The organism is Rubrivivax sp. A210 (genome assembly GCF_904426505.1).
Classification (GTDB): Bacteria; Pseudomonadota; Gammaproteobacteria; order Burkholderiales; family Burkholderiaceae_C; genus Rubrivivax.
In genome coordinates this window covers 1-111312 of record NZ_CAJGBN010000045.1, presented here as the reverse complement: position 1 = coordinate 111312, position 111312 = coordinate 1, and the positions used below count along the sequence as shown (strand labels likewise).

The following is a 111312-nucleotide window of genomic DNA, read 5'->3' as shown; positions in this document are numbered from 1 at the left end:
GGGCCCGCGTCGCGGTCTGCGACACCGAAGCCGTGATCTGCTCGATGGAGGCCGCGGTCTGCTCCAGGCTGGCGGCCTGGGCCTCGGTGCGCGCCGACAGGTCGGTGCCGCCCGAGGCGATCTCGGAGGTGGCCGAGGTCACGCCGTTCACCTCGGCCCGCACGTCGGCCACGATGGCCCGCATGTTCAGGTTCACCAGCCAGAGGTTGCGCATGAGCGCGCCCACCGGGCCGCGATGATCGAATTCCAGGTTGCCGTCCAGGTTGCACCCGGCCACCTGGGTCGCCAGATCGGTGGCTTCGTCCAGCGGCCGCGCGACCTGCCTGACGAAGCCGATGAACACGACGGTGGAAAAGATCACCGAGGTGGCCACCTGGGCCGCCAGTGCTGTCGTGCCAGACAGGCCGAGCAGTCCGGGCATCAGTTGTCCGAGGGCCAGGAAGGCCAGCGCAAGCGCCATGCGCTGTCGCATCGACAACCGATGGACGCGGGCCGGCCAATCGACGATGCCCATGCGCCGCACCCGCCCGGCATGGAGACGCAGGCTGGGGCGCCGGGTGCGCTCGGCGAGGATGCGCTCATACAGGGCTTCGGCCTCCTGGACCTGCTGCCGGGTGGGCTTGGTGCGCACCGAGATATAGCCGCTGGGCTTGCCCCCCTCCATCACCGGGCTGACATTGGCCAGCACCCAGTAATGATCGCCACTCTTGCAGCGGTTCTTCACCACCCCCGACCACGGCCGCCCCCGGCCTATGGTCTGCCAGAGATCCTTGAAGGCCTCTTCCGGCATGTCCGGGTGACGCACCAGGTTGTGAGGCTGGCCAAGCAGCTCTTCATAGGAGTAGCCACTGATGTTGACGAAGCCCTGGTTGCAATGCGTGATGTGGCCTCGCTCGTCGGTCTGGGAGACGAGCAGGACGTTGGCGGGGTAGTCGATTTCCCGTTGCGTCACGGGCAGATTGTTTCGCATGGAAGCTCGCTCCCCGCTTCCGGGGGTGAAGATCAGATTCCGGCAACATCGGCACTGGCGGAGCGCACTTGAGTGGTGCATCCTCGCGCCGGTTCAACTTCGCGAAAATTCTGTCCACGACAACGATCCTGGCGTAACGGCACACCTTTGTTGCAGGACACGGGCGCTGATCCGCCCTCAGGTCGCGGCCTTGCGCGCGGCGCGGGTTGCTGCCGCCGCGGCTGCGCGCAGCTTGTCCTTCTTGCTCGGACGCCGGCCCTTGACGCCGCCTGGGCCGGCCGCCGCCGCTTCGTCGGGCTCAGGCGCGGCAGCAGGCTCGAAGCCCGGCACCTGCTCGCGCGGCACGCGTTGCTGCTGGCGCCTTTCGATGAGGCGGAAATGGGCCTCGCTGCCCGGCGCGTCGGCGAGGATGAAGCTGATCGCCTGCCCCGCCGCGCCGGCGCGGCCCGTGCGGCCTATGCGATGGGTGTGGTCGACGGCCGAGCGTGGCAGGTCAAACTGCAGCACCACCGCCAAGCCCGGCAGGTCGATGCCACGCGCGGCCAGGTCGGTGGCCACCAGCACCTGGATCAGCCCGGCCTGGAAATCCTGCAGCGCCGTGGCGCGCCGGCCCGAACTCTGGCTGCCGTTGAGCGCCTGGGCCGCCACGCCGGCGCCGCGCAGCTTGTCGGCCACGCGCTCGCTGGCGTACTGGGTGGCAACGAAGACCAGCACCCGCGCCCAGCCCTCATGCGCCAGCAGATGGCGCAGCAAAGTGGTGCGGCGCGCGCTGTCGACAACGATGGCGCGCTGCTGGATGGCCGGCGCCGCGGCCTCGGCGCCGGCCGCCGCCTCGACGCGCAGCGGATCGCGCAGCACGCGCTCGGCCAGTGCGTCCACGGCGTCAGGCAGGGTGGCCGAGAGCAGCAGCGTCTGGCGGCGCGCCGGCAGCAGGGCCAGCAGGCGGTCCAACTCGGCGGCAAAGCCGGCGTCGAGCAGGCGATCAGCCTCGTCCAGTACGAGGAACTCCACCCCGTCCAGGCTCAGCGCGTGGTGGTCCAGCAGGTCGAGCAGGCGGCCCGGCGTGGCCAGCACCAGATGCGCGCCACCGCGCAGCGCCATCAGTTGCGGGTTGATCGAGGCACCGCCCACCGCCACCACCAAGCGCGGCGGGTGGGGCAGCGCGGCAAGCAGGCCGCGTGCGGCAGCCGCCGTCTGCAGCGCCAGCTCGCGCGTGGGCGAGAGCACCAGCGCGCGCAGGCGCCGCGGCCTCTCCCGGGCCAGGCCAGGCTGGACCAAAAGATGCTGCAGCAGCGGCAGCAGGAAGGCCGCCGTTTTGCCCGAGCCGGTGGGCGCCAGGGCCAGCATGTCGCGGCCGGCCAGGGCAGGCGGAAGCACGGCAGCCTGCACCGGCGTGGGCGCAGGCCAGCCGGCAGCCGAGGCGGCGGCCTGCAGGGGCGGCAGCAGGCCCAGGGCGAGAAAGGTGTTGGGGGCGGACAAGGTCGATCCGGGATGGTGGCCATGCGTGGCAGGCGGACGAATCGTGGCCTGCAGGGGCGGCCCAGTGTACCGGCGCAAAAGGCAAGACCACCGGCCACGCGGTGACGCTCCGCTACACTTCAGGCCGCTGCAAGTCCTTGATTTTCAAGCCGTTTGGCGCCAAGGTCGGGGCCGTCGGCAGCAACCTCCTTCCACAGCCTCTGGATGAACCCCATGAACCGCTGTATTCCCTCTGCCCTCGCGGCACTCGCCGTCTGGGCCGCCCCGGCGGCGGCCCAGCTGTCACGCAACTTCCCGGCCGACGCGCTGCGCGGCGAGATCGTCGTCACCGCGCCGCCTGAAATCCTGCTCAACCAGCAGCCGGCACGGCTGGCACCGGGTGCGCGCATACGCGGCAGCGACAACCTGCTGCTGCTCTCGGGCGCCCTGCTCGGCCAGCGCCTGCTGGTGAACTACAGCTTCGACACCCTGGGCCTGGTGCGCGAGGTCTGGCTGCTCAATGCCGACGAAGCGGCGCGCACGCCCTGGCCGGTATCGGTGGAGCAGGCGCAGAGCTGGTCATTCGACCCCGCCAGCCAGACCTGGACCCGGCCATGAGCGGCGCCAAGAAGGTCTTCATCCGCACCTTCGGCTGCCAGATGAACGACTACGACTCCGACAAGATGGCCGACGTGCTGCGCGCCGCCGAGGGCTACGAGCCCACCACCGATGTCGAGCAGGCCGACCTCATCCTCTTCAACACCTGTTCGGTGCGCGAGAAGGCACAGGAAAAGGTCTTCAGCGACCTCGGCCGCGTCAAGCACCTCAAGAAGAAGGGCGTGATCATCGGCGTCGGCGGCTGCGTCGCCAGCCAGGAGGGCGCGGCCATCATCGAGCGGGCGCCCTACGTCGACCTCGTCTTCGGCCCGCAGACCCTGCACCGGCTGCCGCAGATGATCGCGGCGCGCAGCGCCCAGCGCCGGCCCCAGGTCGACATCAGCTTCCCCGAAATCGAGAAGTTCGACCACCTGCCGCCGGCGCGCGTGGACGGCGCCAGCGCCTTCGTCTCCATCATGGAAGGCTGCAGCAAGTACTGCAGCTACTGCGTCGTGCCCTACACGCGCGGCGAGGAAGTGAGCCGCCCCTTCGAGGACGTGCTGACCGAGATCGCCGGCCTCGCCGACCAGGGCGTCAAGGAAGTGACGCTGCTGGGCCAGAACGTCAACGCCTACCGCGGCGCCATGGGCGCAAGCGGCGAGATCGCCGACTTCGCCCTGCTCATCGAGTACGTGGCCGAGATCCCCGGCATTGCGCGCATCCGCTACACCACCAGCCACCCGAACGAATTCACGCCGAGGCTGATCGAGGTCTACGGCCGCGTCGACAAGCTGGTCAGCCACCTCCACCTGCCGGTGCAGCACGGCAGCGACCGCATCCTGGCGGCCATGAAGCGCGGCTACACCGCGATGGAATACAAGAGCACCATCCGCAAGCTGCGCGCGCTGCGGCCCGGCATCAGCCTGAGCAGCGACTTCATCGTCGGCTTCCCGGGCGAGACCGAGGAAGACTTCGGCAAGATGCTGAAGCTGATCGAGGACGTGGGCTACGACAGCAGCTTCAGCTTCGTCTTCAGCGCCCGCCCCGGCACGCCGGCCGCGGCCCTGGCCGACGACACACCGCAAGAGCTCAAGCTCAAGCGGCTGCAACAGTTGCAGGCGCTGATCGAGCAGAACGTGCGCCGCATCAGCGCCTCGCGCCTGGACACGGTGCAGACCATCCTGGTCGAGGGCCCGTCGCGCAACAGCGGCAAGGCCGACAAGGCCGGCAATGGGGCCACCGAACTGATGGGCCGCACCGAATGCAACCGCATCGTCAACTTCGACGGCGGCCCGCAGGCGGCGCGGCTCGTCGGCCAGATGCTGCCGGTGCGCATCACCGAGGCCCTGCCGCATTCGTTGCGCGGCACGCCGCTGGTCAAGCCCGACGACGCTATTTCCGGCCCGGCCCGAAGCCCCGCCACCACAGCATGAGAGCGCAGCCGGCCACCACGGCGGCGTAGGTGGCCATCTTGCCGTCGCGGCCAAACAACAGCAGCCCGGCCAGCGTGAGGGCGGCGCCGGCCAGCGCCGCCGGCAGCGCCAGCCGCCGCCAGGCCACTGCCGCCAGTTCGCGCCGCCACAGCAGCTTGGCCAGCGCGGCGGCCAGCGCGCCCAGGGCGAGCGCGGGCAGGAAGAGGTTGGCAAGGTGCCAGAAGGCGTCGATTGGGCCCATCGTTGGTCTGATCTCCCGGGGCGGCGGCGCCCCCTCCCATGGCTTTGGCGATGCGGCCACGCTTGATGATGGTCAAGCAGAACGCCATCATCGCGCGGCCGTCGAACCTACAATTCTCGCGTGAGCGTATTCGCCCTCGGGCTCAACCACACCACCGCGCCGGTCGACCTGCGCGGCCGCCTCGCGTTCGCGCCCGAGCAGATGGGCCCGGCGCTGCAGGCGCTGCGCAGCCGCCTGCAGCTCAATGTGCCCGAGGCCGCCCTGGTCTCGACCTGCAACCGCACCGAGCTCTACGTCGCCGCCGGCGCCGCCCAGGCCCAGGTCCTGGTGCGGCCGGTGGTTGACTGGCTGGCCGAGCAGGGCGGCATCAGCGGCGGACAGCTGCTCGACCACAGCTATGTGATGGAAGACCGCGCCGCCGCGCGCCACGCCTTCCGCGTCGCCTCGGGGCTCGACTCCATGGTGCTGGGCGAGCCCCAGATCCTGGGCCAGATGAAGCAGGCCGTGCGCATGGCCGACGCCGCCGGCACCCTGGGCACCACGCTGCATCAGTTGTTCCAGCGCTCGTTCGCGGTGGCCAAGGAGGTGCGCACCTCCACCGAAATCGGCGCCCACTCCATCAGCATGGCCGCCGCCGCCGTGCGCCTGGCGGCCCAGCTCTTCGAAGACCTGTCCCAGATCAAGATCCTCTTCGTCGGCGCCGGCGAGATGATCGAACTGGCAGCCACGCACTTCGCGGCGCGCTCGCCCAAGTCCATCGCACTGGCCAACCGCACGCTCGAGCGCGGCGAGCGCCTGGCCACCCGCTTCGGCGGCGAGGCCATGCGCCTGTCGGACATGCCCAACCGCCTGCACGAGTTCGACGCTGTCATCTCCTGCACTGCCAGCACCCTGCCCATCATCGGCCTCGGCGCGGTCGAGCGCGCGCTCAAGGCACGCCGTCGCCGGCCCATCTTCATGGTCGACCTGGCGGTGCCGCGCGACATCGAGCCCGAGGTCGCCGGCCTGGGCGACGTCTACCTCTACACCGTCGACGACCTTTCGGCCCTGGTGCAGACCGCGAGCGAGAAGCGCCAGGCCGCCGTCGAGCAAGCCGAGGCCATCATCGATGCTGGCGTGCAGAGCTTCGCCCACTGGCTTGACCAGCGCGGCGCCGTGCCGCTGATCCAGGCCCTGCGCCAGCAGGCCGACGACTGGGGCGCCGCCGAGCTCGTCCGCGCACGCAAGCTGCTGGCGCGCGGCGAGCCGGTCGAGCAGGTGCTCGAAGCCATGGCCCGCGGCCTCACCGGCAAGATGCTGCACGGCACCATGGCCGAGCTCAATGCCGCCGACGGCGACGAGCGCCAGCACCTGGCCGATACCGTGTCGCGCCTCTTCCTGCGCCAGGGCCCGCGCGGCGGCGATCCGCGTCCCGGGCGTTAGCGCCCTGCCCTTCACACGGCCGTGCCGCTGGCGCGGCCGCGCCGCATCGCCCACCCGATGACCCCCCTGCTGCGTGATCAGTTCGAACGCCTGGCCCTGCGCCTGGCGGAGTTGGACGCCATCCTGGCCGACCCGGCCGTGGCCGGCGACATCAAGCGCTGGCGCACGCTGTCGCGCGAGCAGTCCGAGGCCAGCGACGTGGTCGGGCGCTACCGCCGCTACCAGCAGCGCGAGGCCGATCTGGCGGCGGCGCAGGAGATGCAGTCCGACCCCGAGATGGCTGAGCTGGCACGCGAGGAGATCGCCGCCGCCGGCACCGATCTCGAACGCATCCAGCTCGAGCTGCAGACGGCGCTGATTCCGCGCGATCCCGACGACGAGCGCAACGCCTTCCTCGAGATCCGCGCCGGCACTGGCGGCGACGAATCGGCGCTCTTCGCCGGCGACCTGGCGCGCATGTACCTGCGCTGGTGCGAACGCCAGGGCTGGCGCACCGAGATCCTGAGCGAAAGCGAATCGGAGCTGGGCGGCTACAAGGAACTGGTGCTGCGCATCGAAGGCCAGCGCGTCTACGAGCAGCTGCGCTTCGAAAGCGGCGGCCACCGCGTGCAGCGCGTGCCCGCCACCGAGAGCCAGGGCCGCATCCACACCAGCGCGTGTACGGTGGCGGTGATGCCCGAGCCCGACGAGGCCGAGGAGGTGCAGCTCAACCCGGCCGAGCTGCGCATCGACACCTTCCGTGCCAGCGGCGCCGGTGGCCAGCACGTCAACAAGACCGACAGCGCCATCCGCATCACCCACCTGCCCACCGGCCTGGTGGCCGAATGCCAGGACGACCGCAGCCAGCACCGCAACAAGGCCAAGGCCATGGCCGTGCTGGCCGCCAGGCTGCGCGAGAAGGACCGCAGCGAGCGCGCCGCCAAGGAGGCCGCCACGCGCAAGAGCCTGATCGGCAGCGGCGACCGCAGCGACCGCATCCGCACCTACAACTTTCCACAGGGCCGGCTCACCGACCACCGCATCAACCTCACGCTGTACAAGCTGGGCGCCATCATGGACGGCGACCTTGGCGACGTCGTCGCCGCCCTGCACGCGGCGCGCGGCGCCGAACAGCTGGCCCAGCTCGAGTCCGGCGGGCGCTGAGCGCCGCCATGTCTGCTTCGCCTGAGTCGCCTGATTCGCCCGCCTCACCGGGCTTGAGCATCGCCAAGGCCCTGGTGCAGGCGCGCGCCAGTGGCGTGGCGCGCCTGGACGCGCAGCTGCTGCTGGCCCATCTGCTGCAGCGCAATCGCGCCTGGCTGCTGGCCCATGACGACGCGGTGCTGACACCGCCCCAGGCGGTGGCCTGGACGGCGCTGCTGGCGCGCCGCGCCGCCGGCGAGCCGCTGGCCTATCTGGTGGGCGAATGCGAGTTCCGCGGCCTCGCCTTGAAAGTGTCACCGGCCGTGCTGGTGCCGCGGCCCGAGACTGAATTGCTGGTCGAATGGGCGCTCGAGCGCCTGCCGTCTGCGCCGGCCGCCACCGTGATCGACCTCGGCACCGGCAGCGGCGCGGTGGCCCTGGCCGTCAAAAACGCCGCACCGGGCGCCAAGGTCACGGCCACCGACGCCAGCCCCACGGCCCTGGCCGTGGCGCAAGCCAATGCCGAGCGCCACGCGCTGGCTCTCACGCTGAGTCAGGGCGACTGGTGGAGCGCGGTACCGGGCCAGCGCTACGGCCTGGCGCTCTCCAACCCGCCCTACATCGCGGCCGGCGACCCGCATCTGGCCGCGCTGGTACACGAACCTGCCACCGCGCTGACCCCCGGCGGCGACGGCCTGGACGCGCTGCGGCGGCTGATCGATGGTGCTCCCGCCCACCTGCAGCCCGGCGCCTGGCTGCTGCTCGAACACGGCCACGACCAGCACGAGGCCGTGCAGGCACTTTTGACCGCGTGCGGCTTCGGCCAAGCCGAGACGCGGCGCGATCTGGCCGGACTGGCGCGCTGCACCGGAGCACCCTGGCCGGGCGCTTGAAGGGCCGCTGAAGGCCCGCCGTTGCGCCTTTGCCGAATGGAGAAGACTGTTACGGGAAGACGGCTCAGCTTGCCCGCCACGGCCGCCGATTCCGGCGCATCATGGCAGCGACACTTCAGGAGGCCGAGATGAATGCGCATCGCCGTTTCCTCGCCTGGACACTGGCCCTGACACCACTGGCGGCCAGTGCCGGCGGCGGCCTCACAGCTCCCGCCCCCGAGACCTTGTGGCCGCAGTGGCAGGCCCGCATCACGGTGCAGACGGCAGCGCTTTCGCCCCTGTCGGCGGCCCGCCTGCTCGATGGCGGCGTGGCGCCCCGTGGCTGGCAAGGCGCATCGGTGCTGGGCGACTACTACTTCGCCAGCCCTTCATTCGGCAGCTTCCGCGCCAGCGGCGGCCTGATGACCGGCCTGCAAGGCGGCGCGCCCTCGCTCAGCGCCGCGGCCGGGCCCCGCCTGGGCCTGGGCGTGCAAAGTGGCGCCCATACCGCGCCCACCAGCGCCGACGGCCCTGCCACCGTGCCCTACCTGGGTTTCGGCTTCTCTGGCGCGGCGCTGGGCAATGCGCTGTCGGTGACCGCCGATGTCGGCCTCGTCGCCGAACGACCGGGCGCATCCCTGGGCCTGGGCCGCGCCCTCTTCGGCAACCAGGGCCTGGACGCGGCGATGCGCGACCTGCGCCTGGCGCCGGTGCTGCAGTTGGGCGTGCGCTACACCTTCTGACGCGGCCCGCGCCGACAACCCCAGCGCGGCGCGGCGCTGGGCCTTGTCGCATACTCGCGGGCTTCGTGATTCTCTCGGGACCAATTCACCATGAGCGACGTGCAGCAGCGCATCGACCAACTCGTCAAGGGCCACCGTGTCGTGCTCTTCATGAAGGGCAACGCGCAATTTCCGCAGTGCGGCTTCTCCGGCCGCGCGGTGCAGGTGCTCAAGGCCTGCGGCGTGAACGACCTGGAGACCTTCAATGTGCTGGCCGACGAGGAAGTGCGCCAGGGCATCAAGGAATACGCCCAGTGGCCCACCATCCCCCAGCTCTACATCAACGGTGAATTCGTCGGCGGCTCGGACATCATGATGGAGATGTACCAGAGCGGCGAACTCCAGCAGTTGTTGAACAAGGGCTGAGGTGAGCCAGCGCCTGGTCGTCGGTATCACCGGCGCCACCGGGGCGGTCTACGGGGTCAGGCTGCTGGAGCGGGCGCGCGCCCTGGGCGTGCAGACGCACCTGGTGGTCACCCCGGCCGGCGTGCTCAATGCCCACCATGAGCTGGGCCTGGACCGCAGTGCGCTGGAAGCGCTGGCCGATGCCGCCTACGCCCCCGGCGATGTCGGCGCCTGCCTGGCCAGCGGCAGCTTTGCCACCGCCGCCATGGTCGTGGCGCCCTGCTCGATGAAGACACTGGCAGCCATCGCCCATGGCCTGTCGGACAACCTGCTCACGCGCGCCGCCGACGTGACGCTGAAGGAGCGCCGCCGTCTGCTGCTGATGGTGCGCGAGACACCGTTCAATCTGGCCCATCTGCGCAATATGACGGCCGCCACCGAGATGGGCGCCATCGTCTGCCCGCCGCTGCCGGCCTTCTACAACCACCCGGCCAGCATCGCCGAGATGGTGGACGACGGCGTCGAGCGCGTGCTCGCGTTGCTGGGCCTGGCTGGCGCGGCACCGCGCGAGTGGCAGGGGCTCTGATGCCTGCTCAGGCCTTGATGTCCCAGCTGCGCCGCGCCGCCAGCACCATATTGGGATATTCGGCACGGCCGCGGCTGCCGTTGTAGCGGCCCAGGGCCATGAAGAGATCGCCGCGCTCGCGCTCGAGGTAGTGGCGCAGGATGACGCAGCCGAAGCGCAGATTGGTCTGCATGTGGAAGAGGCGGCGCGCGTCGCCATCGCCGATCTGACGCGCCCAGAACGGCATCACCTGCATGTAGCCACGCGCGCCGGCGCTGCTGATGGCGTACTTGCGAAAGCCGCTTTCCACCTGCACCAGGCCCAGCACCAGCGCCGTCTCGAGCCCGGCGCGGCGGCTCTCGTACCAGAGCGCTTCGAGGAACTCGATGCGCACATGGTGCTCGGCCTTGCGCGGCTTGAGCTTCTCACCGGCCGCGCCCAGCCAGCGCAGATAGGCCAGGCGCTCCTCGACCTTGTCGAAGCGCGGGCGCGGCGGCGCGGCGTCGGCCACCGCGGCCGCCAGGGCCGTGCGCACCGCGTCGGCCAGAGGTTCCTCGATCTGGGCGCCGGCCCGCGCCCCGGTGGGCAGCAGCAGCGCGAACGGGCCGGCCAGCAGCGCGCGGCGCGCCGGCATCATGGCGTCATGGGACCAGACGGGCCTTCACGGTGGCCACCACCTCGGCCAGCGGCAGCACCGCCGCGGCGGCGTCGCGCCGGCCCTGGATCTCGGCCGTGCCGGCCTTGAGGCCACGGTCGGAGAGCACCACGCGCAGCGGCACGCCGATCAGTTCCCAGTCGGCAAACATCGCGCCCGGGCGCTCGCCGCGGTCGTCGAGCACCACGTCCAGGCCCAGAGCCGCGAGTTCGTCATGCAGCTTGTCGGCCGCTGCCTGCACCTCGGCGCTGCGCTCGTAGCCGATGGGGCAGATCACCACCGTGAAGGGCGCCATCGAGGCCGGCCAGACGATGCCGCGCTCGTCGTGGTTCTGCTCGATGGCGGCGCCCAGCAGGCGCGTCACCCCAATGCCGTAGCAGCCCATCTCCATCGCCTGCGGCTTGCCGTTCTCGTCCAGGTAGTTGGCGTTCATCGCCTTGCTGTACTTGGTGCCGAGGTAGAAGACATGGCCGACCTCGATGCCACGCTGGATGGCGAGCACGCCCTGGCCATCGGGCGAGGGATCGCCGGCAACGACATTGCGGATGTCGGCCACGAAGTCGGGCTCGGGCAAGTCGCGGCCCCAGTTGACGCCGGTGTAGTGGAAATCGGCCGCATTGGCGCCGCACACGAAATCGGCCATCGCCGCCACCATGCGATCGGCCACCACCTTGACCGGCTTGACCGTGGCCACCGGGCCCAGGTAGCCGGGCTTGCAGCCGAAGTGCTCGTCGATCTCGGCCACGGTGGCGAAGCGGAAGCCGCCCTTCAGGCCCGGCAGCTTGCCGGCCTTGATCTCGTTGAGGCTGTGGTCGCCGCGCACCAGCAGCAGCCAGACCGTGGTGCGCACGATGTCGCCGGCCTCGTTCTTCTCGTCGGTGGCCAGCACCAGCGATTTCACGGTGCGATCCAGCGCCAGGCCCAACAGCGCGGCCACGTCCTCGCAGGTGGCCTTGCCCGGGGTCGGCGTCTTCACCATCGCCTGCGCCGGCGCTGCACGCGGCGCGACCGGGGCCAGGCCCTCGGCCAGCTCGATGTTGGCGGCGTAGTCGCTGGTCGGGCAGTAAACGATGGCGTCCTCGCCGGTGTCGGCGATGACCTGGAACTCGTGCGAGGCGTCGCCGCCGATGGCGCCGGTGTCGGCCGCGACGGCGCGGTACTGCAGGCCGAAGCGGTCGAAGATGCGCTTGTAGGCCGCGAACATGCCGTCGTAGCTCTTGAGCGCGGAGGCCTTGTCGCGGTCGAAGGAGTAGGCATCCTTCATCGTGAACTCGCGTCCGCGCATGACGCCGAAGCGCGGCCGGCGCTCGTCGCGGAACTTGGTCTGGATGTGGTAGAAATTTCGTGGCAGCTGCTTGTAGCTGCGCAGCTCCTGGCGCGCGATGTCGGTGATGACTTCTTCGCTGGTGGGCTGGATCACGAAGTCGCGATCGTGGCGGTCTTTCACGCGCATCAGTTCGGGGCCATAGGCCTGGAAGCGGCCGGTCTCCTGCCACAGCTCGGCCGGCTGCACCACCGGCATCAGCAGCTCGACGGCGCCGGCGCGGTTCATCTCCTCGCGGATGATGGCCTCGACCTTGCGGATCACGCGCAGGCCCAGCGGCATGTAGCTATAGATGCCGGCTGAGAGGCGCTTGATGAAGCCGGCGCGCATCATCAGCCGGTGGCTGGTGACCTCGGCGTCGGCGGGGGCTTCCTTGAGGGTGGAGATGAAGGTGGCAGAGGCTTTCATGGGCTCGCTTCTGCACACGGCGCCTGGCCCCGCGGGGGCCTGGCAGGCCCCGGTGACACATGCGGGTTAGCGAGGGTGCCCGCTCCGCACAGCGCCGGTGCAATAATGAAAACAGTCACAAAATTGGAATTTGATTATGCTCGACCGGGAAGGCTTCAGGCCCAACGTCGGCATCATCCTGCTGAACGCCCGCAATCAGGTCTTCTGGGGCAAGAGGCTGCGCACCCACTCATGGCAGTTTCCGCAGGGCGGCATCAAGCATGGTGAGTCGCCCGAGCAGGCGATGCTGCGCGAGCTGCATGAAGAAGTAGGGCTGTTGCCCGAGCATGTGCAGATTCTCGCGCGCACACGCGACTGGCTACGCTACGAGGTGCCCGAGCACTTCATCCGCAAGGATGCGCGCGGCCATTACCGCGGCCAGAAGCAGATCTGGTTCCTGCTGCGCCTGCTCGGCCGCGACAGCGACATGAACCTGCGCGCCACCGACCACCCCGAGTTCGACGCCTGGCGCTGGAACGACTACTGGGTGCCGCTGGACGTGGTGATCGAGTTCAAGCGCGGCGTCTACGAGATGGCGCTGACCGAACTCGCGCGCTACCTGCCGCGCGTCAATCACCACAACCGCTATCTGCGCGCCGGACTGCGCGGCCAGCGGCATGACGGTGAGCACTCGGGCTTCGGCCACCAGGACGTCGGCCAGGACGCGGTGCCCGATGTGAACTTCCAGCCCGCCGCGGCGCCGGCGCCCGCCGAGCCCGGCACCGGAACCGGCACCGACGGCTGAGAGTGCGATCTACACCACGACCAGGTTGTCGCGGTGGATCAGTTCCGGCTCGTTGGCATAGCCCAGCAGTTGCTCGATCTGTGCCGAGGGCTTGCGCGCGATCAGGCGCGCCTCGGCCGACGAGTAGTTGGCCAGGCCCCGCGCCACCTCGGCGCCGGCGAGGGTCTGCACCGCAATGACGTCGCCGCGCACGAATTCGCCGCTCACCTCGTGCACGCCGATGGGCAGCAGGCTCTTGCCGCCGTCGCGCAGCTTGGCCACCGCGCCATCGTCGACCCGCACCGCGCCACGCATCTGCAGGTGGTCGACCATCCACTGCTTGCGTGCAGCGAGCTTGGCGGTGCCGGCGCGCAGCGCCGTGCCGATGGCCTCGCCAGCGGCCAGGCGCAGCAGCACATCGGGCTCGCGGCCCCAGGCGATGACGGTGCTGGTGCCGCTGCCGGCGGCGCGCTTGGCGGCCAGGATCTTCGTCAACATGCCGCCACGGCCGATGCCCGAACCGGCGCCACCGGCCATGGCCTCGAGCGCGGGGTCGCCCGCGGTGGCCTCGGCGATGAAGCGGGCCGACGGATCCTTGCGCGGATCGGCGCTGTAAAGACCGCGCTGGTCGGTGAGGATGACATAGGCGTCAGCGTCCACCAGATTGGCCACCAGGGCGCCCAGTGTGTCGTTGTCGCCGAACTTGATCTCGTCGGTGACGACGGTGTCGTTCTCGTTGATGACCGGGATCACCTTCAGCGCCAGCAGCGTGAGCAGGGTCGAGCGCGCGTTAAGGTAGCGCTCGCGGTCGGCCAGGTCGGCGTGGGTCAGCAGCACCTGGGCGCTGCCCATGCCGTGCTCGGAAAGGCGCGACTCGTACATCTGCACCAGGCCCATCTGGCCCACGGCGGCGGCGGCCTGCAACTCGTGCAGCTCACGCGGGCGCTGGGCCCAGCCCAGGCGCTTCATGCCCTCGGCGACGGCGCCGCTGGAAACCATCACCAGCTCGCGCCCCTGCTGGGCCAGCGCGGCGAGCTGGCGCGACCAGTTGCCGATGGCTGCCGCGTCGACGCCGCGGCCCTCGTTGGTGACGAGGCTGGAGCCGACCTTGACGACGATGCGGCGCGCTGTCTCGAGCACGCCGCTAGACATCCTGGCCGCCAGGCACGGGGTCGTCGAAGCGCAGGTCGGGCAGGGGCGCGACGCGCTGCTGTTCGGCAACGTGGTTGTGGATCTTCTCGATCAGCGGCTGCAGGCCTTCGCGCGCCAGCGCCGAAATCGAGAACACCGGGCCCTTCCAGCGCAGGCGGCGCACATAGTCCTTGACGCGCTGCTCGCGCAGTTCCTCCGGCACCATGTCGAGCTTGTTGAAGACCAGCCAGCGCGGCTTGGCGTGCAGCTTGGGGTCGTATTTCTTCAGCTCGGCGACGATGGCGCGCGCCTGCACCACCGGGTCCACGCCCTCGTCGAAGGGCGCCGCATCGACGATGTGCAGTAGCAGCCGCGTGCGTTGCAGATGGCGCAGGAAGCGGTGGCCGAGGCCGGCGCCTTCGCTGGCACCTTCGATCAGCCCCGGCACGTCGGCGACGACGAAGCTGCGCTCGGGGCCGACGCGCACAACGCCCAGGTTGGGATGCAAGGTCGTGAAGGGGTAGTCGGCGATCTTCGGCCGCGCATTGCTGATGGCGGCGATCAGCGTGCTCTTGCCGGCGTTGGGCATGCCCAATAGGCCGACATCGGCCAGCACGCGCAGCTCGAGCTTGAGCTTGAAGGCCTCGCCCGGCCAGCCCGGGGTCTTCTGCCGCGGGCTGCGGTTGGTGCTGGTCTTGTAGTGCAGATTGCCGAAGCCGCCGTCACCGCCCTTGCAGATGAGCGCGCGCTGGCCGTGCTCGAGCAACTCGACCATCTGCTCGCCGGTCTCGGCATTGCTGATGATGGTGCCCACCGGCATGCGCAGCTCGATGTCGGGGCCGGCGGCGCCAAACTGGTCGGAGCCGCGGCCTGGTTCGCCGTTCTTCGCATCGTGGCGGCGCGTGTAGCGGTAGTCGATCAGCGTGTTGATGTTCTGGTCGGCCAGCGCCCAGACGCTGCCGCCGCGGCCACCGTCGCCGCCATTGGGCCCGCCGAAGGGGATGAATTTCTCGCGCCGGAAGCTCACGCTGCCGGCCCCGCCGTGTCCGGCGGACACGTCGATCAAGGCTTCGTCGACGAACTTCATGGGCGGGAATTCACGGTGGCTGCGCCAAGTAAAGAAGCCCCGGCAGGCCGGGGCTTCGCTGGTGGGAGCGAAGAAAAGCTCAGACCGGCGTGACGAACACGGTCTGGCGGTTCAGCGCGCCTTTGACGGCGAATGAGATCGCGCCATCAACGAGCGCGAACAGCGTGTGGTCCTTGCCCATGCCGACACCGGTGCCGGCGTGGAACTTGGTGCCACGCTGGCGCACGATGATCGACCCGGCCGAGACCTGCTGGCCGCCGTAGGCCTTGACGCCGAGCATCTTCGGCTGCGAGTCGCGGCCGTTGCGGGTGGAACCGCCGCCCTTTTTCTGTGCCATGGTGTGCTCCTGCGCTTAGGCGACGTTGAGCGAGCCGATCAGCAGCTCGGTGTAGTTCTGGCGATGGCCGCCGTGTTTCTGGTAATGCTTGCGGCGACGCATCTTGAAGATGCGCACCTTGTCGTGCCGGCCATGCGCCACGACCGTGGCCTTGACGTTGGCACCCGCGACCCAGGGAGAACCGACCTGCAGATCCGCGCCGCTTCCGACGGCGAGCACCTGCTCGATCACGACTTCCTGGCCCACGTCCGCAGCAATCTGTTCTACCTTGATCTTCTCGCCGGCTGCAACCTTGTATTGCTTGCCACCGGTTTTTATGACCGCGTACATGTGTGACCTTTCGAAGTATTCCCGCCGCTCACGCACGGATCTGAGCGACCCGTGCGCCGTAAACCTTCGCTGCAGGCCTGCTGGAATTGCCGGCCCGCGGCGGCAAGTTCCAGTGGAACCATGCGGCGCAGAGCCTTTGAGTATAGCATGGCCTGTTTGTGTGCTGGGCCCTGACGGGACCGGCACGCCCGCCTTCCTATAATGGCTTTTCGCTGAACCCGCGCCCCGTGCTCGAAACCACCGCACCGCCCACTCCCGTCGTGGACCCCACCGACGCCGCCATGCTGCGCGTAGACGAGGTCATCCGCGTGCGCCTGGCCTCCCGCGTGGCCCTGATCGACCAGATCTCGCGCTACATCGTCAACGCTGGCGGCAAGCGCATCCGGCCCCGCCTGGTGCTGCTGTTCGCCGAGGCACTGGGCTTCGAGGGCCCCGAGCGCTACGAACTTGCCGCCACCGTCGAGTTCATCCACACCGCCACTCTGCTGCACGACGACGTGGTCGACGAATCGGCGCTGCGCCGCGGCCGCGCCACCGCCAACGCGATGTTCGGCAATGCCGCCAGCGTGCTGGTGGGCGACTTCCTTTACTCGCGCGCCTTCCAGATGATGGTGTCGACCAACCGCATGCGCGTGCTCGATGTGCTGGCCGACGCCACCAATGTCATCGCCGAGGGCGAAGTCCTTCAGCTGATGAACATGCACGACCCCGACCTCGCGGTGGCCGACTACCTGCAGGTCATCCGCTACAAGACGGCCAAGCTGTTCGAGGCCAGCGCGCGACTCGGCGCCGTGCTGGCGGGCGCCGACGACGAGCTCGAGGAAGCCTGCGCCGCCTTCGGCCGGGCTCTGGGCACCGCCTTCCAACTCGTGGACGACCTGCTCGACTACGAAGGCAACAGCAGCGAACTGGGCAAGAACGTCGGCGACGACCTGCGCGAGGGCAAGCCCACGCTGCCGCTGCTGGTGGCGATGGAGCGCGCCACCGATGCCGAGCGCGCGCTCATCCGCCACGCCATCGAAGAGGGCGAGCTTCATCGCCTGCAGGAGATCCTCGCCATCGTGCGCCGCACGGGTGCGCTGGACGCCACGCGAGCTGCCGCCGAGGCCGAGGCCGCGAAGGCGCGCACGGCGCTGGCCTCGCTGCCGCCGTCGCGGGCCCGCGACGCTCTGCTAGAATTATGTTTTCGCTCGATCCACCGCTCGTCGTGAGGGTCGAACGCTAGCAGCGCAGCAAGCGGCCGCAAGGCCGTTGCCGCCTGCCAATCGGGGTGTAGCTTAGCCTGGTAGAGCGCTACGTTCGGGACGTAGAGGCCGGAGGTTCGAATCCTCTCACCCCGACCAGGTTTCTCGCGCGGGACACGATGCTTTCCCTGCCGGCGGCCACGTACTTTCGGCGTTTACAGGCATAGGAGGATCGGCGATGATCCCCCGGCTATGCAGTCGACAACCTGACCCCGATGGCCGCTGAAACGATCGTCGAACCCCCGCAATCCTCGCTTTCCGGCGTCGCCCGGGTGCTGGTCAATGCCGGCAAGCTCAATGCCAAGACGGCCGAGGATCTGACGAAATCGGCGCGCGAGCGCAAAATCAGCTTCGTCTCGGCGCTGATGGGCGCCAATACCGTCAAGCCCGACGAACTCGCGCACACGCTGGCCAGCGCGCTGGCGCTGCCGCTGCTCGATCTGGGTGCGGTCGACCTGCAGAAGCTCCCGCGCAATCTGGTTGACAACAAGATTGCCAACCAGTACCAGCTCATCGTGTTGGGCCGGCGCGGCAACCGGCTCTTCATCGGCGCCGCCGACCCCACCGACCAGGAAGCCGTCGAGCGCATCAAGTTCGCCACCCAGCTCACGCCCGAATGGGTGATCGTTGAATACGACAAGCTCGCGCGCCAGCTTGAGAGCCAATCCACCAGTGCCACCGAAACCCTCGAGACACTGACCAGCGGCGACTTCGAATTCGACGTTACCGAGGAAGACACCAACGCGCCCGAGGCCGACGCTGCCGCCAGCGACGTCGAGGATGCGCCGGTGGTGCGTTTCCTGCAGAAGATGCTGATCGACGCCATCAACATGCGCGCGTCCGACCTGCACTTCGAGCCCTACGAGTACCACTACCGGGTGCGCTTCCGCGTCGACGGCGAGCTGCGCGAGATCACGCAGCCGCCGGTCGCCATCAAGGACAAGCTGGCCTCGCGCATCAAGGTCATCTCGCGCATGGACATCGCCGAGAAGCGGGTGCCGCAAGACGGGCGCATGAAGCTCAAGTTCGGCAGCAAGGCGATCGATTTCCGCGTCAGCACACTGCCCACGCTGTTCGGCGAGAAGGTCGTGATCCGTATCCTCGACCCGAGCAGCGCCAAGCTCGGCATCGAGGCGCTGGGCTACGAGAAGATCGAGAAGGACCGGCTGATGCTGGCCATCTCCAGGCCCTACGGGATGATCCTGGTCACTGGCCCCACGGGCAGCGGCAAGACCGTCTCGCTCTACACCTGCCTGAACATCCTCAACCAGCCGGGCGTGAACATTGCCACCGTCGAGGATCCGGCCGAAATCAACCTGCCCGGCGTCAACCAGGTCAATGTCAATGACAAGGCCGGCCTGAGCTTCGCCGCCGCGCTCAAGTCCTTCCTGCGCCAGGATCCGGACATCATCATGGTCGGCGAAATCCGTGATCTCGAGACCGCCGACATCGCCATCAAGGCCGCCCAGACCGGCCACATGGTGATGAGCACGCTGCACACCAACGACGCGCCGACCACGCTCACCCGTCTGCTCAACATGGGTGTGGCGCCGTTCAATATCGCTGCCAGCGTGCTGCTCATTACCGCCCAGCGGCTGGCCCGAAAGCTGTGCGAGAACTGCAAGAAGGCCGCCGAGTACCCGCGCGATTCGATGCTCAAGGCCGGCTTCAAGCCCGAAGAGCTGGACGGCAACTGGAAGCCCTACCGTGCCGTCGGCTGCTCGGCCTGCACAAACGGATACAAGGGGCGTGTTGGCATTTACCAGGTGATGCCCATCACCGAGGCCATACAGCGCATCATCCTGGCCGAGGGCACGGCGCTCGACATTGCCAAGCAGGCCGAGGCCGAGGGTGTGCGCGACCTGCGCCAGTCCGGCCTCATCAAGGTGCGCCTCGGCGTCACCACGCTCGAGGAAGTGATCAACGTCACCAACGAGTGACGACCCGCCCTCTCGCCCTCGGCTCCGCCCACCCCCATCCTCTCCCACGACCCAATATCCATGGCCACAGCAGCGCTCGCCAAAGGCACCAAGGAAATCATCTTCGAGTGGGAAGGCAAGGACAAGAACGGCAAGGTGGTGCGCGGCGAGATGCGCGCCGGCGGCGAAGCGATGGTGAACGCCAGCCTGCGCCGCCAGGGCATCATGACCACGCGCATCCGCAAGCGGCGGACCAGCGGCGGCAAGTCGATCAAGCAGCGGGACATCGCGATCTTCACGCGCCAGTTGTCCACCATGATGAAGGCCGGCGTGCCACTGCTGCAGGCCTTCGACATCGTCGGGCGCGGCAGCACCAACCCGCGCATGACCAAGCTGCTCAACGAGATCCGCACCGATGTCGAGACCGGCACCAGCCTGTCGGCCTCGTTCCGCAAGCACCCGATGTACTTCGACGCGCTCTACTGCAACCTGGTCGAGGCGGGTGAGGCGGGCGGCATCCTGGAAGCCTTGCTCGACCGCCTGGCGCTGTACCAGGAAAAGACGATGGCGATCAAGAGCAAGATCAAATCGGCGCTGATGTACCCGGTGGCGGTGATCATCGTTGCCTTCGTCGTGCTGACGGTGATCATGATCTTCGTGATCCCTTCTTTCGAAGAAGTGTTCAAGTCCTTCGGCGGCGAGTTGCCGGCGCCGACGCTGTTCGTGATCTTCCTGTCCAAGTTCTTCGTCAAGTGGTGGTGGCTGATCTTCGGGGTGCTCGGCGGCGGCCTGTACTTCTTCTTCGAATCGTGGAAGCGTTCCGAGAAGATGCAGATGGCGATGGACCGCCTGCTGCTGAAGGTGCCTCTCTTCGGCGACCTCATCAACAAGTCGGTGATCGCGCGCTGGACGCGCACGCTGTCCACCATGTTCGCCGCCGGCGTGCCCCTGGTCGAGGCACTCGATTCGGTGGGCGGCGCCTCGGGCAACATGGTCTACCAACTTGCCACCGAGCAGATCCAGAAGGACGTCTCCACCGGCTCGGCCCTGACCTCGTCGATGACCGCCACCGGCGTGTTCCCGACCATGGTGCTTCAGATGGCGGCCATCGGCGAGGAATCCGGCTCCCTCGACCACATGCTGGCCAAGGCGGCCGAGTTCTACGAGGATGAGGTCGACGAGATGGTCAAGGGCCTGTCCAGCCTGATGGAGCCCTTCATCATCGTCATCCTCGGCACCCTGATCGGCGGCATCGTGGTCTCGATGTACCTGCCCATCTTCAAGCTGGGCGCGGTGGTCTGACGGTGGCGGACACGCTGGCCGGCGTGCCGCTGGAACTGCTGCTGTCGCCGCCCGCCCTGGCCCTGCTGGGCCTGATGGTGGGCAGCTTTCTCAACGTCGTCGTCTACCGGCTGCCGCTGATGCTCGAGCGCCAGTGGTGGCGCGACGTCGCGGCCCAGGCCGCCGATGCCGAATCGCACCACCACGTCTTTGGCAGCGCGCCCGGCGCGCCCTTGCGCCAGGCCGCACGCGAGCTGGATGCGGCGCTGGCGGCGCTGGCCGATTTCTCGCTTGCGCGGCCGGCCTCGCGCTGCCCGTCCTGCGGCCACGCCATCCGCTGGTACGAGAACATCCCGCTGCTGAGCTGGCTGGTGCTGCGCGGACGTTGCTCGGCCTGCGCCGCGCCCATCCCGGTGCGCTACCCGCTGGTCGAGGTGGGGACGGCCGCACTCTTTGGCGCCGTGGCCTGGCGCGTCGGCGCCCAGCCGACGGCGCTGCTGTGGTGCGCCGCGGCAGCCGCACTGCTGGCCTTGGCCCTGATCGACTGGGACACCACCCTGCTGCCCGACTCGATGACACTGCCGCTGCTGTGGGCCGGCCTGTGCGCTGCAGCGCTGGGCTGGCTGGCACCGCTGAGCCTAGCGCAGTCACTGGCCGGCGCCGTGGTCGGCTATCTCTCGCTGTGGTCGGTGTACTGGTTCTTCAAGCTCGCCACCGGCAAGGAAGGCATGGGCTACGGCGACTTCAAGCTGCTCGCGGCGCTGGGCGCATGGCTGGGCTGGCAGGCCATCCTGCCCATCGTGCTGATGGCCTCGGTCATCGGCGCCGTCGTCGGCCTGGCAATGAAGGCGGCGGGCGCATTGCGCGAGGGCCGCTACGTGCCCTTCGGCCCCTTCCTGGCCGGTGGCGGGTTGGCCGTGCTGCTGATCGGCCTGCCGCGGGTGCTGGAGTGGATGGGCTGGTAGTCGGCGCCATCGGCCTCACCGGGGGCATAGGCAGCGGCAAGAGCACGGTGGCGCGCTTGCTGGTCGGCCTGGGGGCCCACCTCGTCGACACCGATGCCATCGCCCGCCGCCTCACTGCGCGCGGCGGCGCCGCGATGCCGGCCCTGGCCGCCGCCTTCGGCGCCGAGGCCGTGGCCTCCGACGGCGCCCTGGACCGCGAGCTCATGCGACGCCTGGTCTTTGCCGACGCCGGCGCCAAGACGCGGCTGGAGGCCGTCCTGCACCCGCTGATCGGCGCCGAGGCACGGCGCGAGGCGGCGCTGGCCGCGGGTGCGGCCGTGGTCTACGACGTGCCCCTGCTCACCGAATCCAGCCATTGGCGCACCCGCGTGCAACGCGTGCTGGTGGTCGACTGCGACGAAGCCACGCAGGTCGCCCGCGTGGTGCAGCGCCCGGGCTGGAACGAGGCGGCGGCGCGCGCCGTCATCGCCCAGCAGGCACCGCGGCGTCAAAGGCGCGCCATCGCCGACGCCGTGATCCACAACGACGGACTCACGCTGGCCGCACTTGCCGACGAAGTCGGCGCGCTGTGGTCGCTCTGGCAGGCCCTGGGGTAAGCCCCGGGGGCGATGCGGGGGCTGTGGAACAATCGGCCGAGCTTCCCGCATCCCACCTTGTCCACGCCGCCCGCCTTGGTTCTCTACGAGTACCCCTTCAACGAAGGCATCCGCACGATGCTGCGGCTGGAACATCTGTTCGACCGCCTGGGCCAACTGGTCGCACGCGAGACGCCGGTGGACCACCATTTCGCCCTCGCCACCATCTTCGAGGTGATGGATGTGGCCGCGCGTGCCGACCTCAAGAGTGACCTGCTCAAGGAACTCGAGCGCCACCGCGGCCAGTTGCAGACCTACCGCGGCCACCCGGGCATCAGCGAAAGCGCGCTCGATGCCGTGACGGCGCGCATCGACCACGCCCACGACGGACTCAACCAGGCCCAGGGCAAGACCGGGCAGGTGCTGACGGCCAACGAATGGCTGATGAGCATACGCAGCCGCATCAACATCCCGGGCGGCACCTGCGAATTCGATCTGCCGGCCTACTACGCCTGGCAGCAGCACGAGCCGGCCCGGCGACGCGCCGACCTGCTGGGCTGGATCGCCTCGCTGTCGCCGCTGGCCGAGGCGCTACAGGTGCTGCTGGGCCTGCTGCGCGACAGCGGCACGCCGCAGCGCATGGTGGCCAGCGCGGGCCAGTACCAGCAAAGCCTGCCCCAGGGCAAGACCTTCCAGCTGCTGCGCGTGCGCATCCCCGCCGGCGAGGGCCTGGTGCCCGAGATCACCGGCCACCGCCTGATGGTGGCGGTGCGCTTCATGCGACCCGACGCCGACGGCCGGCTGCGCAATGCCGGCACCGACACGTCCTTCGAGCTCGCTCTCTGCGCCTGATCGCCCGAAACCCTGCGGCCATGAACGACGACGCCCTGCGCCTCGTGCCCTGCCCCGGCTGTGGCCAGCCGGCGCCCTATGCGCCGTCCAATGCCTGGCGGCCCTTCTGCAGCGAGCGCTGCCGCAGCGCCGACCTGGGTGCCTGGGCCAGCGAGCGCTTCCGCCTGCCGCTGGCCACGCCCAGCGACGACGACGGCGCGGTGCCCGAGGCCTGAGCAAGGCCCCTCGGCGACCGCCCCGGCCGCCGCTCAGTGTTTTCCCCAGCCCCTTGAACAAGCGGGGACCGCCCCTATAATTGATTTGCTAGCACTCGCCGTCAGCGAGTGCTAACGGTTCGGAACCGGCTCCAAGGCCACCGACCCACCCATGTCAGCGGGGGCTCCCTTCGTTGGCCCCCATGCCCTCAGACTCCCTAGGAGATGTTATGAAGCTTCGTCCTTTGCACGATCGCGTGATCGTCAAGCGCCTGGAACAGGAAACCAAGACCGCCTCGGGCATCGTCATCCCCGACAACGCCGCCGAGAAGCCCGACCAGGGCGAAGTCCTGGCCGTCGGCCCGGGCAAGCGCAATGACAAGGGCGATTTCGTGGCCCTGAACATCAAGGTCGGCGACCGCGTGCTGTTCGGCAAGTACAGCGGCCAGACCGTCAAGGTCGACGGCGACGAGCTGCTCGTGATGCGCGAAGAAGACCTCTTCGCCGTCGTCGAGAAGTAATCCGCCCCCACGCCCCCTACAGAACTGAATCGGAGAAACACACATGGCAGCAAAAGACGTCATCTTTGGCGCTGACGCCCGTCACCGCATGGTCGAAGGCGTGAACATCCTGGCCAACGCGGTCAAGGTCACGCTGGGCCCCAAGGGCCGCAACGTCGTGCTCGAGCGCAGCTTCGGCGCCCCCACCGTCACCAAGGACGGTGTCTCGGTGGCCAAGGAAATCGAGCTCAAGGACAAGCTCCAGAACATGGGCGCGCAGATGGTCAAGGAAGTCGCTTCCAAGACCAGCGACGCCGCCGGCGACGGCACCACCACCGCCACCGTGCTGGCCCAGTCCATCATCCGCGAAGGCATGAAGTTCGTCGCCGCCGGCATGAACCCGATGGACCTGAAGCGCGGCATCGACAAGGCCGTCACGGCCCTGGTCGAGGAGCTGAAGAAGTCGTCCAAGGCCACGACCACCAGCAAGGAAATCAGCCAGGTCGGCAGCATTTCCGCCAACAGCGACGAGTCCATCGGCGAGATCATCGCCAAGGCCATGGACAAGGTCGGCAAGGAAGGCGTCATCACCGTCGAAGACGGCAAGAGCCTGAACAACGAGCTCGACATCGTCGAGGGCATGCAGTTCGACCGCGGCTACCTGTCGCCCTACTTCATCAACAACCCCGAGAAGCAGAGCGCGATCCTCGACAACCCGTTCGTGCTGCTCTACGACAAGAAGATCAGCAACATCCGCGACCTGCTGCCGACGCTGGAGCAGGTGGCCAAGAGCGGCCGTCCGCTGCTGATCATCGCCGAGGAAGTCGAAGGCGAAGCCCTGGCCACCCTGGTGGTCAACACCATCCGCGGCATCCTCAAGGTCGTGGCCGTCAAGGCCCCGGGCTTCGGTGACCGCCGCAAGGCCATGCTGGAAGACATCGCCATCCTCACCGGCGGCAAGGTCATCGCCGAGGAAGTGGGCCTCACGCTCGAGAAGGTGCAACTCACCGACCTCGGCCAGGCCAAGCGCGTCGAAGTGGGCAAGGAGAACACCACCCTGATCGACGGCGCCGGAGCCGCTGGCGACATCGAGGCGCGTGTCAAGCAGATCCGCGTCCAGATCGAGGAAGCCACCAGCGACTACGACCGCGAGAAGCTGCAAGAGCGCGTGGCCAAGCTGGCCGGCGGCGTGGCCGTCATCAAGGTCGGTGCTGCCACCGAAGTCGAGATGAAGGAAAAGAAGGCGCGTGTCGAAGACGCCCTGCACGCCACGCGTGCCGCGGTGGAAGAAGGCATCGTCGCCGGCGGCGGCGTGGCCCTGCTGCGTGCCCGCCAGGCCGCGGGCACCATCAAGGGTGACAACCACGACCAGGAAGCCGGCATCAAGATCGTGCTGCGCGCCGTCGAGCAGCCGCTGCGCGAGATCGTCGCCAACGCCGGCGACGAGCCCAGCGTCGTCATCAACGCGGTGCTCGCCGGCAAGGGCAACTACGGCTTCAATGCCGCCAACGGCACCTACGGCGACATGATCGAGATGGGCATTCTGGACCCGACCAAGGTCACCCGCACCGCGCTGCAGAACGCCGCCTCGGTGGCCGGCCTGATGCTGACGACCGAGTGCATGGTTGCCGAAGCGCCGAAGGAAGAGTCGGCCGGCGGTGGCATGCCCGGTGGCATGGGCGGCATGGGCGGCATGGGCGGCATGGACATGTAAGCCGGCCGCGCGACGCCGCGACCGGCAGGCTTTCGAGCCCGCCGGCCGCGCCGGAGCACAAGCCAGGGCCCACGCACCCCAGGGTGCGTGGGCCTTTTTGCTGGGCACGCGGCGGCGCGAAAGGCGGGTAACGGAGGCCCGCGATGGGCAGTAACACACGTTCACCCCAAGGAACATTGCTTACACCGCCACCGATAATGACACCCCTATGACCACCCCGCACTCGTCCCGGGCCCTGGTGCAGTTCGTCGAGGACGAGATGCTGCGCGCCCCGCTGTTGTTCGACCAGCTCATCGATGCGACGGTTGAGCGCGCTCGCCAGTCGTTGCCGAGCCTGGAGCCCTTCCAGCGCCAGGCTGCAGCCGACCTGATGCAGGCACTGAAGTCCCTGCATCACCGCATGGCCGACTACTTCGTGCATTCGCTGCGCGAACAGACCGCGGCCGAGATCGCGCGGCAGGCGGCGCCGCAAAGCCTGCCGGCCGGGCCGGTGGCCGATATGAAGACCCAGGATCTGGCCCTGGTCGACGAGCAGGAGGTGGCGCTCGATGTCCAGCTCTCGCACACGATAGAAGCCATCAAGAACGTCGCCGAGTTCGAGCTGCGCGAACTGCGCACCTTCGTCGCCTCGCTGGTGGGCGATCTCGAGATGTCGCGCGACCACAACCCCTTCCGCGCCGAAACCTTTGCACGCGCGCTGTGGGCGGCCTCGCAGGCGCTGCCCAGCGCACGCGGCCAGCAGCTCAACTTCATGCGCCACGCCTCCACGCCGCTGGCGCAGCTGCTGCGCACCGCCTATGCGGCGGCCAGTTCGCGGCTTGAGTCCCAGGGTATCGAGCCCGCCGCCTACCGCACGTTGATCCTGCCCAATGGCTCGCGCACGCGCCATGGCCGCATGGGCGAAAGCTCGGTTCCACCCGACATGCGCAGCATCCGCGACGCCATGCCGGACGACATCAATGCCGAGCCCCGTGGCGGCAACCGCCTCGCTCGCCAGGCTGCTCTGGGCGGCGCGGGGGCTGGCCAGCACACCGACCGCCAGGCGGTGGAACTGGTGAAGCGCCTGTTCGAGGCCGTGCTCGCCGACACCCGGGTCAAGCCCGACGTGGCCTTGCTGGTGGCGCGCCTGCAGACGCCGGCCATGCGTCTGGCGCTGCGCGACCCAGGCCTGTTCGACCACGACCGCCACCCGCTGTGGCGCTACGTCAACCGCCTCGTCTACGCCTCCGAGATGACGCCCGACTTCGGCGATCCCGAGCGACTGATGCTGCTCAAGCAGGCCAAGGCGACGATCGACCAGCTCGCGAGCGAGGCCGAGCAGACCGTGCAGCTTTACGGATGGTCGCTGGAACGCCTGGAGACCTACCTGCACAAGCGGCTGACGCGGCGCCTCACCGGCGTGGCCAGCCAGTTGGGCGCGCTGCATAAGCTCGAGGAACAGATGGTGAGTGGCCGCGCCGGGCCGGCAACGATGAACGGCGCCCTCGACATCCCCCACCTCGACACCGTGCCGGCCGATCTGATGGACCCCCCGCCCCAGCAGACGCTGAGCACGGCCGAGCGCTGGATTGCCCAGCTCCAGGTCGGCGACTGGGTGCGCATGTTCCTGCAAGGCCGCTGGGTACACGCGCAGCTGTTGTGGGCGGGCACAAAGCGCGAAATCCTCTTCTTCGGCGATGGCGCCTCCGATGCCACCTGGGTGGTGCGGCGCAGCGCGCTCCTGATGATGCACGGCAACAAGCTGCTCAAGGACTTGAAGCAGCGCGCCATCGTCGCCAGCGCCGCCCGCCGCGTACAGGAACAGCTGCAACAGGGCGGCGGCGCCGGCTGATCAGCCCCGCCGGCACGCGCGCCGGCGACACCTCATGCGGGTTCGCATTCGACCGTATTGGCAGGCGGGGAGCCGAAGACCGTGCGCCAGCACGGCGAGGCGACCCAACGACGTTGGACGGTTGAAGGCGAATCCGTATCAGGCCGGGTGGACCCAGCCGCGCAAGGTCTCGGCGACGTCGCCCACGCCCTCGCGCTTGAGGGCCGAGAACAGCGTCACCCCGATGTCACTGCTCTCGCCGGCGATGCCGCCCAGCAGTTCCTGGGCCGCGGCCAGCGCACGCGCGCCCTCGGCGCGGTTGAGCTTGTCGGACTTGGTCAGCACCGCCAGCAGCCGCACCTCGCCGCCGCCCAGGCGCGGCGCCAGGAATTCCAGCAGGTTGCGATCCAGCTCGGTGAAGCCGAGGCGGGAATCGATCATCAGCACCACGCCGTGCAGCGGCCGCCGCAGCGCCAGGTAGTCGGCCATCACCTCTTGCCAGCGCAGCTTGGCGGTGCGCTCGACGGAGGCATAGCCGTAGCCCGGCAGGTCGGCCAGCAGGGCGTCGGGCGCATCCTTGGGGCCGACCTCGAAGAGATTGATGTGCTGGGTGCGGCCAGGCGTGCGGGAGGCGAAGGCCAGGCGCTTCTGCTGGGCCAGGGTGTTGATGGCGGTGGATTTGCCGGCGTTGCTGCGGCCGACGAAGGCGATCTCGGGCAGCTCGCCGCCGGGCAGCTGGTCGAGCTTGCTGGCGGTGGTGAGAAAGCGCGCGCCGTGGAGCCAGGCCAGGGCAACGGCGGCCGCATCGGGTGCCATCTGGACGGCCGCGGGCCGGGGTTGTAGGGGTGGCGTCATGGTGCATTGTAAAATTGATGGGTTTGTCACCCCACCAGTTCTTCCGAAGGCCCCGCATGAAGCCGCCCCTGACCGTCCTCTCGTCGCTTTTCTCGGCACTTTGCCTGGCCCTGGTGGCCCAAGCCGCGCTGGCCTCCGAGGCCGCCCCGGCCTTCAAGCCAGACCCGGCCAAGGGCCAGGCCCTGTCCGCCGCCTGCGGCGCCTGTCACATGCAGGACGGCTCGCGCGGCGCGCCGGTCAACCCCATCCTGGCGGGCCAGCACGCCGACTACATCGTCAAGCAGCTGACCGAGTTCAAGTCGGGCAAGCGAAAGAACGCGGTGATGACCGGCATGGCGATGACCATCGCCAGCGAAGAGGACATGAAGCACATCGCCGCCTTCTACGCCAGCAAGCAGGCCCAGCCGGGCGCGGCGCAGAGCAAGGACACCGTGCTGCTGGGCGAGCAGATCTACCGCGGCGGCATCGCCGGCAAGCAGGTGCCCGCCTGCGCCGGCTGCCACAGTCCCAACGGCGCCGGCCTGCCCGCGCAATACCCCCGCCTGGCCGGCCAGCACGCCGAGTACGCCGAGGCCCAGTTGCTCGCCTTCCGCGCCGGCACGCGCGCCAACAGCACGCCCATGACCGGCATCGCGGCACGCCTGAACGACCGCGAGATCAAGGCCGTGTCCGACTATATGGCTGGCCTGCGCTGAGCCGCCATCGCCCTGCACCAAGGCCGGTCTTGCACCGGCCTTTTTCATGCCTGCACACGATGCCGATGTAAGTTCCGGGCTCCGCCGACCGACCACCGATCACATCCGCTACAAGGCACCCATGCATTACCTTCAAGACCGCGGCTTCGTCCATCCGGTGGCGTCGGAGATCACGCCGCAGCCGGTCTACCTCTCGCGTCGGCAACTGATGCAGGCGGCGCTGGCCGGCGCTGCCGCCACCGCCCTGCCGGCATGGGCCCAGGGGCCGCAGGCCCTGGCGCCGCTGCCCGGCGCCAAGAGCAGCGTGGCCGGCGCCCTGGTGATGGACAAGCCGACCTCGCAGGCCGACGCCAGCTCGTACAACAACTTCTACGAGTTCGGCACCGACAAGGCTGACCCCGCAGCGCGCGCCCACACGCTGAAGACGCGCCCCTGGACCGTGGCCATCGAGGGCGAGGTGAAGAAGCCCGGCACCTGGGACATCGACGCCCTGCTCAAGCTGGCGCCGCTGGAAGAGCGCATCTACCGCCTGCGCTGCGTCGAGGGCTGGTCCATGGTCATCCCCTGGGTGGGGTATTCGCTGGCCGAGCTGATCAAGCGCGTCGAGCCCACCGGCAACGCCAAGTACGTGCAGTTCGTGACCCTGGCCGACAAGGCGCAGATGCCGGGCCTGCGCGGCGGCTCACTCGATTGGCCCTACGTCGAAGGCCTGCGCATGGACGAGGCCCTGCACCCGCTCACGCTGCTGGCCTTCGGCATGTACGGCCAGGTGCTGCCCAACCAGAACGGCGCCCCGGTACGTGCAGTGCTGCCCTGGAAGTACGGCTTCAAGTCGGGCAAGTCCATCGTCAGGATCCGCTTCGTCGAGAAGCAGCCCAAGACCAGCTGGGAAAGCGCCATCCCCAGCGAGTACGGCTTCTTTTCCAACGTGAACCCCAAGGTCGACCACCCGCGCTGGAGCCAGGCCACCGAGCGCCGTATCGGCGAGGACACGCTGTTCTCCAAACGCCGGGCTACGCTGATGTTCAACGGCTACGAGCCGCAAGTGGGGCAGCTCTATGCCGGCATGGACCTCAAGCGCCATTACTAAGCCGGCCATGCCCAAGGCCCAGGGGGCAGCGCGCCGCCCCGTGCCACCGGGCCTGCTGGGCGGCGCCAACCGCAGGCTGCTGCACCCGGCAGCCAAACCGCTGCTCTTTGCCGCCGCCCTGTTGCCGCTGGCCTGGCTGGTCTATGCCGCCTTCGCCAACCGCCTGGGCGCCAACCCGGCCGAGGCGCTGATACGCGCCAGCGGCGACTGGACGCTGCGCTTCCTGTGCCTGACGCTGGCCATGACGCCGCTGCGCCAGGCACTGGGCCTGCCTGCGCTGGCGCGGCTGCGGCGGATGGTGGGGCTCTTCACCTTCTTCTACGGAGTGCTGCACTTCCTGTGCTTTGCCTGGCTGGACATGGGCTTCGACGTGGCTGCCATCCTCGCCGACATCCCCAAGCGCCCTTTCATCCTGGTCGGCTCGGCGGCCCTGCTGCTGATGCTGCCGCTGGCCGCCACGTCCTTCAACCGCGCCATCAAGGCGCTGGGCGGGGCGCGCTGGCAGGCGCTGCACCGCAGCGTCTACGCGGTGGCGCTGCTGGCCATCCTGCACTTCTTCTGGATGCGCGCGGCCAAGCAGAACTTCGCCGAGGTGGCGGTGTATGCAGCCATCATCGGCGCGCTGCTGGGTTGGCGACTGTGGCGGCGGCTGCGCGGCTGAAAAGCCGCTCTCACCCCCGCGCCAACACAGGCGCCAGCGCCCTGCCCGTGTGCGAGCCCGCCGCCACCACCGCCTCCGGCGGCCCGGCCACCACCACCCGGCCGCCGGCGCTGCCGCCCTCGGGACCGAGATCGATCACCCAATCCGCCTCGGCGATGACGTCGAGGTCGTGCTCGATCACCACCACGCTGTGGCCGCCGTCGACCAGGCGGTGCAGCACGCGGATCAGCTTCTCGACATCGGCCATGTGCAGGCCCACGGTCGGCTCGTCCAGCACATAAAGCGTGCGCGGCGCGCGGTTGCCGCGGCGGGTGACGTCGTCGCGCACCTTGCTCAGCTCGGTGACGAGCTTGATGCGCTGGGCCTCGCCGCCGCTCAGCGTGGGCGAGGGCTGGCCCAGGGTCAGGTAGCCCAGGCCCACGTCCTGCAGCAGTTGCAGCGGGTGGGCAATGGCCGGCATGCTGGCGAAGAAGGCCACGGCCTCGTCGACCTCCATGCGCAGCACGTCGCCGATGCTCTTGCCGCGCCAGCTCACCGCCAGGGTCTCGGGGTTGAAGCGGGCGCCGTGGCAGATGTCGCAGGCCACCTTCACATCGGGCAGAAAGCTCATCGCGATGGTCTTGAGGCCCTGGCCCTCGCAGCCGGGGCAACGGCCGTCGCCGGTGTTGAAGGAGAAGCGGGCCGAGCCATAGCCGCGGGCGCGCGCCTCCAGCGTCTCGGTGAAGAGCTTGCGGATGGCGTCCCAGAAGCCGATGTAGGTGGCCGGACAACTGCGCGGCGTCTTGCCGATGGGGGTCTGGTCGACCTCGAGCACGCGGTCTATGGGCTCGTAGCCGGCCAGGCTGTCGCAGCCCACCCAGGGCAGGCCGCGCCCTGCCGCCAGCGCGTCGCGGCCGGCGGCGCTGCCGCGCTGGGCCACGGCCTGGGCCACATTGGCCAGCAGCACGTCGCGCGCCGCCGTGCTCTTGCCCGAGCCGCTGACGCCGGTGACGGCCACCAGGCGCGCCATCGGCACGCGCAGGTCCAGGCCACGCAGGTTGTGCAGTTGGGCGCCGCGCAGCCACAGCGAGGGCGTGTCATCGTCTACCTGGCGACGCGCCTGCAGCGGGTGGCGCAGCGGCTGGGCGAGCAGGCGGCCGGTGACCGAATCGGCCTGCGCCGACAGATCGGCCGCCGTGCCCTGGGCCACCAGGCGCCCGCCGCGCTTGCCGGCGCCGGGGCCGATGTCGATGAGGTGCTCGGCGCGGCGGATCGTGTCCTCGTCGTGCTCCACCACCACCAGCGTGTTGCCGGCCGCGCCCAGCCGCGCCAGTGCGCCGAGCAGGATGGCATTGTCCCGAGGGTGCAGGCCGATGGTGGGCTCGTCCAACACATAGCAGACGCCCTGCAGGTTGCTGCCCAGCTGGGCCGCCAGGCGGATGCGCTGGGCCTCGCCGCCGCTGAGCGTGGGCGCGGCGCGGTCCAGCGTCAAGTAGCCCAGGCCCACGTCGGCCAGGAAGGCCAGGCGGCTCTTGATTTCGGCCACCACGTCGCGGGCGATCTCGGCGTCGCGGCCGCCCAATGTCAGTGAATCGACCCACTGCCGCGCCTCGTGCACCGACAGGCGCGCGATGTCGCCGATGGCGCGGCCTTCAAAGGTGACGGCGCGCGAGATGGCGTTCAGCCGCAGGCCGCCGCACTCGGCGCAGGGCGCATCGACCACGCCCTCGACCTCGGCCTCCTCCGAGGGAAAGCTCTGCTCGCGCCCCTTGCTGTCATCGTCGCGCACGCTGTCGTCATAGGCCTTGCGCTGCTCGCGCGTCAGCGCCAGGCCGGTGCCGACGCAGCCGGGGCACCAGCCATGCTTGCTGTTGTAGCTGAACAGGCGCGGGTCGAGCTCGGCATAGCTGGTGCCGCAGGTCGGACAGGCACGCTTGGTCGAGAAGATCTCGAGGCGGCCGATGCCGCGCCCGCCGCCCTCTTCCATGGCCTCGGCCAGGCCGTCCAGCGGGTGCAGCAGGTGCAGCACGCCTCGTCCCAACTCCAGCGTCTTGGCCAGCAGTGCGCGCAGTTCGGCCTCGTGCTCGGGGCTGACGACGATGTCGCCCACCGGCAGCTCGATGGTGTGTTCCTTGAAGCGATCCAGGCGCGGAAACGGCCGCAGCGGCATGAATTCGCCGTCCACGCGCAGGTGCGTGTGGCCGCGCATCAGGGCCCAGCGCGCGAGATCGGTGTAGACGCCCTTGCGGTTGATGACCAGCGGTGCCAGCAGGCCGACGTGGACGCCCCGGTGGTCGCGCAGCAACTGCGCCGCGATGCTGTCGGCGCTCTGCGCCCGCACCGGCGAGCCGTCGCGCGTGCAGTGCTGAAGGCCCAGCTTCACCCACAGCAGGCGCAGGAAGTGCCAGACCTCGGTGGTGGTCGCCACTGTGCTCTTGCGTCCGCCGCGGCTCAGGCGCTGCTCGATGGCCACCGTGGGCGGGATGCCGTAGACCGCGTCCACCTCGGGTCGGCCGGCCGGCTGCACGATGCTGCGCGCATAGGCGTTGAGGCTTTCCAGGTAGCGCCGCTGGCCCTCGTTGAAGAGGATGTCGAAGGCCAGCGTGCTCTTGCCCGAGCCGCTGACGCCGGTGACGACGCTGAACTTGCCGCGCGGGATGTCCACGCTCAGGCTTTGCAGGTTGTGCTCGCGGGCGTTGACGATGCGGATGCTGTCGTCCTCGGCGCTGCGCACGCGGCGGGCCTTGATCACGCTCTGCAGCGGCCGGCCTTCCTCGGCCAGCGCCAGGCCCAGACCCAACGCCGCCTCGTACTCGCGCAGCGCGCGGCCGGTGTGCGAGCTGGGATGGGCCTTCAGGTCTTCCGGCGTGCCGGCGCAGACGAGTTCGCCGCCTTCCTCGCCGCCCTCGGGGCCGAGGTCGATGATCCAGTCGGCGGCGCGGATGACGTCGAGGTTGTGCTCGATCACCAGCAGCGAATGCCCGCCCGCCTGCAGCTTGCGCAGCGCGCGCATCAGCTTGGCGATGTCGTCGAAGTGCAGGCCGGTGGTGGGCTCGTCGAAGAGGAAGAGCGTGCCCTTCCTGGCCACCGGCTGGCGCGGGTTGGCGGCGGCATCGGCCAGGAAGCCGGCCAGCTTGAGGCGTTGCGCCTCGCCGCCCGACAGCGTGGGCACGGGCTGACCCAGGCGCACGTAGTCCAGGCCCACGTCCACCAGCGGCTGCAGCCGCGCCACCACCTCGCGGTCATTCTGGAACCAGTGCGCAGCCTCGGCGACGGTGAGATCCAGCACGTCGGCGATGGACAGCGAGAGCGGCCCGCGCAGCAGCTTCACGTCCAGCACCTCGGGCCGGTAGCGGCGGCCGTCGCAATCGGGGCAACGCAGGTAGACGTCGCTCAGGAACTGCATCTCGACGTGCTCGAAACCGCTGCCGCCGCAGGTGGGACAGCGGCCGTCGCCGGCATTGAAGCTGAAGGTGCCGGCCGTGTAGCTGCGCTCGCGCGCCAGGCCGGCCTCGGCAAAGATCTTGCGCAACTCGTCGAAGGCGCCCACATAGCTGGCCGGGTTGCTGCGCGCCGTCTTGCCGATGGGGCTCTGGTCGACGAAGACGGCGTCGCTCAACAGGTCGGCGCCGAGCAGGCGCTCGTGGTCGCCCGGCGTCTCGGTGGCCTTGCCGAAATGGCGCGCCAGCGCCGGGTAGAGCACGTCCTGGATCAGCGTGCTCTTGCCCGAGCCGCTGACGCCGGTGACGGCCACCAGGCGCTGCAGCGGAAACTCCACCGTCACGCCGGTGAGGTTGTGCTCACGCGCGCCTTCGACGATGAGGCGCGGCGTGCCGGCCTCCACCGGCCGCCTGAAGCCCAGGCCGACTTGCTTGCGCCCGCCCAGGTAAGCGCCGGTCAGCGTGTCGGCGCGGCGTGCCTCGTCGGGCGTGCCGTCGAAGACGATGTTGCCGCCGCGCTCGCCGGGGCCCGGGCCCATGTCGATCAGGCGGTCGGCGGCCAGCATCACGGCCGGGTCGTGCTCGACCACCACCAGCGTGTTGCCGGCGTCGCGCAGGCGCTCCATGGCCTGCACGATGCGGCCCATGTCGCGCGGGTGCAGGCCGATGCTGGGCTCGTCGAGCACGAACATCGTGTTGACGAGGCTGGTGCCCAGCGCCGTGGTCAGGTTGATGCGCTGCACCTCGCCGCCGCTGAGGGTGCGGCTCTGGCGGTCCAGCGTCAGGTAGTGCAGGCCGACGTCGCAGAGGTACTTCAGCCGCGTGCGCACCTCGTCCAGCAGCAGCTTGAGCGCCTCGTCGAGCAGGCTGCTAGGCAGGCTCAGGCCGTCGAAGAAGCGGCGCAGGCGGGCGATGCTCAGCTGCATCAGGTCGGGCAGGCCCAGGCCCGGGAGGGCTTCGAGCTGCTCGCGGCCCCAGCCCGCGCCCACCGGCAGGATGCGCTGCGAAGGCGGCAGCACGGCATCGGCGCCGGGCTTGTCGCCGAGGCGCCAGAGCTGGGCCTCGAGCTTGAGCCGCGCGCCGCCGCAGGCACCGCAGGGCGTGTAGCTGCGGTACTTGGACAAGAGCACGCGGATGTGCATCTTGTAGGCCTTGCTCTCCAGGTACTCGAAGAAGCGGCGCACGCCATACCACTGCTTGTTCCAGTTGCCGCTCCAGTGCGGCGTGCCCTCGACGACCCAGTCGCGCTGCGCCGGCGTCAGGCTCTGCCAGGGCGTGTCGCGCGGGATGCCGGCCTCGCCGGCGTACTTGACGAGGTCGTCCTGGCAGTCCTTCCAGGCCGGCGTCTGCATCGGCTTGATGGCGCCGTTGCGCAGCGTCTTGCGCACGTCGGGGATCACCAGGCCCATGTCGACGCCGATCACGCGGCCGAAGCCGCGGCAGGTCTCGCAGGCGCCATAGGCGCTGTTGAAGCTGAACATCGCCGGCTGCGGATCGGCATAGCGGCGGTCGCTCTCGGGGCAGTGCAGGCCGGTGCTGTAGCGCCACAGGGCCTCGGCGCCGCCCTCGCCCACATGCACCGTCAAGCGCCCGCCGCCACGCCTGATGGCCATCTCGATGGCTTCGAGCACGCGCACCTTCTCGGCGCCGGCCAGGCGCAGACGGTCGGCCACGACGTCGAGGATCTTGCGCGTGCCGTCCACGCGCTCACCCTGCACACGCGTGAAGCCGCTGGCCGCCAGCCACTGCTCCTGCTGCTCGGCCGTGGTGTCGGCCGGCAGTTCGATCGGAAAGCTGAACACCAGGCGCGGGTCGCCCGCGGCGGCGGCGCGCGCCAGCAGGTCGGCGTAGATGGTCTCCGGCGTGTCGTGGCGCACCGGCAGCGCGGTCTGGCTGTCGAACAGCTGGGCGGCGCGTGCGAACAGCAGCTTGAGGTGGTCGTTCAGCTCGGTCATCGTGCCGACCGTGCTGCGGCTGGTGCGCACCGGGTTGGTCTGGTCGATGGCGATGGCCGGCGGCACGCCGTCGACGCGGTCGACAGCCGGGCGGTCCATGCGGTCGAGGAACTGGCGCGCATAGGCGCTGAAGGTCTCGACGTAGCGGCGCTGGCCCTCGGCATAGAGGGTGTCGAAGACCAGGCTGCTCTTGCCCGAGCCGCTGGGGCCGGTCACCACCGTCAGCTCGCCGGTGCGGATGTCGAGGTCGAGATTCTTGAGGTTGTGCTGGCGCGCACCACGGATGCGGATGAGACCGGACGACATGCGGGCCTTCGGGGGTTGAAGGCGGGGCATTCTAGAGGTGCCCAGGGTCTTCCCTGACGAAACAAGGGCGGCAAAGCCGCCCTTGTGTCCATGGGCCGCGCCTCCCGGCGGGGCCCTGAAACGCTGGCTCAGCCGCGGCGGCGGGCGCCGAAGCCCAGGCCGGCAATGGCCAGGCCCACCAGGGCCAGAGTGCCGGGTTCCGGCGTGCGGTTGATCTCCTGGCGCAGCTTGATCTGCAGGGCGGCTTCCAGGGTCTGGAAGTTGGTGGCGCTGCCGAAGTTGTTGCCGGCGCCGGCGACCCAGCTGCAATCCGCACCGGCACCGATGCCGAGGCAGTTGACGGCATCGATGGGGTTGGGCTGCAGCGCATTGGCGACCGTGTTGGGATTCGAACCGAAGTTGTTCAGGCCGTCGGTGGTGACGTCGATGACGAGCTTGATGTCGGCCAGCAGGCTTTGCTCGTAGGCCACCAGCCGGTCCTTCGAGGCGGTGATGGCGTCGCCGATGGCGGTGTTGGTGGTGGTGATGCCGCGGCCGGCAATGGCATCGCTGAGGCCGCTGATGGCGGAGGTCAGGGCGGCCAGATTGCCGGCGTTGTTGATCGCCGTCACCGCGAAGAACTGGCTGAAATCGCGGCCGAAGATGCCGCCGCCTATGGCCACCTTGCCGAACAGGCTGGGATCAGCCGTGAAGAGGGCATTCAGCGCGTTGACGTACGAAGACTTCTGCTGCGACATCTCCGTGGCGTCGATGCTGCCCGAGGCATCCATCGTGAGATAGAGCGCCACGGTGGGTGCGGCCTGCGCGCTGGCCGCGCCAAGAACGAGGGCCGCCGCGGCGGCAAGCTTAGTCAGACTCATGTCGATGTCCTCCAGGTGGGGGAATGGGGTTCGGTTTGTTGAATGTCTCGTCTTCTGGCCCTACTGCCGCATCAGCAGACGTACCCGTCTGCATGCAATTCCCCGTCCACGGCCTACCCCTAATTTGAAGTAAGTCTTTGGCCATCAATACTTGCCGGGTTTTCCTTGACACAGGCTGCCTGTAACAGATAGGGCTCAAGCCTTGCGATGCCAAGAAGTTCGACACCTTCCAAGAGAGGATGCGGCCCTTGCCTCCGGGCGCGGGATTTCACTGGCGCCGCAGGCCCCGCGCGACGGGCCGGCCTCGTTACCATCGAAAACCCCCTCCGCCGCCCGCCCCACCATGCTCGACGACATCCGCCAGGCCGCCGCGCGCCAGCGTACGGCGCGAACCCTCAGGCGCATGCGGCAGGGTGCCCAGCGCCTTCTCTCGGGCAAGGGCGAGCTCGGCGGCATGGCGCTGGCGCGCGAGCTGATCGACCGCCTGGAGACGCTGGCCGATGACCAGCTCGACGGCTTCTTCGACTACCTGGCCGGCGAGCTGAGCCCCGACCCGCAGGCCGTGCTGGCACTGGCCCAGGCCTATGCCGCGGCGCCCGGCGCGCCGACGCTGATGCCGCTGATGCAGGCCATCGAGCCGCCGCGCCAGGAATTGCTGCGTCGCCTCAACCGCATGCCTGGCGGCACGGCCGCCGTGCTGCGACTGCGCCGCGCCCTGCTGCAGCGCCTGAAGCAGCGGCCGGAGCTGGCGGTGATCGAGGCCGACCTGCTGCACCTGCTCACGTCGTGGTTCAACCCCGGCTTCCTGCGCATGAAGCGGGTCGACTGGAACTCGCCGGCCCAGCTGCTCGAAAAAATCATCCACCACGAGGCGGTACACGCCATCGACGGCTGGGACGACCTGCGCCGCCGCCTGCAGCCCGACCGCCGCTGCTTCGCCTTCTTCCACCCGCAGCTGGAGGACGAGCCGCTGATTTTCGTCGAGGTGGCGCTGCTGCCCGAGATGCCGGCGGCCATCGCCCCGCTCATCGACAAGGCCAGCGTGCCACTGCCGGCCGAGCGCTTTCGCGTCGCCGCCTTCTACAGCATCAGCAATTGCGAGCCCGGGCTGCGCGGCGTCTCGCTGGGCAACTTCCTCATCAAGACGGTGGCCGAGCAGTTGCAGCGCGAGCTGCCGCGGCTGCGCACCTTCTGCACCCTCTCACCCATCCCCGGCCTCGCCGCCTGGCTGCTGGCAGAGCCCGATTTCGGCGCCCTGGCCGGCCTGGACAAGCCGGCCGTGCTCGATCTGGAGGCGGCGCGCGAGCTGCTGCGCGAGCGCTGCGACGGCGACCTCGGCGCACTGCAGGGGCCGGCCGTCCACGAGCACATGGACGGCGCTGCCGCCGCGGCACTGCAACTGCTGTGCGGCGCCTACCTGGCCTGGGTCTCGCCCACGGCGGCCGGCGACCCGGTGGCGCGCTTCCACCTCGACAACGGCGCCCGGCTGGAGCGCCTCAACCTGCGCGGCAACATGTCGGGCAAGGGCCTGCGCCAATCCTTCGGGATGATGGTCAACTACCTCTACGACCTCGACCAGGTCGAGGCCAGCCATGCCAAGTTTCGCGAAGGCGAAGTGGTGCGCTCGCGCGCCATCGCCACGCCCGGCTGACACGCTCGAAAATCCACACGGAGACTCCCCACGCCATGAACCGACCGCCCTTTGCCCCCGGCCGCCGCCAGGCCCTGATTGCCGCAGCCGCCGGTGCCGCCACGCTCGCCACCCCCTGGGTGCGCGCCCAGGGTGCCTGGCCGGCAAAGCCGGTGACGGTGATCGTGCCGTTCCCGCCCGGCGGCGGCACCGACGCCTTTGCGCGGCCGCTGTTCGCCGCCCTCGGCCGCAACCTGAACCGCCAGTTCGTCATCGACAACAAGGGTGGAGCCGGCGGCACCCTGGGCGCCGGCATCGCGGCCAAGTCGGCACCCGACGGCTACACCTTCTTCATGGGTGCGGTACACCACGCCATCGCGCCCAGCATGTACCCGAAGCTGGACTACAGCATCCAGACCGACTTCGTGCCCGTGGGCCTGATCGCCAGCGTGCCCCAGGTCATCGTCGTCAACCCGCAGCGCGTACAGGCCACGACGCTGCCGGAACTGCTCGAATTCATCCGCAAGAACCCGGCCAAGCTCAACTACGGTTCGGCCGGCAATGGCACCTCGCACCACCTGGCGGGCGAGCTGTTCAAGCTGCAGACCAAGACCTTCATCACCCACATTCCCTACCGCGGCGCCGGCCCGGCGCTGCAAGACCTGATCGCCGGCCAGGTCGACCTGATGTTCGACGGCCTGGGCTCGAGCGCCACCCACATCAAGGGCGGACGGTTGCGCGGCATCGCCGTGGCCTCGACGCAGCGCGCCCCGGGCTTCCCTGACCTGCCCACAGCCGCCGAGGGCGGCGTACCAACCTACAAGGTAGCCACCTGGTACGGCCTGTGGGCGCCCAAGGGCACGCCGCGCGAGATCACCACCGCGATGGCCGCCGAAATGCGCAAGGCGCTCAATGGCGACGACCTGAAAGCCAGCTGGACCGGCCTTGGCACCGTCACACCCAACCTCTTCGGCGAGGACTTCGGCCGCTTCGTCGACAGCGAGATCAAACGCTGGGCCGACGTGGTCAAGAACTCGGGGGCCAAGCTGGACTGAGCGCGCACACCGGGCAGTCCCTGCGGACCGTCCGGTACCTGGCGAAGGGCAGAGCATGTCTCGCATGAGAGGACTGAGCCGATGAAGAAGAACGAGAACCTCTACGCCGCGCTGCGCGAGGCCTTCCCGGCCGCGCTGGACAGCGTGGCCATCGAGACCGCCGACACGCCGGCGCCGCTGCTCTACACCTGGAGCGACCTCGAGCGCGGCACGGCCATGCTGGCCAATCTGATCGCCAGCCTGGGGCTGCCACCAGCCTCGCGCATCGCGGTGCAGGTGGAGAAAAGCGTCGAGGCACTGATGCTCTACCTGGCGGTGCTGCGCGCCGGCCATGTCTACCTGCCGCTGAACACCGCCTACCAGGCGTCGGAGCTGGACTACTTCATCGCCAACGCCGAGCCGGCGATGCTGGTCTGCGTCAGCCGCCATTTCGGCTGGATCAGCAAGCTGGCCTTCCAGCGCGGCACGACCCATGTCTTCACGCTCGACGAAGACCGCAGCGGCAGCCTGCTGACGCGCGCCGCGCTGATGCCCGACACGCACGAGGTGGTGGCGCGCCGCGCCGACGACCTTGCTGCCATCCTCTACACCAGCGGCACCACCGGGCGCAGCAAGGGCGCCATGCTGAGCCATGGCAACCTGCTGTCGAACGCACGCGTGCTCAAGAGCTTCTGGGGCTGGCAGGAAGGCGATGTGCTCATCCACGCCCTGCCCATCTTCCACGTCCACGGCCTCTTCGTCGCCAGCCATGGCGCCCTGCTCAATGGCAGCCGCATGATCTGGTTCGGCCGCTTCGATGCCCGCGCGGTGACGCAGCGCCTGGGCGAGGCCACCGTCTTCATGGGCGTGCCCACGCTTTATGTGCGCCTGCTGGCCGAGGCTGGCCTGAGCCGAGAAGCCTGCCGAAACATGCGGCTCTTTGTCAGCGGCTCGGCGCCGCTGCTGATCGAGACCTTCAATGAATTCCGCGTGCGCAGCGGCCACACCATCCTCGAACGCTATGGCATGAGCGAGACCACCATGCTCACCAGCAACCCCTACCGCCCCGAGAACGCGCGCCGCGGCGGCACCGTGGGCCCACCGCTGCCGGGCGTGCAGCTGCGCATCCACGACGACAAAGGCATGCCGCTGCAAACTGGCGATATCGGCGGCATCGAGGTCAAGGGCCCGAACGTCTTCAAGGGCTACTGGCGCATGCCCGAGAAGACAGCCGACGAATTCACCACCGATCTCTGGTTCAAGACCGGCGATGTCGGCAAGATGGACACCGACGGCTACGTCACCATCGTCGGCCGCAGCAAGGATCTCATCATCAGCGGCGGCTACAACGTCTACCCGGCCGAGGTCGAGGGCTATATCAACGAGATGCCCGGCGTCGCCGAATCGGCCGTGGTCGGCGTGCCCCACCCCGACTTCGGCGAGGCCGTGGTGGCGGTGGTGACGGCGCGGCCCGGCGCTACCCTGGACGGCGCGGCCATCGTGGCCGCGCTCAAGGGACAGATCGCCAACTTCAAGGTGCCCAAGCAGGTCTTCATGGCCGCCGAACTACCGCGCAATGCGATGGGCAAGGTGCAGAAGAACCTGCTGCGCGACCAGCACCGAGGGCTGTTCGCGGCGTGAGCGAGAGTGAGCCGGACACCGGCGCTCCCGACCGCTGCCCGCGCTGCGGCGGCGCCTTCAGCTGCGGCGCTGCCCTGCCCGGGCCCTGCGCCTGCACCACGCTGACGCTGAGCCCGGCGCTGCAGGCCCGCCTGCGCGGCGCCTACAGCGGCTGCCTCTGCCTGGCCTGCCTGCGCGAAGCCGCAGCCGCCGAAGCGCCAGCGCCATCTGCGGGCTGACTGGCCTCAGTTCGTGCCCAAGTCGGGCACGAAGACGATGCCGAAGGCGCCGAAGGTGACGCGGCGCTCGTTGAGGGTTGTGTACGAGGCCACACCCAGCGTGTGGTAGGTGGACGCAAAGGCCGCCAGGGCGCCGATCTGCAACACGCCGGCAAGCTGGTTGCGTGCGGCGATCTCCGATTTGAGCTTGTCGCGGTGGGCCTCGGGACCGGGGTTCAGCACAAAGGCCAGCGCCACGCCGACCAGCAGGATGATGACCGTCTTGAGCATGGCCCCATGGTAGCGCGGCGCTAGGCCGGGCCCAGAAGCCGGGCCCACTGCCACAGCGCGAAGGCCGCCAGCATCAGCGCCGAGACCCGGCCCACCGCGCGCTGGGCGCGGGCGTCGAAGCGGCTGCGCAGCAGGCCCACCGCGGCGCACAGCAGCAGCCACCACAGTGCCGACCCGGCCAGCACGCCCAGCACCATCCACCCCGGCGAGGCTGGCTGGCCCTGGCCGGCCAGGGCGCCGAAGATGGCGATGAAGGAGAGGATGGTGGCCGGGTTGGACAGCGTGAGCGCAAAGGTGCCGGCAAACGAGGGCAGCAAGGCCGGCGCGGCCTCGATCTGTGCGCTCTGGCGCGGCGCCGCCGCATGCCAGGTCCGCCAGGCCAGCCAGAGCAGGAAGGCGCCGCCCACCAGTGCCAGCGGCAGGCGCAGCTGCTGCAGCAGGGCTATGAGCGCGCTGACGCCGAAGGCACCCAGCGCGCCATAGGCGGCATCGGCCACCGCCGCCCCCAGGCCGGTGGCCAGACCCACCGCGACGCCGTGGCCCAGGGTGCGCTGTATCACCAGCAGGCCTATGGGCCCCACCGGCGCCGCGATGGACAGACCGATCCACAGCGATTGCCAGAACAGGGGGTTCAGCGCAGCTCCTTGCGCAGCACCAGCTTCAGCCCCGACCAGACCTCGGTGACGGCGCAGACCTTGATGTCGACCAGGCCCAGCGGCAGTGCCAGCTCGCGAATGGTGTCCTCGGTGATGTCGGTAGGCACCTTCGATGCCTTCTTGGGCCAGGAGACCCAGACCGCGGCATCCACCGGCAGTGTGCGGCGCAGGCCGGTCAGTTCCTCGGCCAGCAGCGCGCGGCGCTCGACGAAAAGGTGGACGAGTTGGGTGGTGGCGCTGGCGCGGCTGCCAAATTCAACCCCCTGCGGCAACGGCGCCAGCCAGTCGGCATAGCCTGCGGGTGCATGGCGCAGCACCACGCGCATCGCCGCCTTGATGCCCAGCTTGCGCGCCAGCGGCGTGCCCGAGTAGCCGGCGGGCGCGGTGCTCATTGCAGCAGGCCCGTCAACCAGGGCAGCGAGCCGGCCATCATGGCCAGCCCGGCGCAGGACAGCAGCGCCAGCACGACGCGGCGGAAGGCCAGCGGGCTGAGCCCGCGGTAGACACGCGCACCCAGCAACGAGGGCACGACCAGGGCCGGCAGCACGATGGCGAAATGGGGCAGCATGTCGGCCGTGACGGCACCGCTGAGCACATAGCCGGCCATCGTGACCGCCAGCGCCGCGAGGTTGAAGTTCTGTATCACCGAGCGCTGCAAATCCTTGTCGTAGCCGCGCAAAGTACACCATAGCGAGGGCACGACGCCGGTGAAGCCGCCGATGCCGCCCATCGCGCCGCCGACCAGGCCCACCAGGCCGTCGGCGCCGCGTCCGCCCGCGGTGATGCGCGGGATGCGCTCGGCCATCAGCATGGCCGGGCAGCAGACCACCAGCACCAGGCCCAGCACCAGCTTGAACAGCGCCGGGTTCAGATGCGGCAGCAGCGCCACGCCGATGGGCACGCCGACCAGGCCGCCGGCCAGGAAGGGCGCCAGCGTGGACAGCGAGAGGCCGCGCCTGACCGTGAAGGCAGCCAGCAGCTGGCCGCAGAGGCTGCCGAAGACCGCCATCACCGCGGCCACGCGCGGCTCTATGCCCCAGACCCAGAACGACATCGCCACCATGCTGAAGGCAAAGCCCGAGATACCCTGCACGAAGCCGGCCGCGATGGCGCCGGCAGCCAGCAGCAGGATCTCGGCGCTCACGGTCCGGCACCCTGGAAGCAGGCCTGCGCCCCGCCCAGGCCCTTGAGGAAGGCCCGGCGCACGGTGCCGGCGGCGATGGCCGCGGCGACCTGCTTCGAATAGCGCTCGGCCCCGGTGAGCTTGCGCACCCAGCCGCGAAAGGGGATCACGCCCTCGGCCGTGCGCTGGATCGCGCCGAAGGCCGCGCCCTCGGCCACTTCGCCGCCGCGAGCGATGAGGCCGGGGTTGGCCGGCGTCGCTGTGGCATCGAGGTCGGGGCCCAGCACCTCGTCGAGCGCCGCGATCTGGGCCGCCAGCACGGCGCATCCGGGTTCGTCCGGCACCTGGTAGGGGCCCTTCTGAGCCCGCGCCAGCGCCTCGGGGATGGGCGCCTGCACGAGGTTGAGGTCGGACAGCGGCGTTGTGGCCGCCGTGCCCAGGCGCGCCGGTTGGTCGCTGGCACAGCCGGCGAGCAGCAACACGAAGCAGCCGACGATGCGCATGCGCAGCGGTGCGAAGAGCGGCTAGGCCTTGCCGCCGAGCAGGGCGAAGGCCAGCAACGCGGCCAGCGCCAGCGCCAAGGTCCAGAGCCAGCTGCCAAGCCGCTGGCGCGGCACTTCGCCAGGCGCCAGGCGTGTGCCATGCACACCGGGCGCACCGGGTGCGGCGGCCGGCGCCGCGGCGCGCTGGTGCGCATCCACCGCGTCCTTGGCCTCCTTCAGCCCCAACCCTGTCGCCTGGCGCAGGCGCTTGATGGCCTCTATCTTGTTGGCGCGCTGCAGTTCGCTCAGCACGTCGTGGGGCAAGGGATGGTCGGGAAGTGCCATGGAATCGGGCGGTGGCGGCAGTGGGGACGCCACCGCGGTCATTGTGGCAGCCCGCGCCGCGCGCACCCGGCGCGCCACCGGAACCCGCCGGATGCAAGGCCGGTGAGAGGCGGGCTAGACCGTGTCCTCGCTGTGCGCCACGCCCCTCAGGCATGCGCCCGAAGCCCTGGCCTCGAGAATCAGGATCAGTTCGCGAGCGTCCTTGTTTCCGAGTTGCGGCGTTCCCGGGTAGCGATAGCTGACCAGGCTGACGCCCGGGTAGGCCGCCCACAGCGCCTTGAGTTCGGGTTCGCGCCGAAGGCTCTCCGCTTCGAGCAGCCGCCTTTGCCCCTGGGTCCGGTAGGCGCGGTCCAGCACGAAGCTGTCGTGGTAGGCCGAGGGTGTCAGCACGATCTTCTTGCCGCTGCCATCGTAGTGGCCCCAGAAATAGGCCTTGGTGCTGGTGGCGAATCCTGCCACCTGCCCACGGTCAAACCAGCGCACCGGCAGGCGTGTCAGGTTCCTGGCATAGGGCGAGTAGCCGAGCCGGCGCCCGGGGCAGATTTGCCGGCCGAGCCCGGCGAAATCCCGTCTCTCCAGATGCCCAAGCGCCTCGTCGCCCGTGGCGATGAGGGCCTGGGCGTCGGCCAGTGCCGGCGCCGGCATCACGGCGGCCAGCAGCGTGGCCACGAGCCGGGCCAGGGAACGCGCGACACTGGCGCTGCGGTGCGCGGCAGCGCCGCAACTGTCGATCAGGGTCATGTACACCGCCGGCCCGTGGCGCTACAGCAGCGCGCCCACCTCGGAGGTGAACCACTCCCAGGTCTGGCTCTTGTCCGCCCGGAAGTCCTTGTCGATCAGGATGCGTGGGCAGTTCTTGGACATCCAGTCGGCATGCCGAAGCAACTGTTGCGTGCCGAGTTTCCGCTCGGCCAGCAGCCGGGCCGCCACCGCAACGGCATTGCGCAAGGTCTTGGCCCTGTCGCCCGACTCGCAGATCTCCAGGCTGATGCTGCTGTGGTTTCCGCTGCCAGCGTGCCACGCAACCTCGTCCAAGGGGATGCACTCGACGGCCTCGCTCTCGTCAACCACAACGTGGAAGCTGGCCTCGCGGTCATTGGCGGTGTTCGTCAACCAGGATCGTTCGTTGCGCGCGCTGGAATTCGGGTTGCCCGTGGAATGGATGGTCAGGTACTTGGCGATCAGAGCCTTGCCTGGGCGCCGCTGCTTGGGCGCACTGCTCGGAATGTGGTCGATCCGGTAGGGCACGGCGGGCACAGCCCGGCGCGGCTCGGGAGGGCGGGTGAGAACCCTGTGCATGAAGCGGGCGAAATCCAGGCGCGCGAACGCCTCGATCTGCCGGCACACGGCGGGGTCGCGCACCCCCAGTCCACGCAGGAGCGACTGGGCCTGCGACAGACGACGGGGGTCGAGCACGGGAATGGCGTACATGCCCTTGATCAGCCTGGCGATCTCCGATGCCGACAAGGCCCTCAGGCTCGAAGCCCGCCGCATCAGCCCGTCGACTTCCCCGTGGCCGGTGCTGCAAATCTGGATGCCCATGATTTCCCCTCGCTGTTCTCGCCGGCAGGCCCGCTCCGCAGGCCAGGCACGAACCTGCCGACACCCACATGCTTGAGGCCCTTGCGGCTGCCGCCGATCAGGACAAACCCGCGGTTTGGCACCGACTTCGCTATCTGGGATGAAGCCTGAGCAGGCAGGATCCAGCCCTTTCCGACTCCGTAAGCAGGCCTCAGTAACTCACCCGCGCCAGATAGGTCTCGCGCGAGGCGTCGAGCGCCTGGCCCAGGGTGGTGATGCCGATCTGGCGCAGCAGCGGAACCATCTTCAGGAAGACCTCGGCCGTCACCATGGCATCGCCCAGCGCCGTGTGCCGGCCCAGCACCGTCACGCCCAGTCGCTCGGCAATGGCCTCCAGGCGGTGGCTTTCCTGATTGGGGTGGATCACGGCGCTCAACAGCAGGGTGTCCAGCACCGGCTGGTCGAACTTGATGCCGGTGCTGTCTTCCTTGAGCTGCAGGAAGCGCATGTCGAAGGCGGCGTTGTGGGCCACCAGCACGGTGTCGTGGGCAAAGGCGTGGAAGGCCGGCAGCACGGTGGTGATCGGCGGCTGGCCACGCAGCATCTCGGGCTGGATGCCGTGGATGGCGACGCCGGCCTCGGGCACGCTGCGCTGGGGGTCGACCAGCTGCTCGAAGCTTTCCTGCCGGCGCAGCTTGCCGGCGACGATGCGGGTGGCGCCGATCTGGATGATCTCGTCGCCCTGGCTGGGCTGCAGGCCCGTGGTCTCGGTGTCGAAGACGGTGTAGCTCAGCTCGGCCAGGTGCTGCTGCGCCAGCTCCTGGTGGGCCTGGCCGGCGGCGAAGAGATCGAAGTCGTAGAACTCGGGCCGGCTGCTTTGCGGGCCCAGCAGCTCGGCGTGCAGCGGCGCGGCCTCGCCGGCCAGCGGCAGCAGGATGCGGAAGAAAGCCTCCTGCTGGATGCGGGCGCGCTCGAACCAGAGCGCGCCACCGTGGCGCGCGATGACGTCGCGCACGGTCAGCGCGCTGGTCTCGTCGCCGGCGCGCAGCGGTTCGGTCTCCCAGGCGGTGACGGTCTCGGTGCTCATGGCCTGCACCGCCCACACCAGGTCCAGCCGGCCGCGCTCAACGCCGTTCTGCACCGCGCTGCCCAGCCGCAGCTGCACGCGCTGGATGTCGTACTCCTCGGCCAGGCGGCCGGCCAGGTGCTGCAGCGCCTGGATCAGCGTGTAGCTGTCGACCTTGAGCCAGAGCTGGCCGTCGACCTCGCCCGTGCTCACGCGCAGGCCCAGCTGGCTCTCGATGCGGCGCGCCGCGGCCGCCACGAAATCGGCGCCCAGCATGTCCTCCAGCGGCCAGCGCGAGCGCACGTCGCGCAGACCGCGCTCGGCGGCCTCGTTGAGGCGGCGCGTCATGCCGCCGATCTCGTCGCGGATGACGGCCAGGAAGCGCTCACGCGTGGCCGCGTCCAGCTCGGGGTCGTCGAGCAGTTCCACCGCCGCCTGCAGGTTGCCCAGACTGCCGCGGTGGCCCTCGGTGAGCTGGTGCAGCAGGCCATCGCGCTCGGTGTCGTCGGCGAGGTCGCGCGTGATGTTGTCCAGCATCAGCACGAAGCCGTTGAGCGAAGCCGCTTCATCGCCGGGCGCACGCACCGGCGTCATCTGTATGCGCAGCAACTGGCCGCCGCGCGTGCCGGTGACGAACTGCGCCGTCGGGTGGGCGGCGCCGCGCTGCAGGCGTTGCTGCACGGCCTCGAGCGCATGGGCGACGAGGCGGCGGTCGAGCACACCGTAGATCGACCGGCCCAGGCCTATGACCTCGGCCCCGCCGATGGCCGGCCCCTCGGTAAGGGCGCGAAACTGCAGCCGCGCACGCGCATTGAAGAGCAGGATGCGGCCGTCGAGGTTGCAGACGACCACGCTCTGCGTCAGCTCGGCCATCAGCGCGGCAAGGCGATTGCGCTCCTCGGCGACCTCGCGGCTGGCCTCGGCGATGCGCGCCTGGGTGTCGGCGCGCAACGCATCGCGCTGGCCCAGCAGGTTGTTGACAGCGGCGGTGAGCGCGCGGCTGCCGGCGCTGCCCGCTGCCTCCAACTCGCGCGGGGTGTCGCTGGCCAGCAGCACCTGCAGGCGCTCGGCCAGGCGGCCGGGGGCGCGGCCGAAATGCTCCCAGGCCCAGCCGAGGCCGATGCCGCAGGCCAGCGCGACGACGAACCACAGCATCACGACCAGGCCTATGCGCGGCTCGACCAGCGCCCACAGCGCGGCACGCTCGGCCGGCTCCAGCGTCGCTGCCACCAGGCCGCCCAGGCCGCCCAGCACCAAGGCCAGCAGCAGGCCCGGCAGGACGGACGCGGCGATGCGGTGCAGGTCGAGCTTCATTGCCGCCATCATGCCGCCAGCATCTCGCGCACGCGGGTGGCCAGATCCTTGGTCGAAAAGGGCTTGGTCATGTAGCCATCGGCGCCCACGCCCAGGCCCTGGGCGACATCGGTGTCGCGGCCCTTGGCGGTGAGCATGAGGATCTTGATGCCGGCCAGGGACTCGTCGGCGCGCACCGCCTGGCAGACCTCGAAGCCGCTCTTGCCCGGCATCATCACGTCCAGCAGCACCAGGGCCGGGCGCTCGCGGCGTATGGCATCCAGCGCCTCGATGCCGTTGCGCGCCAGCAGCACCTCGTGGCCCTCGCGCTTCATCAGGAACTCGAGCGAGATCAGGATGTTGGGCTCGTCGTCGGCGATCAGGATGCGGTGCTTCATGTCTTTGTCTCCTCTTCTTGCGGCAGCGGCAGGTCGAAACCGAAGCACGAGCCCTGCCCCGGCTCCGAACGCAGCCACAGCCGGCCGCCGAAATGCTCGACGATGCGGCGGCTGATGGGCAAACCCAGGCCCGTGCCCTGGGGCCGGTTGCTGGCGTCGCCGCCCTGCCTGAATTTCTCGAACACCAGGGCCTGCTGGGCCGCCGGCACGCCAGGGCCGTTGTCGTGTACGGTGACGGTGACGCCACCGTTCTGCCGCGCCAGTTTCACTTCCACCCGGCCCTCACCCTGGGGCACGAACTTGGCCGCATTGGACAGCAGGTTGATCACCACCTGCAGCAGCCGGTCGGGGTCGGCACGCAGCGTCGGCAGGCCCGGCTCGCACAGCAGCTCGACGCGGGCGCCGCGCTCGCGAAACAGCTCCGAGGTGGTCTGCACCGCCTGGCGCAACAAGAGCGCAAGGTCGACATCGGCACTCAGCCAGTCGGCGTGGCCGGATTCGATCTTGGCCATGTCCAGCACCTGGTTGACGAGCCGGCTCAGGCGTTCGGCCTCGGCCACCACCAGGGTCAGGAACTGCTGGCGCTGTTCAACCTCCATCTCGGGCTCGTCGCGCATCAGCTCGCTGAGTGCGCGGATGCTGGTCAGCGGCGTGCGCAACTCGTGCGTGACGCTGCTCATGAAATCGTCCTTCAGACGGTCCAGGCTCTTGAGCTGCTCGTTGAGGTGGCGCAGCTCCGAGGCCTCCTCGACGATGCGCATCACGTCGGCCAGCTCGAGCGTCTCTTCCTCGACCACGCTGGAGATCATCACACGCGCGCTGGCGCTGCCGATGGCGCCGGCCAGCAAGGTCTCGGCGTACTGCACCAGGCGTGGGTCCGCCTGGGCCAGCGGCTGCAGCGGACCGCCGCCGAGGGCGCGTGCCTGCTCGTCGAAGAGCGTGCGCGTGCGCACCGGGCCGAGAAAGCGGCCGACCAGCTCGATGAGCTCGTCGACATGGGCGCGGCCGCGCCAGAACACGCGCTCCTGCGCGCTCTGCTCGTAGACATCAACGAAGCGCAGCGCCTGGCTGGCCTCGGCCGCCTGCGGCGGGCGCGCCAGCGAGACACCCACGTAGAGGCCGGCATTGGCCAGCAGGCTCCAGAACAGCGCGTGCGTGAGGTTGTCCATGCCCACCAGACCGAACAGGGCCTCGGGCTTGAGCAGTGCCCAGCCGAACAGGCCTTGCTGCAGGAAGCCGGCGTCCATCCAGCCGCTCTTGGCGATGGAAGGCAGCATCAGGGTATAGGTCCACAGCAGGGCACCCGCCAGCAGGCCGGCCAGGGCGCCGTTGCGCGTGCCGCCCTTCCAGTACATGCCGCCCAGCAGCGCGGGCGCGAACTGCGCCACCGCGGCAAAGCTGATGAGGCCGATGCTGACCAGCGCATAGGCCTCGCCGGCGATGCGGAAGTAGAGCCAGCCCAGCAGCAGCAGGCCCAGGATGACGGTGCGGCGTATCGCCAGCAGGGTGCCGGTGAGGTCACGCTCGGCGAAGGACTTCAGCCGCAGCAGACCGGGCAGCACGAGGTCGTTGCAGACCATGGTGCTGACCGCGATGGCCTCGACGATGACCATGCCGGTGGCCGCCGAAAGCCCGCCGACGAAGGCCACCAGCGCCAGGCCCGGGTGGCCGGCGGCCAGCGGCAGCGCAAGCACGAAGGTCTCGGGATTGGCCGCTGGGCTGGCGCTGCCGCCGAAGTACAGCAGGCCACCGAAGGCGATGGGCAGCACGAAGAGGTTGATCAGCAGCAGGTAGGCCGGAAAGGACCAGGCGGCGCGGCGGATGTGCTGCTCATCCACGTTCTCGACCACCATCACCTGGAACTGCCGCGGCAGCAGGATGATGCTGAACATCGCCAGCAGCATGAGCGCGAACCACTGGTCGTAGGCGAAGGGACGCGCCGGGTCAGGCTGCAGCACACGCGCGATCTCGGGCCGCGCCATCGCCTGCGCGAACAAATCGCCAGGGCCGTCGAACAGGCCCCAGGTCACGAAGCCGCCCACCGCCAGGAAGGCCAGCAGCTTGACCACCGATTCAGCCGCGATGGCCGCCACCAGGCCCTCGTGACGCTCGGTGTTGTCGAGGTGGCGGGTGCCGAAGGCGATGGTGAAGCCGGCCAGCACCAGCGCGATGATGAGCGTGGTGTCCACCCCGCCACGGCCGGCTGCAGGCACGCCGCCGGTGAGCAGTTCGATGCCGCTGGCCACCGCCTTGAGCTGCAGCGCCACATAGGGCACGACGCCCACCAGCGCGATCAGCGTCACCAGCCCGGCCAGCAGACGGCTCTTGCCGTAGCGGCTGGCCACGAAGTCGGCGATGGACGTGATGCGCCAGGTGCGCGCAATGCGCACCATCTTTCGCAGCACCAGCCAGCCCAGCACCATGGCCAGCGTCGGCCCCAGGTAGATGGGCAGGAACCAGACGCCGCCGCTGGCAGCACGGCCGACGCTGCCGAAGTAGGTCCAGGCGGTGCAGTAGACGCACATGCTCAGCGCGTAGACCCAGGCATTGCCGATCACGCTGCGGCCGGCAAGCGCGCGCCGGTCGGCCCACCAGGCGACGCCGAACAGCGCCAGCAGGTAGAGCAGCGAGACGGCCAGGACCAGCGGGGCGGACAGCGCGCTCATCTCAATGCCTGGCGCCAGCGCTTTCCATCAGTTGGGCCAGCAGCACGATCAGCAGCGCCCAGGCGCCGAACAGCGCCACCGGCAGCAGCGGCAGGCCGAACACCGTGCCTTCGGCCAGCCACAGGCGCAGCAGCGGAAAGTCGAACAGCAGCCAGCCCAGGCCGAACAAGGCCAGCAGGCGCTGGGGCAGCAGGCGACCGTGCAGGGTCTTCATGCGCGTCTCCGGTCGTCCTTGGGGCTGCGCCTCACAGCGCGTCGAAGCGGAAGTGCTGGCGCAGGAACTGGCGGAAGCGCTTCACGATGGCCAGCGCGTCGTGCAGCGGCTCGCGCTCCAGCGTCGACAGGTCCGAGGCCCGCACCTCATTGCCGGGCGCCAGGCCCTGCTCGCGCTGTGCCAGCTGGTGGGTCAGGCGTATGCCCATCAGGAGGCGCAACGCCTGCAGCAGGTCACCGGCCAGCGGGGCATCGATGTGCTGAGCTTCCTGCAGCCGCGCCAGGCGCGCCGCCGTGCCCTGCTCGCGCACGCCGTATTGCAGCGCCAGCGCGCGCACGCCGTGGACGATGGGAAAGGTGCCCAGTTTCTTCAAGTCCAGCGGCTGCTCGTCGCGGCTGCGCGTGAGGCGGGTGAACCAGTTGCCCGGCTCCTGGAACTGGTCGGCCGCACGCGCAAAGCGGGCGAAGAAGAGATCGTTGCCGGCGAGTATTCGGTCGAGGTGGGCACGCGCCTCGAGCAGCAAGTCGGGGTCGCCGGCCACGCAGGCGGCGTCGAAGAAGATGGCCAGGTGCATGGGGCCGTCGGCCGAGCCGCCGCCGCCAGCGCCGCCGCCGTAGATCCAGCTGCGCTGGGTTTCCTGGAAGCGCGCCAGCGGCTGGCACCACAGCGGGTTGGTGATCATGATGTCGCCCGGGCAGGGCGGATAGCCCAGCGCCTGCAGCGCGGCGCTGAAGCGAGCGCAAAGCTCTTGCAGGCCCGGCCATTCGAAGCCGTCGCGCAGCAGCAGCGCGTTGTCCTGGTCGGTCTTGAGGATCTGCTCGCCGCGGCCTTCGCTGCCCATCACCAGCAGGCAGCTGTTGGCCCTCAGCTCGGACGGCGCCAGCAGGGTCCACAGGCGCGCAAAGAGGCGCGTGTTGAGCTCGCTCACCAGGCGCGTGATGCGCTCGATGCGGATGCCGCTGCCGTGCAGCAGCTTGACCATTTCGTCGACGCGGCGGGCGGCGTCACCCAGGTCGTCCACCGAGGCCGCGTCGTCGATCTGCAGCGCCACGATGTGCGAGTGGTTGGCGACAAAGCTGACCAGGTCGAGCTGGCCCAGCACGCCGATCACCGGCGCGTCCATCGCCTCGCCGTCGCGCACCACCAGGCGGTGGACACGGTGGCTGACCATCAGCCACAGGGCCTCGAAGAGATCGGCGTCGGCCTGCACCGCAACGAGGTCGAAGCGCGCCACCTCGCGCACCGCCAGTTGCTGCGGCGGTTGCTCGCGCAGCAGGGCGTCGCGCAGGTCGGTGGTGGTGAAGATGCCGAGCCGGCTGCCGTCGCGCACCAGCGCGTGGGTCAGGCCATGGGCCGAGAGTTCGCGGCAGACGCTGACGAGGTCGGTCGCGCCGTCGACGTAATAGGGCTTGCGCAGATAGGCGTCGCGGATGCGCGCGGTCACCAGCGTGAGCATCTCGCGCTGCGGTTCGGCGGCGGATGGGGTCATAAAGGGGTCGCGGGGGCTTGCAATGAAAAGGGGCCGCTGACGATGCGCCAGCGGCCCCCGGGGTGCCTATCGTTCAGGCAGGTGCATCAGTGGCCGCTGGCCCCCGAGGCGCCGATGCCGGTCTCCGAGCGCACTTCCTGGGCCGGGTAGCCGGCACGGTCACGGTCGCCCTGGGCGCTGCGGTCGAGCAACGAGACGATCCAGATCGTGATGAAGGCGAGCGGGATCGAGAAGATCGCGGCCGAGTTGTACGGGAACCAGGCCGAGCCCTTCGGGTAGTGCATCACGGCTTCCCAGACGCTGGCCGAACCGATGGTCAGCGACACCGCGGCCACCAGGCCGACGAAGCCGCCGGTGACGGCGCCCTTGGTCGTGCAACCCTTCCACAGCACCGACATGAACAGCACCGGGAAGTTGGCCGAGGCGGCGATCACGAAGGCCAGCATCACCATGTAGGCGACGTTTTCCTTCTCGAAGGCGATGCCCAGAACGACGGCGATGATGCCCAGGCAGACGGTGGTGATCTTGGAAACGCGCAGTTCGTCGGCCTGGTCGACACGGCCCTTGCGCCAGACGCTGGCGTAGAGGTCATGCGACACGGCAGAGGCGCCCGACAGCGTCAGACCGGCCACGACGGCCAGGATGGTCGCGAAGGCCACCGCCGAGATGAAGCCCAGGAACCAGTTGCCGCCCAGCGCGCCGGACAGGTGCACCGCCGCCATATTGCCGCCGCCGACCAGACCCTTGCTGATGTCGCCGCCGACGAAGTAGTTGGCCGGGTTGGGGATCAGGTTGGTGATGGCGCCGAAGCCGATGATGAAGGTCAGGATGTAGAAGTAGCCGATCCAGGTGGTGGCCCAGCCCACCGACTTGCGCGCTTCCTTGGCGTTGGGCACGGTGAAGAAGCGCATCAAGATGTGGGGCAGACCGGCGGTGCCGAACATCAGCGCCATGCCGACCGAGATGGCCGAGATCGGATCCTTGATGAGCGCTCCGGGGCCCATGATGGCGTCCTTCTTGGAGTGCACTTCGACGGCCTTGACGAACATCGCCTCGGGCGAGAAGCCGAACTGGATCAGCACCATCAGCGCCATGAAGGTGGCACCGCCCAGCAGCATGCAGGCCTTGATGATCTGCACCCAGGTGGTGGCGGTCATGCCGCCGAAGAGCACGTAGACCATCATGATCGAGCCGACCAGGATTTCGGCGTAGAGGTACTCCATGCCGAACAGCAGCTTGATGAGCTGACCGGCGCCGACCATCTGGGCGATCATGTAGAAGGCCACGACGACCAGCGAGCCGCTGGCGGCGAAGACGCGGATCGGGGTCTGGCTGAAGCGGTAGCCGGCCACGTCGGCAAAGGTGAACTTGCCCAGGTTGCGCAGGCGCTCGGCCATCAGGAAGGTGATGACGGGCCAGCCGACCAGCCAGCCGATCGAAAAGATCAGGCCGTCGAAACCGTTGGCGAACACGAGGCCGGAAATGCCCAGGAAGGACGCGGCCGACATGTAGTCACCCGCGATGGCCAGGCCGTTCTGGAAGCCGGTGATGCCGCCGCCGCCGGTGTAGAAGTCGGCCGCGCTCTTGGTCTTGGCCGCCGCCACCTTGGTGATGTACAGCGTGAACAGCACGAAGGCCACGAACATGCCGATGGCCGTCCAGTTGGTGGCCTGCTTCTCGGCCTGGCCGAGGTCGGCGCCGGCTGCGTAGGCGCCCACGCCCAGGGCGGTCACCGCGGAGACGGCGAGAACCTTGCCCAGCGTGCTGAGGATTTGCTTGTCGAAACTCATTTCACGACTCCCTTGACGATCTGCTCGGTCAGTGCATCGAACTCGCTGTTCGCCCGCCGCACATAGATCCAGGTGATGATGATGGTGAACACGATCACCGACACGCCGATGGGCATGCCGAGGGTCGTGACGCCGGTGCCGATCTTCTGCGCCAGCAGCGGCTTGTTGAAGGCCACCAGCAGGATGAAGCCGTAGTAGGCGACCATGCCGGCCAGCGACAGCCACCAGCCGAAGGCGGTGCGCTTGGTCTTCAGCTCGATGTACTTTGGGTGCGATGCGATCCGTTTCGCAAGGTCGTCTTCCATGCTGTCTCCGTAGGGTGGGAAATGAGGGCGCGATCTTGTGGGGGGGTTCTGACCGCGTTCTGACAAACAGCCAACAACAACTGACGCAGGCGCGGTCACGGCCGCGTCACCCGGCGCCGGCATGGCAGCCGCGCCCGGCCCTGACCGGCAGGCTGGTGCGCCGGGCTTCACGGCCTGTGTCATAGGTGAACAGGGCTTGATTGCACGCTGCAACAAGGCTGGCGGAGACCTCGGTCAGCGCCCCCGGCGACCCCGCAGCGACCCCAGACAGGCACCCCGGTACGGGGGCCTGGGACTTTCCCTAGGTAGGCCCCGGCAAACCCTTCAACGGCGCTTCACGCCGGCACGCGGCCGGCCTTCGGCCTCCCAGGCCGGGCCGTCGAACCAGGCCCCGCCCAGCAGCGCATCGCGCAGCATTTCCAGCGCATCCAGGCCCCAGAACAGGCGGCCATCGAGTGCGAAGGTCGGCACGCCGAAGATGCCGGCGGCGATGGCGGCGTCGGTGGCCTCGCGCAGCTCGCGCTTCACGTCTTCGCCACCAGGGTCGCGCGCCGGCGCCAGCCGCGCCGTCAGCTCGGCCAGGCGGACCGGATCGCTGGCATCGCCGCCGCCCGTCCAGACATGGCGAAACAACGTCTCGACGACGCGCCGGTTGGGCCCGCAGGCCAGGGCCAGGCGCAGCAGCGGCAAGGGGTTGAAGGGGTGCTGGGCGGGGGTCTGCAAGGCTATGCCGTGACGCTGGGCCAGCCAGGCCACCTGCCGGAAGGTCCAGGCGCGCTTGGGCTCCAGCTCGGCCGGGCCCTTCTGCCCCCAGTGCTGCAGCAGGCCGGCAAACAGCAGCGGCCGGTACTCGACCGCGTAGCTGCAGCCCTCGAGCACCTGGGGCAGGCGCTCGAAGGCCAGCCAGGCAAAGGGCGAGATGGGGTCGAAGTGAAAGGTGATCTGCTTCATGCGGGCTCCTGCGGCCGCGGCGCGTCGATGCGGCGCTGCGCGAGCTGGCTACGGATGGCGCGCTTGGCCTGGTCGTCCAGCCCCGACCAGGCGGCGATCTCCCCCAGCGTGCGCCGGCAGCCCAGGCACAGGCCGCTGGTGGCATCCATCGTGCAGACGCCGGTGCAGGGGCTGGCCACGGGCGTCCCGGTCATCTCCGTCATCTCCGTCATCTCACTCACGTCTGCACCACGTCGGCCACTGGCGCACCGCCGGTCAGCCGCGGCAGATCGGCCGGTGCGAGGCGGAAAACGCCGTTGGGATGGCCGGCCGCGGCCCAGATCTCGTCGAAGCGGAAGAGTTCGCGGTCGATCAGCGTCAGCACCGGACCGCTGTGGGCCAGCGGCGCGACGCCGCCGATGGAGAAGCCGGTGGCGGCCTTGACGAAATCGGCGTCGGCACGGCCCAGCGGCCCGGCGATGGCGGCGACGCGCTTCTCGTCGACGCGGCGGTCGCCCGATGCCACCACCAGCACCGCGCCTTCGGCGCCCTTGCGCCGGAAGATCACGCTCTTGGCGATCTGGCCGACCACCAGGCCCAGCGCGTCGGCCGCCTCCTGCGAGGTGCGCGCCGGCACTTCCAGCCACAGCGGTACATGCGGATGGCCCTGGGCGGCGAGGGCCCGTGCCACGCGCCGGAAGCCCTCGGGGCGGTCCTCGAGCTTCATGCCGCCACCGCCAAGCCACGCTTGGCCAGCAACGCCTTGCCGGCGCGCGAGACCGGGGCGCGGCCCAGCAAGCCGCTGATCCAGCCGCCGGTGTCGACCAGGGCCGCCAGGTCCAGCCCGGTGGCGATGCCCATGCCGTCGAGCATGAAGACCACGTCTTCGGTGGCGACATTGCCGGTGGCGCCCTTGGCGTAGGGGCAGCCGCCCAAGCCGGCGATGCTGGTGTCGAAGGTATGAACACCCAGCTCCAAGGCGGCCAGGATGTTGGCCAGCGCCTGGCCATAGGTATCGTGGAAGTGACCGCTAACCTCGGCCAGCGGGTAGTGCTTCAGCGCCCGCTCCAGCGCCGCCTGCACGCGGCGCGGTGTGCCCACGCCGATGGTGTCGGCGATGCCGCAGTGGTCGACGCCGATGTCCTTCATCAGCCGCACCACCTGTTCCACCGCATCGGGCGTGACCTCGCCCTGGTAGGGGCAGCCCAGGGCGCAGGAAATGGCCGCGCGCACCTTGAGCCCGGCCGTGTGCGCCGCCGCCACCACGGGGCGGAAGCGCTCCACGCTCTCGGCAATGCTGCAGTTGATGTTGCGCTGGCTGAAGGCCTCGCTGGCGGCACCGAACACCACCACCTCGTCGGGCCAGAGCGCACGCGGCGCCGCCAGCGCGGCCTCCAGGCCCTTGAGATTGGGCGTGAGCACCGAAAAGCGCACGCCCTCGCTGCGCGCGATGCCGGCCAGCACCTCGGCGTTGTCGGCCATCTGCGGCACCCATTTGGGGCTGACGAAGCTGGTGACCTCGATCTCGCGGCTGCCCGCGGCCTGCAGCCGCTGCACCAGGGCTATCTTGGTCGCCGCCGGCACCGGCTGGGCCTCGTTCTGCAGGCCGTCGCGCGCCCCGACCTCGACCAGGGTGACTGCTGAAGGAATCATCGTCGGCCTTTCGACTTTCAATTTAGGGGGTTGGGCGCCCAGGCGCGGCCCAACCATTGGATCAGGGGGGCCATTCGCCCCAATTGGGGATGCCCCTGGCCGCCACCGGCGCGCACACTGCGCGCTCGATGAACACCCGCCGCTGCTACAAGATCGCCGACCGCATCCACGCGGGCCTGCAACGCGAACTCGGCGAGGGCATAGACCGCGAGCGCATGGTGCATCACGCGCTCTATGCGCGCGACGTGCTCCTGGTGTGCGAGGCCCTGCGGGCCAGCGACATGCCTGATCTGGCACGCGCCTTCCGCCGCGCGGTGTCGGCGCCCGAGCCGGTACTGGCGGTGCCGGCGGCCGCGGCCAGCGGTTTCAGCGCCTCGCGCTTCATCAGCTCGCTGTTCGGCACCCCCTCCACGCTGGACAGCCGCCCGGCCAGCGATGCGCCGCCACCGGCCGCCAGGCGCAGCGGCTGGTTCGGCCGCCTCGGCATCGGTGCCGGCGACAGCGCCGGCAACAGCGCCGGCAGCGGCAAGCCCTAGCTTCATGCCGCCGGCCGGGCCGGCCCCAGGCGCAGCAACTCGCCGCCCTCGGCCACCTGGTCGCCCACCGCATAGAGCAGTTCTTCCACCACGCCGTCGTGCGGTGCGCTGACGGTGTGCTCCATCTTCATCGCCTCCATCACCGCCAGCGGCTGGCCGCGCTTGACCGCGTCGCCCACGCGCGCCAGGAAGGACACCATCTTGCCCGGCATGGGCGCCGTCAGCCGACCTTCGGCGCCGGCGTGGTCGGCGGCATGGGCCAGCGGGTCTAGTTCGTCGACGAGAGCACTGCCGGCCTCGGCAAAGACGGCGAAGCGCTCGCCGCGGTTGTAGACACTGATCGTCAGACGCTCCGTGCCCAGACTCACGTCGTGGCGCCCGTCACCGAGGGCGCGTGCGGCAAAGGCCCAGCGCTGGCCGCCCAGGGCCAGCACCGTGCCGCCGTCGTGCAGGCGCTCGAAACTCGGCTGCAGCGCCTGGCCGCCGCGCTGCAGGCTGAGCTGGCGCTGCGCGCCGCCGTGCAGGCGCCAGCCGTCGCGGCGCGACCAGGGGTCGGCATCTTCCAGCGCCGCCTCGGCCGCCAGGCGGTGGGCGGCGACAGCGGCCACGGCCCAGGCGTCGGGCAGCGGCGGCGCCTCGAAGAGCGCGGCGTGCTCGCGCTCGATCAGCGCGGTATCGAGATCGGCGCTTGCAAAGGCCCGGCTGGCGACCACGCGGCGCAGGAAGGCGACATTGGTGTTGAGGCCCATGATGTGGGTGTCGCGCAGCGCCGCAGCCAGCCGCGCCAGCGCCTGCTCACGGGTCTCGCCCCAGACGATGAGCTTGGCGATCATCGAGTCGTACCAGGGGCTGATGGCATCGCCCTCGCGCACGCCGCTGTCCACGCGGGCCAGCCGTCCATCGCCCGGGCTGCGCTCGAAGGCCACATGCGCCGGCCAGCGCGCCACCTGCAGCGTGCCGGTGGCGGGCAGGAAGTTGGCGTCGGGGTTCTCGGCGCAAATCCGTGCCTCGATGGCGTGGCCGCGCATGACGAGTTGCTCCTGGCGCAGCGGCAGCGGCTCGCCCGAGGCCACGCGCAGCTGCCACTCCACCAGGTCGAGGCCGGTAATGGCCTCCGTGACCGGGTGCTCCACCTGCAGCCGCGTGTTCATCTCCATGAAATAGAAGCGCAGGTCGCCGCCCTCGGCCGGTTCGGCGATGAATTCCACCGTGCCGGCGCCGACATAGCCCACGGCCTGGGCCGCCGCCACCGCCGCCGCCCCCATTTCGGCGCGGCGCGCGGCGCTCATGCCCGGCGCCGGCGCTTCCTCCAGCACCTTCTGGTGGCGGCGCTGCACCGAGCAGTCGCGCTCGAAGAGGTAGACGCAGTTTCCGTGGCCGTCGCCGAAGACCTGGATCTCGATGTGGCGCGGCCGCGTGACGTAGCGCTCGACCAGCACATGGTCGTTGCCGAAGCTGGCCTTGGCCTCGCGCTGGCAGGAGGCGAGCGCGGCCTCGAAGTCGGGGGCTGAGTCGACGCGGCGCATGCCCTTGCCGCCGCCACCTGCGCTGGCCTTGATCAGAACCGGGTAGCCGATGCGCGCCGCCTCGGCGGCCAGGAAGGCCGGCTCGTTGTTGCTGCCGTGGTAGCCCGGCACCAGGGGCACGCCGGCCTTTTCCATCAGCGCCTTGGCCGCGCTCTTGCTGCCCATGGCAGCGATTGCCGAGGCCGGCGGGCCGATGAAGACCAGGCCGGCGTCGGCACAGGCGCGTGCGAAGTCCTCGTTCTCGCTCAGGAAGCCGTAGCCCGGGTGGACCGCCTGGGCGCCAGTGGCGCGTGCGGCGTCGATGATGCGCTGCCACTGCAGATAGCTGTCGCGCGGCGCGTTGCCGCCCACATGCACGGCCTCGTCGCAGGCGCGCACATGGCGGGCGTCGGCGTCGGCGTCGGAATACACAGCCACGGTAAGCACGCCCAGGCGGCGCGCGGTGGCGGCGACGCGGCACGCGATTTCGCCCCGGTTCGCTATCAGGATCTTGTTGAACATGCTCACGCTCGACTCAGGCCGGAGCCCGCACAGAGGGGAAAAAGCGCTGCCACAGGCCGCGCAGGAACTTGAACAGCCGCACGGTCAGCGCCACTGCCAGCAGCACCGCCAGCACCAGCACCGGCAGAAAGACCAAAGGGTAGGCCCAGGCCAGCCACAGCATGGCGGGCACGGCGGCGTCGCCCAGCAGCGACAGGCCGATGTTGGAGAAGGGCTCGGGCGAGGTGTTGACGGCCGCCCGCGTGGTGGCCTTGGCGGTGTGGGCCGTGGCCGCCAGCGTGCCGCCGGCCAGCGCCGCCAGCAACTGCCAGGCGCCGGCATCGCCGCCGAATACGCCCGCCGCCAGTGCCGCGCCGGCGGGGATGCGGATAAAGGTGTGGACCGCGTCCCACAGGCTATCCAGGCCCGGCACCTTGTCGGCCACAAACTCGGTCACCACCATGAGCCCGGCCGCGCCCAGCACCAGCGGGTTCTGCAGCAGCTGCAGGCCCGCGGGCAGTTGCACCCAGCCCAGGGCGCCCGCCAGCCCGGTGATAAAGACCACCGCGTACAGGCGCAGGCCGCTGGCCCAGCCGAGCGCGGCGGCGAGCGCGACGAGCTGGGGCAGGTCGAGGTTCACCGCCAGCCCGGCTCGCGCTTGTCGAGAAAGGACTGCACGCCCTCGCGCCCTTCGCTGCTGGCGCGGATGTCGGCGATGCGGCGCGCGCTGTCATCGCGCAGCGCGGCGTCGATGGGGCGGCCGGCGACATCTTTGACGAGCTGCTTGCAGGCCTTGACGGCCGCCGGCCCGTTGGCCACCAATGCGGCCACGATCTCGGCCACACGCGCGTCCAGCAGTTCGGCCGGCGCGACCTCGTGGGCGAAGCCCAGCGCCGCCGCCCGTGCCGCGCCGAAGCGTTCGGCGCTGAGGAAATAGCGCCGCGACGCCTGCTCGCCCAGGGCGCGCACGACATACGGGCCTATGGTGGCCGGCAGCAGGCCAAGGCGGGCCTCGCTGAGGCAGAAGTGCACACCCTCGGCCGCCACCAGCACGTCGCAGACGGCGGCCAGGCCCACGCCGCCGGCATAGCAATCGCCATGGATGCGGCCCACCACTGGCAGCGGGCAGCTCCAGATCGTCCACAGCATCTCGGCCAGGCGGGCGGCGTCGGCGCGGTTCTCTTCCCAGCCGTAGCCAGCCATGGCGCGCATCCACGACAGGTCGGCGCCGGCGCAGAAGGCCTTGCCGTGGCCGCCCAGCACGATGGCGCGCAGCGTGGGGTCGGCGCCCAGCTCGGCGAAGGCCGCCGTCAGCTCGGCGATGACGCCGTCGTTGAAGGCGTTGCGCACCTCCGGGCGGTTAAGCCAGACCTCGGCCACATGGGGCGAGGGGCGGCGAATGTCCAGCGTCGTCGTCATGCGGGTCGCACCTTCCAGGGCATCAGTGGCGCCAGGCGCGCAGGCCGCGCAGGCGCTCGAAGACATCGAAATCGCGGTCGCGGTGCAGCAGCGCATAGCCGCGCTCGATGCAGAAGGTGGCGATCAGCACGTCGAGCGCGCTGCGCACCGTCACGCCGCCGGCGCGCAGGCTGCGGTAGTGCTGGGCAGCCTCGATGGCGATCTCGGTGCCGGCCACCGGCTCGATGCTCAGCGTTTCCATCAGCGTGCGCGCCTGGCGGTACTCGCGCTCGTGGCGAAAGCCGCGCAACACCTCGAACAGCACCAGGTCGGGCACGACGATGCGCAACTCGCCCTCATACAGCAGCCGGCGCAGCGTCTGGCGCGCCGGGCTGGGATGGCCGGCGAAGAAGTCGATCCAGACGCTGGAGTCAACGACCAGCACGGCGCTTGCCCTTGGAGGGGGCGGGCTGGGCAGCCTGGGAGGATGGCAGCGCGGCCGGCCCGCCTTCGCTGATGACGATGGCCTTGCTCGCTTCTTCCTCCGGCACGGTCCAGTCCTGCGACTCGTCGCCCTGCCAGGCCAGCTTGCCCTCCCACTTGAGGATTTCGCGGTAGGCCGCCTGGCGCGCCAGCAGCTTGAGGCCGGCCTCGACCGCGTCTTTCTTGGTCGTGTAGGGGCCGGCCTTCAGGGCCTGGGCCATCAACGCGTCGTCGATGTCGATGTTAGTGCGCATGATGTGTACATATTTGAAACTGCAAACACATCGTACACTACATGCGGAAGACGCCGAAGCGCGGGCTCTCGGGTATGGCCGCGTTGAGGCTGGCGCTCAGGCCCAGGGCCAGCACGCGGCGGGTGTCGGCGGGGTCGATGACGCCGTCGTCCCAGAGCCGGGCGCTGGCGTAATAGGGGTGGGCCTGGTGGGCGAACTGCTCGAGGATGGGCTGCTTGAAGGCGGCCTCGTCGGCGGCCGACCACTGGCCGCCCTTGGATTCGATGCCGTCGCGCCGCACCGTGGCCAGCACGCCGGCGGCCTGCTCGCCGCCCATCACGCTGATGCGCGCGTTGGGCCACATCCACAGCAGGCGCGGGCTGTACGCCCGGCCGCACATGCCGTAATTGCCGGCGCCGAAGCTGCCGCCGATGATGACCGTGAACTTGGGCACCGTGGCCGTGGCCACCGCTGTCACCATCTTCGCGCCGTGCTTGGCGATGCCCTCGTTCTCGTACTTGCGCCCGACCATGAAGCCGGTGATGTTCTGCAAGAAGACCAGGGGCACGCGGCGCTGGCAGCACAGCTCGATGAAGTGGGCGCCCTTCTGCGCGCTCTCGCCGAAGAGGATGCCGTTGTTGGCGACGATGCCCACCGGCATGCCCTCGATGTGGCCAAAGCCGGTCACCAGGGTGGCACCGTAGCGCGCCTTGAACTCGTCGAACTCGCTGCCGTCGACGAGCCGGGCGATGATCTCGCGCACGTCGAAGGGCTTGCGCGGGTCGGTCGGGATCACGCCATGCAGCTCGGCGGGGTCGAACAGCGGCGGCCGCGGCGGCACCAGGCGCTGCTGATCGGGCTTGCGCCAGTTGAGGTTGGCGACGCTGGCCCGCGCGATGGCCAGCGCGTGCATGTCGTTCTCGGCCAGGTGGTCGGCCACGCCCGACAGCCGCGTGTGGACGTCGCCGCCGCCCAGGTCTTCGGCGCTCACCACCTCGCCGGTGGCGGCCTTCACCAGCGGCGGGCCGCCGAGGAAGATGGTGCCCTGGTTGCGCACGATGATGGCCTCGTCGCTCATCGCCGGCACATAGGCGCCGCCGGCGGTGCATGAGCCCATCACCACCGCGATCTGCGGAATGCCCAGGGCCGACATCTGGGCCTGGTTGTAGAAGATGCGGCCGAAGTGGTCGCGGTCGGGGAAGACCTCGTCCTGGTTGGGCAGGTTGGCGCCGCCGCTGTCGACCAGGTAGATGCAGGGCAGGCGGTTCTGTTGCGCCACCTCTTGCGCGCGCAGGTGCTTCTTCACCGTCAGCGGGTAGTAGGTGCCGCCCTTGACGGTGGCGTCGTTGCAGACGATCAGGCATTCGATGCCGCTGACGCGGCCGATGCCGGTGATGAGGCCGGCGCCGGGCGCGGCGTTGTCGTAGAGGTCGAGCGCGGCGAGCGCGCCGATCTCGAGAAAAGGCGTATCGGGATCGAGCAGCATCTCGACGCGGTCGCGCGGCAGCAGCTTGCCGCGCGCCGTGTGCTTGGCCCGCGCCGCCGCGCCGCCGCCCTGGGCGATGCCGGCCAGACGCGCGTTGAGGTCATCCACCAGCAGCCGCATCGCCTGCGCACTGGCCTTGAAGGCCTCGGAGCGCGGATTGAGCTGGGACTCGAGCGTCGGCATGGGGGTCTCCTGGAGCGGCCGGCTCTGCGTCCGGCGCACTTGACGTTTACGTTAACGTCAATTGTAGGGTCAGCAGGCCGCGGCGGCCAAGGCTTGGGCAGCTTGCGCCCTGCGCTCCCATGTTCAGCCGCCTGCGGGCTCGGTATCGAGATCGGCGCCGTCGGCCAGCAGTCGCTGCTGCAGCCGCTCGACGCTGAAAGCCCCGGCCACGCGCAATGCCGCCGCCGTACCGGCTGCCTGCCCCATCACGAAGCAGGCGCCGCTGGCGCGCGCCGCGCTCTGGCCCAGGTGCTCCATGCTCGCGCACCGGCCGGCGACGAGCAGGTTGTCCACGCCCTGCGGCACCAGCATGCGCCAGGGCAGCTGGCAGTAGGCGTTGTCGGGGTCGCGCGCAAAGGCCCAATCGATGCGCCCGGCGACGTGCGTTTCCACCGGCCAGGCATTGAGGCCGATGGCATCGGCAAAACGCGCACCGCCCAGCACGTCGTCGCCGCTCAGGCGGTAGGCGCCGGCGATGCGGCGGGTCTCGCGCACGCCGACCTGGGCCGCGATCTCGGCGATCTCGGCGTGCTCGAAGCCGGGCACCTCGGCGCGCAGGAAGCGCATGTACTCGACGATTTGGCGCCGGCCCTCGACCTCAGCCGCGCTCAACTGCGCCGCGTCGGTGGCGTCGACGGCGCGGCCCTGGGCATTGCGCAGCTGGGTGACGTTGGCGCGCCATTCGCTCGCGTTGCGCTGCGGGCGCAGGATGGCGCCGCGGCGCGGGAAGTCGTAGCGCGAGGCCGCCGCCTCCATCAGCGCGTCGATGGCGCCGAAGCCACCCACCGCCGCCTGGGCGCGCGCCGCGTCGACGCCCCCGATGCGGAACATCGTGCTCGGGTAGAGCGCGTCGCCCTTGCCGTCGCCCAGTGCATAGGGCACGCCCGCATGGTGGGCGATATCGGCGTCGCCGCTGGCATCGATGACCTGGCGCGCACGGATGGCGCGCCGGCCCGAGCGGGTCTCCACCAGCACGGCGGCGATGCGCAGCGGTCCCTCATTTCCGGGCTTGCCACCCTCCCCCTCCTCCATCACCACGCCCACCGCGACGGCATGGAAGAGCAGTTCGACGCCCGCGGCCAGCAGCCACTGGTCGGCCGCGCACTTGTAGGCCGCGACGTCGTAGCTGCGCACGCGAATGCGGCCCTGCAGGCCGTCCTGCGGCGCGTTGAGGCCGCCGAGCGCGGCTATGCGCTCCAGCAGCTCGTCGACAACGCCGCGCACCAGCGGCTGCATCTGGCCGCCGCGGCGGCCGTAGAGGCCGGCGAAATTGGTCACGCCACCGGCCGTGCCCATGCCGCCCAGGAAGCCGTACCGTTCGAGCAGCAGGGTGCGCGCGCCGCCGCGCGCCGCGCTCACCGCCGCCGCCAGGCCGGCGGGGCCGCCACCGACCACGAGCACGTCGACCTCGGCCCAGAGCGGCGTGCGTCGCGCCGGCTCGACGACGCTTGCGCGCTTCTTCATTCGAGCCGGATGCCGCGCGCACGAATGATCTCGCCGAGCAGCCGCGCCTCGTCGCGCACCCGCGTCGCCAGGCCCTCGGGGGAACTGCCCTGGGCGCCCCAGCCGGCGACGAAAAGGCGCTGGCGGGTCGGCTCGCCGCGCACCAGGGCCGGCACCTCGCGCGCCAGGCGGGCGCGCGCCGGCTGGCTCAACCCGGCCGGCGCAACGAGCGCCACCCACACCTCCAGCGGCGCCATGCGCAGGCCCAGTTCGGCCAGCGGCGCAAGCTCGGGCGCCAGCGTGCTGCGCGGGCCGGCCAGGCCGATGGCGTGCAGCTTGCCGGCACGCACATGGGGCAAGGCCACGCCCGGCGGCACCAGGGCCATCTGGATCTGGCCGCCGAGCAGCGCCGTCACCACGGCCGGGTTGCCGTTGTAAGGCACATGCACCGGCTGGGTATTGCCGACGGCGGCCTTGAAAAGCTCCATGCCCAGGTGGCCGACCGAACCTAGGCCCACCGAGCCATAGCTCCAGCGCTCGCCGGCGGCGCGTGCCGCGGCCAGGAAGGCAGCGCCCGGGGGCAGATCGACCGAGGCCACCAGCACCAGCGGCGCGGTGGCCAGCAGCGAGATCAAGCTGAAATCGCGCGCCGGGTCATAGGGCAGGCGCGGGTTGAGCAGGGGCGCCGAGGTCAGGTTGCCGTTGATGACGACGCCCAGCGTGTGGTCGTCGCCGGCCTTGGCCACGGCGTCGGCGGCCAGGTTGCCGGCGGCGCCGGGCCGATTTTCCACCACCACCGGCTGGCCCAGCAGCGGGGCCAGGGCCTCGGCCAGCGCGCGGGCCGCCATGTCGGGGGTAGAGCCCCCAGGAAAGCCGACCAGGATCCTGAGCGGCCGTGTCGGCCAGGCGGCGGCGCCTTGGGCCCGCGCATTGCGGCCAGTTCCCGGCCCCAGGCCCAGCATCAGCGCGGCCAGCAGGCGGCGGCGCGAGCGCGCATCGTGGTTCATCATGGCGGCATCCAGCGGTATCGGTGCAGGCTACGAGGTGCAGTATCGCAGGCACCGGGCCGGCCGGCGGGGCCTAGCGGCGCCAGAACTGCGGCGTGAACAGCACCAGCACCGAGAGCAGTTCCAGGCGCCCGAGGAGCATCGCGTAGCTGCAGACCCAGGTCTGAAAATCACTGAGACCCTGGAAGTTGCCAGCCGGGCCCACCTGGCCCAACCCGGGCCCGGTGTTGTTGATGCAGGCGATGGCGGCAGTCACCGCCGTGACCACATCAAGCCCCGACAACAGCAGCAACATGCTCACCGCGATGGTGACGAGGCCGTAGATGAGCATGAAGGCCAGCACCGACTGCATCACCTGCGGCGGCACGGCGGCGCCGCCGAAGGTCACCGGCACCACGGCGCGCGGATGCACGATGCGCGTCAGCTCGCGCAGCGCTTGCTTGTTGATCAGCAGCGCGCGAACCAGCTTGATGCCGCCACCCGTGCTGCCGGCACAGGTGGCAAAGCCGCAAAGCAGCAGCATGAACACGGGCGCGAACATCGGCCACTGCGCGTAGTCGACGGTGGCGAAGCCGGTGGTGGTGGCAATGGAAACCACGTTGAAGGCGGCATGCCGCAGCGCCACGGCAAAGCTGGGATACACGCCCTGCAGCCACAGGAAGACCGCCACCAGCAGCACCGACGCCAGCATCAGCACCAGGTAGACCCGCGCCTCGGCATCGCGCAGCAGCACGCCCAGGCTGCGCGTGCGCCAGACCATGAAGTAGAGCGCGAAGTTGACGCCAGCCAGCAGCATGAAGAACACGGCCACCGCCTCGATGGCAGGCGAGTCGAAGGCGCCGAAGCTGGCGTCGTAGGCCGCCAGCCCGCCCAGGCCCATGGTGCTGCACATGTGCATGAAGGCATCGGCCCAGCCCATGCCGGCGGCGCGAAAGGCCAGCATGCAGGCAATGGCGAGCACGAAGTACACCGCCCACAGACCGCGCGCCGTCTCGGCGATGCGCGGCGTGAGCTTCTGGTCCTTCATCGGACCCGCCGATTCGCTCTTGAACAGCTGTGCCGCGCCCACGCCCAGCAGCGGCAGGATGGCGACCACCAGCACGATGATGCCCAGCCCCCCCAGCAGCACCATGAAGCAGCGCCACACATTGATGGACAGCGGCAAGTGCTCCAGCCCGGTGAGCACGGTGGCGCCGGTGGTCGTCAGGCCGCTCATGGCCTCGAAATAGGCATCGGTGAAACTGAGGCCGGGGATGGCCAGCAGCAGCGGCAGCGCGCCGCAGGCCGGCAGCAGCAGCCAGGTCAGCGTCACCAGCAGGAAGCCGTCGCGCGGCTGCAATTCGCGGCGGAAGCGCCGCGCCGCCAGGCTCATGCCCAGGCCCAGGGCCAGCGTGAGCCCCATCGAGGTGATGAAGGCGCTCTCGGCCGGGTCGTGCGGCACCAGCGCAAAGGCCAGCGGCACGCCCATCAGCAGGCCGAACAATGTGACGATGCGCCCGATCAGCGCGATGACAGGCAGCAGGCCCATCAGAAGAAGGTGGCGCTGACCTGGAACAACCTCTCGACCTCGCGCACCATGCGCTTCCTCGGCACGAACACGATGACGTGGTCGTTGGCCTCGATCACGGTGTCGTGGTGGGCGATGATGACCTCGGGGCGGGCGTCGGCGCCGCCATTCAGGTCTATGCGGCTGCCGTCGCCCCGGTGCAGGCCGCGCACGATGGCGCCCACCTGGGCGCCGGCCGGCAGCCCGACATCGGCAATGCGGCGGCCGGCCATGCGGCAGGTCTTGCGGTCGCCGCGCACGATGGCCTCCATCGCCTCGGCGGCGCCGCGGCGCAGGCTGTGCACCGCCTCGACATCGCCGCGCCGCACATAGGCCAGCAGTTCACCCAGCACGGCGTGGGACGGCGAAATCGCGATGTCGATCTGCGTGCCCTGCACCAGGTCGGCGTAGGCTCGGCGGTTGATCAGCGCCAGCACGCGCCGCGCCCCCAGACGCTTGGCCAGCAGACAGGCCATGATGTTGTCCTCGTCGTCGTTGGTCAGGCCCAGGAAGAGATCCATCTCGCCGATGTTCTCGTCCTCCAGCAGGTCGGCATCGGTGGCGTCGCCCTCCAGCACCAGCACCGCGTGCGGCAACTGGGTGGCCAGGTACTCGCAACGCCCGCGTCCGGGCTCGATGATCTTGACCTGGTAGTCGGGGTGGATCTCGCGCGCCAGGCGCAGGCCGACCTTGCCGCCGCCGGCCAGCATCACCCGGCGCACGGCCTGGGCGCGCTCGCGCAGCGCTTCCAGCACGGCACGGATATGCGCCGTGGCGGCAAGCACGAAGACCTCGTCGCCCGGCTCGATGCGGGTGCCGCCGACCAGATCCGTCAGCGCCTTGTCCTGGCGGTAGATGGCCACGATGCGCATCTGCACGCCGGGCACCAGGCTGGGAATTTCGGCCAGACTGTGGCGCACCAGCGGTCCGCCGCCCACCGCGCGCACCGCGATCAGGCTGACCAGGCCCTGCGCGAACTCGAGCACCTGCAGCGCCTCGGGGTATTCGATCAGCTTGCGGATATAGCTGGTGACGCTCTGCTCGGGGCAGATCACCTTGTCGACGGCAAAGCCCTCGGCGCCGAGCAGCGGGCTGTCGTCCTGGAATTCGGGGCTGCGCACGCGGGCAATGGCCGTGGGCACGTTGAACAGCTGCTTGGCCACTTTGCAGGCCACCAGGTTGGTCTCATCCTGCGGTGCGCAGGCGATGAGCAGGTCGCAGTCGACGATGCCGGCTTCCTGCAACACGCTGGGCTGAATGCCGTTGCCGACCACGCCGCGCAGGTCGAGCCGATCCTGCAACGCGCGCAGGCGTGCCGGGTCGGTATCGATCACGGTGATGTCGTTGCGCTCCGACACCAGGCTTTCGGACACGCTCTCGCCGACGCGGCCGGCTCCCAGGATCATGATCCTCATGGCGCCGGATTATCCGGCGCCACGCCACTCACACCGCGTGCAGAAGCGCGACCAATTGGGCCTGCGAGTGGGTGCCGGTCTTTTCGTACATCTGGCCGACGTGGGTGCGCACGGTGGAGATCTTGACGCCCAGCGCCTCGGCCGCGTGCATGGGGCGCATGCCCTCGCACAGCATCTCTGCCAGGCGCGCCTGGGTGCGCGTGAAGCGGAAGCGCCGCCGCATGGCGTCGCCGCGCGCCTGCACCACGCGCTCGATGGTGGCCAGCACCCAGCAGGCCGTGCCACCCTCGCCGGCGCTCATCGCGCGCAGCTTGATCTGCATCGGCCCGCCACCTTCCATCTCCAGCGGCAGCGCCAGCTCCTGGCCGGCGGACAGCGCCGCGTGCCAGCGCGAGATCGGAACCCAACGCCCGCCCTGGCGCAGCGCGATGCGGCCACCGGCGTCCAGCCACAGGCCGTCGCGGCGCTCGATGCGGCGGGTGGCGGCCGGGTTGGCCTCGAGCACGGCGCCGTCGGCGTCGGTAACGAAGAGCGGCGTCTCAAGGCGCTCGAGCAGGCAGTGGCCGATGGCGGCCAGGCGTTGCGAGCGGGTGGATTGGATGCTTTGGACTTGGCTGTTGGTGTGCATGGCGTTTCTCCCGGACTGTGGTCGAACGGCTGCGTTCGATGGACACATTGGGCCCCGGGAGGGGCGAAACGCGAATGACACCAAGGTATCCCCTGGGCAGGGGAATTCAGGGCCTCAGGCGAGCGCGCGCCCGATCCAGTAGCCAGCCGGCTCGCTGGCTACGCCAGCGCCCGGCCGAACCAGTAGCCAGCCGGCTCGCTGGCTACGCCAGCGCCCGGCCGAACCAGTAGCCAGCCGGCTCGCTGGCTACGCCAGCGCCCGGCCGATTAGGATCTTCTGCACCTCGCTCGTGCCCTCGTAGATCTGGCACACGCGCACGTCGCGGTAGATGCGCTCGACGGGGAAGTCGCTCACATAGCCATAGCCGCCGAAGACCTGGATCGCCCCCGAGCAGACCCGCTCGGCCATTTCGCTGGCGAAGAGCTTGGCCATCGCAGCCTCCTTCAGGCAGGGCCGGCCGGCGTCCTTCAGGCTGGCGGCATGCCAGATCATCTGGCGCGCCACCTCGATCTGCGTCGCCATCTCGGCCAGCTTGAACTGCACCGCCTGGTGCTGGAAGATGGCTTGACCGAAGCTCGTGCGCTCCTTGCTGTAGGCCAGCGCCGCGTCAAACGCAGCGCGCGCCATGCCCACGCTCTGGCTGGCGATGCCAATGCGGCCTCCTTCCAGGCCCGAGAGCGCGATCTTCAGGCCCATGCCCTCGTCGGCCAGGCGGTTGGCGGCCGGCACGCGGCAGTTGTCGAAGTTGATCTGGGCCGTGTCGCTGGCGTGCTGGCCCAGCTTGTCCTCGATGCGCGCCACCGTGTAGCCGGGCGTGGCCGTGGGCACGATGAAGGCGCTGATGCCCTTCTTGCCGGCAGCCTTGTCGGTGACCGCCATCACGATGGCGACATCACCATTCTTGCCACTGGTGATGAACTGCTTGACGCCATTGAGCACGTACTCTTCGCCATCCCGCGTGGCCGTGGTGCGCAGCCCGCCGGCCTCGGAGCCCACATGAGGCTCGGTCAGGCAGAAGGCGCCCAGCATGTCGCCGCGCGCCAGCGGGCGCAGGAAGCGCTGCTGCTGATCGGCATTGCCGAAGGCCATCAGGATGGAGCACACCGGGCAGTTGTTGACGCTGACCACGGTGCTGGTGGCGCCGTCGCCGGCGGCGATTTCTTCCAGGATCAGCGCCAGCGCCAGGTAGTCGAGGCCCGCGCCGTCGAGCTCGGCCGGCACCGCCACGCCATAGCAGCCCAGCGCCGCCAGGCCGGCCAGCTGCGCGGCCGGGAACTGGTGGCTCTTGTCCCAGGCCGCGGCATGCGGAGCGATCTCGGCCTGCACAAAGGTTCGCACGGCATCCTGAACTGCCAGGTGGTCTTCGGAGAGCAGCATCGGGAGGGTCTTTCCATTGCGCCCGGCCTACCAGGCCAGGGGCTTGCCATCGTGGTTGAAGAAGCCGCCGTTGTCGGCCGCAGACAGGCCGGCCAGCGTGCGCCGCATGTCGGCCACGCTGGTGGCCACGTCGAGATCGGCACCGGCGCCGCCCATGTCGGTGCGCACCCAGCCGGGGTGGAAGGCGACGCAGACGGCGCGGCCCTGCAGCACCAGCGAGGCATCCTTGAGCACCGAGTTCAGCGCCGCCTTGGAAGCGCGGTAGAGCCAGCCGGCCGTGCCGCTGCGCAAGCCCACCGAGCCCATGCGCGAGGAAATCACCGCCAGACGTGCGCCCGGCGCCAACACCTCCACCACCTGGGGCAGCACGCGCATCGCACCCAGCACATTGGTGTGCATCACCTCATCGAACTCGGTCTGCGTGGGCGCCTGCAGGCCCTGGGTGCGAGGCCCGTAGACGCCGGCGTTGAGCACCACCGCGTCGAAGGCCTCGCCGTCGATGGGCCAGGCCAGCGCGGCGGCGCCGTCGGCACCGGCGACATCCAGGCGCAGGGCGCGCGCACCCAGCGTCGAGATCTCCGCCAAGCCCTCGTCGCTGCGCGCCGTGGCGGTGACGGCCCAGCCTTCGGCCCGCCACTGGCGCACGAATTCCAGGCCGATGCCCCGCGAGGCACCGACGACCAGTACGCGCTTCATGCCGCCGCCGGTCGCGCGCCCAGAAGGCGCAGCGCCAGGCCCAGGAAGAGCACGCCACCGAAGGCCCCGAGCAACCGCCGCGCCGTGCCCGAGGCCTGCAGCCGCGAAAGGCGCGCCGCCAGCGCCACCAGCGCGAGCAGGAAGACCAGGCCCTGGACCACGAACCAGGCGCCCAGCAGCAGGAAGGACGCGGTCTTCTGCGGCGAGTCCGCCGGCACGAACTGCGGCAGGAAGGCGAGGAAGAAGAAGGCCACCTTGGGATTGAGCACATTGGTGAGCAGGCCGATGCGGAAATCGGCCCAGGCCGTGCGCAGTGGCGGCGCGGTGGCCGCGGCGGGGTCTGCCAACCCCTCGCGCCCTGCCGTCCAGGCCTGGCGCAGCATCACCAGCCCCAGCCAGGCCAGGTAGGCCGCACCGGCCCACTGGATGGCGACAAAGGCCTGAGGATGCATGGCCAGAAGTGCCGCGAGCCCGAAGGCCGCCGCCAGCGCATGAACGACGCAGCCGGCCGCGATGCCGGCCGCCGCCGCCGCGCCGGCGCGCGGGCCGCCCTGCAGCGTGCGCGAGACGGTGAGCACGAAGTCGACCCCGGGCGTGGCGTTGAGCACGAAGACGGCGGTGGCAAAGACCGTTGCCTCGGCCGGTCCGGGCAGCAACGAAGCCAGCGCCGTCACAGCATCTCCACCGCCAGCGCCGTCGCCTCGCCGCCGCCTATGCACAGCGCCGCCACGCCGCGCTTGAGGCCGCGCTTGCGCAGCGCGCCCAGCAGCGTGACGACGATGCGCGCGCCGCTGGCGCCGATGGGGTGGCCGAGGGCGCAGGCGCCGCCGTGGACATTGACGATCTCGTGCGGCAGGCTGAACTCATCCATCGCCGCCATCGTCACCGCCGCGAAGGCCTCGTTGACCTCCCACAGGTCCACCTGGCCGGCCTGCCAGCCGGCCTTGGCCAGCGCCTTCGTGATGGCGCCGGCCGGCGCGGTGGCAAACCACTGCGGCTCCTGCGCATGCACCGCGTGGGCGGCGATGCGGGCAATCGGCTTCAGGCCCAGCTGCGCCGCCGTCCTCTCGCGCACCAGCACCAGGGCCGCGGCGCCGTCGCTGATGCTGCTGGCATTGGCCGCGGTGATGGTGCCGTCCTTCTTGAAGGCGGGCTTGAGGCCGGCGATCTTGTCGAGCTTGGCCTTGAAGGGCTGTTCGTCCCACTTCACCACCGTGGGCCCGGCCTTGCCGGGGAGCGTGACCGGAGCCATTTCCCAGTCGAAGCTGCCGTCTTCATTGGCGAGCTTGGCGCGCGTGGTGCTTGCGATGGCATAGGCATCTTGCGCCTGGCGCGTGAAGCCGTACTTCTCGACGCACTGCTCGGCGAAGGCGCCCATGGCCTTGCCGCGCTCGTAGGCGTCTTCCAGGCCGTCCATCGCCATGTGGTCGAAGAGCTGGGCGGCGCCGTACTTGACGCCTTTGCGCGCGAACACCAGGTGAGGCGCGTTGGTCATGCTTTCCATGCCGCCGGCCACCACCACGCGGGCCGAGCCGGCCAGCAGCATGTCGTGGGCGAACATCGCCGCGCGCATGCCGCTGCCGCACATCTTGGACAGCGTCACGGCACCCGCGCTCTGCGGCAGGCCGGCCTTGAGCACGGCCTGGCGCGCAGGCGCCTGGCCCTGGCCGGCCATCAGGCAGTTGCCCAGCAGCACCTCGTCGACGGCGTCAGGTGCCACGCCGGCGCGCTCGACCGCGGCCTTCACCGCCACGGCGCCCAGTTCCCAGGCCGGCAGCGCGGCGAAGTCTCCGAGCAGGCCGCCGATGGGCGTGCGAGCGGCAGAGACGATGACGATGGATTCGACCATGGTGGGGTTCCTTGCAGGTTGGGAAGTCAGGCGCGCGCCGTGCTGGTGAAACGCTTGCCCGGCTCGTAGGGGAAAACGTCGTGGACGTGGCCGGCCTTGATGCGTTCCTTGTGGCCCTGCCAGAAGGCGGCGTCGAGCAGGTCGGCGTGGTGGGCCATGAAGACCTCGCGCACGCGCGGATTGCCGAGCAGAAAGGGGCCGAAGGTCTCGGGGAACACGTCGCGCGGGCCGACCGAGTACCAGACCTCGCCGCTCATCTCTTCTTCCTCGTTGCGCGGGGCCGGCACGCGGCGGAAGTTGCAGTCGGTGAGGTATTCGATCTCGTCGTAGTCGTAGAACACCACCTTGCCGTGGCGCGTGACGCCGAAGTTCTTCCACAGCATGTCGCCCGGGAAGATATTGGCCGCGACCAGATCCTTGATGGCATTGCCGTACTCGACCACCGCGTGCGCCACCTGCTCGGGGCTGGCCTCCTGCAGGTAGATGTTGAGCGGGATCATGCGGCGCTCGATGTAGAGGTGCTTGATGACCAGGGTGTCACCGTCGACCTCGACCAGGCTGCCGCAGAAGCGCTCGAGCTCGGCCATCAACTCGTCCTCGAAGCGCTGGCGCGGGAAGGCGACGTTGCTGTACTCCAGCGTGTCGGCCATGCGGCCGACGCGGTCGTGCTGCTTGACCAGCAGGTACTTGCCCTTGATCTGCTCGCGCGTGGTTTCCTTCTGCGACGGGTAGAAGTCCTTGATGACCTTGAAGACATAGGGAAACGACGGCAGGTCGAACACCAGCATCACCATACCCTTGATGCCGGGCGCGATGCGGAAGCGGTCGCTGCTGTGGCGCTGGTGGGCCAGGAAGTCGCGGTAGAAGAGGTTCTTGCCGTGCTTCTGCAGGCCCAGGCTGTTGTAGAGCTCGGCGCGCGGCTTGCGCGGCATCAGCCCGCGCAGGAACTGCACGTAGGCCGACGGAATCTCCATGTCGACCATGAAATAGGCGCGCGCATAGCTGAAGATCATCAGCAGTTCGTCTTCACCGAAGAGCGCCGCGTCGATCACCAGGCGGCCGGCGTCGGCCTGCGGCGCCGCGGTGTCGGAGGGCGTGTAGAGGATGGGCAGGGCCAGCGGCGTCTCGGTGAAGCCGTTGATGATCCTGCCCACCAGGTAGGCGCCCTTGTTGCGGTAGAACAGGCTGGCCAGCACCTGGATCTGGAAGTTGGCGCGCGGCCTGAAGCCGCCCAGTTCCGACAGCATGGCCTGCACCACATGGTCGACATCGCGCGGCAGGTCTTCGAAGGCACGCGCGAGGCCGAAGTCGCCGATGATGCGCGTCCAGGTCTCGTGCAGGCTGTCGCGCGTGGGGTAGTAGGCGCGGTAGGTGGGGCGGGTGCCGGGCTCGTCGTTCTCGAGGTATTCGGTGCTCACCGCCGGCCGCACGAAGATGAAATCGTTGTGGAAATAGGCGCGGTGCAGCAGCTTGGCCGTGACCGAGTTGAAGAAGGTTTCGGCCAGCTCGGGCTGGTGGTGGTCGGTGAGCAGGCCGATGTAGTGCAGCTTGGCCTGCTGCCAGCTGTCCATCGAGAGTTCGGCAATGCGGTAGTCGGCGCGCAGCCGCGCCACCGCCTCGTCGACGCGCTGGTCGTAGAACTCGATGCGCTGCGCCTGGGCATGCTGCTGGCCGTGCCAGTCGGCGGCCTCGAAGCGCTGCTGGGCGGCGGCGCTGGTCTCGCGGAACAGGCGGTAATGGCGGTTGAAGCCGTCGAGCAGCGCGCGCGCGATGTCGAAGGCGCGCGTGTCGTTCAGGCGGTGCGGAAACATCCGGCCCGCTTCAGTCGTCTTCGCTCGCGGCCCGCCGCGGGTAGCGCTTGATGGCATCGCCGAAGACGCGCACCACGGCGTCGGGCGACTCCATCGTCACATCCAGATCCTTCAGGCGGCCGTCGCCGACGCCATAGACCCAGCCGTGTACCGCCACCTTCTGGCCGCGCGCCCAGGCGTCCTGCAGCACGGTGGACAGGGCCACGTTGCCGACCTGCTCGATGACATTCATCTCGCACAGGATGTCTTCCTGCTCGGCCGGCGGCAGGTGGTCGATGCGCTTGCGGTGGCGCAGCCGCACGTCCTGCACATGGCGCAGCCAGTTGTCGGCCAGGCCGACGCGGATGCCGTGCAGCGCCGCGCGCACGCCGGCGCAGCCGTAGTGGCCGACGACGATGATGTGCTCGACCTTGAGGTGCTCGACCGCGAACTGGATCGTCGACAGCGCGTTGAGGTCTGAATGCACCACCACATTGGCGACGTTGCGGTGGACGAAGAGCTCGCCGGGCATCAGCCCGACCAGCTCATTGGCCGGCACGCGGCTGTCGGCGCAGCCTATCCACATGTAGCGCGGGCTCTGCTGCTTGGCCAGGCGGGTGAAGAAGCCGGGCTCGCGCTTCTCGGTGGCGTCGGCCCAGGCCTCGTTGCGGGCAAGGAGATCGGGCAGTTCGGGGTGCATTCGGCGGAGCGGCGAAGCCGGATGTTGCGGTGAAGACGAGTTTACGGTCGGGTGTCTGCGGGCCGTGCCTCAGAGGGTTTCCGCGAACAGCTCGCGCCCTATCAGCATGCGGCGGATCTCGCTCGTGCCGGCACCGATCTCGTAGAGCTTGGCGTCGCGCCACAGGCGGCCCAGCGGGTAGTCGTTGATGTAGCCGTTGCCGCCGAAGATCTGGATGCCCTCGCCGGCCATCCAGGTGGCCTTCTCGGCGCACCACAGGATCACGCTGGCGCAATCCTTCCGCACCTGGCGCACATGCTCGGCGCCCAGCAGGTCGAGGTTCTTGCCCACCGTGTAGCAGAAGGCGCGGCCGGCCTGCAGCACGGTGTACATGTCGGCCACCTTGCCCTGGATGAGCTGGAATTCGCCGATGCTCTGGCCGAACTGCCGGCGGTCGTGGATGTAGGGCACGACGTTGTCCATCACCGCCTGCATGATGCCGATGGGCCCGGCGGCGAGCACCGCACGCTCGTAGTCCAGGCCGCTCATCAGCACCTTGGCGCCGCCGTTCAGGTTGCCCAGGATGTTGGCCGCCGGTACCTCGACGTTGTCGAACACCATCTCGCCGGTGTGGCTGCCGCGCATGCCCAGCTTGTCGAGCTTCTGCGCCGTGGAGAAACCCTTCATGCCCTTCTCGACGATGAAGGCGGTGACGCCGCGAGCACCCAGCTCGGGCTCGGTCTTGGCGTAGACCACCATGGTGTCCGCGTCGGGGCCGTTGGTGATCCACATCTTGCTGCCGTTGAGCAGGTAATAGCCGCCCTTGTCTTCGGCCTTGAGCTTCATGCTGATGACGTCGGAGCCGGCGCCGGGCTCGCTCATCGCCAGCGCGCCCACATGCTCGCCGCTGATCAGCCCGGGCAGGTATTTGCGCTTCTGCGCCTCGGAGCCATTGCGCTTGAGCTGGTTGACGCAGAGGTTGCTGTGCGCGCCATAGCTCAGGCCGATGGCGGCGCTGGCGCGGCTGATCTCTTCCATCGCGATCATGTGCGCCAGGTAGCCCATGTTGGCGCCGCCGTATTCCTCGGGCACGGTGATGCCCAGCACGCCCAGCTCGCCCATCTTGCGCCACAGGTGCATGGGGAACTGGTCGCTGCGGTCGGCCTCGGCAGCCAGCGGCGCGATCTCGGCCTGGGCAAAGGCATGCACGGCGTCGCGCAGCGCGTCGATGTCTTCACCGAGCTGGAAGTTCAGGCCGGGCAGGTTCATGGCGTTTGTCTCCTGGTGGGGACCGGTGGGCCCGGTCGCTTTGGTTGACGTTTACGTAAACGTCAATGATAACGGCCCCGGCGCCGGATCGACTGCCTCAGTCAGAGGCCTTGACCGGCCGCGCCGGGCGCGCGCCGCCGGCCAACAGGCTGCGGCAGCGCGCCTCATGCTGGCTGATCTCGGCCAGCGTGACCTCGATGTCCTCGCGTTGCTGCTCGAGCAGGCGCCGATGCTCAGCCAGCACGCCCATGAAGGCCTGCAGCTGCTGCGAGGTGTCTGAGGGCGAGTCGTACATGTCGACCAGCTGCTTGATCTCCTGCAGGCTCAGGCCCAGGCGCTTGCCACGCAGCGTGAGCTTGAGCCGCGTGCGGTCGCGCTGGCCGTAGACGCGGTTGCGGCCGGCGCGCTCGGGCGTGAGCAGGCCCATGTCCTCGTAGAAGCGGATCGCACGCGCCGTGATGTCGAACTCGGCGGCGAGTTCGGTGATGGTGTAGGTGCGCTGCGAGGCGCGGGCGGCGGCGGGCATCGTTGGACTGACGTTAACGTCAACGTAAACCGCGACTATAGAACCACGGCCCGGGCGCCGGCCGGGCGCCGCCGACAATGTGCCATTGGCTTGCCACAAACGGCAGCGGCGGCAGCCAGTTTGAACCTGACTGCCGCCGCATGAAGGCCTTCCTTGCCTGCCGGGGCCGATGCGGGCCCATTCTTTTGCCTGGTGAAGACAGCGTACCGGACCAGTATGGCCGGGGTGGGTCATACGGCGCATACCCCAGATGGTGGATTGCAGGGCATATGCACCCCGTCGAACTAGGGGGGTGGCCCCGCCGTCAATCGAGGACAGGCAGCAACTGGTGGCGCAGGGCGCCGCGCGCCTGCTCGTAGTCGGGCAGGGCCGAGCGCACCACCTCCCAGAAGGCGGCGCTGTGGTTCATCTCGCGCAGATGGGCCAGCTCGTGGGTGACGACGTAGTCGATCACCGGCAGCGCGAAATGCACCAGGCGCCAGTTCAGGCGTATCGAGCCGTCGGCGCTGGCGCTGCCCCAGCGCGTGGCGGCCGAACTGAGCGAGAGCCGCTTCATGCGCACGCCCAGGCGCGCGGTGAAGAGAGTGCAGCGTTCCTCGAAGACGTGGCGGGCCTGGCGCTGCAGCCAGCTCTGCACGGTGTCGCGGATCTGCTCGGCCGCGGCCGTCTGCGGCAGGCCCAGGTGCAGCGTCAGGCGCGGCACGCCGGGCAGCGCGGTGGCGTCGGTGTGCAGCACGGCGCCGGTGGCGCGCGGGTCCAGCACCAGGATCACCGCCTCGCCCAGGAAGGGGATGGTGGCGCCTTCGCGCCATTCGACGCGCGCCGCCGCCAGGCGTGCAGCGCGCTCGCGTTGCTCTTGCAGCTTGCGCAGTATCCAGGCCGACTTCTCTCGCAGCGCCGCCTCGATCTCGGCCACGCCCACCCAGCGCGGCGCGCTCACCGCCAGGCCCTCGGGGCCGACGACGAAACCGATGCTGCGGCGGCGCGAGCGGCGCAGCGCATAGGCGATGCGGTGGCCGTCGACGACCAACTCACGCTGCGGCCGTGGCTGGCGCGGATCGGGCGCGGCCGGCTCGACAAGCGCAGGCGGCACCCGGACTTCGGGCGAAGCGGCCCTGCCCGCAGGCGCCGGCTGGCCTTCGTCGAACAGCGAAAGCTGGGTCGGCAAGGCTGGGTCGGGCGGCGGCATCGGCAGATTCTAGGATTGCGGCGCCGCGCCGCCGGCCTTTTCGTGCTTCTCATGCGCGTAGGCCTCAGGATCGAGGCGGCGCATCTCGGCCTCGATCCAGGCCTCGACCTCGCGCATCAGCTCGTCGGGCTGGCGCCCCTCGCTGGCGATGGGCGTGCCGATGGAAACGTCGATCACCCCCGGCCGCAGCAGGAAGCTCTTGCGCGGCCAGCACTTGGCCGAGCTGGCAGCCACTGGCACGATGGGCACGCCGGCCGAGATGGCCAGGCGCGAGGCGCCGCTCTTGTAGGCGCCCTTGCTGCCGCGTGGCGTGCGCGTGCCCTCGGGAAACATGATGACCCAGATGCCCTGGTCGAAGAGCTTGCGGCCCTGGGCCGCGACCTTGTTCCAGGCCTCGGTGCGCTTGCTGCGGTCGATGTGGATCATGTCCAGCCGCCCCATCGCCCAGCCGAAGAAGGGGATGTAGAGCAGCTCGCGCTTGAAGACATAGGCCAGCGGGTGCGGCATGAGCCCGGGCAGGGCAAAGGTCTCCCAGGTGCTCTGGTGCTTGGCGGCCAACACCACGGCCGAGTTCTCCTGCGCCGCCGTGGGCAGGTTGTCCATGCCGTGGACACGGTAGCGCACGCCGCAGATCACGCGCGCACCGGCAATCGCCACCACCAGCCAGTACATGGTGGGCCAGTACAGGCGCTTGCCGCGCACGAAGATGGACAGCAGCAATGCCCCCGTGGCCCAGGGCACGACGGTGGCCGCCAGCCACAGCACGAAGAGCGCCGAGCGCAGCGCCCAGCCGAACCTTTGCAGCAGCGCCATCAGGACAGGCTCCCAGGGCCGGAATCGGCCGTGTCATCACGCGCGAGCAGGAAATCCACGAAGGCACCCAGGTCGGCGTGCGAGCGCGCCACCGGCACCTGGGCCAGCATCTGCCGCACCTGCTCGTCGCCGGCAGCGGCGGCGCGGCCCGACAGCACCAAGTGGGGTTCGCAGCCGGCGGCCTGGGCCGCCTGCAGGTCGCGCAGGGTGTCGCAGACCATGGGCACCTGGGCCAGGTCGACGCCGTAGCGGTGGCCGATGTCGATCATCATGCCCGGCTTGGGCTTGCGGCAGTCGCAGTCGTCCTCGGGCGTGTGCGGGCAGAAGAAGACCGCGTCGATGCGCCCGCCCTGGGCCAGCAGCAGCTGGTTCATGCGCGCGTGGACGGCGTTGACGGCGGCCATGTCGATCATGCCGCGGCCGATGCCGGCCTGGTTGGTGGCCACCGCCGCGTGCCAGCCGGCATGGTTGAGGCGGGCCACCGCCTCCAGCGCGCCCGGGATGGGACGCCATTCCTCAGGATCGGTGACATGGCCCTCGCGGAATTCGTTGAGGATGCCGTCGCGGCCGAGGATGACGAGCTTGGTCGAGAACATGGATTGCGGCCGGTCTAGGCAGCCAGCCGCGAGAGGTCGGCAACGCGGTTCATCGCCCGGTGCAGGCCGGCCAGCAGTGCCAGCCGGTTGCGGCGCAGCGCGGCGTCTTCGGCGTTCACCATCACGCCGTCGAAGAAGCCGTCGACCGGCGCCTTCAGCGCGGCCAGGGCCTGCAGGCTGGCGGTGTAGTCGCCGCGCTCGAAATCAGCGTCGGCCCGCGGTGCCACCGCGGCCAGCGCGGCGGCCAAGGCCTGCTCGGCCGGCTCGCGCAGCAGGGCCGCGTCGACCTCGCCCTGGGGCTCGTCGGCCGCCTTCTTCAGGATGTTGGCCACGCGCTTGTTGGCCGAGGCCAGCGCCGGCGCCTCGGCCAGGGCGGCGAAGGCGCGCACCGCCGCCAGCTGGCGCGGCACCAGGTGCAGGCGCGCCGGCCGCAGCGAGAGCACGGCGTCGACCTCGGCCGCGCTGTAGCCCTGCTCGCGCAGCGAGCCCGACAGGCGCTCGTAGACGAAGCCCAGCAGCTCGGCGCCGTTGCGCTTGATCCGCTCTGGCGGAAAGGCGTCGTAGGCGATATTCACCAGCGCATCGATGTCCAGCGCCAGCTCGCGCTCCACCAGCATCCGTATCACCCCCAGCGCATGGCGGCGCAGCGCAAACGGATCCTTGTCGCCGGTGGGCAGCTGGCCGATGCTGAACAGGCCGGCCAGGGTCTCGAGCTTGTCGGCCAGGGCCAGCACCAGGCCGGCATCGCCATGATCGGATCTGGGCAGGGCATCGCCGGCAAAACGCGGCTTGTAGTGGTCTTCCACCGCGAAGGCCACGGCCTCGGTCTCGCCGTCGTGGCGGGCGTAGTAGCCGCCCATGATGCCTTGCAGCTCGGGGAACTCGCCCACCATGTCGGTCAGCAGGTCGGCCTTGGCCAGCAGGGCGGCGCGGTCGGCCTGGGCGGCGAGCGCGGCACCGCCGAGCTGCTGGCCGATGGACGATGCGATGGCGCGCACGCGCTCGACGCGCTCGCCCTGGGTGCCGAGCTTGCCGTGGTAGACCACCTTGGCCAGCGCCGGCACGCGCGCCTCCAGCGTCTTCTTGCGGTCCTGGTCGAAGAAGAACTTGGCATCGGCCAGGCGCGGGCGCACGACGCGCTCATTGCCCTCGACCACGCGGCTGGCGTCGGCCGGGCGGATATTGCTGACAACGAGGAACTGGCTGGTCAGCCGGCCGGCGGCATCGAGCAGCGGAAAGTACTTCTGGTTGGCCTTCATCGTCAGGATGAGACATTCCTGCGGCACGGCCAGGAATTCCGGCTCGAAGCGGCACAGCAGCACGTTCGGGCGCTCGACCAGGGCCGTCACCTCGTCGAGCAGGGCCTCGTCGTCGATGGGCGTCAGGCCCTGGGCGGCCGCGGCGGCCTGCAACTGGCGCTGCAGCTCGGCGCGACGGTCAGCAAAGCTGGCGATGACGGCGCCTTCGTCGCGCAGTTGCTGGGCATAGCTGTCGGCCGAGGCCAGGCTGATGCGCGGCACGGCGGCCTCGAAGCGGTGGCCCCTGGTGACGCGGCCGGACTCCAAGCCCAGCGCTGTGACCGGCACCACCTGATCGCCGTGCAGCGCCACCAGGCCGTGGGCCGGGCGCACGAAGTTGACGCTGGTCCAGCCGTCGGCCAGCTGGTACTGCATGACCTTGGGGATGGGCAGGCGGGCCAGCGCCTCGGCCAGCGCCTTCTGCAGGCCCTCGGCCAGGGTGGCGCCGGGCACGACGCTGTCCAGGAACAGCGCCTCGGCCTTGCCGTCGGGCAGGCGCTTGAGCCGCGGCACGGCGCTGGCGTCGGCGCCCAGGGCGGCCAGCTTCTTCAGCAGCGCCGGCGTCGGTTGGCCATCGGCACCCAGGGCCACGGCCACCGGCATCAGCTTGGCCTGCTGGGCCTTGTCGGCGGCCTTGGCGGCGACGCCGGCGACCTGCACCGCCAGCCGCCGCGGGCTGGCGTAGGCAGTGACGGCGGCGTCGGCCGGCGCCAAGCCCTGAGCCTTGAGGCTGTCGGCCAGGCTGGCGGCAAAGGCCTCGCCCAGCTTCTTCAGCGCCTTGGGCGGCAGTTCTTCGACGAAGAGTTCGAGCAGCAGCGTGGTCATGGTCAGGCCGCCTTCTTCGCCAGTTGGGCGACCACTTCGTCGGCCCAGGCCTTGGGCGCCATCGGGAAGCCCAGGCGGGCGCGGCTGTCCAGGTAGCTCTGCGCCACGGCGCGCGCCAGGTTGCGGATGCGGCCGATGTAGGCGGCGCGCTCGGTCACGCTGATGGCGCCGCGGGCGTCGAGCAAGTTGAAGCTGTGGCCGGCCTTGAGCAGTTGCTCATAGGCGGGCAGGGCCAGTTGCTGCTCCATCAGGTACTTGCTCTGCTTCTCATGCGCGCCAAAGGCCTGCAGCAGGAAATCGACATCGCTGTGCTCGAAGTTGTAGGTGCTCTGCTCGACCTCGTTCTGGTGGTAGACGTCACCGTACTTCAGGCCTGCCGTCCACTGCAGGTCGTAGACGTTGTCCACACCCTGCAGGTACATCGCCAGCCGCTCCAGGCCGTAGGTGATCTCGCCGGTGATGGGCTTGCAGTCGATGCCGCCCACCTGCTGGAAATAAGTGAATTGCGTCACCTCCATGCCGTTGAGCCAGACCTCCCAGCCCAGGCCCCAGCAGCCCAGCGTGGGGTTCTCCCAGTCGTCCTCGACGAAGCGGACGTCGTTGGCTTTCAGGTCGAAACCCAGGGCCTCGAGGCTGCCCAGGTAGAGCTCCAGGATGTTGGCCGGCGCCGGCTTCAGCACCACCTGGTACTGGTAGTAGTGCTGCAGCCGGTTCGGGTTGTTGCCGTAGCGACCATCCTTGGGGCGGCGGCTGGGCTGGACATAGGCCGCCTTCCAGGGCTCGGGGCCGAGGGCGCGCAGGAAGGTGGCGGTGTGGCTGGTGCCGGCGCCCACTTCCATGTCGTAGGGCTGCAGCAGCGCGCAGCCCTGGGCGTCCCAGTAGGACTGCAATTCGAGAATGATCTGCTGGAAGGTCAGCATGGGGTGATGCGGTGCGGGTGCGGTGCGGGATCGGGCCGGAGGCTCCGGCGGGAGGCCCGAGTTTACGGGCGCCGCCAAGGCCTGGACGTGGCAAACGCCAGCGCCAGCGCACCCAGCACCAGCGGCCACAGACCGAAGCGCGCCGCCCAGGCGGCATAGGGCGTCAGGCCCTCGCGGCCCTGGGCGCGGCCCGTGAGTACGCCGCGCGTGTGCGGCGTCAGCAAGGCCTGGACGCGGCCGTCGGGGCCGATGATGGCGGTGGCGCCAGTGTTGGTGGCGCGCAGCATGCTGCGCTCGAACTCCAGCGCGCGCAGGCGCGAGATGTTCAGGTGCTGGGGGATGGCGATGCTGTCGCCGAACCAGCCGATGTTGCTGAGGTTGGCAAGCAGCGTCGGCGCCGTGGCCGCGTCGGCAAAGCGCCGCGCCAGATCCTCGCCGAACAAGTCTTCGTAGCAGATGTTGGGCGCCACGCGCTGGGCGCCCACCGCGAACGAGGGCGGGCGGGCCTCGCCGCGGTCGAAATCACCGAGCGGAATGTTCATCAGCTCGGTGAACCAGCGAAAGCCGGTGGGGATGAACTCGCCAAAGGGCACGAGGTGGGCCTTGGCGTAGCGGTAGGGAGGGCCAGCCGAGAGCCCGGCCACGGCATTGCGGTAGCCGCGTTCGTAGTCACCCAGCGGCAGGCCCACCAGGGCGGCACGGCCGGGCTGGGCGAACTGCGCCTCCAGCGCCTGCCAGTAGCCGGGCGCGGCATCTTCCAGTTGGTCGGGCAGCAGCGGCACGGCGGTCTCGGGCGCCACCACCAGTTCGGCCTCGGCCTGGGCGAGCGCCGTGGCCAGCCAGGCCAGGGTGGCCGGCATGCGCTCGGCAGCGAATTTCTCGTCCTGGCTGATATTGGTCTGCAGCAGGGCCACGCTGATCTCGCCGGCCGGCCGCGTGAAAGCGGCGGGACCGACAGCGGCCGCCGCGCCCAGTGCCAGAGCGACGCCCGTGGCCAGCGGCCAGGCGCGCCAGCGGCTGGCGACGAGCCGCGCCAGCGCCGCCGCAGCCAACGCCAGCGCCGCGCCCATGCCGTAAACGCCCAGCCAGGGCGCCAGCACGGCCAGCGGCGCGTCAACCTGGGTGTAGCCGCTGGCGCCCCAGGGAAAGCCCGTGAAGAGCATGCCGCGGCCCAGCTCGGCCAGCAGCCACAGCGCCGCGAAGAGCACCGCGTCGGCCGCGCGACCGTGGCGCCAGCGCGCATAGGCAGCGCCGGCCAGCGCCAGAAAGAGGCCCAGCGCCAGCGCCAGCGCCAGCACCGCCGCCGCAGCCAGCGGCGCCGCCAGGCCGCCGTAGCGATGCATGCTGATGAAAAGCCACCAGACGGCGGCGGCGATCCAGGCCGTGCCATAGGCCAGGCCGAGGACGAAGCCGCCGCGCGGCGTGGCCCGGTCCAGCCGGCCTGCCAGCCAGGCCGCCGTCAGCAGCGGCAGCGGCCACAGCGTGGTGTGGACCAGCGCCAGCGTCTGTGCCGCCCCCAGCAGCGCCGCCAGCACGCCGCCGCGCCAGGTGACGGGCATGGCCGTCAAGCGCTGTCGCTGTCGGGCTGGGCGCCGTCGGCCGGTTCGCGCTCGACGCGGAACCAGCGCACCGCGCCGCCGCGCGTGAGCATCACGGCAAAGCGCAGGCCGCCGACGGCGCGCGTCTCGCCGCGCCGCGGCACGCGCCCGGCGTCGTGCGCGACGAGGCCGCCTATGGTCTCGAAGTCTTCCTCGGGCAGCGTGGTGCCAAAGGCCTCGTTGACGGCGGCAATGGCGACGTCGCCGGCGACCCGGTGGCTGCCGTCGGCCAGGGTGTAGATGCCGCTTTCCTGCTCGTGGTCGTCGAACTCGTCCTCGATCTCGCCGACGATCTCTTCCAGCACGTCCTCGATGGTGATCAGGCCGGCTGTATTGCCGAATTCGTCGATGACGATGGCCAGGTGGTTGCGGTTGGAGCGGAAATCACGCAGCAACTCGTTCAGCCGCTTGCTCTCGGGCACGAAGACCGCCGGCCGCAGCAGGGTGCGCAGGTTGAGCTCGGGCGCGCGCTGCAGCTTGAGCAGGTCCTTGGCCATCAGGATGCCGATGACGTTGTCGCGGGCGCCGTCGTAGACCGGAAAGCGCGAATGCCCGGTGGCGATCACCGCATGCAGCAGTTCGTCGTAGTCGGCGCCTATGGCCAGCAGGTCCATGCGCGTGGCCGGCACCATCACGTCGCCAGCGCTCATGTCGGCCATGCGCAGCACGCCTTCGAGCATCAGGCGCGACTCGGGCTCGATCAGTTCGCGGCTCTCGGCGTCGGCCAGGGTGCGCAGCAATTCTTCCTTGCTGTCGGGGCCGGGCGAGATGAATTCGACCAGGCGTTCGAAGAAAGAGCGCTTGTCGCCCTTGACCGCGCCGCCGCCGGAATGGGCGCGGGCGGTCCTGTGAGACGCGGGTTCGGACACGAAGCGGTGCCGGCAGTGAGGGGGCGCCAAGAATAACCGAGGGTGCCCCCGTGGCGGCCCTTCCTCATGCGCCTTGACAGCGCGGGGGGCTTGAATCACATTCGTCGACCCCCATCTGAGTGCCCATCGCCTGCCGCACGGCCCGCCGCCGAGCCCCCAACGCCATGTCATTGATCCCCGCCACCATCCTCACCGGCTTCCTGGGCTCCGGCAAGACCACGCTGCTCAAGCGCGTGCTGTCCGAGTCGCACGGCCAGAAGATCGCCGTCATCGAGAACGAGTTCGGCGAGGAGAACATCGACAACGAGCTGCTGGTCTTCGAAAGCCAGGAGCAGATCATCCAGATGAGCAATGGCTGCGTCTGCTGCACCATCCGCGAAGACCTGCGCACCACGCTGGCCGAGCTGGCCGAGAAGCGGCGCAAGGGCGAGATCAGCTTCGACCGGGTGGTGATCGAGACCACGGGCCTGGCCGACCCGGGCCCGGTGGCGCAGACCTTCTTCATGGACGACGAGATCGCCGAGAGCTACCTGCTCGACAGCGTGCTGACGCTCGTCGACGCCAAGCACGCCGACGGCCAGCTCGACACGCGCCAGGAGGCGCGGCGCCAGATCGGCTTCGCCGACCAGATCTTCATCAGCAAGTCCGACCTCGTGGGCGAGGCCGAGGTGGCGGCCCTCACCCACCGCATCAAGCACATGAACCCGCGTGCGCCGCAGAGCAAGGTGCATTTTGGCGAGGTGCCCATCAGCCAGGTCTTCGACCTCAAGGGCTTCAACCTCAACGCCAAGCTCGAGATCGACCCCGAGTTCCTGAACGCCGACAGCGGCCACGACCACCACCATGGCCATGATCACGACCATGACCATGGCGAGCACTGCGACCACCCACACCACCACGCCCAAGATGACGACGTGAAGAGCTTCGTCTTTCGCAGCAAGAAGGCCTTCAACCCGGCCAAGCTGGAAGACTTTCTCGGCTCCATCGTCCAGGTCTACGGCCCCAAGATGCTGCGCTACAAGGGCGTGCTGTTCATGAAGGGCAGCGACCGCAAGGTGGTGTTCCAGGGCGTACACCAGATGATGGGCAGCGATCTCGGCCCCAAGTGGGCGCCGGGCGAGGAAAAGGGCAGCAAGATGGTCTTCATCGGCATCGACCTGCCCAAGGACGTGCTGATGCAGGGGCTCGAGCAATGCCTCGTCTAGAGGAATGCACCGGGGTTCCACAGGTCGCGGCGGGCATCCTGCACGCGTGGCTACAATCCGCGCGCCCTGAAGCACCAACAGGCTCGCATTCGAGTTCCCGCAAGGGGAGGAGGTCCCCGTGATCAAGCCACCGGCCAAGGCGGCCACCGCCAGCAAGACGCCGGCGACGCCCGCCAAGACCCCAGCGAAGGCCGCCGCCACCGTCGCACCGACGCCGACCCCGGCGCCGACGCCGGTACCCAACCGCTTCACCGATCGATTTGCTCCGGCGGTTCGCGCCGCCACGCCCGAGATGTCCGAAACGCTTGCCCATTCCAAGCCCGCCCAGAAGGTCGACCCCAAGACCGCCAACGCCTGGAAGACCAAGGCCGGCCGCGACCTGGCCGAGGACGAACTGCTCGCCATGCCCGAAGCGGAGTACATGGGCGAGAAGCAGATCGACTTCTTCCGCGCCCGGCTGCAGAAGCAGAAGGACGACCTGCTGTCCAACGCCGGCGAAACCACCGAGCACCTGCGCGAAGACACCTCCATCGTCCCCGACCCGGCCGACCGCGCCACCATCGAGGAAGAGCACGCACTTGAGTTGCGCACGCGCGACCGCGAGCGCAAGCTGCTCAAGAAGATCTCGCAGTCGCTGGCGCGCCTGGAAAGCGGCGAGTACGGCTATTGCGACGAAACCGGCGAGCCGATCGGCTTGGCGCGTCTGCTCGCCCGCCCCACCGCAACGCTGTCGCTTGAGGCCCAGCAACGCCGCGAGCTCAAGCAGAAGATGTTCGGCGACTGACCGGCGCACCCTCGGGCGCGGCCTGCGGCCGCCGCCCGCACGAGGCGGTGTCGGTCACCGCCGGTTGCAGCGCAATCCCGACACAGGGTGCCTGCCGAGGTAACATTTGTCCCCCATGGCCGAAAACGAGAGCTTCTTCCGCAAAGTGGTGCGGTTCGTCGCGAACCCGGCCACGGATTGGACCGATCTCAATTCACGCCAGGAAGACACGCGCGAGCTCGACCTTGAGAAGTCCGAGCTGAAGGCGATGATCGAGCGCAAGCGGCGCAACGACTTCGTGCGCAAGCGCGAGTTCGACATGCTGCGCCGCGTGCGCCGCGAAGGCCTGTCGCCCGAGCAACTGGCCACCCTGGGCACGTCGTCGCGCATCGATGACTCCGAGGTGCGCATGCCCGAGGGCACGTCGCGGCCCGAGGGCGTGAAGGCCAAGATCGACGAGATCGAGCAGCAGATGGTGGGCGAGCCCTCCTTCAGCAATTCCACGCGCCGGCCTCCCGGCGCCACCCTCTCGCCCACAGAACCGGCCGTGCTGCAGCGCCCGTTGCGCCCGCCCTTGCCGACACCGCCGCCCATGGCCCGCGCTCGCGCCGATGAGCCGCGGCAGCCGGCGCCGCCGCCGGTGATGGACATCCCGCTGCCGCCGCCGTCAGCACCGGCGCCCATGCAGATGGCCTCGGCGCTGCCGCCGCTGGCGCCGCTGCAGGCGGTGTCCTTTGCCAGCAGCCTGCCCCCAGTGCCCGCGCCGGTCGCAGCCGCCGGCGCCGACTTCGACAGCCCCTTCGCCGTCGAAGTGAGCGAGGTCATGCACGACCCCGAGCTCGACGAGGCCGTGATCGCCTTTGCCAACGCCGATTTCTCGCAGTGCGAGGAAGCGCTGCAGCGCATCACCGGCCCCGGCAGCGGCCGCGCGCAGCACGCCGAGACCTGGCTGGTGCTGTTCGACCCCTACCGCGCCACAGGCCAGCAGCCGCAGTTCGAGAGCCTGGCGCTCGATTACGCGCAGCAGTTCGGCTGGTCGGCGCCGCAGTGGTACTCGTTGCCCAAGCTGGTGGCCGACGCCGTCAACGAGGACGGCGATCTCGCCAATTCGTCGGCGCAGCGCGGCGGCGGCGAGGTCGGCTGGATCTGCCCCGACCTGCTCGACATCGAGGAAGTGGCCCGCCTGCGCTCGCAGACGCTGCAGATGCCCCTGCCCTGGGTCTTCGACTGGGGCCATCTGCGCAGCGTCGACGCCGAGGCGGCGATGCAGTTGTCGACGCTGTTCCGCCTCTGGGCCGGCCAGGCCATCGAAATGCGCTGGATTGCCGGCGAACGCCTCTTTGGCGTGCTGGGCGAGGCCGCGCCCACTGGCGTGCGCGACGCCGACCCGGTGTTCTGGCTCACGCGCCTGGATGCGCTGCGCCTGGCCAACCGCGCCGACCAGTTCGACGAGACCGCCATCGACTACTGCGTCACCTACGAGGTGAGCCCGCCCTCCTGGGAGCCGGCGCGCTGCAAGGTGCAGGTCAGTGGCGCCAACCTGAACACGCGCACGCCGTCGATGTCGGTGGTCAGCGATGTCTCCACCGGCTTCCTCGAATCGGGCCTCACCGAAGACCAGGGCAACAACATCGCGGTGGCCAATGTCGAGCTCTCCGGCCAGCTGGTGGGCGACATCGGCGCCACCCTGGCCCGCCTGCAGGGCCAGCTCGGCAGTGCCACGGTGGTCAATGTGTCGTGTGCGCGCCTGATCCGGGTCGACTTCATCGCCGCCGGCGACCTGCTCAACTGGGTGCTGGCGCGGCGCCAGGAAAATCGCGCCGTGCAGTTCACGGACACCCACCGCCTGGTGGCGCTGTTCTTCAGCGCCATGGGCATCAACGAACATGCCAAGGTTGCGGTGAGGAAGGTCTAGCCTTTCTCTAGCCGCCGCGGCGGCCACCCGCCCGCGACCCCAGGCCTCCACACAGGCACCGCATGGAAAGCTACCACGGCACCACCATCGTCAGCGCGCGCCGCGGCGCCAGCGTCGCGCTCGGCGGTGACGGCCAGGTCACACTGGGCCACATCGTCGTCAAGTCCAGCGCGCGCAAGGTGCGCAAGCTCTACCGCGAGCAGGTGCTGGCCGGCTTTGCCGGCGCCACCGCCGACGCCTTCACGCTGTTCGAGCGCTTCGAGGCCAAGCTCGAAAAGCACCAGGGCCATCTGCAGCGCGCCGCCATCGAGCTGACCAAGGACTGGCGCACCGACCGCGTGCTGCGCCGGCTCGAAGCCATGCTGGCGGTGGCCGACAGCAGCTGCTCGCTCATCATCACCGGCAATGGCGACGTGCTCGAGCCCGAGTTCGGCATCGTCGCCATCGGCTCGGGCGGTGCCTACGCCCAGGCGGCGGCGCGGGCGCTGCTGGCCCACACCGAGATGGCGCCGGCCGAGATCGTCAAGCGCTCGCTCGAGATCGCCGGCGACATCTGCATCTACACCAACCAGAACCACATCGTCGAGACCCTCGGATGAGCATGACGCCCAAAGAGATCGTCAGCGAGCTCGACCGCCACATCGTCGGCCAGAACGCTGCCAAGCGCGCCGTGGCCATCGCGCTGCGCAACCGTTGGCGCCGCCAGCAGGTGGGCGAGCCGCTGCGTGCCGAGATCACGCCCAAGAACATCCTGATGATCGGCCCCACCGGCGTGGGCAAGACCGAGATCGCGCGCCGCCTGGCGCGGCTGGCCGACGCGCCCTTCATCAAGGTCGAGGCGACCAAGTTCACCGAGGTCGGCTATGTCGGCAAGGACGTCGACACCATCGTGCGCGACCTCGTCGAGATCGCCGTCAAGCAGGAGCGCGAGCGTCAGATGACGGCGCGCCGAGCGCTCGCGGAGGACGCCGCCGAGGACCGCATCCTCGACGCCCTGGTGCCACTGCCGCGCAGCGTGGGCTTTGCCGCCACCGAGGCCGCGCCGGCCGACAGCACCGCGCGCCAGGTCATGCGCAAGCGCCTGCGCGAGGGCACGCTCGACGACAAGGAGATCGAGATCGACCTCGCCGAGGCGCGGCCCGCGCTCGAGATCCTGGGCCCCCAGGGCGTGCCCGGCATGGACGAGATGGCCGAGCAGTTGAAGGGCCTGTTCTCGCAGATGAACACCGGCAAGCGCAAGGCGCGCAAGATCCGCATCGGCGAGGCGCGGCTGCGCCTGGTCGAGGAAGAAGCGGCCCGCCTCGTCAACGAGGACGAGATCCGCGCCGCCGCCGTGGCCCAGGCCGAGGCCAACGGCATCGTCTTCATCGACGAGATCGACAAAGTCGCCTCGCGCCAGGAGCACGGCGGCGCCGAGGTCTCGCGCCAGGGCGTGCAGCGCGACCTGCTGCCCTTGGTTGAGGGCACCACCGTCAGCACCAAATACGGCCAGGTGCGCACCGACCACATGCTCTTCATCGCCAGCGGCGCCTTCCACCTGGCCAAGCCGAGCGACCTGATTCCCGAGTTGCAGGGCCGATTCCCGATCCGCGTCGAACTGGGCTCGCTCTCGGTCGACGACTTCGAAGCCATCCTCACCAGCACCCACGCCAGCCTCATCAAGCAGTACCAGGCCCTGCTCGCCACCGAGGGCGTGACGCTCTCGATCACGCCGGCCGGCGTGCGCCGGCTGGCGCAAATCGCCTTTGACGTGAACGAGCGCACCGAGAATATCGGCGCGCGCCGCCTGGCCACGGTGATGGAGCGGCTGCTCGACGAAGTGAGCTTCGACGCCCCCGAGCGCGACGGCCAGACCGTCGTCATCGACGCCGCCGAGGTCGATGCCCGCCTGGCCGAGCTGTCGCGCAACGAAGACCTCTCGCGCTACATCCTCTGAGGGTCGGGCCCGTGCGCAAACGACCGGCCGCCGCCATGCCCGCCCAGCCGCTCTACATCGCCCCGGCCCCCTTCGACGATGCCGATGCCGCGCTGGCGCGCGTGCAGGCCATCTACCGCAACAGCACCGAGCATCTGCGCGGAGCGCTGCAGCGCTTCGTTGCCGGCGACGACGTGGGCCGCCGCGTGCGCGCCTGCTACCCCTATGTGCGGGTGCGCACCGACACCGTGGCGCGCGCCGATTCGCGCCTGAGCTATGGCTTCGTCGCCGGGCCGGGCCAGTTCGAGACCACGCTGACGCGGCCCGATCTCTTTGCCGACTACCTGGCCGAGCAGTTCCGCCTGCTGCTGCGCAACCACGGGGTGGCCCTCGAGGTCGGCACCAGCGGCCAGCCCATCCCGGTGCACTTCTCGCTGGCCGAGAACGACCACCTCGAAGGCAGCCTCAGCCCCGAACGGCGCCTGCTGATGCGCGACCTGTTCGACCTGCCCGACCTGGCGGCGATGGACGACGGCATCGCCAACGGCACCCACGAGCCGGCGCCCGGCGTGGCCCAGCCGCTGGCGCTGTTCACGGCGCCGCGCGTCGACTACTCGCTGCACCGGCTGCGCCACTACACCGGCACCGCGCCCGAGCATTTCCAGAACTTCGTGCTCTTCACCAACTACCAGTTCTACATCGACGAGTTCATCCGCCTCGGCCATGCGCTGATGGCCGACCCGGCGGGCGACTACACCGCCTTCGTCGAACCCGGCAATGTGCTGACGCGCCGCGCCGGCAGCGCGGCCGAGCCGGGCGACGACAGCGGAGCCGCGCCGCCGCGCCTGCCGCAGATGCCGGCCTACCACCTGAAGCGCGCCGGCCACGGCGGCATCACGATGATCAATATCGGCGTCGGCCCCGCCAACGCCAAGACCATCACCGACCATGTGGCGGTGCTGCGCCCGCACGCCTGGCTGATGCTGGGCCACTGCGCCGGCCTGCGCAACAGCCAGCAGCTGGGCGACTACGTGCTGGCCCACGCCTACATGCGCGAGGACCATGTGCTCGACGAGGAGTTGCCGCTGTGGGTGCCGATACCGGCGCTGTCCGAGGTGCAGCTGGCGCTGGAGCAGGCGGTGGCCGAGGTCACCCGGCTCAGCGGCTACGAGCTGAAGAACATCCTGCGCACCGGCACCGTGGTCTCCACCGACAACCGCAACTGGGAGCTGCTGCCGCCTTCCGGCCCCGAGCGCCGCTTCAGCCAGAGCCGGGCGGTGGCGCTGGACATGGAAAGCGCCACCATCGCGGCCAACGGCTTCCGCTTCCGCGTGCCCTACGGCACCCTGCTGTGCGTGAGCGACAAGCCGCTGCACGGCGAGATCAAGCTGCCCGGCATGGCCAACCACTTCTACCGCGAGCGCGTCGACCAGCACCTGCGCATCGGCATGCGCGCCGTCGAGCTGCTGCGCCAGCAGCGCCCGGGCAGCCTGCACAGCCGCAAGCTGCGCAGCTTCGCGGAGGTCGCCTTCCAATAGGTGGCAACGGGCGGCAGGCGGCTTTCGGGGCAGTGCTGACCTGCCTCAAGCCGGCAGGGCACGCGCTCTTGTCGCCCGCGGCGGCTTGTCATACGCTGGCCTGACCGCAGCCAGAACACAGCGCCAGGCGCTGAAGGAGCCAGACCCCATGCCCAGCCCAACCCCCGGCAGCCCGGCGAGCCCCGCCGCCATCCGAACCCTGGCCCTGGTCGGGCCCTCGGCGGCGGGCAAGACCACCCTGGCCGAAGCCCTGCTGGCGCGAACCGGCGCCATTGCCAGCGCCGGTTCGCTCGAGCGCGGCAGCACGGTGAGCGACCACGATCCACTCGAACGCAAGATGCAGCACTCGCTCAATTCGAGCGTGATGCACCTGGTACACGCCGACACCCGCGTGCATTTCATCGACACCCCCGGCGGCAGCGATTTCCTCGGCCAGAGCCTGCCGGCGCTGGAGGCCGTGGAAACCGCCGCGGTGGTGATCAACGCCGCCGTCGGCATCGAGCCGCTGGCGCTGCGCATGATGGACTACGCCGCCTCGCGCCACCTCGACCGGCTGATCATCGTCAACAAGATCGACAGCCCCGGGGTCAACCTGGCGGCGCTGATGGAACAGATCCGCGAGGTCTTCGGCAAGGAGTGCCTGCCGCTGAACCTGCCCGACGCCCAGGGCACCAAGGTCGTCGACTGCTTCTTCAACCGCGAGGGCCACAGCGATTTCGGCAGCGTTGACGCCGCTCACCGCGCCCTGGTGGAGCAGGTGGTCGAGGTCGACGCCGAGTTCGTCGACCGCTACTTGAACGACGGCGACATCGACGCCAGCGAACTGCACGCGCCGCTGGAGCAGGCCTTGCGCGAGGGCCACCTGATCCCGGTGTGCTTTGTCTCGGCCAAGAGCGGCGCCGGCGTGGCCGAGTTGCTGGACATCATCGTCAAGCTGCTGCCCAACCCGACCGAGGCCAACCCGCCCGATTTCCTGCTCGGCGAAGGCGACGCAGCCCAGCCCACCCAGGCCGAGCCCGACCCGGCCAAGCATGTGCTGGCCCATGTATTCAAGGTCACGGTCGACCCCTTCGTCGGCCGCATGGGGCTGTTCCGGGTCTACCAGGGCACGGTCACCAAGGACAGCCTGCTTTACATCGGCGATGGCCGCAAGCCATTCAAGGTCGGCCATCTGTTCATGCTGCAGGGCAAGAACACGGTCGAGGTGGCGCGCGCCCTGCCGGGCGACATCGTCGCGGTGGCCAAGGTCGACGAGATCCACTTCGACGCCGTGCTGCACGACGCCGCCGAGGATGACCACATCCACCTCAAGGCGCTGGACTTTCCCAAGCCGGTGCATGGCCTGGCCATCGAGCCCAAGCGCCATGGCGACGAGCAGCGCATGTGGGAAATCCTGACCAAGCTCATCGACGAAGACCCCTGCCTCAAGGTCGAGCATGTGGCCAGCACCAATGAGACCATCCTCTACGGCCTGGGCGAGCTGCACCTGCGCGTGCTGCTAGAGCGCCTGCGCGAGACCTACAAGTTCGAGGTCAATACCCGCCCGCCGCGCATCGCCTACCGCGAGACCATCACCGCCAATGCCGAAGGCCACCACCGCCACAAGAAGCAGACCGGCGGCGCCGGGCAGTTCGGCGAGGTCTTCCTGCGCGTCGAGCCGCTGCCGCGCGGCGGTGGCTTCGAGTTCCTCGACCAGGTCAAGGGCGGCACCATTCCCTACCAGTTCATCCCCGCGGTCGAGAAGGGCGTGCGCGAGGTGCTGGCTGGGGGCGGCATCGCCGGCTACCCGGTGGTCGACGTGCGCGTCATCGTCTACGACGGCAAGCACCACAGCGTGGACAGCAAGGAAATCGCCTTCGTCACCGCCGGCCGCAAGGCATTTCTGGCGGCGATGCGCGAGGCTCGGGCCATCGTGCTCGAACCCATCGTCCACATCGAGATCACGACGCCCGACCACGCGCTGGGCGACATCACCGGCGATCTTTCCAGCCGGCGCGGCCTCGTCACCGGCACCGCCAATGGAGCCCCGGGCGTGATGATCGTGCGCGGCCAGGCGCCGATGTCCGAACTGGCGGGCTACCAGTCACGCCTGAACTCGCTGACCGCCGGCCAGGGCCGCTACAGCATCGAGCTGTCGCACTACGACCCGGTGCCGCCCAATGTGCAGCAGCAGCTGGTCGGCCAGTTCCAGGTGCGCGACGACGATTGACGCACCGCGAAGATTCTTCCGGATCCTCGCGCCGCCGCCTCAGCGCGGTGCCGCCTTGCGCATGTCATCAAGCTGCTTGAGCCAGGGGCCCCAGTCGTAGGGGCCCTTGTCGAAACGCTTCTGCAGATTGCCCAGCACGCCACCCCAGGCGCGGTCGAAATAGGCGTAGGCCTTGTCCCATTCACCGCCGTCGCCCCAGCCGACGTGGTGCAGGCTCACCTGGGTGCGGCGCTCGTCCAGTGCCGCGAAGCGCACGATGACCAGGGTGCGCTGGGCGCGCGCCTCGGGCAGCGAAGGCGGCGCGTTCCAGTCGAAGGAGATCATCGATTTGGGCTGCACCGCCATGAATCGCATCTCGTCGGCGCCCTTCATGCCCGGCGCTGCGCCCGGGTCCATGTAGATCTGGAAGTCGCCGCCGACGCGGGCGTCGACCTTGGCATCGGGCGCAAAGAAGCTGACGATGCCTTCGCGCGTGGTCCAGGCCTGCCAGACCTGGTCCAGCGTGGCGTTCACCGCCACGCTCTTGGCTATGGCCCGCTCGGCACCCTGAGCCGGCGCCAGCGCTGCGCCCAGTGAGATGGCGAGCACGGCGCCCGCGAGATGGAAGTTCATGGCCCGTCCTCCGCTCGAAGGCCCATGCTAGCGCGGCGCGAAGCAGGGCAAGGCGGATTTATCATCGAGGGCCATGCCCGACAGCCCCAAGGATCTCGCCGAGCGGCGCCTCGACAATGCGCTGGCGCTGTTCGAGGAATTCGTTCGCGCCACCGCCCGCCACGCCGACGCCGCCACGCTGCGCGGCCTGGAACGCCGCTTTGCCGAGCGCGTGCAGATCCAGCCCAGCTACTGGAGCCAGATCAAGAGCCGTTCACGCCAGATCGGCGAACGCCTGGCGCGACAGTTCGAACACCTCTGCCACAAGCCGCGCGGCTGGATGGATGTGCCGCACGACGGCAGCGAGGCCGCCGCGCCGGCCGCCGCGGTCGAGCCGCAAGACGAGTCCGGCCCGCGCGACGACGACGAGCGCTTCATCGTCGGCCTCGTGCTCACCTACTACCGCCGCCACCCGCAGCGCGCACGCACGCGCCTGCTGGACCTGCTGGGCGAGGTGCTGACGCCGGCCGCAGCCGCGCCGGCATCGCCTCCCGGCCGACCGGGCACGCCGGCGAAGCCGCTCTCGCCGCAGGCCGAGGACGCCCATGCGCTGTGGCTGCAGACGCAAAGTGGCGTCGCGCCGCTCAAGCGCCGCAAGTGAGCCTCAGGAGCCCCCCTAGATCGCAGGGGGTGGTGGATGGATATCGAGGCTTGTGCATTGATAACGATATGTTTATCATTTGCGCAAGCCTGCAGGGTGGCCAAAGCGGCACCCTGCAACCGATCAACCCCAGCCCGGAGCGCCATGTTCTTCCTGCCAACCCTCAGCAATGCGTCTGCATCCCGCCGTGCGGCGGCCGCAGCCGCGATGCGTGCTGCGTTGGGGGTCGCCATGTCGAACCGCGCCCTGAACCATGGTGCTCCGCCCGGGGCGCCGGTGAGCTGATGCCGCAGGCCTAGTACGCCAGCGGTACTCCAGCCGCCACGGCCCGGGTTGCACCAGCAGCCCGGGCCGTTTGCTTTTCTGCAGCCCGCCACCGTGAAGGAGACACCCATGAAGCTGATTCTCAAGACCACCAAGCCGCGCAATCCCTTCGTCGCCGCCAGTCGCCGGCGCGCCGCCGGTGCCCACCGCGGCACTTGTCCGCGCCAGACGGCGCAACGCGAACTGCGCCGCGAACTCGCCCGCCTCGAGCCCAGCCCCTGAATTGAGCCTGCCGGCGCAGCCCCCGCTGCCGGCCTGCTACCCCGATGGAGACCGACCATGATCCTGCGTGAACTGCCCCTGGAAGCCGCGCCCGCACCTGCACGCCGCAGCCGCCGCGCCCTGCTGGCCCTGCTGCTGCGCACCGCCAGCCGCGCCCTCGAAACCCTGGCCGAGCGCCTGGCACTGGCCCCCGTGGCGCCCGTCGCCGATCCGGTGCTGGAATTCCACGCCGAAGCCGGCGCCCCCGAAGGCGCGCTCTATGTCGACGGCCAACTCGTCGGCCACCTGGCCGGCGTGAACCGGCTGTGAACGACCCCGCCCTGCGCGCGCCCCAGCCGCGCAGGGCCCCAGGGGTCAATTCGGCTGCCTGGGAAGGCAGCGGGCCGCTACCATGGGGAGCACGCCGCCGCAGCCAGCGCGGGCCGCGCCCGCTCAAGCCCGCGCCGGCGCTGTCGATACCCCGGAAACGAGCCCGTGATCGACCCTGCCATGTCCGTGCAAGAACTCTTCATCACCGATCCTCCGCGCAGCGTCGAAGGCTGGGCCTCACTGTTCGACCACCGCCGCCTGCCGGTGTTGGCCGACACCGCCGGCGCGTTGGCGGAACTGCGCGAGAACGAGGACGCGGTCGACGCCCACATGCTGGCCGACGCCATCGTCAACGACCCGCTGATGACGCTCAAGGTGCTGGCCCATGTGGCAGAGATGCGGCGCGGACGCGACGGCGGCGGTGCCGAGACGGTGACCGAGGCGCTGGTGATGATGGGCGTGCCGCCCTTCTTCCGCGCCTTCGAGGCGCCACTGGTCGCCGAGGACCGCCTGGCCAGCATTCCCGAGGCGCTGGAAGGCTTCCGGCGCGTCTTGCGCCGCTCGCACCGCTCGGCCCGCTTCGCCATCGGGTTCGCCGTTCACCGCATGGACCACGACGCCGGGGTCATTCACGAAGCCGCACTGCTGCGCGATTTCACCGAGTTGCTGCTGTGGCTGCACGCGCCGGCGCTGGCGCTCGAAATCGATCGCCGCCAGCGCGCCGAGCCAGCGCTGCGCTCGGCCGTGGTGCAGCGCGAGGTGCTCAACGTCGAACTGGTCGAGGTGCAGCACGCGCTGATGAGCGCCTGGCGCCTGCCCGGCTTGCTGGTCAGCATCACCCACGGCCACGCGCGCACGATGACACCCCAGGTGCGCAATGTGATGCTGGCCATCCGCGTGGCCCGCCACAGCAGCGAGGGCTGGGACAACCCGGCCCTGCCGGACGACCTGCGCGAGATCGCCGATCTGCTGCAGTTGTCGCCCGAACCGACGGCGCGGCTGCTGCAGGAAATCGACGCGGAAGACTGAGCCCGGGCGCAGGACAGTCCCTGCGAACTGTCCTGAGCCCGGACCTGCGACAGTCCCGGCCACCGGGCATGCGCGCGGCGAAGGATCGGCCATGTTGCGCATGCGAGGACCGAACGCGCCTCAGGCGGCCTGCGCCGGCAGGCACAGGCGCGAATTGGCCAGCGCGCGCACCGTCATGCGCGACATGCCGGCGGCCACGCCGACCTGCGAGGGCTCTTCGTCGTGGACGATGCACAACGCGCCTTCGAGGCAGACCACCCCATGGCCGGTGGCGGTCTCGATGACCAGGGTGTCACCCTTGCGCAGGTGCAGCACCTTCTGGCTGGGCGCGCGCACCGTGGGGCGCGGCGCTGGCATCAGCGCCTGCTGCAACCAGGCCAGGGGTTGGGCGGTGGCAAGGGTGGAGAGGAAATCGGCGGTCATGGCGGGCTCCTTGGGGCGGCGGGGTATGGACGCACTTTAGGAAGCCAGGCCCGCGGGCGCTGCGACGCAGGCCGCGCCGGGGATGTGACGGATTCACACCTGCTGGTACAGAATCCGCGCCGCAGGCCGGACTTCACCCGGCCACGGGACTCCGCTCAACATGGATATGCAGACGCTCCAGACCTTTCTCAGCACCACGGTCATCGAACTGGCCTTCAAGGTGCTGGCCGCCATCGCCTTCTGGATCATCGGCCGCTGGCTCAGCGGCAAGGTGGTGGCCCTGATGCAGGCGGCCATGAGCCGCAACCACGTCGACCCGACGCTGACCAAGTACCTCGGCTCCATCGTTGCCATCGCGCTGAACATCGCGCTGGTCCTGGGCATCCTGGGCTATTTCGGCATCCAGACGACCTCGTTTGCCGCCATGCTGGCGGGTGCCGGTGTGGCCATCGGCGCGGCCTGGAGCGGCATGCTGGGCAATTTCGCCGCCGGCGCCTTCATGCTGGTGCTGCGTCCGTTCAAGGTGGGCGATTTCGTGCAGGTGGGCGGCCTCGTCGGCACCGTACACGAACTGGGTCTGTTCGGCACCACCATCATCACGCCCGACAACGTGCTCACCCTGGTGGGCAATACCCGGGTCTTCGGCGAAACCATCTCCAATTACTCGGCACGGCCGGTGCGGCGCGTCGAGCGCACGGCACAACTCGCCGGCAGCGTCGACCCGCTGGACGCCATCGCGCGGCTCAAGACCGCCGTGGCTGCCATCCCCCACGTTGCCACGAGCCCGGCGCCCGAGGTTTCGCTGCTCGACATGAACCTGGTCGGCCCGGTGATCGCGGTGCGCCCCTACTGCGGCAACGAGCACTACTGGCAGGTCTACTTCGACACCAACGAGGCCATCGTCCGCACCGCTCGCGAGGCCGGCTGGCCGGCGCCGACGCCGTCGCAGATCGTCCGCACCACGGCAGCCTGAGCGGGCGCTCAGCGCCGCAACCAGCGCTGCAGTTCCTGCCAGGGCTCGGGCCGGTCGGCCATGTGGACATGGGCCACGCCGACGAGGTGGCGGTTGTCGGCGCCGGCCAGAGTGGCCGTGCTGGGCGGGAAGACGATGTTGTCACAGTGGCTGTAGAAGCAGCTGAGCTTGGCGGCGCGGCCGTGCGGCTCGCGCGCCTCCAACGCCTGCAGCCAGGGCGAGCCGATGCGCATCTGGCGCGCATTGGCCGAGAGCGCCCAGCGCGCCAGCCAGGTGCCGTGGTGGGGCGTGCCAATCGTGATGGCGTGGTACACGCGGCCATCGCCGCCCAGCTCGGCCCACCAGCGGCGCAGGGCCAGCCCGCCCATGCTGTGGCCGACGACCACCGGTGCCAGGCCCGTGGCCTGCTCCAGCGCCCGCACGCCGTCTTCGATGCGCGCGACGTAATCGTCGATGGCGCCGAACACCGGCTCGAGGTTGACAGCCACCACTGGCGTGCCCGCGGCATGCAGCTTCTCAAGCCAGGGGTTCCAGAGCCCGCGGTTGCAGACGAAGCCATGCACCAGCAACACGCCGCGCTGTCCGCGCGCAAGGGCCGGCAACACATCGGGCCAGCGCCGGCTGCGAAAGGGCTGACGCCAGCAGAAGACGCGCGGCGCCGCCAGCACCTCGCCCCACCAGGCGCGCAGCAGCAGCTTGAGGCCGGCGCGCGGCGCGGGGTCGTCGCCGTGGACCCAGCGCAACAACACGAATTCCAGGCCCAGCACCAAGGCATGGCCGCACAGCAGCGCCAGCACGCCGGCCACGGCCCAGGCCGGATGGCCAGCCCGCCAGGCCCAGCCGCCCCACAGCGCCGCCAAGGCCAGGATGCCCAGGGTAGTGAACTGCTGCAGGCGCGCCAGCATGGGTTCAGACCAGCCGCACTTCGCGCCCGCTCAGCGTGCGCGCCAGCCGCGTCGCCAGCATGTTGACGAGGCCGTAGATCGACAACTGCGGATTGGCGCCGATGCTGGTGGGGAAGAACGAGCCGTCGTGTACCGAGACATTGGCCAGTTGCCAGTGGCGGCCGTCGGGCCGCACCACGCCCAGCTCGGGCTTGCCGGCCATACCGCAGCCGCCCATCTGGTGGGCGCTCAGCACGCGCGTCAGATAGGGCTCCATCGCCAGCTCCGAAATGGCCTGCTTCGCCTGGGCCCAGCTGGTGCTGGGCCGCGCCGCCTGGTGCACCGGTGTCACGCTGCGCGCGCCGGCGGCAAACTGGATCTCGGCCATGCTCAGCAGCGCCCGCCGCGCGCCCTCCATCGTGAAGGCGTTGAGCTTGTAGTCCAGCACCGGCGTGCCGTCGCCGCCCAGCAGCACGCGGCCACCGGGCGATTCGGGGTGGAAGCCGTCGCGCAGCAGCGCCAGCACCGCCTGGGTGTGGGGAAAGGCGCGCAAGGCCGCCGCCTGCTCGGCGCCGAAACCTGGCAAGGCGATGGCCGAGATCATGGGGTAGAGCGGCGGCGCCTCGAGCTTGTAGCCCATGGGCCCGTCTATCGGCGCCACGCCCAGGAAGTGGTCGGTGTACATGGTCTGGGGCGCGCCGTCCCAGGCTTCGATGGCCTGGTCGAACAGCGCCGTCGACACCACCACCGGGTGCAGGAAGCTGCGCTGGCCCAGGCGCCCGTGCGGGTCGGGCGCCTTGGAGCGCAGCAGCAACCCCGGCGTGTTGATGGCGCCGCCGGCGATCACGTAGTGGCGGGCGCGCAGCTTCGTGGCCGCGCCCGCTGCCGGCGCGCTGTTGATCGTCACCGGGCGGCAGACCAGGGCCGCGGCCTTGTCGCCATCAAATTCCAGCCGCTCGGCGCGCGTCTGCACCAGCAGCGTGGCACCCAGGTCCAGCGCCGCCGGGATGGTGGTGAGCAGCATCGACTGCTTGGCATTGGTCGGGCAGCCCAGGCCGCAGGAACCCAGGTTCCAGCAGCCCTTGACGTTGCGCGGTATCGCGCTGGCCGGTATGCCCAGGCGCGCCGCGCCCAGGCGCAGCAGGTCGTTGTTGACATTGGGCGCCACCAGCCAGGGGCCGATGGACAGGCGCCGCTCGGCTTGCAGGAACCAGGGCGACAGGAAGTCGTCGGTCAGTTCGGGCAGGGCGAAGCGCTCGCGCCAGAACTGCAGCGTGTCCGAGGGCGTGCGGAAGGAACTGGTCCAGTTGACCGTGGTCGAGCCGCCGACGCAGCGGCCCTGCAGGATGGCGATGGCCTTGTCGGCGGTCTTGCGGCTGGCGCTTTCCTGGTAGAGCTGGGGGTAGGCGTCGGATTCGAGCTGGCGGAAATGGCTGCTGCTGCGCAAGGGCCCTTCCTCGACCAGCACGACCTTGAGGCCGGCGCGCGCCAGCAACTCGGCCGTGATGCCGGCGCCGGCACCGCTGCCGACGATGGCGACATCGCAGTCCAGCGTGTCGGCGGCCGGGGCGTGGCCGCCGCCGAATACCTTCCAGCCGCGCGCCAGGCCTTGCTGGATGGGGTCGGGCAAGGTACTCATCGCTTCATTCAGGCCACGGCGCGCTGGCCCGGGTAGCCGATGGCCGACCAGGTGGCGGCGTCGGCGAAGTACGCGGCATTGGTGAGATCTCGCAGCGCATGAAAGACCTGCTGGCGCACGGCCAGGCCCGATTCACGCAGGCCCTGCAGCGCGGCGCCGACCTCGGCCGCCGTGGCCTCGCTCCAGGCCGGGCGCAGGCCGACCAGGGCAAGACGTCCGGGTGCGCTGGCAATGATCATGATCAGCTCGTCGACCTCGGCCTGCAGCGCCGGCGGCATGCCGGCCAGCGAGGCCTCGATGCGCATGAGCAGCGCCGCCACCGCCGCCTCGCGCGCTGCGCCGGGCGGCGGCAGCATGGCATCGAGCACGGCCGGCGCCAGCGCGGTGAAGACGGTGCGGCCGGTCTCGGTCAGGCGGCCCTCGCGGCGCGCCGGCCGCAGCAGCGCCAGCGATCCACCCACCAGCGTGAGCAAGGCCGCGCCCGCCACGCCGACAGTGAGCAGGGTGCGTCGTTTCATGGCCGGCAGTGTTGCATCATTGGGGCCGGCTTCCTTAGGGAAGCAGACCTAGCCGCACCATGCCTCCCCTGCCTTGCTTTCCCTCCCCGCCCTGCCGCCGGCTGCCGCGGCACCCGCGATGAACCCTCGCGGCGCGGCCATCCTGCAAAGCCTGTGCGAGGTAACGGCCGAACGCACACGGCGCGCGGCGCAGCCGGCACTGGGCGAGCGCGTGGCCGCCATCAAGGCCTACCAGCACGCGCGCTTCGAGCGCAGCTATGCCGACCTGCTGGCCAGCCCGCGCTATGCCGCGGCGGCGCGCTTCTTCCTCAACGATCTCTACGGACCGGCCGATTTCACGCGCCGCGACGACCAGTTCGCACGCATCGTGCCGGCCCTGGTGCGCTTGTTCAGCGCCGACGTGGTGGCCACGGTGGCCTCGGTGGCCAGCCTGCACGCACTGTCGGAACAACTGGACAGCTTGATGGCCCAGGCCACGCTGGCCTCAGGCGCCTTCACGGCCAACCCGCCCGACCACGTGGCCTATGCCGCGGCCTGGCGCGCCGTGGGCCAGCCGGCCGAGCGCCAGCAGCAGATCGCGCTGATGCTGGGCGTGGGCCGCGCCCTCGACGGCTTCACGCGCAAGCCGCTGCTGCGCCAGAGCCTGCGCATGATGCGTGGTGCGGCCCAGCTGGCCGGCCTGGGCACGCTGCACGAGTTCATCGTCGCCGGCTTCGAGACCTTCCGCGCCATGGGCGGCGCTGATGATTTCCTGCTCACCGTCTCGCAGCGCGAATCCGAACTCGCCGCCCGCCTGTTTGCGGGCGGCGCGGTGGCCTGATCAGGCGTAAGAGTAGAAGCCCTGGCCGCTCTTGCGACCCAGGCGGCCGGCGGCCACCATCTCCTTGAGCAGGGGCGCGGGCCGGTACTTGGTGTCGTTGAAACCCTCGTAGAAGACCTGCATCACGGCCAGCATGGTGTCCAGGCCGATCATGTCGGCCAGGGCCAGCGGGCCTATGGGCTGGTTGCAGCCCAGGCGCATGCCGGTGTCGATGTCCTCGGCGCTGGCCAGGCCGTCCTGCAGCGCGAAGATGGCCTCGTTGATCATCGGGCAGAGGATGCGGTTGACGACGAAGCCCGGGCTGTTCTTCGCGGTGATGGGCGACTTGCCGATGGCCTGCACGAAGGCCAGCGCGGCGGCGTGCGTCTCGTCCGAGGTCTGCAGGCCGCGGATCAGTTCCACCAGCGCCATCATCGGCACCGGGTTGAAGAAGTGCATGCCGATGAAGCGCGCCGGGCGGCTCATCACCGCGGCCAGCTGGGTGATGGAGATCGACGAGGTGTTGGAAGCCACCACGGTGTTCTCGCCGGCCAGGCCGTCGATCTGGCGCAGGATGCGCAGCTTCAACTCGAGGTTCTCGGTCGCGGCCTCGATGATGAGATCGCGCCCGCGCAGCGCCTCGTAGTCAGTGCCGCCGCTGATGCGGGCCAGGGCCGCGGCCTTGTCGGCGGCGCTGATCTTCTCTTTCGAGACCAGCCGGTCCAGGCTCTTGGAGATGGTGGCCAGGCCGCGCTGCACGGCGGCCTCGTTGACATCGATCATCGCGATGTTCAGGCCGGCCAGGGCGCAGACCTGCGCGATGCCGTTGCCCATGGTGCCGGCGCCGACGACGCCGAGTGTGGTGTTTGCCATGTGGAGGGGAACCGTTCGTTGAATCAGGGGCTGATTTTGCCCCTGCCCGCGGCCCCTCTCCGGCGCGCCCGGCTCAGCCCTTGCTGTGATCGAGATGGGGGAACATCGCGCGCCGCGCCTCGTCGTCCATCTCGGCCTTGAAGGCGTGGCGCTCCCGCAGCGCGGCCACGCGCTGGGCGGCCGGGCGCGCGTTGATGGCGTCGAACAAACGCTTCAGGTGCGGCAGCTCGCCCCAGGCCGCCTCGCCCAGCGCAAAAGGCAGGGCCCGCGCCCAGCCCCAGACCGCCATGTCGACCAGGGTGTAGCGCTCGCCCAGCATGTGGCTGCGCGTGGCCAGGTGGGCATCCAGCAGCCGCCAATGGCGCCAGGCCTCGAAGTCGTAGCGGTTCTGCGCATAGGGCACGGTCTCGGGCGCGTAGTGCCTGAAGTGCACGCACTGGCCGGTGAAGGGCCCGATGCCCGAGGCGGTGAACATCAGCCACGACAGCAGCTCGCCACGCGCCTTGGGCGTGTTCTCGGGCAGGAACTGGCCGGTCTTCTCGGCCAGGTAGAGCAGGATGGCGCTGCTGTCGAAGACCGTGGCCTCGCCGTCGACGATCACCGGCACCTTGGCATTCGGGTTCAGCGCCAGGAAGGGCGCCGCATGCTGCTCGCCCTTGCGCGTGTCCACCGGTATCGCCTCGTAGGGCAGGCCGGCCTCTTCGAGGAAGAGGGCCACCTTCATCGGGTTGGGCGCGAGCGAGTAGTAGAACTTCAGCATGGCGGGCTCTCCTGGGGCGGTGGATGGGGGCGCGATTATCGGCGTGGCGGCTGCTTTTCGCCGCGCGTCGCCGGCACCGCCACGCTGCCGGCACCGACCCGCTCCAGCCAGGCCAGGGCATCGAGATGGGCCACGAAGCGGCCCAGGTACTGCGGCGAAATCTCGCGCATCGCATCCAGGCCGCGCAGTGCCACGGCCTGCGAATGCAGGGGGCCGGCGTTCTCGGGCGCCTTGGCGCGGGCCTGGTGCAGGCGCTGGTCGACAGCCAGCCGGGCCCAGCTGCTTCTGAAGAGGCGCAGCGTCTTCAGCTCGACCGGGGCGGCGGGGGCAGAGAAAGCAGCAGGGCCAGGCGCAGGCTGGGCCGCCGCGCCGGCGTGATCGCGCAGCAGTTCGGCCAGCGGGCTGGGGGGGCACCGATGTCCAGCCGCGGGCGGCTCAGGCGCCCGCGCCTCGCCCAGGGCCTGCAACGCCTGGCGCAGCTTGGCGTCGATGACCCGCCGCGCCTCGCCCTCGTGGGCCGCGGCGCGGCGCGCCAGGGCCTCGATGAAGTGGAAGCGCACCGGGTCGCGGCGCGCGGCGCCGTCGGCACGCCGCGCCGCGATCAGGCCGGCGATCCCGTCGTCGCCCGGCCGCATGTCCCCATCGACTTCAGCCACGGGGCTTGTCGACATCGCGGGCCGGGCGCGGCACCGGCGCCATCTCGACGCGGCGGTTCAGCGCCCTGCCCCTGGCGTCGTCGTTGGAGGCCACTGGCTGCTCGGGCCCGAAGGCCGCGGCGAAGACCAGGGACGAGGGGACGCCGTCGGCGATCAGGGCCCGCATCACCGTCAGCGAGCGCTGGGCCGACAACTCCCAGTTGTCGGCGAAATCGCGGTTGCGGTCGCGCAGCTGGCGGTCGTCGGTGAAGCCGCTCACCATCAGCAGTTCGTCGCGCGTGCGCAGATAGGCCGCCAGCGGCGCCGCCAGGCTCTTGAGCAGCTGGCGGCCCTCGGGCTGCAGCTGGTCGGAGTTCTGCGCGAACAGCACGCTACCGCTGATGCCGATGCGGCCGTTGTTCAGCGTCACCCGGCCCGTGGCCAGCGGCCCGGCCAGCGCCTGCTCCAGCGCCACGCGACGCTGTTCCTCGGCCTGGCGCCGCTTGACCTCGGTGTCGAGCTGGGTGGCCAGGTCGAGCTGCAGGCCGAGCACGGCCACCAGCATCAGCACGAAGGCGCCCAGCAGGCCGGCCATGAGGTCGCCGAAGACGGCCCAGACCGGCGCCGTCTGTTCCATGGCGTGCTCGTGCTCGTCCATCAGGCGGGCTCGACGGGGGCCAGGGCGGCGCGGCCGGCGACGCGCTGCAGGTCTTCGACGATCTGCTTCTGCGAGGTGAGGCTGAGATCGATGATCTCGCGCGCCTGCGCCACGTAATAGGCCAGCTGCTCGTCGCTGCGCGAGAGCGACTTTCCAAGCGCCACCTCGATGCGCTCGAGGTGGGCCGTGAGTTTGTCGTTGGAGGCGCTGAACAGTTGGACCGCGTGGCCGAAGGCCTCGCCCAGGCTGGCGACCTCGGCGGCACTGCCGGTGAGCTGGGCGGCCACGCCGACGATGCGTGTCGAACCGGCCTCGACCTGCTCGCCGAAGCGCGCACCCAGGCGTTCCAGCAGCGCCGCCGAGTTGGCCAGCAGCGCATCGACCGCGGCGCGCTGGCCGGTGGCCGCGTGGTCGACGGCCGCAAGCAACCCTTCGAGCGAGGCCATCACGCGACCGCGCTCTTCCAGCAAGGCCTGGTCCTGCACCAGGCTGGCCGAGAGCTGCGCGCGCAGGGCGGCGATCACCTCGGCGGCGGCGCGCGGCGCCTCGGCGGCGGCCTGCACCAGGCGCTCGATCTCGGCCACGGTGGCGCGGGCCTGGGCGCCGGCCTGGTCGGTAATCCGTTGCGCGCTCACTTCCAGCGCTTGGCAGATGGCCTGCTGGCGCGCCAGGCCTTGCTCACCGGCCTGCTGCCATTCGCGCTGCAGGGCCGCGCCCAGGTCAGCCAGCGAGCGCGTCCAGGCCGCCAGCCGCTGCTCTTCGCGCGCCGCCGCATCGGCCTGGGCCTGGGCCTGGGTCTGTGCCACCGCCGCCAGCAACGCGGCGGCGCGCTCGTCAAAGCCCCTGGCCTGGGCCTCCTGCGCGGCGCGGCCATCGGCGAGCAGGCGGTCCTGCACCGCGGCGGCCTCGCGCGCCAAGCCGGCCAGCGCGGCTTCGACCAACGGCTGCACGGCCGCGCCGGTGCGGCGCGCGCTCTCGGCCAGGCTGGCCGACAGCGAAGCTTCGACCGAAGCCGCCAGCCGGCCGTAGACGGCCTCGGTGTGGCGGTGGAAGCCTTTCTGGTTGGCCAGCAGGCGCTCATTCGCAACCTGGCCCTGGCGCTCCATCTGCGCCATCAGGGCCTGCAGACGGTCCACCAGCTCGGGCATCAGCCCGGCCTGGCCTTGCAGCGTCTTGAAGCTCTCTTCGCGCTGGTGGGCCGATGAAAAGCGGCGCAGCGTGGTCGCAATGCGGCTGTCCAGCACGGCCCCCGCCTGCTGCCGTTCGCGCCGCACCAGCGCCGAGACCAGGCCCAGCATGGCCGACGCGGCCACCCCGGCCACCGAGGTGCCGAAGGCCAGACCCAGGCCGCGCACCGGCGCCGCCAGCGCGGCACGAATGGCGCCGGCGTCGGCGCTGCCTTCCAGCGCCGCCACCGTGCCCTTGAGCGTGACCACCATGCCCAGGAAGGTGCCCAGCATGCCCAGCAGCACCAGCAGGCCCACCAGATAAGGCGTCAGCGCCGGGCCGGGCAGGGCAGCGCGCTCACCTTCCACGCGCAGGCGCACCGGGTTCTGCAGCGTGGGGTGGATGCAGGCCAGCCAGTCACCCAGCCGCTGCAGGTCACCGGGAATGGCCGCCAGGGCCGCGGCCAGCGTGGCGGTGGCGCGCTGGTAGCGGTGCAGCTCGACGGCGCCAGCAAGGTAGAAGGCGGCGATCAGCGCCGTCATCAAAAGGGCCAGCGGGTGGCCGTCGAGATAGCCCGCACCCACCCAGGCCACGGCGGCCAGGCCGGCGGCGAAGGCAGCCCACGAGAGCAGTCGGGGAAGGTTTGCTTTCATGGCGACGTCATCAAGCCCTTGCGGGCTGCTTCATATCCTCTTGTTCCAAGGCTTCCAGCAAGCCCAGCACCGGCTGCAGGCGCAGCTCCAGCTCGGCCAGCAGCACGGACTTCAGTTCCTGGCCGATGGCCGCCCGCCAGGCCGTGCCCGCGGGATCGTCCGTCTCGCGCTGCAGGCGCGCAAAGCGCTTCTCCAGCAGCGCCGGCACGCCGGCCAGCAGGGCGCGCTCGCGCGCAGCCAGGGCCTCGTCCATCGCCCCGTCCAGCGCCGCCAGCTGCGCCAGCGCGCCACCGCGGCCGGCCAGGGCACGGCGAACCTGGCTGCGCAGCGCGGCGATGCGCGTTTCCATCGCCCGCTGCTGCGCCATCACAGCGTGGCGGTAGGGCAGGAAATCGGCCGCGCCGGCCACCGGCTCAGACGCGAATACCGGCTCGGCCGCAATGGCTTTGGCCAACTGCGCCCGCGCCCGGAGGCATTCCGCTGCTGCGGCCTTTGCGGCGGCCGTGGCGCCAGGTGCCTCGGCCACCGCACCAACGCTGAGTGCGGCCGACAGCGAGATGGCGCCGGTCCAGTCCAGCCAGCGGCCCAGGCTCTCGGCAAGCGACGGCTCGCCCTTCGCTTCGCCCGCGAGTTCGGGCGCCGCCAGTGCCGCCAGCAGGCGCACGAGGGCCGAACTGTTGAAGCCCGCAGCCCGCACCCCTGGCCCCATTGCGATCACCGGATTCCGCACGAAAAAGCCGCGGAGTCTAAGGCAAGGGGCGGCGGCGCGGCCCGCCTCAAGCGCGCTTCATCGTGATCGCGTCGAAGGGGCAGGCCGGCACGCACTGCGCACAGCCGGTGCAGTGGGCAGCGTCGTGGAGCACGGCGGTCTTCTTCCAGCCCTTGAGGTCCAGCCACAGCACGCGCGGCGGGCAGACCGCAACGCAGCGGCCACAGCCGGTGCAGCGCGCGCTGACCTCGGGCAGGGCCTTGCGCGGGCCGGCGGGCTGCAGAGCGGCCACGCCGGCGACCGTGGGCCGGCCTCAGATCAGAGCGCCGCGTCCTTGAGCTTCTTGAGCGCGCGGGTCTTGATCTTCACGGTGGCGGGCTTGGCGGCGAAGACGCGTTCCTGCTTGGTGAAGGGATCGATGCCGGTACGCTTCTTCTTGGCCGGCACGTTGAGGACGTTGACCTTCAACAGGCCCGGCAGCGTGAAGGCGCCGAGGCCCTTCTTGTGTACCGAGGCCAGGATGGTGGCTTCGAGCGCGGCAACGACGGCCTTGACCGCCTTGGGCTCGACCGCGGCCGTGGCGGCCAGGTGGGCGATCAGGCCCGTCTTGTTGAAGGCCTCCTTGACCGGCTTCAGCGCGGCCGGAACCTTGGCCGCGGCCTTGACCGGCACAGCGGCCTTGACCGCCTTCACGGCCGCCTTCACAGCCGTCTTGCCAGCCGCCTTCTTGGCCGGCGCCTTGGCCGCGACCTTCTTCGTAGTTGCCATGTGATCCTGGGGGTGAGTGTGGAGAACGGCCCTGGGGCTCCAGGGCCGGCGGATTCTAGGTCGCGCAGCCCGCGCGGCCGGGCGACCCGGAAATCAGCGCTTCAGCGCCTTCACGAAGTCGGCGTCGCCCAGCAGCTTGTCGACCAGCAAGCGGTAGATGCCGCCGTAGTGTTCGATGGCGCGCGGAATCGCGATTGCACCGACGAAGGAGGAGTCCCAGGAGTCCTCCGCTGCCACTTCCTTGTCGAACAAGACCTTCCCCTCGCTCGTAACCTGGAAGCGCGCCGCCAACCTGGCGGTACCCGTGCCAATCGCGGCGTCGACCTGGCTGTCGGTCAACTGGCCCTCGATGAGGAGCTTCGATTGCGGGTCGAGCAGGCCAGCCGACTGCAGCTCGGCCCTCAAGGTCTCCTTGAGGTGGCGCGAGAAACTTCCACTCGGCGCGGCGATGTTGCCACCGCGCAGGCCACCGCCGATTTCGGTGTCCATCGCCGCAGGCTTGCCGGGCGCGAGCTTGAAATTGCCCACCTGGGCCGGCGCGAGCTGGGCCGCGCGCAAGGCCTTCGCGCTCTGGCCGCCGGCCATGGGCGGCGGCATGACGGTGGTGCAACCCGCGAACAGGGCCGATATCAGGATTGTGGCGACAGCCAGGCCATTGCGGCGGCCATTGAAATGCGTACCGCGTACGAATTCGAGCATTTGACTCCCTTGCTTTTGGCTTGCCTCTGCACAGAGGCCTATCTATAGTAATCCAGGGATCAGGGTTATCGAGAGCGCCCTCACTCCTACACGCCCGAATGAGCTCACTCCCTGCAGAAAGCGTGCATTGCCGTGGCCTCATGGTTTCGCGCACTGGCCGCTGATTGCCAACTTCCGAAAGCCCTTAAGGCAACGCTGAACAAGGCTCCGAATTTCGCCATCCAGTAGTGATGGTTGAGGAACAGCCTTCCAGGAGGCCGATTTCGACGCTGCAGCGCGTGTGCGACGCGAATTGCGCCTCGCCACGGCCCCTTT

Annotated in this window: 111 protein-coding genes and 1 tRNA gene (1 of these 112 only partly in view); 41 read left to right on the top strand and 71 right to left on the bottom strand. The window is 69.8% G+C overall.

Annotated elements, in window-relative coordinates:
* Together JMV16_RS18710 and JMV16_RS18705 are read right to left on the bottom strand one after the other, a co-directional pair.
* Positions 1-970: the 5' portion of a methyl-accepting chemotaxis protein gene (locus tag JMV16_RS18710; protein WP_201495813.1), read on the bottom strand. 596 nt of this gene lie to the left of the window's left edge; 970 of the gene's 1566 nt are visible here — the first part of the coding sequence; it begins with the start codon at positions 968-970; its stop codon lies off the left edge, out of view.
* 177 nt (positions 971-1147) lie between these two features.
* Complete coding sequence (locus tag JMV16_RS18705) at positions 1148-2449, bottom strand: DEAD/DEAH box helicase (protein WP_201495812.1); 1302 nt, start codon at positions 2447-2449, stop codon at positions 1148-1150.
* Between the two features lie 213 nt (positions 2450-2662).
* Here JMV16_RS18705 and JMV16_RS18700 point away from each other — a divergent pair, with 213 nt between their 5' ends.
* Both JMV16_RS18700 and miaB read left to right on the top strand, forming a co-directional pair.
* Complete coding sequence (locus JMV16_RS18700) at positions 2663-3046, top strand: hypothetical protein (protein ID WP_201495811.1); 384 nt, start codon at positions 2663-2665, stop codon at positions 3044-3046.
* Positions 3043-4458: a tRNA (N6-isopentenyl adenosine(37)-C2)-methylthiotransferase MiaB gene (miaB, locus tag JMV16_RS18695; protein WP_201495810.1), complete on the top strand. Its 1416-nt coding sequence runs from the start codon at positions 3043-3045 to the stop codon at positions 4456-4458. Before JMV16_RS18700 ends, miaB begins: the two co-directional genes overlap by 4 nt.
* Here miaB and JMV16_RS18690 read toward each other — a convergent pair.
* Positions 4418-4699 (bottom strand): hypothetical protein, encoded by a 282-nt coding sequence (locus JMV16_RS18690; RefSeq protein WP_201495809.1) that lies wholly within the window; start codon positions 4697-4699, stop codon positions 4418-4420. The two genes, miaB and JMV16_RS18690, sit on opposite strands and share 41 nt — an antisense overlap.
* Positions 4700-4819: 120 nt before the next feature.
* Here JMV16_RS18690 and hemA point away from each other — a divergent pair, with 120 nt between their 5' ends.
* From hemA to JMV16_RS18660, 6 genes are all read left to right on the top strand, one after another.
* Positions 4820-6121, top strand: coding sequence for a glutamyl-tRNA reductase (gene hemA / locus JMV16_RS18685; protein ID WP_201495808.1), 1302 nt, complete (start codon positions 4820-4822; stop codon positions 6119-6121).
* A gap of 57 nt (positions 6122-6178) precedes the next feature.
* A complete protein-coding gene (prfA, locus tag JMV16_RS18680; protein WP_201495807.1) occupies positions 6179-7264 on the top strand; it encodes a peptide chain release factor 1 in 1086 nt (361 codons plus the stop codon).
* Positions 7265-7272: 8 nt separating this feature from the next.
* Positions 7273-8136: a peptide chain release factor N(5)-glutamine methyltransferase gene (gene prmC / locus JMV16_RS18675; protein ID WP_201495806.1), complete on the top strand. Its 864-nt coding sequence runs from the start codon at positions 7273-7275 to the stop codon at positions 8134-8136.
* A 128-nt stretch (positions 8137-8264) separates the two neighbouring features.
* A complete protein-coding gene (locus tag JMV16_RS18670; protein WP_201495805.1) occupies positions 8265-8858 on the top strand; it encodes a hypothetical protein in 594 nt (197 codons plus the stop codon).
* Between the two features lie 90 nt (positions 8859-8948).
* Positions 8949-9263 (top strand): Grx4 family monothiol glutaredoxin, encoded by a 315-nt coding sequence (gene grxD / locus JMV16_RS18665; RefSeq protein ID WP_201495804.1) that lies wholly within the window; start codon positions 8949-8951, stop codon positions 9261-9263.
* 1 nt (position 9264) lies between these two features.
* Positions 9265-9828: a UbiX family flavin prenyltransferase gene (locus tag JMV16_RS18660; protein ID WP_201495803.1), complete on the top strand. Its 564-nt coding sequence runs from the start codon at positions 9265-9267 to the stop codon at positions 9826-9828.
* Positions 9829-9835: 7 nt separating this feature from the next.
* Here the strand turns inward: JMV16_RS18660 and JMV16_RS18655 are convergent, their stop codons facing one another.
* Both JMV16_RS18655 and JMV16_RS18650 read right to left on the bottom strand, forming a co-directional pair.
* A complete protein-coding gene (locus JMV16_RS18655; RefSeq protein WP_201496021.1) occupies positions 9836-10441 on the bottom strand; it encodes a lytic transglycosylase domain-containing protein in 606 nt (201 codons plus the stop codon).
* A gap of 7 nt (positions 10442-10448) precedes the next feature.
* Entirely contained in the window at positions 10449-12194 is a 1746-nt protein-coding gene (locus JMV16_RS18650; RefSeq protein WP_201495802.1) for a proline--tRNA ligase, read from the bottom strand.
* A gap of 136 nt (positions 12195-12330) precedes the next feature.
* On the opposite strand from JMV16_RS18650, the gene JMV16_RS18645 reads away from it, so the two are divergent.
* Entirely contained in the window at positions 12331-12978 is a 648-nt protein-coding gene (locus JMV16_RS18645; protein WP_236580605.1) for an RNA pyrophosphohydrolase, read from the top strand.
* Between the two features lie 9 nt (positions 12979-12987).
* On the opposite strand, the gene proB is transcribed toward JMV16_RS18645, so the two are convergent.
* The 4 genes from proB to rplU form a co-directional block, all read right to left on the bottom strand.
* Entirely contained in the window at positions 12988-14109 is a 1122-nt protein-coding gene (gene proB, locus JMV16_RS18640) for a glutamate 5-kinase (RefSeq protein ID WP_201495801.1), read from the bottom strand.
* Positions 14102-15175: a GTPase ObgE gene (gene obgE, locus JMV16_RS18635; protein WP_201495800.1), complete on the bottom strand. Its 1074-nt coding sequence runs from the start codon at positions 15173-15175 to the stop codon at positions 14102-14104. The genes proB and obgE overlap by 8 nt, the downstream gene beginning before the upstream one ends.
* Positions 15176-15254: 79 nt before the next feature.
* The gene (gene rpmA, locus JMV16_RS18630; RefSeq protein ID WP_201495799.1) at positions 15255-15512 is read right to left on the bottom strand and encodes a 50S ribosomal protein L27; all 258 of its coding nucleotides are present in this window, start codon (positions 15510-15512) and stop codon (positions 15255-15257) included.
* A 15-nt stretch (positions 15513-15527) separates the two neighbouring features.
* Positions 15528-15842 carry a 50S ribosomal protein L21 gene (gene rplU, locus JMV16_RS18625; protein ID WP_201495798.1) on the bottom strand — a complete coding sequence of 105 codons (315 nt, stop codon included), beginning with the start codon at positions 15840-15842 and terminating at the stop codon, positions 15528-15530.
* Between the two features lie 281 nt (positions 15843-16123).
* On the opposite strand from rplU, the gene JMV16_RS18620 reads away from it, so the two are divergent.
* The 11 genes from JMV16_RS18620 to JMV16_RS18575 all read left to right on the top strand — a co-directional run bounded on the left by JMV16_RS18620 (position 16124) and on the right by JMV16_RS18575 (position 26917).
* Positions 16124-17053: a polyprenyl synthetase family protein gene (locus JMV16_RS18620; protein WP_201496020.1), complete on the top strand. Its 930-nt coding sequence runs from the start codon at positions 16124-16126 to the stop codon at positions 17051-17053.
* A 55-nt stretch (positions 17054-17108) separates the two neighbouring features.
* Positions 17109-17185: transfer RNA gene (locus tag JMV16_RS18615), tRNA-Pro, on the top strand.
* Positions 17186-17301: 116 nt separating this feature from the next.
* Positions 17302-19026 (top strand): type IV-A pilus assembly ATPase PilB, encoded by a 1725-nt coding sequence (gene pilB, locus JMV16_RS18610; RefSeq protein WP_201495797.1) that lies wholly within the window; start codon positions 17302-17304, stop codon positions 19024-19026.
* Between the two features lie 60 nt (positions 19027-19086).
* Positions 19087-20307, top strand: a complete 1221-nt coding sequence (locus JMV16_RS18605) for a type II secretion system F family protein (RefSeq protein ID WP_201495796.1) — start codon at positions 19087-19089, stop codon at positions 20305-20307.
* Between the two features lie 74 nt (positions 20308-20381).
* Positions 20382-21251 (top strand): prepilin peptidase, encoded by an 870-nt coding sequence (locus tag JMV16_RS24310; protein WP_411565054.1) that lies wholly within the window; start codon positions 20382-20384, stop codon positions 21249-21251.
* Positions 21245-21847, top strand: a complete 603-nt coding sequence (gene coaE / locus JMV16_RS18600; protein ID WP_236580619.1) for a dephospho-CoA kinase — start codon at positions 21245-21247, stop codon at positions 21845-21847. Before JMV16_RS24310 ends, coaE begins: the two co-directional genes overlap by 7 nt.
* Before the next feature lie 75 nt (positions 21848-21922).
* On the top strand, positions 21923-22678 hold the full coding sequence (gene zapD, locus JMV16_RS18595; protein WP_201496019.1) for a cell division protein ZapD: 756 nt from the start codon (positions 21923-21925) through the stop codon (positions 22676-22678).
* 20 nt (positions 22679-22698) lie between these two features.
* Positions 22699-22893, top strand: coding sequence for a DNA gyrase inhibitor YacG (locus tag JMV16_RS18590; RefSeq protein ID WP_201495794.1), 195 nt, complete (start codon positions 22699-22701; stop codon positions 22891-22893).
* Between the two features lie 209 nt (positions 22894-23102).
* A complete protein-coding gene (groES, locus tag JMV16_RS18585; RefSeq protein WP_054018942.1) occupies positions 23103-23393 on the top strand; it encodes a co-chaperone GroES in 291 nt (96 codons plus the stop codon).
* Positions 23394-23436: 43 nt separating this feature from the next.
* Positions 23437-25086, top strand: a complete 1650-nt coding sequence (groL, locus tag JMV16_RS18580) for a chaperonin GroEL (RefSeq protein ID WP_201495793.1) — start codon at positions 23437-23439, stop codon at positions 25084-25086.
* A gap of 208 nt (positions 25087-25294) precedes the next feature.
* Positions 25295-26917 (top strand): DUF1631 family protein, encoded by a 1623-nt coding sequence (locus JMV16_RS18575; protein ID WP_201495792.1) that lies wholly within the window; start codon positions 25295-25297, stop codon positions 26915-26917.
* 138 nt (positions 26918-27055) lie between these two features.
* On the opposite strand, the gene yihA is transcribed toward JMV16_RS18575, so the two are convergent.
* Complete coding sequence (gene yihA, locus JMV16_RS18570) at positions 27056-27751, bottom strand: ribosome biogenesis GTP-binding protein YihA/YsxC (RefSeq protein WP_201495791.1); 696 nt, start codon at positions 27749-27751, stop codon at positions 27056-27058.
* Between the two features lie 56 nt (positions 27752-27807).
* Here yihA and JMV16_RS18565 point away from each other — a divergent pair, with 56 nt between their 5' ends.
* The 3 genes from JMV16_RS18565 to JMV16_RS18555 all read left to right on the top strand — a co-directional run bounded on the left by JMV16_RS18565 (position 27808) and on the right by JMV16_RS18555 (position 30197).
* Positions 27808-28446 (top strand): c-type cytochrome, encoded by a 639-nt coding sequence (locus JMV16_RS18565; RefSeq protein WP_201495790.1) that lies wholly within the window; start codon positions 27808-27810, stop codon positions 28444-28446.
* A gap of 121 nt (positions 28447-28567) precedes the next feature.
* Positions 28568-29536 (top strand): protein-methionine-sulfoxide reductase catalytic subunit MsrP, encoded by a 969-nt coding sequence (gene msrP, locus JMV16_RS18560; protein WP_201495789.1) that lies wholly within the window; start codon positions 28568-28570, stop codon positions 29534-29536.
* A 7-nt stretch (positions 29537-29543) separates the two neighbouring features.
* A complete protein-coding gene (locus tag JMV16_RS18555) occupies positions 29544-30197 on the top strand; it encodes a sulfite oxidase heme-binding subunit YedZ (RefSeq protein WP_236580604.1) in 654 nt (217 codons plus the stop codon).
* Positions 30198-30207: 10 nt separating this feature from the next.
* Here JMV16_RS18555 and uvrA read toward each other — a convergent pair whose 3' ends face one another.
* On the bottom strand, positions 30208-35877 hold the full coding sequence (uvrA, locus tag JMV16_RS18550; protein WP_201495787.1) for an excinuclease ABC subunit UvrA: 5670 nt from the start codon (positions 35875-35877) through the stop codon (positions 30208-30210).
* Positions 35878-36005: 128 nt separating this feature from the next.
* A complete protein-coding gene (locus tag JMV16_RS18545; RefSeq protein ID WP_201496018.1) occupies positions 36006-36737 on the bottom strand; it encodes a DUF1194 domain-containing protein in 732 nt (243 codons plus the stop codon).
* Between the two features lie 343 nt (positions 36738-37080).
* Between JMV16_RS18545 and JMV16_RS18540 the strand changes: the two genes are divergently transcribed.
* From JMV16_RS18540 to JMV16_RS18525, 4 genes are all read left to right on the top strand, one after another.
* Positions 37081-38388: a malonyl-CoA decarboxylase domain-containing protein gene (locus JMV16_RS18540; protein WP_201495786.1), complete on the top strand. Its 1308-nt coding sequence runs from the start codon at positions 37081-37083 to the stop codon at positions 38386-38388.
* A gap of 35 nt (positions 38389-38423) precedes the next feature.
* Positions 38424-39422, top strand: coding sequence for a Bug family tripartite tricarboxylate transporter substrate binding protein (locus JMV16_RS18535; protein WP_201495785.1), 999 nt, complete (start codon positions 38424-38426; stop codon positions 39420-39422).
* An 81-nt stretch (positions 39423-39503) separates the two neighbouring features.
* A complete protein-coding gene (locus JMV16_RS18530) occupies positions 39504-41042 on the top strand; it encodes a malonate--CoA ligase (protein ID WP_201495784.1) in 1539 nt (512 codons plus the stop codon).
* Positions 41039-41260, top strand: a complete 222-nt coding sequence (locus JMV16_RS18525; RefSeq protein ID WP_201495783.1) for a cysteine-rich CWC family protein — start codon at positions 41039-41041, stop codon at positions 41258-41260. The genes JMV16_RS18530 and JMV16_RS18525 overlap by 4 nt, the downstream gene beginning before the upstream one ends.
* Before the next feature lie 6 nt (positions 41261-41266).
* On the opposite strand, the gene JMV16_RS18520 is transcribed toward JMV16_RS18525, so the two are convergent.
* From JMV16_RS18520 to JMV16_RS18430, 19 genes are all read right to left on the bottom strand, one after another.
* Positions 41267-41530: a hypothetical protein gene (locus tag JMV16_RS18520; RefSeq protein WP_201495782.1), complete on the bottom strand. Its 264-nt coding sequence runs from the start codon at positions 41528-41530 to the stop codon at positions 41267-41269.
* A 20-nt stretch (positions 41531-41550) separates the two neighbouring features.
* Complete coding sequence (locus JMV16_RS18515; RefSeq protein WP_310737110.1) at positions 41551-42123, bottom strand: LysE family translocator; 573 nt, start codon at positions 42121-42123, stop codon at positions 41551-41553.
* 38 nt (positions 42124-42161) lie between these two features.
* On the bottom strand, positions 42162-42578 hold the full coding sequence (locus JMV16_RS18510; protein WP_236580602.1) for a DUF3052 domain-containing protein: 417 nt from the start codon (positions 42576-42578) through the stop codon (positions 42162-42164).
* Positions 42575-43330, bottom strand: a complete 756-nt coding sequence (locus JMV16_RS18505) for a sulfite exporter TauE/SafE family protein (protein ID WP_201495781.1) — start codon at positions 43328-43330, stop codon at positions 42575-42577. Before JMV16_RS18505 ends, JMV16_RS18510 begins: the two co-directional genes overlap by 4 nt.
* Entirely contained in the window at positions 43327-43812 is a 486-nt protein-coding gene (locus JMV16_RS18500) for a hypothetical protein (RefSeq protein ID WP_201495780.1), read from the bottom strand. The genes JMV16_RS18505 and JMV16_RS18500 overlap by 4 nt, the downstream gene beginning before the upstream one ends.
* 21 nt (positions 43813-43833) lie before the next feature.
* On the bottom strand, positions 43834-44136 hold the full coding sequence (locus JMV16_RS24625) for a ribosomal protein L7/L12 (protein WP_411565048.1): 303 nt from the start codon (positions 44134-44136) through the stop codon (positions 43834-43836).
* A 114-nt stretch (positions 44137-44250) separates the two neighbouring features.
* Positions 44251-44877 (bottom strand): hypothetical protein, encoded by a 627-nt coding sequence (locus JMV16_RS18490; RefSeq protein WP_201495778.1) that lies wholly within the window; start codon positions 44875-44877, stop codon positions 44251-44253.
* 21 nt (positions 44878-44898) lie between these two features.
* A complete protein-coding gene (locus tag JMV16_RS18485; protein ID WP_201495777.1) occupies positions 44899-45678 on the bottom strand; it encodes an N-acetylmuramoyl-L-alanine amidase family protein in 780 nt (259 codons plus the stop codon).
* A gap of 190 nt (positions 45679-45868) precedes the next feature.
* Positions 45869-48037: an exonuclease domain-containing protein gene (locus JMV16_RS18480; protein WP_201495776.1), complete on the bottom strand. Its 2169-nt coding sequence runs from the start codon at positions 48035-48037 to the stop codon at positions 45869-45871.
* A gap of 8 nt (positions 48038-48045) precedes the next feature.
* The gene (locus JMV16_RS18475; protein WP_201495775.1) at positions 48046-48414 is read right to left on the bottom strand and encodes a response regulator transcription factor; all 369 of its coding nucleotides are present in this window, start codon (positions 48412-48414) and stop codon (positions 48046-48048) included.
* Positions 48411-51080, bottom strand: coding sequence for a sensor histidine kinase (locus JMV16_RS18470; protein WP_201495774.1), 2670 nt, complete (start codon positions 51078-51080; stop codon positions 48411-48413). The genes JMV16_RS18475 and JMV16_RS18470 overlap by 4 nt, the downstream gene beginning before the upstream one ends.
* Position 51081: 1 nt before the next feature.
* Positions 51082-51294 carry a hypothetical protein gene (locus tag JMV16_RS18465; RefSeq protein ID WP_201495773.1) on the bottom strand — a complete coding sequence of 71 codons (213 nt, stop codon included), beginning with the start codon at positions 51292-51294 and terminating at the stop codon, positions 51082-51084.
* Between the two features lie 31 nt (positions 51295-51325).
* Positions 51326-52783 (bottom strand): putative nucleotidyltransferase substrate binding domain-containing protein, encoded by a 1458-nt coding sequence (locus JMV16_RS18460; RefSeq protein WP_236580601.1) that lies wholly within the window; start codon positions 52781-52783, stop codon positions 51326-51328.
* A gap of 86 nt (positions 52784-52869) precedes the next feature.
* The gene (locus tag JMV16_RS18455; RefSeq protein ID WP_201495772.1) at positions 52870-54573 is read right to left on the bottom strand and encodes a cation acetate symporter; all 1704 of its coding nucleotides are present in this window, start codon (positions 54571-54573) and stop codon (positions 52870-52872) included.
* On the bottom strand, positions 54570-54878 hold the full coding sequence (locus JMV16_RS18450; RefSeq protein ID WP_201495771.1) for a DUF485 domain-containing protein: 309 nt from the start codon (positions 54876-54878) through the stop codon (positions 54570-54572). Before JMV16_RS18450 ends, JMV16_RS18455 begins: the two co-directional genes overlap by 4 nt.
* 324 nt (positions 54879-55202) lie before the next feature.
* The gene (locus JMV16_RS18445; RefSeq protein WP_201495770.1) at positions 55203-55829 is read right to left on the bottom strand and encodes a 2-hydroxychromene-2-carboxylate isomerase; all 627 of its coding nucleotides are present in this window, start codon (positions 55827-55829) and stop codon (positions 55203-55205) included.
* Positions 55826-56023 carry a DUF1289 domain-containing protein gene (locus tag JMV16_RS18440; RefSeq protein ID WP_310737108.1) on the bottom strand — a complete coding sequence of 66 codons (198 nt, stop codon included), beginning with the start codon at positions 56021-56023 and terminating at the stop codon, positions 55826-55828. Before JMV16_RS18440 ends, JMV16_RS18445 begins: the two co-directional genes overlap by 4 nt.
* Positions 56024-56046: 23 nt before the next feature.
* A complete protein-coding gene (locus JMV16_RS18435; RefSeq protein ID WP_201495768.1) occupies positions 56047-56535 on the bottom strand; it encodes a YbaK/EbsC family protein in 489 nt (162 codons plus the stop codon).
* A complete protein-coding gene (locus tag JMV16_RS18430) occupies positions 56532-57461 on the bottom strand; it encodes a hydroxymethylglutaryl-CoA lyase (protein WP_201495767.1) in 930 nt (309 codons plus the stop codon). Before JMV16_RS18430 ends, JMV16_RS18435 begins: the two co-directional genes overlap by 4 nt.
* A gap of 128 nt (positions 57462-57589) precedes the next feature.
* Here JMV16_RS18430 and JMV16_RS18425 point away from each other — a divergent pair, with 128 nt between their 5' ends.
* Positions 57590-57997, top strand: coding sequence for a hypothetical protein (locus tag JMV16_RS18425; protein ID WP_201495766.1), 408 nt, complete (start codon positions 57590-57592; stop codon positions 57995-57997).
* Positions 57998-57999: 2 nt separating this feature from the next.
* Here the strand turns inward: JMV16_RS18425 and JMV16_RS18420 are convergent, their stop codons facing one another.
* From JMV16_RS18420 to JMV16_RS18295, 26 genes are all read right to left on the bottom strand, one after another.
* Positions 58000-60024: an acetyl/propionyl/methylcrotonyl-CoA carboxylase subunit alpha gene (locus JMV16_RS18420; RefSeq protein WP_201495765.1), complete on the bottom strand. Its 2025-nt coding sequence runs from the start codon at positions 60022-60024 to the stop codon at positions 58000-58002.
* A 13-nt stretch (positions 60025-60037) separates the two neighbouring features.
* Positions 60038-60643, bottom strand: coding sequence for a DUF4126 domain-containing protein (locus JMV16_RS18415; RefSeq protein ID WP_201495764.1), 606 nt, complete (start codon positions 60641-60643; stop codon positions 60038-60040).
* Complete coding sequence (locus tag JMV16_RS18410; protein ID WP_201495763.1) at positions 60640-61422, bottom strand: enoyl-CoA hydratase/isomerase family protein; 783 nt, start codon at positions 61420-61422, stop codon at positions 60640-60642. Before JMV16_RS18410 ends, JMV16_RS18415 begins: the two co-directional genes overlap by 4 nt.
* A gap of 22 nt (positions 61423-61444) precedes the next feature.
* The gene (locus JMV16_RS18405) at positions 61445-61846 is read right to left on the bottom strand and encodes a PIN domain nuclease (protein ID WP_201495762.1); all 402 of its coding nucleotides are present in this window, start codon (positions 61844-61846) and stop codon (positions 61445-61447) included.
* Positions 61833-62138, bottom strand: a complete 306-nt coding sequence (locus tag JMV16_RS18400; protein ID WP_201495761.1) for a type II toxin-antitoxin system VapB family antitoxin — start codon at positions 62136-62138, stop codon at positions 61833-61835. Before JMV16_RS18400 ends, JMV16_RS18405 begins: the two co-directional genes overlap by 14 nt.
* 37 nt (positions 62139-62175) lie before the next feature.
* Entirely contained in the window at positions 62176-63786 is a 1611-nt protein-coding gene (locus JMV16_RS18395) for a carboxyl transferase domain-containing protein (RefSeq protein ID WP_201495760.1), read from the bottom strand.
* Positions 63787-63909: 123 nt separating this feature from the next.
* Positions 63910-65289: an FAD-dependent oxidoreductase gene (locus tag JMV16_RS18390; protein ID WP_201495759.1), complete on the bottom strand. Its 1380-nt coding sequence runs from the start codon at positions 65287-65289 to the stop codon at positions 63910-63912.
* Positions 65286-66278 (bottom strand): Bug family tripartite tricarboxylate transporter substrate binding protein, encoded by a 993-nt coding sequence (locus JMV16_RS18385; protein WP_411565047.1) that lies wholly within the window; start codon positions 66276-66278, stop codon positions 65286-65288. Before JMV16_RS18385 ends, JMV16_RS18390 begins: the two co-directional genes overlap by 4 nt.
* Positions 66279-66348: 70 nt before the next feature.
* Entirely contained in the window at positions 66349-67806 is a 1458-nt protein-coding gene (locus tag JMV16_RS18380; protein ID WP_411565053.1) for a TrkH family potassium uptake protein, read from the bottom strand.
* Entirely contained in the window at positions 67803-69236 is a 1434-nt protein-coding gene (gene trkA, locus JMV16_RS18375) for a Trk system potassium transporter TrkA (protein ID WP_201495757.1), read from the bottom strand. Before trkA ends, JMV16_RS18380 begins: the two co-directional genes overlap by 4 nt.
* 28 nt (positions 69237-69264) lie before the next feature.
* A complete protein-coding gene (locus JMV16_RS18370; RefSeq protein ID WP_201495756.1) occupies positions 69265-69864 on the bottom strand; it encodes a helix-turn-helix transcriptional regulator in 600 nt (199 codons plus the stop codon).
* Between the two features lie 246 nt (positions 69865-70110).
* Complete coding sequence (locus JMV16_RS18365) at positions 70111-71241, bottom strand: acyl-CoA dehydrogenase family protein (protein ID WP_201495755.1); 1131 nt, start codon at positions 71239-71241, stop codon at positions 70111-70113.
* A gap of 27 nt (positions 71242-71268) precedes the next feature.
* Positions 71269-71937: an SDR family oxidoreductase gene (locus tag JMV16_RS18360; protein WP_201495754.1), complete on the bottom strand. Its 669-nt coding sequence runs from the start codon at positions 71935-71937 to the stop codon at positions 71269-71271.
* On the bottom strand, positions 71934-72611 hold the full coding sequence (locus JMV16_RS18355; protein ID WP_236580600.1) for a LysE family translocator: 678 nt from the start codon (positions 72609-72611) through the stop codon (positions 71934-71936). The genes JMV16_RS18360 and JMV16_RS18355 overlap by 4 nt, the downstream gene beginning before the upstream one ends.
* The gene (locus JMV16_RS18350; RefSeq protein WP_201495753.1) at positions 72608-73786 is read right to left on the bottom strand and encodes an acetyl-CoA C-acyltransferase; all 1179 of its coding nucleotides are present in this window, start codon (positions 73784-73786) and stop codon (positions 72608-72610) included. Before JMV16_RS18350 ends, JMV16_RS18355 begins: the two co-directional genes overlap by 4 nt.
* Before the next feature lie 26 nt (positions 73787-73812).
* Positions 73813-75597 carry a bifunctional isocitrate dehydrogenase kinase/phosphatase gene (gene aceK / locus JMV16_RS18345; protein ID WP_201495752.1) on the bottom strand — a complete coding sequence of 595 codons (1785 nt, stop codon included), beginning with the start codon at positions 75595-75597 and terminating at the stop codon, positions 73813-73815.
* 10 nt (positions 75598-75607) lie between these two features.
* Positions 75608-76276, bottom strand: a complete 669-nt coding sequence (gene can / locus JMV16_RS18340) for a carbonate dehydratase (RefSeq protein WP_201495751.1) — start codon at positions 76274-76276, stop codon at positions 75608-75610.
* A 69-nt stretch (positions 76277-76345) separates the two neighbouring features.
* Positions 76346-77524, bottom strand: a complete 1179-nt coding sequence (locus JMV16_RS18335) for an isovaleryl-CoA dehydrogenase (RefSeq protein WP_201495750.1) — start codon at positions 77522-77524, stop codon at positions 76346-76348.
* Between the two features lie 97 nt (positions 77525-77621).
* Positions 77622-78050 carry a MerR family transcriptional regulator gene (locus JMV16_RS18330; protein ID WP_201495749.1) on the bottom strand — a complete coding sequence of 143 codons (429 nt, stop codon included), beginning with the start codon at positions 78048-78050 and terminating at the stop codon, positions 77622-77624.
* A gap of 304 nt (positions 78051-78354) precedes the next feature.
* Positions 78355-79239 carry a M48 family metallopeptidase gene (locus JMV16_RS18325; RefSeq protein ID WP_201495748.1) on the bottom strand — a complete coding sequence of 295 codons (885 nt, stop codon included), beginning with the start codon at positions 79237-79239 and terminating at the stop codon, positions 78355-78357.
* 9 nt (positions 79240-79248) lie between these two features.
* The gene (locus JMV16_RS18320) at positions 79249-80052 is read right to left on the bottom strand and encodes a lysophospholipid acyltransferase family protein (RefSeq protein WP_201495747.1); all 804 of its coding nucleotides are present in this window, start codon (positions 80050-80052) and stop codon (positions 79249-79251) included.
* Positions 80052-80648: a D-glycero-beta-D-manno-heptose 1,7-bisphosphate 7-phosphatase gene (gene gmhB, locus JMV16_RS18315; RefSeq protein ID WP_201495746.1), complete on the bottom strand. Its 597-nt coding sequence runs from the start codon at positions 80646-80648 to the stop codon at positions 80052-80054. Before gmhB ends, JMV16_RS18320 begins: the two co-directional genes overlap by 1 nt.
* A gap of 14 nt (positions 80649-80662) precedes the next feature.
* Positions 80663-82777 carry a glycine--tRNA ligase subunit beta gene (gene glyS / locus JMV16_RS18310; RefSeq protein WP_201496012.1) on the bottom strand — a complete coding sequence of 705 codons (2115 nt, stop codon included), beginning with the start codon at positions 82775-82777 and terminating at the stop codon, positions 80663-80665.
* On the bottom strand, positions 82774-83691 hold the full coding sequence (gene glyQ / locus JMV16_RS18305) for a glycine--tRNA ligase subunit alpha (RefSeq protein WP_201495745.1): 918 nt from the start codon (positions 83689-83691) through the stop codon (positions 82774-82776). The genes glyS and glyQ overlap by 4 nt, the downstream gene beginning before the upstream one ends.
* Positions 83692-83753: 62 nt before the next feature.
* The gene (gene lnt, locus JMV16_RS18300) at positions 83754-85250 is read right to left on the bottom strand and encodes an apolipoprotein N-acyltransferase (RefSeq protein WP_201495744.1); all 1497 of its coding nucleotides are present in this window, start codon (positions 85248-85250) and stop codon (positions 83754-83756) included.
* Positions 85251-85255: 5 nt separating this feature from the next.
* Positions 85256-86158, bottom strand: a complete 903-nt coding sequence (locus JMV16_RS18295) for an HlyC/CorC family transporter (protein ID WP_201495743.1) — start codon at positions 86156-86158, stop codon at positions 85256-85258.
* A 164-nt stretch (positions 86159-86322) separates the two neighbouring features.
* Between JMV16_RS18295 and JMV16_RS18290 the strand changes: the two genes are divergently transcribed.
* The 7 genes from JMV16_RS18290 to fusA all read left to right on the top strand — a co-directional run bounded on the left by JMV16_RS18290 (position 86323) and on the right by fusA (position 95703).
* A complete protein-coding gene (locus JMV16_RS18290; protein WP_201495742.1) occupies positions 86323-87363 on the top strand; it encodes a CobW family GTP-binding protein in 1041 nt (346 codons plus the stop codon).
* A gap of 118 nt (positions 87364-87481) precedes the next feature.
* A complete protein-coding gene (dksA, locus tag JMV16_RS18285) occupies positions 87482-88147 on the top strand; it encodes an RNA polymerase-binding protein DksA (RefSeq protein ID WP_236580599.1) in 666 nt (221 codons plus the stop codon).
* 115 nt (positions 88148-88262) lie between these two features.
* On the top strand, positions 88263-90041 hold the full coding sequence (locus JMV16_RS18280; protein ID WP_201495741.1) for an STAS domain-containing protein: 1779 nt from the start codon (positions 88263-88265) through the stop codon (positions 90039-90041).
* A gap of 62 nt (positions 90042-90103) precedes the next feature.
* Entirely contained in the window at positions 90104-90640 is a 537-nt protein-coding gene (hslV, locus tag JMV16_RS18275) for an ATP-dependent protease subunit HslV (RefSeq protein ID WP_201495740.1), read from the top strand.
* Positions 90637-91977, top strand: coding sequence for an ATP-dependent protease ATPase subunit HslU (gene hslU, locus JMV16_RS18270; RefSeq protein ID WP_201495739.1), 1341 nt, complete (start codon positions 90637-90639; stop codon positions 91975-91977). Before hslV ends, hslU begins: the two co-directional genes overlap by 4 nt.
* Before the next feature lie 35 nt (positions 91978-92012).
* Positions 92013-93494 carry an AMP nucleosidase gene (locus JMV16_RS18265; RefSeq protein ID WP_201495738.1) on the top strand — a complete coding sequence of 494 codons (1482 nt, stop codon included), beginning with the start codon at positions 92013-92015 and terminating at the stop codon, positions 93492-93494.
* A gap of 148 nt (positions 93495-93642) precedes the next feature.
* Positions 93643-95703 (top strand): elongation factor G, encoded by a 2061-nt coding sequence (gene fusA, locus JMV16_RS18260; protein ID WP_201495737.1) that lies wholly within the window; start codon positions 93643-93645, stop codon positions 95701-95703.
* Between the two features lie 39 nt (positions 95704-95742).
* Here fusA and JMV16_RS18255 read toward each other — a convergent pair whose 3' ends face one another.
* Positions 95743-96315 (bottom strand): SRPBCC family protein, encoded by a 573-nt coding sequence (locus tag JMV16_RS18255; RefSeq protein WP_201495736.1) that lies wholly within the window; start codon positions 96313-96315, stop codon positions 95743-95745.
* A gap of 73 nt (positions 96316-96388) precedes the next feature.
* On the opposite strand from JMV16_RS18255, the gene JMV16_RS18250 reads away from it, so the two are divergent.
* The 4 genes from JMV16_RS18250 (at position 96389) to JMV16_RS18235 (ending at position 98839) form a co-directional block, all read left to right on the top strand.
* On the top strand, positions 96389-96955 hold the full coding sequence (locus JMV16_RS18250) for a hypothetical protein (protein WP_201495735.1): 567 nt from the start codon (positions 96389-96391) through the stop codon (positions 96953-96955).
* 393 nt (positions 96956-97348) lie between these two features.
* Positions 97349-97501, top strand: a complete 153-nt coding sequence (locus tag JMV16_RS18245; RefSeq protein ID WP_201495734.1) for a hypothetical protein — start codon at positions 97349-97351, stop codon at positions 97499-97501.
* A gap of 57 nt (positions 97502-97558) precedes the next feature.
* Complete coding sequence (locus JMV16_RS18240; RefSeq protein ID WP_201495733.1) at positions 97559-97810, top strand: hypothetical protein; 252 nt, start codon at positions 97559-97561, stop codon at positions 97808-97810.
* Between the two features lie 180 nt (positions 97811-97990).
* On the top strand, positions 97991-98839 hold the full coding sequence (locus tag JMV16_RS18235; protein ID WP_201495732.1) for an HDOD domain-containing protein: 849 nt from the start codon (positions 97991-97993) through the stop codon (positions 98837-98839).
* Positions 98840-98959: 120 nt separating this feature from the next.
* Here the strand turns inward: JMV16_RS18235 and JMV16_RS18230 are convergent, their stop codons facing one another.
* A complete protein-coding gene (locus tag JMV16_RS18230) occupies positions 98960-99262 on the bottom strand; it encodes a hypothetical protein (protein ID WP_201495731.1) in 303 nt (100 codons plus the stop codon).
* Between the two features lie 160 nt (positions 99263-99422).
* On the opposite strand from JMV16_RS18230, the gene JMV16_RS18225 reads away from it, so the two are divergent.
* Positions 99423-100235, top strand: coding sequence for a mechanosensitive ion channel family protein (locus JMV16_RS18225; protein WP_201495730.1), 813 nt, complete (start codon positions 99423-99425; stop codon positions 100233-100235).
* An 8-nt stretch (positions 100236-100243) separates the two neighbouring features.
* Here JMV16_RS18225 and JMV16_RS18220 read toward each other — a convergent pair whose 3' ends face one another.
* The 3 genes from JMV16_RS18220 to JMV16_RS18210 are packed head-to-tail and all read right to left on the bottom strand — an operon-like array spanning position 100244 to position 103276.
* A complete protein-coding gene (locus JMV16_RS18220; RefSeq protein ID WP_201495729.1) occupies positions 100244-101140 on the bottom strand; it encodes an esterase/lipase family protein in 897 nt (298 codons plus the stop codon).
* Positions 101141-101144: 4 nt separating this feature from the next.
* Positions 101145-102758, bottom strand: a complete 1614-nt coding sequence (locus JMV16_RS18215) for a GMC family oxidoreductase (protein WP_201495728.1) — start codon at positions 102756-102758, stop codon at positions 101145-101147.
* Between the two features lie 8 nt (positions 102759-102766).
* Positions 102767-103276, bottom strand: a complete 510-nt coding sequence (locus JMV16_RS18210; RefSeq protein ID WP_201495727.1) for a hypothetical protein — start codon at positions 103274-103276, stop codon at positions 102767-102769.
* A gap of 73 nt (positions 103277-103349) precedes the next feature.
* Here JMV16_RS18210 and JMV16_RS18205 point away from each other — a divergent pair, with 73 nt between their 5' ends.
* Entirely contained in the window at positions 103350-104096 is a 747-nt protein-coding gene (locus JMV16_RS18205; RefSeq protein ID WP_236580598.1) for an FFLEELY motif protein, read from the top strand.
* On the opposite strand, the gene JMV16_RS18200 is transcribed toward JMV16_RS18205, so the two are convergent.
* The 9 genes from JMV16_RS18200 to JMV16_RS18160 form a co-directional block, all read right to left on the bottom strand.
* Complete coding sequence (locus JMV16_RS18200; RefSeq protein WP_201495726.1) at positions 104097-104948, bottom strand: 3-hydroxybutyryl-CoA dehydrogenase; 852 nt, start codon at positions 104946-104948, stop codon at positions 104097-104099. It lies immediately after the preceding gene.
* Positions 104949-105021: 73 nt separating this feature from the next.
* A complete protein-coding gene (locus JMV16_RS18195; protein ID WP_201495725.1) occupies positions 105022-105708 on the bottom strand; it encodes a glutathione S-transferase family protein in 687 nt (228 codons plus the stop codon).
* A gap of 35 nt (positions 105709-105743) precedes the next feature.
* Positions 105744-106364 (bottom strand): DUF2894 domain-containing protein, encoded by a 621-nt coding sequence (locus JMV16_RS18190; protein WP_201495724.1) that lies wholly within the window; start codon positions 106362-106364, stop codon positions 105744-105746.
* The gene (locus tag JMV16_RS18185; protein ID WP_411565046.1) at positions 106357-107001 is read right to left on the bottom strand and encodes an OmpA family protein; all 645 of its coding nucleotides are present in this window, start codon (positions 106999-107001) and stop codon (positions 106357-106359) included. The genes JMV16_RS18190 and JMV16_RS18185 overlap by 8 nt, the downstream gene beginning before the upstream one ends.
* Positions 107001-108821, bottom strand: coding sequence for a hypothetical protein (locus JMV16_RS18180; RefSeq protein WP_201495723.1), 1821 nt, complete (start codon positions 108819-108821; stop codon positions 107001-107003). Before JMV16_RS18180 ends, JMV16_RS18185 begins: the two co-directional genes overlap by 1 nt.
* A 10-nt stretch (positions 108822-108831) precedes the next feature.
* Entirely contained in the window at positions 108832-109518 is a 687-nt protein-coding gene (locus JMV16_RS18175; RefSeq protein WP_236580597.1) for a DUF3348 family protein, read from the bottom strand.
* A 79-nt stretch (positions 109519-109597) separates the two neighbouring features.
* On the bottom strand, positions 109598-109813 hold the full coding sequence (locus tag JMV16_RS18170; protein ID WP_201496008.1) for a 4Fe-4S binding protein: 216 nt from the start codon (positions 109811-109813) through the stop codon (positions 109598-109600).
* A 35-nt stretch (positions 109814-109848) separates the two neighbouring features.
* On the bottom strand, positions 109849-110298 hold the full coding sequence (locus JMV16_RS18165) for an HU family DNA-binding protein (RefSeq protein WP_201495721.1): 450 nt from the start codon (positions 110296-110298) through the stop codon (positions 109849-109851).
* Between the two features lie 93 nt (positions 110299-110391).
* Entirely contained in the window at positions 110392-110997 is a 606-nt protein-coding gene (locus JMV16_RS18160; RefSeq protein WP_201495720.1) for a hypothetical protein, read from the bottom strand.
* Positions 110998-111312 lie beyond the last annotated feature (315 nt).

Coding starts and splice junctions, on each gene's coding strand:
- JMV16_RS18370 (WP_201495756.1), bottom strand. CDS start 69,864: ATGCACACCAACAGCCAAGTCCAAAGCATCCAATCCACCCGCTCGCAA.
- hslV (WP_201495740.1), top strand. CDS start 90,104: ATGGAAAGCTACCACGGCACCACCATCGTCAGCGCGCGCCGCGGCGCC.
- JMV16_RS18180 (WP_201495723.1), bottom strand. CDS start 108,821: ATGAAAGCAAACCTTCCCCGACTGCTCTCGTGGGCTGCCTTCGCCGCC.
- JMV16_RS18290 (WP_201495742.1), top strand. CDS start 86,323: ATGTCATTGATCCCCGCCACCATCCTCACCGGCTTCCTGGGCTCCGGC.
- JMV16_RS18535 (WP_201495785.1), top strand. CDS start 38,424: ATGAACCGACCGCCCTTTGCCCCCGGCCGCCGCCAGGCCCTGATTGCC.
- JMV16_RS18390 (WP_201495759.1), bottom strand. CDS start 65,289: ATGAAGAAGCGCGCAAGCGTCGTCGAGCCGGCGCGACGCACGCCGCTC.
- JMV16_RS18185 (WP_411565046.1), bottom strand. CDS start 107,001: ATGGACGAGCACGAGCACGCCATGGAACAGACGGCGCCGGTCTGGGCC.
- JMV16_RS18510 (WP_236580602.1), bottom strand. CDS start 42,578: ATGAGCACCGCGCCCGCCGGCTACTCGGGCACGCCGCTGGCGCGCAAG.
- JMV16_RS24625 (WP_411565048.1), bottom strand. CDS start 44,136: ATGGCACTTCCCGACCATCCCTTGCCCCACGACGTGCTGAGCGAACTG.
- yihA (WP_201495791.1), bottom strand. CDS start 27,751: ATGACGCCACCCCTACAACCCCGGCCCGCGGCCGTCCAGATGGCACCC.
- JMV16_RS18490 (WP_201495778.1), bottom strand. CDS start 44,877: ATGACCCTGATCGACAGTTGCGGCGCTGCCGCGCACCGCAGCGCCAGT.
- JMV16_RS18475 (WP_201495775.1), bottom strand. CDS start 48,414: ATGAAGCACCGCATCCTGATCGCCGACGACGAGCCCAACATCCTGATC.
- JMV16_RS18225 (WP_201495730.1), top strand. CDS start 99,423: ATGGATATGCAGACGCTCCAGACCTTTCTCAGCACCACGGTCATCGAA.
- hslU (WP_201495739.1), top strand. CDS start 90,637: ATGAGCATGACGCCCAAAGAGATCGTCAGCGAGCTCGACCGCCACATC.
- JMV16_RS18420 (WP_201495765.1), bottom strand. CDS start 60,024: ATGTTCAACAAGATCCTGATAGCGAACCGGGGCGAAATCGCGTGCCGC.
- JMV16_RS18335 (WP_201495750.1), bottom strand. CDS start 77,524: ATGAACCTGCCCGGCCTGAACTTCCAGCTCGGTGAAGACATCGACGCG.
- JMV16_RS18650 (WP_201495802.1), bottom strand. CDS start 12,194: ATGAAAGCCTCTGCCACCTTCATCTCCACCCTCAAGGAAGCCCCCGCC.
- can (WP_201495751.1), bottom strand. CDS start 76,276: ATGCACCCCGAACTGCCCGATCTCCTTGCCCGCAACGAGGCCTGGGCC.
- JMV16_RS18450 (WP_201495771.1), bottom strand. CDS start 54,878: ATGGAAGACGACCTTGCGAAACGGATCGCATCGCACCCAAAGTACATC.
- JMV16_RS18480 (WP_201495776.1), bottom strand. CDS start 48,037: ATGAAGCTCGACCTGCACCGCATCGCCGCGTCCGTCCTGCCGGGCCTG.
- JMV16_RS18240 (WP_201495733.1), top strand. CDS start 97,559: ATGATCCTGCGTGAACTGCCCCTGGAAGCCGCGCCCGCACCTGCACGC.
- JMV16_RS18230 (WP_201495731.1), bottom strand. CDS start 99,262: ATGACCGCCGATTTCCTCTCCACCCTTGCCACCGCCCAACCCCTGGCC.
- JMV16_RS18670 (WP_201495805.1), top strand. CDS start 8,265: ATGAATGCGCATCGCCGTTTCCTCGCCTGGACACTGGCCCTGACACCA.
- JMV16_RS18400 (WP_201495761.1), bottom strand. CDS start 62,138: ATGCGCACTAACATCGACATCGACGACGCGTTGATGGCCCAGGCCCTG.
- JMV16_RS18360 (WP_201495754.1), bottom strand. CDS start 71,937: ATGAAGCGCGTACTGGTCGTCGGTGCCTCGCGGGGCATCGGCCTGGAA.
- obgE (WP_201495800.1), bottom strand. CDS start 15,175: ATGAAGTTCGTCGACGAAGCCTTGATCGACGTGTCCGCCGGACACGGC.
- JMV16_RS18430 (WP_201495767.1), bottom strand. CDS start 57,461: ATGATTCCTTCAGCAGTCACCCTGGTCGAGGTCGGGGCGCGCGACGGC.
- JMV16_RS18410 (WP_201495763.1), bottom strand. CDS start 61,422: ATGACGACGACGCTGGACATTCGCCGCCCCTCGCCCCATGTGGCCGAG.
- JMV16_RS18365 (WP_201495755.1), bottom strand. CDS start 71,241: ATGCTGCTCTCCGAAGACCACCTGGCAGTTCAGGATGCCGTGCGAACC.
- JMV16_RS18530 (WP_201495784.1), top strand. CDS start 39,504: ATGAAGAAGAACGAGAACCTCTACGCCGCGCTGCGCGAGGCCTTCCCG.
- JMV16_RS18320 (WP_201495747.1), bottom strand. CDS start 80,052: ATGGCGCTGCTGCAAAGGTTCGGCTGGGCGCTGCGCTCGGCGCTCTTC.
- uvrA (WP_201495787.1), bottom strand. CDS start 35,877: ATGTCGTCCGGTCTCATCCGCATCCGTGGTGCGCGCCAGCACAACCTC.
- glyQ (WP_201495745.1), bottom strand. CDS start 83,691: ATGCTGACCTTCCAGCAGATCATTCTCGAATTGCAGTCCTACTGGGAC.
- JMV16_RS18485 (WP_201495777.1), bottom strand. CDS start 45,678: ATGGGCATCCAGATTTGCAGCACCGGCCACGGGGAAGTCGACGGGCTG.
- JMV16_RS18620 (WP_201496020.1), top strand. CDS start 16,124: ATGCTGCGCGTAGACGAGGTCATCCGCGTGCGCCTGGCCTCCCGCGTG.
- JMV16_RS18655 (WP_201496021.1), bottom strand. CDS start 10,441: ATGCCGGCGCGCCGCGCGCTGCTGGCCGGCCCGTTCGCGCTGCTGCTG.
- JMV16_RS24310 (WP_411565054.1), top strand. CDS start 20,382: ATGGTGGGCAGCTTTCTCAACGTCGTCGTCTACCGGCTGCCGCTGATG.
- JMV16_RS18700 (WP_201495811.1), top strand. CDS start 2,663: ATGAACCGCTGTATTCCCTCTGCCCTCGCGGCACTCGCCGTCTGGGCC.
- JMV16_RS18500 (WP_201495780.1), bottom strand. CDS start 43,812: ATGCGCATCGTCGGCTGCTTCGTGTTGCTGCTCGCCGGCTGTGCCAGC.
- groES (WP_054018942.1), top strand. CDS start 23,103: ATGAAGCTTCGTCCTTTGCACGATCGCGTGATCGTCAAGCGCCTGGAA.
- JMV16_RS18555 (WP_236580604.1), top strand. CDS start 29,544: ATGCCCAAGGCCCAGGGGGCAGCGCGCCGCCCCGTGCCACCGGGCCTG.
- JMV16_RS18325 (WP_201495748.1), bottom strand. CDS start 79,239: ATGCCGCCGCCCGACCCAGCCTTGCCGACCCAGCTTTCGCTGTTCGAC.
- grxD (WP_201495804.1), top strand. CDS start 8,949: ATGAGCGACGTGCAGCAGCGCATCGACCAACTCGTCAAGGGCCACCGT.
- gmhB (WP_201495746.1), bottom strand. CDS start 80,648: ATGTTCTCGACCAAGCTCGTCATCCTCGGCCGCGACGGCATCCTCAAC.
- JMV16_RS18465 (WP_201495773.1), bottom strand. CDS start 51,294: ATGAAGACCCTGCACGGTCGCCTGCTGCCCCAGCGCCTGCTGGCCTTG.
- JMV16_RS18235 (WP_201495732.1), top strand. CDS start 97,991: ATGTCCGTGCAAGAACTCTTCATCACCGATCCTCCGCGCAGCGTCGAA.
- aceK (WP_201495752.1), bottom strand. CDS start 75,597: ATGTTTCCGCACCGCCTGAACGACACGCGCGCCTTCGACATCGCGCGC.
- JMV16_RS18200 (WP_201495726.1), bottom strand. CDS start 104,948: ATGGCAAACACCACACTCGGCGTCGTCGGCGCCGGCACCATGGGCAAC.
- JMV16_RS18395 (WP_201495760.1), bottom strand. CDS start 63,786: ATGCCGACGCTCGAGTCCCAGCTCAATCCGCGCTCCGAGGCCTTCAAG.
- JMV16_RS18590 (WP_201495794.1), top strand. CDS start 22,699: ATGAACGACGACGCCCTGCGCCTCGTGCCCTGCCCCGGCTGTGGCCAG.
- JMV16_RS18425 (WP_201495766.1), top strand. CDS start 57,590: ATGAACACCCGCCGCTGCTACAAGATCGCCGACCGCATCCACGCGGGC.
- pilB (WP_201495797.1), top strand. CDS start 17,302: ATGGCCGCTGAAACGATCGTCGAACCCCCGCAATCCTCGCTTTCCGGC.
- groL (WP_201495793.1), top strand. CDS start 23,437: ATGGCAGCAAAAGACGTCATCTTTGGCGCTGACGCCCGTCACCGCATG.
- JMV16_RS18165 (WP_201495721.1), bottom strand. CDS start 110,298: ATGGCAACTACGAAGAAGGTCGCGGCCAAGGCGCCGGCCAAGAAGGCG.
- JMV16_RS18250 (WP_201495735.1), top strand. CDS start 96,389: ATGCCCGACAGCCCCAAGGATCTCGCCGAGCGGCGCCTCGACAATGCG.
- msrP (WP_201495789.1), top strand. CDS start 28,568: ATGCATTACCTTCAAGACCGCGGCTTCGTCCATCCGGTGGCGTCGGAG.
- rplU (WP_201495798.1), bottom strand. CDS start 15,842: ATGTACGCGGTCATAAAAACCGGTGGCAAGCAATACAAGGTTGCAGCC.
- JMV16_RS18440 (WP_310737108.1), bottom strand. CDS start 56,023: ATGACCGGGACGCCCGTGGCCAGCCCCTGCACCGGCGTCTGCACGATG.
- JMV16_RS18455 (WP_201495772.1), bottom strand. CDS start 54,573: ATGAGTTTCGACAAGCAAATCCTCAGCACGCTGGGCAAGGTTCTCGCC.
- JMV16_RS18565 (WP_201495790.1), top strand. CDS start 27,808: ATGAAGCCGCCCCTGACCGTCCTCTCGTCGCTTTTCTCGGCACTTTGC.
- JMV16_RS18605 (WP_201495796.1), top strand. CDS start 19,087: ATGGCCACAGCAGCGCTCGCCAAAGGCACCAAGGAAATCATCTTCGAG.
- JMV16_RS18265 (WP_201495738.1), top strand. CDS start 92,013: ATGCCCGCCCAGCCGCTCTACATCGCCCCGGCCCCCTTCGACGATGCC.
- JMV16_RS18445 (WP_201495770.1), bottom strand. CDS start 55,829: ATGAAGCAGATCACCTTTCACTTCGACCCCATCTCGCCCTTTGCCTGG.
- JMV16_RS18435 (WP_201495768.1), bottom strand. CDS start 56,535: ATGAAGCTCGAGGACCGCCCCGAGGGCTTCCGGCGCGTGGCACGGGCC.
- JMV16_RS18540 (WP_201495786.1), top strand. CDS start 37,081: ATGCTCGACGACATCCGCCAGGCCGCCGCGCGCCAGCGTACGGCGCGA.
- lnt (WP_201495744.1), bottom strand. CDS start 85,250: ATGCCCGTCACCTGGCGCGGCGGCGTGCTGGCGGCGCTGCTGGGGGCG.
- fusA (WP_201495737.1), top strand. CDS start 93,643: ATGCCCAGCCCAACCCCCGGCAGCCCGGCGAGCCCCGCCGCCATCCGA.
- JMV16_RS18195 (WP_201495725.1), bottom strand. CDS start 105,708: ATGCTGAAGTTCTACTACTCGCTCGCGCCCAACCCGATGAAGGTGGCC.
- prmC (WP_201495806.1), top strand. CDS start 7,273: ATGTCTGCTTCGCCTGAGTCGCCTGATTCGCCCGCCTCACCGGGCTTG.
- JMV16_RS18280 (WP_201495741.1), top strand. CDS start 88,263: ATGGCCGAAAACGAGAGCTTCTTCCGCAAAGTGGTGCGGTTCGTCGCG.
- JMV16_RS18645 (WP_236580605.1), top strand. CDS start 12,331: ATGCTCGACCGGGAAGGCTTCAGGCCCAACGTCGGCATCATCCTGCTG.
- JMV16_RS18220 (WP_201495729.1), bottom strand. CDS start 101,140: ATGCTGGCGCGCCTGCAGCAGTTCACTACCCTGGGCATCCTGGCCTTG.
- JMV16_RS18350 (WP_201495753.1), bottom strand. CDS start 73,786: ATGGTCGAATCCATCGTCATCGTCTCTGCCGCTCGCACGCCCATCGGC.
- trkA (WP_201495757.1), bottom strand. CDS start 69,236: ATGAGGATCATGATCCTGGGAGCCGGCCGCGTCGGCGAGAGCGTGTCC.
- JMV16_RS18255 (WP_201495736.1), bottom strand. CDS start 96,315: ATGAACTTCCATCTCGCGGGCGCCGTGCTCGCCATCTCACTGGGCGCA.
- JMV16_RS18245 (WP_201495734.1), top strand. CDS start 97,349: ATGAAGCTGATTCTCAAGACCACCAAGCCGCGCAATCCCTTCGTCGCC.
- miaB (WP_201495810.1), top strand. CDS start 3,043: ATGAGCGGCGCCAAGAAGGTCTTCATCCGCACCTTCGGCTGCCAGATG.
- JMV16_RS18385 (WP_411565047.1), bottom strand. CDS start 66,278: ATGATGAACCACGATGCGCGCTCGCGCCGCCGCCTGCTGGCCGCGCTG.
- JMV16_RS18330 (WP_201495749.1), bottom strand. CDS start 78,050: ATGCCCGCCGCCGCCCGCGCCTCGCAGCGCACCTACACCATCACCGAA.
- JMV16_RS18215 (WP_201495728.1), bottom strand. CDS start 102,758: ATGAGTACCTTGCCCGACCCCATCCAGCAAGGCCTGGCGCGCGGCTGG.
- JMV16_RS18545 (WP_201496018.1), bottom strand. CDS start 36,737: ATGAGTCTGACTAAGCTTGCCGCCGCGGCGGCCCTCGTTCTTGGCGCG.
- JMV16_RS18520 (WP_201495782.1), bottom strand. CDS start 41,530: ATGCTCAAGACGGTCATCATCCTGCTGGTCGGCGTGGCGCTGGCCTTT.
- JMV16_RS18575 (WP_201495792.1), top strand. CDS start 25,295: ATGACCACCCCGCACTCGTCCCGGGCCCTGGTGCAGTTCGTCGAGGAC.
- JMV16_RS18690 (WP_201495809.1), bottom strand. CDS start 4,699: ATGGGCCCAATCGACGCCTTCTGGCACCTTGCCAACCTCTTCCTGCCC.
- JMV16_RS18210 (WP_201495727.1), bottom strand. CDS start 103,276: ATGAAACGACGCACCCTGCTCACTGTCGGCGTGGCGGGCGCGGCCTTG.
- JMV16_RS18470 (WP_201495774.1), bottom strand. CDS start 51,080: ATGAGCGCGCTGTCCGCCCCGCTGGTCCTGGCCGTCTCGCTGCTCTAC.
- proB (WP_201495801.1), bottom strand. CDS start 14,109: ATGTCTAGCGGCGTGCTCGAGACAGCGCGCCGCATCGTCGTCAAGGTC.
- JMV16_RS18460 (WP_236580601.1), bottom strand. CDS start 52,783: ATGACCCCATCCGCCGCCGAACCGCAGCGCGAGATGCTCACGCTGGTG.
- prfA (WP_201495807.1), top strand. CDS start 6,179: ATGACCCCCCTGCTGCGTGATCAGTTCGAACGCCTGGCCCTGCGCCTG.
- rpmA (WP_201495799.1), bottom strand. CDS start 15,512: ATGGCACAGAAAAAGGGCGGCGGTTCCACCCGCAACGGCCGCGACTCG.
- JMV16_RS18160 (WP_201495720.1), bottom strand. CDS start 110,997: ATGCTCGAATTCGTACGCGGTACGCATTTCAATGGCCGCCGCAATGGC.